Origin of the sequence: Rhodopseudomonas palustris (assembly GCF_003031265.1) — a bacterium.
Classification (GTDB): Bacteria; Pseudomonadota; Alphaproteobacteria; order Rhizobiales; family Xanthobacteraceae; genus Rhodopseudomonas; species Rhodopseudomonas palustris_H.
Genome location: NZ_CP019966.1, coordinates 337,559 through 450,258, shown reverse-complemented (window position 1 = coordinate 450,258; position 112,700 = coordinate 337,559). Strand labels below are relative to the sequence as shown.

The following is a 112,700-nucleotide window of genomic DNA, read 5'->3' as shown; positions in this document are numbered from 1 at the left end:
CGGATAAACGTGCTTGAGCACCAGCTCGAACAGCGGCTTCATGCCCTCGCTCGGATCGCCGTCCGGCTTGTCCGACATCCAGCCGTTCTTGCCGGAGCCGTACAGGATCGGGAAGTCGAGCTGCTCGTCGGTGGCGTCGAGCGCGGCGAACAGGTCGAACACCTCGTTGACCACTTCGGTGACGCGGGCGTCGGAGCGGTCGACCTTGTTGATCGCGACGATCGGCTTGAGGCCGAGCTTCAGCGCCTTGCCGACCACGAACTTGGTCTGCGGCATCGGGCCCTCGGCAGCGTCGACCAGCACGATCACGCCGTCGACCATCGACAGGATACGCTCGACTTCGCCGCCGAAGTCGGCGTGGCCGGGCGTGTCGACGATGTTGATGTGGGTGTCGCCCCAGACCACCGAAGTACACTTCGCCAGAATGGTGATGCCACGCTCGCGTTCGAGATCGTTGGAGTCCATCGCCCGTTCGACCTGGCGCTGGTTGTCGCGATAGGTGCCGGACTGCTGCAGCAGTTTGTCGACAAGAGTAGTCTTGCCGTGGTCGACGTGGGCGATAATGGCGATGTTACGGAGGGTCATGGCTCTTCTGTCGGTCCTGCGGGCGTTGCCTGATCAGCGAGATCATAGGCACACCGCGGGATGCGCCGAAGGGCGCGCCGAAGCCAGCCTATGTCTGAAACGCGCCGGGCAATCGCAATCTGAAATCGCAAAAAACAGGCCCGGCCGAATAGGACCGGGCACCAGCACGCGTTGCGACGCAATATACGCAGAAATCGCGAAATAACAATGACGGTTGCGGATGGACAGACCCGCTTCGGCGCGGTGGCCGCCGGAACGAGCCCCGGAGCGCCTCCGGCTTTGTTCCTCAGACTGCTTGACCCAGTGATGTAATGTTATAACATTACCTACACCGTCACTGAGATAGGTAATTTCATAGTGCAGCCGCTGCCCCTTGGACTGACTGGATTTTTTCCGTTCGGTTCGTTGACACCGCTGCCGTATGTCCAATACCGTGACCAGCGACGGTTCCCGGAAGGGATCAATAGGGAACGCGGTGCGGGTCTTCGGGCTCCATTCCGCGGCTGCCCCCGCAACTGTAAGCGGCGAGCCATTCGCCACACGCCACTGGGCTTTCGTCCTGGGAAGGCGGTGAACGGCAACGACCCGCGAGCCAGGAGACCTGCCGTCAGTCGTGGTCACACGCGAGCACATCGGGCGGGGTGTCCTGGTGCGAGTCGAACCGGAGCCCACAAGAAGGCTGCGGCAGACCTGTTTCGCGGTGACGTGCCACGTTAGCCGCGAGCCAAGAAAAATGACTCCCGCCGTTCTGCCTCTCGGGCGCAATCGTCGCCTGCTGTCCTCTGTCGCCCTCGTCCCTCTGCTCTGGCCGGTCGACGGCCTTGCGCAAACCGCCTCGGCCAATCCGCGCGGTCTCGACCCGATCGTGGTCGAGGGCCAGACCGTACGTGCCGCCAAGCCGCGCGCGACGGCAAATGCCGGATCGTCGCGCCAGCGCCGCGCCGCCGCGCGTCCGGTCGCGACGCCCGCCCCCGCGCCCACTCAGCCGACAGCGACCGCGGCGACCGCCCCCACCTTCAACCTCGGCACCCCGTCCTCGACCGGCAGCCGGCTCGGCCTGACGCCGCTGCAAACGCCGGCCAGCGTGGAAGTGATTCGCGCCGAGACCATCGCCGAGCGCGGCCAGCACAACGTGATCGACGCGGTGACGCAGAACGCCACCGGGTTCACCGCGAGCCCGCGTCCGGGAAATGGCGGCCTCGCCTTCACCACGCGCGGCTTCACCGGCAACGGCACGGTGATGTCGCTCTACGACGGCACCCGGCTGTATGTCGGCTCCGGCACCATGACGTTCCCGTTCGACACCTGGACGGCGCAGAGCATCGAAGTGCTCCGCGGCCCGGCCTCGGTGATGTATGGCGAAGGCGCGATCGGCGGCGCCATCAACGTGATCTCCAAGAAGCCGCTCGATGTGGCGCGCAACGAGGCGGAGATCTCGCTCGACACCAACCTGACCCGGCGCCTCGCGGTCGACTCGGGCGGCCCGATCAATCCCAATGTCAGCTATCGGCTGGCGGCGATCGGCAACATGTCGGACGGCTGGGTCGACCGTGACAAGACATCGAACGTCGCGGTGTCCGGCTCGGTACGGGTACAGGCCGCCGACAATCTCGCCTTTACGCTGAGCGAAGACTACGCCGATCGCAGCCCGTCGCGCTATTTCGGCACACCTCTGGTGAACGGCCGGCTCGACGAGTCACTGCGCTTCCAGAACTACAATGTCGGCGATGCCTCGATCCGCTATCGCGACAACTGGACCCAGCTCAAGACCGAGTGGGACGTTGCAGAAGGCGTCTCGGTGAAGAACGTCACCTACTATCTCAGCACGCACCGGCACTGGAAGGACGTCGAGAGCTACGTGTTCAGCCCGACCACCGGAAATATCAACCGCAGCTCCTATATCGAGATCTTTCACGACCAGGAGCAGATCGGCAACCGCTTCGACACCACCTTCAAGGGCCATGTCTTCGGCCTCGCCAACGAATTCGTCGCCGGTTTCGACGTCAACCGCATCGCCTTCACCCACACCAACAACTCGCCTTACGCCGGCACTTCCTCGGTGCCCACGTACAATTTCGATCCGGGCACTTTCCTGCCGGTGAGCCCGACACGGCCGAGCTTCCATACGCTAACGACGCAATATGGCGTGTTCGCCGAAAACCGGCTCAGCCTGACCGACCAGCTTTCGCTGATCGGCGGCATCCGCTCTGACAATCCGACGGTGCAGCGCACTGATTTCCTCTCGCCTTCGAACAGTTTCGAGAAGACCTACTCGGCGCCGAGCTGGCGGGTCGGCGCGGTGTACAATCCGATCGAGAACCTCTCGATCTACGGCCAGTATTCGACCGCGGTCGATCCGGTCACCAACCTGATCACCATGACGGGCGTGAACCGCGACTTCTCGCTGTCGACCGGCAAGCAGGTGGAAGTCGGCATCAAGCAGCAGCTCGCCGGCGGCCGCGCCGAGTGGACGCTGGCGGCATATCACATCGTCAAGAACAACCTTCTGGCGCGCGATCCTCAGAACCCCGCCAACACCAATCCGCTGCAGATCGGCCAGCAATCGTCGCGCGGCATCGAAGCCTCGGCCGGCCTCAAGGTCACCGAAACCATCCGGCTCGACGCCAACGTCGCCTGGCTGCGGGCCAAATACGACGACTTCACCCAGGTGGTCGGCGGCCGGGTGGTGAACTACGCCGGCAACGTCCCCAACAACGTGCCGCAGATCGTCAGCAACATCTGGGCGACCTGGGCGTTCGCGCCGGGTTGGTCGGCCAATGCCGGCATCCAGCTCGTCGGCGACACCTGGGCCGACGACGCCAACACGCTGGTGCGGCCGGCGTATAACGTCGTCAATGCCGGGCTGATGTGGAAGCCGGACGCCCGGCAGACCTTCGCACTGCGCGTCTACAATTTGTTCGACACCGTCTACACCACGTCGGGCAACACGACCATGTGGCAGCTCGGCATGCCGCGCACCGCGGAACTGTCCTACAATGTGAAGTTCTAGGCGATGTCCAGCGTCGTCAGGCGCGCGAAGCGGTGGCTGTATCTCGGCCACCGCTGGCTCGGCATTGCCGGATGTCTGCTGTTCGCAATGTGGTTCATCTCCGGCGTGGTGATGATGTACGTCGCGTTTCCGCATTTTGACAAAGAAGAACGCTGGGCAGCATTGCCCGACCTCGCCTGGCAGCGCGTCACGCTGTCGCCCGATCAGGCGATGCAGGTGGCCGGCGTGACGCACTATCCGCGCGACCTGCGGCTGGTGATGCTCGATACCGAGCCGGTGTACCGGCTGCTCGACTGGAGCGGCCGGCGCACCACCGTCTCGGCGGTCGACGGCCGCAACGTCGACCAGGTCAGCGCCGATCAGGCGCTGGGGATCGCGCGGCATCATCCGGCCGCAGTCGCGCCGCGGCTGATCGAGACGGTCGATCGCGACCAATGGAGCGTGACGTCGCGCTACGATTCGTTCAGGCCGCTGTACCTGATCGGGCTCGGCGACGCTGCCGGGACAGAGCTCTATGTGGCGTCCCGCGGCGGCGAGATCGTGCTCGATACCACGCGGCAGGAGCGGATCTGGAATTGGCTCGGCGCGATCCCGCACTGGATCTACTTCACAGTGCTGCGCCAGGACGGGCCGCTATGGCGCCAGGTGGTGCTGTGGGTCTCTGGCATCTTGATGGCGGTCGCAGCGAGCGGCATCTGGATCGGACTGCTCCGCGCCGGCCTGCGGCGGCGCTACGCATCGGGCCGGATCACGCCGTATCGCGGCTGGATGGCGTGGCACCACATCACCGGGCTGATCGGCGGCGTAGTCGTGCTGACCTGGATGTTCTCGGGCTGGCTGTCGATGAACCCGGGCGAGGCTTTCGCCCGCCGCGGCGAGAGCCGCGACATGCTGCAGCGCTATGCCGGCCACGATGCTCCGACGATCGATGCCAAGCTTCCCACCACGCTTCTTCCGGGTGTCGTCGAAGCGCGCTTCGCCTGGATCGGCGGCACGCCGCTGATGCTGCTGGGACACCGTGACGGCCGCCAGACTGCCGCCGATCCTGAAGACGGCACGGCGAAACGGCTGTCCGAGGAAACGATCATCGCCGCCGCAGCCACGCTGCTCCCGGACGCCACGATGATGCTGCGGCAGCGGCTCGAACGGTACGACGCCTATTGGTACCAACACCATCGGCAGCGCGTGCTGCCGGTGCTCCGCGTCGGCTTCGACGATCCTGCTTCGACCTGGTTTCACCTCGATCCCGCGACCGGTGAGCTGCTCGGGCGCAGCGACACCAGCGCGCGGAGCTATCGGTGGCTGTTCAACGCGCCACACAGCTTCGACTTCCCGGTGCTGCTGGCGTATCGGCCGGCCTGGGATCTGGTGGTGATCGTGCTGTCTCTCGCCGGCCTGGTGATCTCGGTCAGCGGCGTGGTGATCGGCTGGCGGCGGCTGGTGCGCTGAGCGCTACACCGCCTGCGGCCGGGCGCCACGCACCGGGGGCAGCGACGTCACGTCGGCGAGCAGCAGCTTGCGGTCGGTGACGGCGTTGTGGAACTGCTCCAGTGCGATGCTGAACGCCGTCAGCGCCGCGCTGTCGATCGCACCGTTCTCGTAGGCCGTCAGCGTGTCGCGCAGGATCGCGTCGGCTTCGGTCTGCATCGCGTCGAGTTCTTCGGCCGAACTGCAGCGCCGCGCGGTCGCCAGCATGTCGAGCAGCCGCTCGCGCTGCGACGCCGTGCTGGTGCGCTCATCCTTGCGCAGGAAACTGGCGAACCACGCGCCGGCCGACCCCATCAGCGACAATCCCATCAGCGAGAACCAGATCAGGTCGCTGTAGCGATCGAGGAAGCTCTTCTCTTCGCCGTCCACATAGGCGGCGGCGCCCGGCTGCACCGGAATCACCGCATCCTTGTCGGTGTCGGGCGTTTCGATCTTCGCGGCGAGCGGCACTTCGCCCATCACGATCTGGCGGGCGGTGAACAATTGCTCGGTGAACGTCGCGATCGTGGTGTCGGAGGCGCCTTCGCGCGCCACGATGTAGTGCGAGAAGCTGACGGTCTTGATCTCGTTGTCCGGCCGCGCCGGTGCGCCGCCGAACGCGCCGGCCGGAATCGACGCCGCCTCGTAGGACGGGTGATTGGCTGCCAGCGCTTCGGAGGATTCGATCGACAGGAACACCGGTTCGCGCCCGGTGTGAGCGGTTGCCGCCACCGCATCGCCGATAATCTTGCTGTTGAGCGGACCGGCAGCCAGCAGCGCATCGACCTTGCCGGTGCGGACCGCGTCGGCGACTTCGGCCACCGGTACCGCCAGCGTCTGCACTTTCGACGGATCGACGCCGTATTGCTGCAGGATCACGGTGAGCAGACCGGCGTTGGCTTCGGTGCGGCCGACGACGCCGACCCGCTTGCCGGTCAGATCGGTGATGGCGGCGATGCCCGCGGTCTTGCCGCCCTTGCGCTTGCCTTTCGGCTCAGTGCCGGCAGGCGCCCACAGCACCGCGACGTTTTTATGCAGAACCGCCACCGACTGGGCCTGCTTCGGAACCGGCAGGTCGCCGCGGATCACCGCGAGATCGACAGTGCCGGACTTCAACGCCAACGCGCTCGCGGCCGGACCGTCGGTCACCACCGGCCGCAACCGAACGGTATTACGCTCGCGCGCAAACACTTGAGCGAGCGCCTGGATCAGCTTGTAATCGTCGCCGGCCTGCGGCCCGACTGCGATCTTCAGGGTGACCGGCCGCATCGCGAAGTAATAACCCGCGCTGGCGATCCCGATCAGCGACAGGATCGTCGCCAGCACGACCAACAGCATCCGGCGCCAGGGCGAGCGCAAAGACGGCTGCAGCATCGTCTCCATGGAGTCGGAACCGTCCGCCAACCGTGACAATCGCTGCGTGCTGCTCATCCGTGATCCGAACCCGTCCCGTTCAGCAGTTCCCAGCGGACGCTGGTTCCGCCGCCTGCTAGCTTCGCTAGCCGAGCGGTTTGGCTGCATTATGGTGGCGCGGTGGCGACGGGCGCCCCGCAATGGAGACAAACGGATGAAGCGATTATCTGAAGCCGACCGACGGACTGCACTCGCGGACCTCACCGCTTGGCGCCAGGTGGAAGGCCGCGAGGCAATCGGCCGCAGCTATCAGTTTCGGGATTTTGGCGAAGCGTTCGGTTTCATGACGCGGGTCGCGCTGGTTGCCGAAAAATCCGATCATCACCCCGAATGGCGCAACGTTTACAGGACGGTGGACGTTGTGCTGACGACTCATGATGCAGACGGCGTCACCGAGCGGGACATCCGGCTCGCCAAGGCGATGGACGCGATCGCCGCGCAATGCGGCGCGAAGTGACGGCGCAGTCTTGCGAGCACGCCGGCCGATCACCAAATCCGACGGGACCAATCAATTGTCCGCCGCGCGCGGGAGTGCTTCGATGACGACTGATCACAGCGTGGGGTTCGAACCTGCCGACCGCTTGGCGCAGGACCCGGAACAGGTGCGCCGGCGGTTCTGGCGCAAGATCAAAAGCGTCGCGGTCCGGCTGCCGTTCGTCGAAGACATTCTGGCCGCGTATTACTGCGCGTTCGACCGGCAGACGCCGCGGCACGTCCAGATCGCGCTGCTGGGCGCGATCGCTTACTTCATCCTGCCGTTCGATTTTCTGCCCGACATCCTGCCGGTGCTCGGCTTCACCGACGACGCAGCGATCCTCGCCACCGCGCTACGGATGGTCGCGAGCAACATCACGCCGGAACATCGCGAAGCCGCGCGCGCCGCGATGCAGCGCGGGCTCGAAGAAGAAGCGTAACGGCGCCCCTGCGAATTTCTTTAAGCCGGCTCCAGCATCCGCGCCAAAACCCGCGTGGCGAGCGTGGCACGTTGCGCCATCGCGTCCGTGCTGATCGGCGGCTCGCCGAGCAGGGCCTGCAGCGGCGCGATCCCGATCAGCACTGAGAAGAACACGCTGATCAGCGTCGCGACCTCATCGCAGCGGATGATGCCGCGATCCGCAGCTTGCTCGAAGAACCGGGTCGCGGCCTGTGTCACCGGCGCCCGGCCGCTGGCTTCCAACTCGCGCGCGACCGAGCCGGCGCCGCGCCCCGCCTCGGCGATCGCCAGCCGATACATCGCGGTCCGCTCGGGATGTAAGAGCTCGCTCAGGAAGATCCGGCCGAACTGCTCCAGCACGACGAGAAACTGCTGCCGGTTTTGCGGCTCCGGGAGCTCCGGCGACGGCTGCATCTTGGCGGCGCCATAGCGGATCAGCGCCGTCAGAATCTCCTGCTTGCTGGCGAAGAACTCGTACAGCGTCCGCTTCGAGGTGCGAGCCCGGCGGACGATCTCGGCGGTGGTCGCCGCCTCGAACCCCTTCGCGACGAAAACATCGAAGGCGGCCTGCAGGATCGCGGCGCGCCGCGCATCGTCCGCTGCTTGTTGTTGTTTTTCCATGGCTTAGCGATCGATCCAATTGGCGCACAGTTTCCGGTACCAAACGGTACCAGATGTGATAAGTTCTGGTACCCAATGGTACCGCAAGCAGGGCCGACGTCAAAGCCGGTGTTTGGCGGACCTGAGCCCGGAGGCAGCATGAAGACCTTCCTGACGGTGAAACTGGTTCTGGTTCCGTTTGCGGTGTTCTGGGCGTTGCTGGCGCTGCATCAGCCAGCCATGGCGATGTGGTCAGGCCTCGCACTGTCGCTCGCGGGCAATGCCTGGCGGGCCTATCGGCGCGAGCTGTTCGTGCTCGAAGCCGGCGGCCTGGTGCTTTTTGCGGGCCTCGCGGCCCTGCACCTGATCGATCCGGCGACCGCGGCCGCCAACGCACTCTGGCTGTCGTTTGCGGGGCTGGCAGTGGTCAGCGCGCTCAGCCTGGCGGCCCGACGGCCGTGGACGTCCGACTATTCGCGTGCTGCCCATCCGGACAACGCCGAGACGCCGCAGTTCTTCCTGGTCAATGCCGCGATCACCGGTCTCTGGGCGGTGCTGTTCGCCGCGATCGCCGCCTGCCGCTATGTCGCCGCGCCGGGCGAGGTGATCACCGCGATCGTCAGCGTCGGCGCGGTAATCTCGATCTTCGGACCGAAGCTGGCCATTCACCTGATCTTGAACCGGATGGCGGCATCGCGGGAAAGCTACCGCTGGCCGGCACCGTCGTTCACGCCGTCCGAGGGGCAGGACTGCGACGTCGTCATCATCGGATCAGGCATCGGCGGCCTGACGGCGGCGGCGCTGCTCGCCAACGCCGGACTGAAAGTTCAAGTGTTCGAGCAGCACGTCGTCGCCGGCGGCTATTGCCACACTTATTTGCGCAAGGCGCATCATCAGGGCCGGCCGGTGCTGTACCGGTTCGACGCCGGCCCGCACGATTTCTCCGGCGTGCAGCCGGGCGGGCCCTTCGCCACGCTGCTGCAGCGCCTCGGCGTCGCCGACCGCATCATTTGGGAGCGGGTCACGCACAGTTTCCACACTGAGGCCGGTGCGATCGACGTGCCGCCGGACTGGCGCGACTACGTCAGGCTGCTCGGCGAGCGATTTCCCAGCAGCGCAGCCGGCCTCGCGGCGCTGTTCGACGAGATCAAGGCGATCTTCGACGACATGTTCGCGACCGCTGCCGGCCGCGGCGGCGTACCCGGGATGCCGTCGAGCATCGATGAGCTGTTGGCGTTTCCGCGCAATCACCCGCACGCCTATCGCTGGATGAACCGGCCGTTCGCCGACCTGGTCGCGACGCATGTCCAGGATCCCGCGGCGGTGGCGTTCATCAACGGCCTTGCCGGCTATATCGGCGACGGCAGCGAGCCGCCGACCTGCGCCCGGATGGTGCCGATCTTCGGCTATTACTTCCACGGCGGCTACTATCCGCGCGGCGGCTCGACCGTGGTCTCCGACGCATTGGTCGCGGCGATCGAGGCGCGCGGCGGCGAGGTGAAGCTCAAGACGCCGGTGGCGCGCATCCTGACCGAGAACAACGCGGCTGCCGGCGTGGTGCTCGGCAACGGCAGGGCAGTGCGGGCCCGCGCGGTGATCTCCAACGCGGACTTGAAGCACACACTGCTCGACCTGGTCCCGGCCGAGGCGCTGCCACGAGACGCCCGCCGCTGGATCACCGAGGCGGCGCCGGCGAATTCCTGCTTCAGCGTGCATCTCGGGCTCGACTGCGTGCCGGACATCCGCCCGTCGGTGCATCTGCACGCGCCGATGCGGATCGGGCTGGCGATGATGTCGAAGCTCGACCCGACGGCCGCGCCGGCCGGGCACTCGATCCTGTCGCTGATTCATCTGGTGCCGCACGAGGAGGCGAGAAGCTGGTTTCCGCCAGAGCCCGAACACGATTGGAAATCCTGGCGGCGGTCGGAGGCTTATCTGTGCCGCAAGCAGGAACTCGGCGACCGCATGATCGCGGCGGCCGAAACCGTGATCCCGAACCTGTCGCAGCACATCGTGTACCGCACCGACGCCAGCCCGGTGACCTACGCGCGCTACGATGGAGCCAGCTTCGGGTCGATCTACGGCATGTCGCGCGCCGGCCAGCTCAAAGGCTCGAAATCGCCGCTGTGTAATCTGGTCATCGCCGGCGGCGGCAATATCGGCGCGGGCATCGAGGCCGTGGTGATATCGGGCGCCGAAGCCGCCGAAGCGTTGTTACCTGGGCTGCTGGCGCGCACGCGACCGGTCGCCAGCGAGCCAGCCGCGGCTACGAGGCCGGAGTTGATACCGGCGTAACGCGGTCAATCGAAGGGTGGGTTAGCGCGCAACGCGTAACCCACCCTTCGATACAGCATTCTCACGGATGCAGGATCACCTTGCCCATCGCCTGGCGGCCGGCGAGCACCTTCAGGGCGTCGGCGGTTTGGGCGAGCGGGAAGGTGCGATCGACGTGCGAGGAGATCTTGCCCTCGGCCGCCCACTGCACCAGCTTCTCGAGATTGGCGCGGTTCTTCTCCGGGTTGAGCCGCGTCCACGCGCCCCAGAACACGCCGCGAATATCGCAGCCCTTCAGTAGCGCGAGGTTGAGCGGCATCTTCGGAATGTCGCCGGCCGCAAAGCCGATCACCAGGAAGCGGCCCTCCCAGGCGATCGAGCGCAACGCGGCCTCGGCGTACGTCCCCCCGACCGGATCGAAGATGATGTCGACGCCCTTGCCGCCGGTCAGCTTCTTCAGACCCTCTTTCAGATCTTCGGTCGCGTAGTTCAGCGTCAGCTCGGCGCCGTGCTGCTTGGCGAACGCCAGCTTCTCCTCCGACGAGGCGCAGGCGATCACTTTGAGACCCATCAGCTTGCCGAGCTCACACGCCGCAAGGCCGGTGCCGCCGGCGGCGCCGAGCACCGCGAGCGTCTCACCCGGTTTCGGGCTGGCGCGGTCTTCCAACGCATGCAGCGCGGTGCCGTAGATGATGATGATGCCGGCAGCGCGATCGAAATCGAGATTGTCGGGAATCTTGACGATCATCTGCGCCGGCAGCGCGATCTTCTCGCGCGCACCATTGTGACCGCACGACGCCACCACGCGATCGCCGACCTTGAGATCGGTGACGCCTTCGCCGACGCTTTCGATCACGCCCGCGACTTCCGCGCCCGGCGAGAACGGGAACGGCGGCTTAATCTGGTACTTGCCCTGGATCATCAGGATGTCGAAGAAATTCAGCGCCGCCGCCTTGATCGCGATCACCGCTTCACCGGGGCCGGCGACCGGATCGGGCACGTCGGCGTAAACGAGATCGTCGGGACCGCAATATTGCTGGCAGAGAATGGCCTTCATGTATCCACCCAGGTGCGAGGTTTGTGATTGCCTGCCGTTCTGCCGGATTTGCACGCGAGGGACAATCGGATTCGGCCCGCGCGCCCAGCCGTATCGTCATTGCCGGGCTTGACCCGGCAATCCATCCGTTCTCGAAAGATGATGGATGCCCGGATCAAGTCCGGGCATGACGCTTCATGCGGGACTAATTCCGCACGAATTCCGCTTCGCGGTTAATCAAGGAGGCGCGCGATGTTCGAGGCCGGTCTGCTCGCGAACAAACGGATTCTGATTACCGGCGGTGGTTCCGGACTCGGTGCTGCGATGGCGGCACGCTTTGCCGAACTCGGTGCGTCGCTGGTGCTGTGCGGACGACGCGCCGAGGTGCTGCACGAGACCGCGGAGCAACTCCGGTCACGCGGCAGCCAAGTCGACACCATCGTGTGCGACGTGCGCGATCCGCAAGCGGTCGAAACCATGCTCGGCGAGATCTGGCGCGCAGCGCCGCTCGACGTGCTGATCAACAATGCCGCCGCAACCTTTATCGCGCAGACCGAGCGAATGTCGGCGCGCGCCGCGGACGCGATCCTGGCACCGACGCTGCACGGCGCGATGTACTGCACGCTCGGCGCCGGCCGGCGCTGGATCGACGGCGGCCGCGCGGGCGTCGTGCTCAGCATCCTGTCGACGTCGACGATCACCGGCCGCGCCTTCACGGTGCCGTCCGCGATGGCGAAGTCGGCGGTGCTGGCGATGACCAAAAGCCTCGCGGTGGAGTGGGGGCCGAAACAGATTCGGCTGGTGGCGATCGCGCCCGGTGCCTTTCCGACCGCGGGTGCGACCGCGCAGCTCAGGCCGGACGGATGCGCCGCCGATCCAGCGGACCGGGTGCCGCTCGGCCGCGTCGGCCGCCACGACGAGCTTGCTAACTTGGCGAGCTTCCTGATCTCCGATCAGGCCGGCTACATCACCGGCGAGATGGTGGTGCAGGACGGCGGCACCCATCTGCGCAGCTCAGGCGCCGAGGACCTGCTGCAATGGAGCGATCAGCAATGGGCCGCGCACCGGGCCGGACGCACCAAATCCTGAAGGTACGCCAGCTACATGCCGAGGCCACATCGGCGGTGAGCAACGTCCGCTGACGGCTTTCCAGAATCGACCGTCCCGGCTATTCCGGGCGTCGTGATCAGCGGACCCCCGCGAGCCATTTTGCAGTCACAATGATGAGGGACCAGACTTGCCCATGATCATGAGGCGAATGCTGATTGCCGCGTTGGCGGGTTCATTGATGGTTGCGGCGGGCAACGCTGCGGTGGCGCGCGAAGCCAAGGGCAAACCGGCCGCGACGCCGGCGGCTGCCTCGGGCGGCGCGGAGCCGACGCTGATCGGCCAGTTCGGCAGCTGGGGCGCCTATACGGCGGCGCCCGGCGGCAAGAAGGTGTGCTTCGCGCTGGCCAAGCCGTCCTCCTCCAAGACCACCCCGCCGAACCGGCCGCGCGATCCGGCCTATGCGTTCATCTCGACCCGGCCGTCCGAAAAGGTGGTCAACGAGGTCTCGGTGATGGTCGGCTATCCGCTGAAGCCGGGCTCGGAATCGGCCATCGAGGTCGCCGGCAGCTCGTTCGCGATGTACACCCAGGGCGACGGCATCTGGATCAAGAACGCCGCCGAGGAAGAACGCCTGGTCGAGGCGATGCGCCGCGGCGCCGAGATCACCGTCAAGGGCGTCTCCGCCAAGGGAACCGCCAGCACCGACGTGTTTTCGCTGAAGGGGCTGGCCCAGGCGCTCGACAAGGTGGCGCAGGCCTGCGGCAGCTGAGAGCCCGCTCCGCGGGCCGCCGCTATTGAGGCCGGCCGCCCCGTTCGGTAAAGCATTCCGGTACAGACGACCCGCCAGCCGGCGACAACCGGGCGGCGGGTTCTTATATGCATGGCGACCGGCGGCTTGTGCCCCGCTCTGCACGCCCGCCGCGGATGGCCGGCCACCAACCTGAACGTGATGCGATGACGCCTTCTGCCGCCTCGGCCCTGGTCGAGAAGACCCCGCTGGAAACCTATGTGCCGCCGGCCAAGCCGTCGCTGATCGGGCTGTCGCGGGCGCAATTGTGCGACCGGCTCGGCGAAGTCGGCGTGGCGCCGCCCCAGCGCAAGATGCGGGCGCAGCAGCTCTGGCATTGGATCTATGTCCGGGGCGCCCGCGACTTCTCCGAAATGACCAATGTGTCCAAGGAGATGCGGGCCACGCTGGCGGAGCATTTCACGGTCGACCGGCCCGAAGTGGTGGCCGAGCAGATTTCGGCCGACGGCACCCGCAAATGGCTGCTGCGGCTGCCGAGCGGCGGCGACGGCCAGAAGGCCCACGAGGTCGAGTGCGTCTATATCCCGGAGACCGACCGCGGCACGCTGTGCGTCTCCAGCCAGGTCGGCTGCACCCTGAATTGCGCATTCTGCCACACCGGCACCCAGCGCCTGGTGCGCAACCTCACCGCCGGCGAGATCGTCGGCCAGGTGATGGTGGCGCGCGACCGGCTCGGTGACTGGATCGACCGCGAGACCCCGAACGGCAATCGCCTGATCACCAACATCGTGATGATGGGGATGGGCGAGCCGCTCTACAATTTCGACGCGGTACGCGACGCGCTGCTGATCGTCTCGGACAACGAAGGCATCGGCATCTCGCGGCGGCGGATCACGCTGTCGACCTCCGGCGTGGTGCCGAACATCAAGCGCACCGGCGACGAGATCGGCGTGATGCTGGCGATCTCGCTGCACGCGGTGCGCGACGAACTCCGCGACGAGCTGGTGCCGCTGAACCGCAAGTATGCACTGAAGGAATTGCTGCAGGCCTGCCGCGACTATCCGGGCGCATCCAACGCCCGCCGCATCACCTTCGAATATGTGATGCTGAAGGGCGTCAACGACTCGCTCGACGATGCGCGTCGCTTGGTGCAGCTGCTCAAGGGCATTCCGGCGAAGATCAATCTGATCCCGTTCAATCCGTGGCCCGGCTCGAAATACGAGTGCTCGGACTGGGACCAGATCGAGAAGTTCTCGGAATACATCTTCAACGCCGGCTACTCGTCGCCGGTGCGCACCCCGCGCGGCCGCGACATTCTGGCCGCCTGCGGTCAGCTCAAGTCCGAGACCGAAAAGCTGTCGGTGCGCGAACGCAACGCGCTGCGCGCGATGGCGATGACGGACTGATCCATGCTGCCCGCCGACGAGATCAAGGGCGTGCTCGCCTTCCTGCGGGAAGCCGAGCGGCTCAAAAGCGTGATCCGCAGCGGGTACACGTCCACCGGCCGCCCCGAGAGCACCGCCGAACACACTTGGCGTCTGTGCCTGATGGCAATGCTGCTCGCCGACGGGCTCGGCAATATCGATATCGCGCGCCTCTTGAAGATCTGTATCGTCCACGACCTCGGTGAAGCCCTGCACGGCGATGTGCCGGCGGTCGCACAAGTGGAAGGCGACGACAGAGCCGCACGTGAGCGCGCCGATATCGAAACTCTGACGCAGCCGCTCGATGATCGGCGCCGCGGCGAGATTCTGGCTCTGTGGCACGACTACGAGACCGGAGCCTCGCCGGAAGGGCGGCTCGCCAAGGGGCTCGATAAGCTGGAAACCATCCTGCAGCACACGCAGGGTCTCAACCCGGCCGACTTCGACTACGCGTTCAATCTCGATTACGGCACCAAGCACACCGCGGTGCACCCGCTGATCGGTGCGATCCGCGCCGAACTCGACAACAACACAAGGGCGCGGATGACAGCTCAGCAAGCTTCCGGAGCACTCGACTAATGGCATTGCTCGGCCGTCTGTTCGTGATCGCGATCGGCTTTCTGTTCGCCTCGATCGCCGCCGGCCTGGTGGTGGTCGGGATGCTGCTGTTTCCGGAGCTCAGCCAGATCGCCGACGGACCGATCGACACCGATGCGCTGAACATCGTGATGGGCTTCGGCTTCATCTTCGTGTCCGGCTTTGCGCTGCTGCCGGCGCTGGTGGTGATGCTGATCACCGAGGCGTTCTCGATCCGAAGCGCGCTGGCCTATGCGATCGGCGGCGCGCTGGTCGGGGTCGCATGCTATCTCGGTCTGGTGCCGTTCGATCCGGCGACCCTGCATTTCGACGGCATCATCCGCCGCCACCTCGAAATCATGACCGGGGCCGGCATCGTCGGCGGCATGGTGTATTGGCTGGTCGCCGGCCGCAACGCCGGTGCCTGGCGCGATCCGCCCCGCCGGCGCGCGCCCTTGCCGCCTTCCCAACCCGCACCGCCTCCGGTAAACCGCGCCCCATGAACCGCAACGGACTTCTCATCGCGCTGGCGCTGTTCGCCGGCATCGGGCTGACGTTCGGTCTGTTTCCGAGCCTCGACCTGTGGCTGGCCGGCCTGTTCTACGACACGGCCGCTAAGACCTTCCCGATGCGCGCGATGCCGGATCTCGAATTCGCCCGCGATTTTGCGATGTGGATCGCCTGGGCGATCGCGGCGCCGTCGATCTTCGCGCTGGTCTACAAGATGATCCGCCCGGACCGGCCGCTGGTGATGCCGGGCCGCACGGTCGCGTTTCTGCTGATCAGCATCACGCTGTCGGCCGGCGTCCTCACCAACATGACCTTCAAGAGCCATTGGGGCCGGCCGCGGCCGGCTGCGGTGACCGAATTCAACGGCCCGTGGCAGTTCAAGGCGTGGTGGGACAATTCCGGCGCCTGCCCGAAGAACTGCTCGTTCTTCTCCGGCGAGGGCGCCACCGCCTATTGGACCTTCGCGCCCGCCGCGCTGACCCCGCCGGCGGTGCGTCCTTACGCCTATGCGGCGGCCTTCACCTTCGGCACCGTCACCAGCGGCCTGCGGATGGCATTCGGCGGGCATTTCTTCACGGACGTCGCGATCGCCGGTCTCGTCACCTTCCTGGTGATCTGGCTGCTTTACGCACTGATCTACCGCTGGGCCTGGAGCCGGACCTCGGACGAGGCGATCGACGCGGCGCTGACCCGGGCGTTCTGGCCGCTGTACCGGCTAAGGCTGAAGAAATGGCGCGGCCAGGACATCGGCCCGGCGCCGGCCGCCTGAGCCGCATCCGCAGCCCCGCCGCGATTAAACGCGTGCCGCTGGCCGCGAAGTTTGATATGCGCGCAGCAACCGCAACTGCTTCAACCGATTGGGACTTCCAATGACTACGATCTTGAAAAGCCTGCCCAAGGGCGAAAACGTCGGCATCGCTTTCTCAGGGGGTCTCGATACCAGCGCGGCGCTGCTGTGGATGAAGCAGAAGGGCGCTCGGGTGTTCGCCTACACCGCGAACCTCGGCCAGCCCGACGAGGCGGACTACGACGCAATCCCGCGCAAGGCGATGGAGTTCGGCGCCGAGAAGGCCCGGCTGGTCGATTGCCGCACCCAGCTGGTGCACGAAGGCATCGCGGCGATCCAGGCCGGCGCCTTCCACGTCTCGACCGGCGGCATCGCGTACTTCAACACCACCCCGCTCGGCCGCGCCGTGACCGGCACCATGCTGGTGTCGGCGATGAAGGAAGACGGCGTCAACATCTGGGGCGACGGCTCGACCTACAAGGGCAACGACATCGAGCGGTTCTACCGCTACGGCCTGCTGACCAACCCTGCGTTGCGGATCTACAAGCCCTGGCTCGACCAGCAGTTCATCGACGAACTCGGCGGCCGTGCCGAGATGTCGGCGTTCATGACCTCGCACGGCTTCGCCTACAAGATGAGCGCCGAGAAGGCGTATTCGACCGACAGCAACCTGCTCGGCGCCACCCACGAGGCCAAGGATCTCGAACACCTCGACTCGGGCATCAAGATCGTCAACCCGATCATGGGCGTGCCGTTCTGGCGGGACGACTGCACGGTCAAGGCCGAGGCAGTCACGGTGCGGTTCGAGGAAGGCCAGCCGGTCGCGCTCAATGGCCAGACCTTCACTGATCCGGTCGCGATGTTCTACGAAGCCAATGCCATTGGCGGCCGCCATGGCCTCGGCATGAGCGACCAGATCGAAAACCGCATCATCGAAGCCAAGAGCCGCGGCATCTACGAAGCGCCCGGCATGGCGCTGCTGCACATCGCCTATGAGCGGCTGGTCACCGGCATCCACAACGAAGACACCATCGAGCAGTACCGCATCAACGGCATGAAGCTTGGCCGGCTCTTGTATCAGGGCCGCTGGTTCGACTCGCAGGCCCTGATGCTGCGCGAGACCGCGCAGCGCTGGGTGGCGCGCGCCGTCACCGGCGAGGTGACGCTGGAGCTGCGCCGCGGCAACGACTACTCGATCCTCAACACCGTCAGCCCGAACCTGACCTATGCGCCGGAGCGGCTGAGCATGGAGAAAGTCGAGGACGCGCCGTTCACGCCGGCGGACCGGATCGGCCAGCTCACCATGCGCAACCTCGACATCACCGACACCCGCGCCAAGCTCGGCCTCTACGCCAAGACCGGCCTGCTGTCGTCCGGCGAAGGCACCCCGATCCCGCAGCTGGAAAACGACAAGGGCTGAGGACCTTTCACGGTCATTCCGGGGCGCTCACGGAAGTGAGCGAACCCGGAATCCCGAGGTTCGGGGGCACCCGGCGGTCGGACGCAGAACAGGTCGGGATTCCGGGTTCGCGCTGAGCGCGCCCCGGAATGACGGCGCGGCGCGGCGTCATCCAGCCGTCATTTGCCGCTCATACGGTCCCGCGCATCAATCAGGACCGTGATGATGACCAGGCATGTTGTCGCGACGGCGTTTGCGTCGCTGATGTTCGTTTCGGCCGCTTCGGCCCAGACTATTTATCCGATCGACCGCGCCGAGATTCTGGCCGGCGCCAAGTTCGACCTCAAGGTCGAGTTCGCCGGCGAAGTCGCCGCGGACAAAGCCAGCCTCATCATCAATGGTGCTGACGCCGCGACCGTTTTCGGCAAAGCCCCGGAGCTGATCGCGCAAGAGGCGGGACAACCCCGGTCCGCACTGCTGCTCCGCGACGTCACGCTTAACAAACCCGGTCGTTACAGCATCGAGGCCGGCGACGGCGCTACGCGCCGCAGCGTGAGCTGGACCGTGTACGACAGCGGGCCGCGCCGGGCCAAGAACGTGATCCTGTTTGTCGGCGACGGGCTGTCGCCGGCGCATCGGGCGGCGGCGCGACTGCTCTCGAAAGGCATTCAGGAGGGTCGCGCGGGCGGCAAGCTGGCGATCGACGACATGCCGCAGATGGCGCTGGTGTCGACCGCGGGCAGCGACTCGATCATCACCGACTCGGCCAATGCGGCCAGCGCCTATGCGACCGGCCACAAGGCCGCCGTCAACGCGATGGGGGTCTATGCCGACCGCACCCCCGACCCGCTCGACGACCCCAAGGTCGAGACGCTGGCGTCGCTGGCCAAGCGCAAGCTCGGGCTGTCGATCGGCATCGTCACCAACACCGAAGTGGAAGATGCGACGCCCGCCGCGGTGATCGCCCACACCCGCCGCCGCGCCGCCTATGACGACATCGTTGCGCAGTTCTACGCCGCTCAGCCCGACGTGCTGATGGGCGGCGGCGCGGCTTACTTTCTGCCGAAAGCCGCGAACGGCAAGCGCAAGGACGATATCGATTATCTGGCGAAATTCCGAGACGCCGGCTACGCGGTTGCCACCAACGCGACCGACCTCGACGCGGCGAGCAAGACCGGCCCGCGAAAACTGCTCGGCCTGTTCGCGCCCGGCAACATGGACGGCGTGCTCGACCGCCGCTTCCTCAAAGGTGGCGGGGTCGCCAAGAACCCGGACCAGCCCGATCTGACCCAGCAGGTCGCGGTCGCGCTCGACGTGTTGTCGAAGAACGACGCAGGTTTCTTCCTGATGGTCGAATCCGGCCTGATCGACAAATACGCCCATGCACTCGACATGGAGCGTGCCGTCTACGACACCATCATGCTCGACAACGCGGTGCGCCAGACGCGCGACTGGGCCAAGGCCCGCGGCGACGACACGCTGATCCTGGTAGTGGCCGATCACAACCATCCCAACGCGCTGGTCGGCACCGTGCGCGACGATCTTGCCGAGGGCGACGAGGTGCCGCTGCGCGAGCGGATCGGCGTGTACGAGCGCGCCGGCTTTCCGAACTATCCGGCGCCCGATGCAGACGGCTATCCGGAGCGCGTCGATGTCAGCCGTCGCATCGCAATCTTCTCCGCCAGCCTGCCGGATCACTACGAGACGCTGCGGCCGAAGCTCGACGGCCCGAACCAGCCGACCGAGGCGGGCGACAAGCCCGGCACCTTCAAGGCCAACGACAAGTACAAAGGCGTGCCCGGCGCGGTGCTGCGCATCGGCAATCTGCCGGCGATGATGAATGCCAGCGTGCACTCCGGCGAGGACGTGATCCTGACCGCCGCCGGCCCCGGCAGCGAGCGGGTTCGCGGTTCGCTGGAGAACACCGACGTGTTCCGGGTGATGGCCGACGCGCTGGGCCTCGGCGCCGAGGCCAAGTAGCAGACAGCGCGGGACTTAAGCCACCCGCGCGTCCCCCATCGCAAACTCTGCACCGGCGGAAACGCCGCTCTGCTGCAGGTCGAGCAGCCCGGTGATTTCGGCGTTGGGACGGGCCTGGCTGAACAGGAAGCCCTGCGCTTCCTGGCAGCCTTCGGCGCGCAGCCAGCTCAGCTCCGCCTCGCTTTCGACGCCCTCGGCCGTGATGGTGACACCGAGGCCGTTGCCGAGGCTGATGATCGAACGCACGATCGCCTGGGATTCGCGATTGTCGCACAGCCCGCGAACGAACGACTGATCGATCTTGATCTTGTCGAACGGGAAGCTGCGCAAATAACTCAGCGACGAATAGCCGGTGCCGAAATCGTCCATCGAGATCCGCACCCCAAGGGCGCGCAGCGCATGCAGCGTCGCCAGCACCTGGCTGCTCTTTTCCAGCAGCAGCGTTTCGGTGATCTCGAGCTCCAGCCGACGCGGCGGCAGGCCGGACTGCTTCAACGCATCCATCACCACCGAGAGCAGATTGCCGACCCGGAATTGCAACGGCGACAGGTTGACGGCGACGCGGACATCGTCCGGCCAGCGCGCGGCGTCCATGCAGGCGGAGCGCAGGATCTGCGCGCCGATGGCGTTGATCAGGCCGGTGTCTTCGGCGACCGGAATGAACTCGGCCGGCGAGATCATGCCGCGCTCCGGATGCGGCCAGCGCACCAGCGCTTCGCTGCCGGTGATGCGGCCGTCGGCGAGACGGACCAGCGGCTGATAGTACGGGCGCAGCACTTCGTGCTGCAGCGCTGCGCGCAGATCAGTCTCGATCTTGCGCCTCGCCTGGGCACGCGCGTCCATTCCGACTTCGAAGAAGCTGAAGGTACCGCGGGTGTCCTTCTTGGCGCGCGACAGCGCCATGTCGGCGTTCATCAGCAGTTTTTCGGAATCGTCGCCGTCGCCGGGCGCCACCGCGATGCCGATGCTGGCGCCGACCACCACCGAATGACCCTGCAGCAGATAGGGCTCGGCGATCGCGTGCAGCAGCCGCTTGGCGAGCAGCACAATGTCCTCGGGCCGCTTGATGCCGGTCTGGATCACGGCGAATTCGTCGGAGTTGAGACGCGCCAGCGGATCTTCCTCGCGCAGCGTCGAGCGTAGCCGGCGGGCGACGCCACGCAGCAGCTTGTCGCCGACCGCGTGGCCGAGCGTGTCGTTGACGGCCTTGAAATTGTCGATGCCGACGAACAGCACCGCGATCTTCTCCCCGGTGCGCCGGGTCTGGATCAGCAGCTCGTCGAGCCGCTTGCGCAGCGAATTGCGGTTCGGCAGCCCGGTGAGCCCGTCGTGATGCGCCATAAAGGCGAGCCGCATCTCGGCGCGCTTGCGCTCGGTGATGTCCATCAGCGCCAGCAGCACCGCGGGCTCGCCATTATAGGTGAGCTGGCGTGAGTAGATCGCCAGATCGATCAGCGAGCCGTCGGCCTTGACGTGCTTCCAGGTCCGCGCGGTGCGTTCTTCGTGGGTGTGATTGCCGGTCCAGGGCAGCTCGGTCTCGAATGCCTGAAGGCGGCGGATCGTCAGCGAGGCGAATTCGGACGGCGAGTAGCCGTAGTGTTCGACCGCGGCGTCGTTGACGGCGAGGATGCGCTCGTCATTGAGCTGACAAACGATCATCGGCACCGGATTGCTTTCGAACATCAGCCGGAACGAAGCTTCGCGCTGCTTCAGCTCGGTGATGTCGACGCGCAGGCCGATGATGCCACCGTCGGAGGTGGTCCGCTCTTCGATCTGGATGCAGCGGCCGTCGGCCAGCACCTGCTCGTGGCTGGAGCCCGGATTGAACATCCGCTGCAGCCGCTCGGCAATCCATTCCTCCTCGCGGCCCTCGGCCTCCGGATAGTCGCCGCGCGCGATGCCGATGCGCATGGTGTCCTGGATCCGCGCACCGGGCTCGAACTGATCGGCACTGGCCTTGTAGATTTCGGCGTAGCGCTTGTTCCAAAGGATGTAGCGGCCATCGGGATCGAGAAAAACGATGCCCTGGGGCAGGATGTCGATCGCCTCACGCAGCCGGGCGTGCGAGCGCCGCGCTTCCTCGAGCGCGGCTGCGACCGCGCGCTCGCCTTCGGCGACGTCCGCCGGCCGCGCCATCCGCCGCGGTTTCGACGACAGCTTGGGGCCGGGCAGCGTGCTGCGGCGCGGCTTAGCGCTGCCGGCAGACGGACGGATTCGAGCCGTCTTCTTTTTCTTCAGCCGGACTTGCGGACTCACCACGCATCACCACCACGCAAATGACGCCCTGGTTGTGCAATAAGTGTCTGAAAAAATTGTATAACGGCAGGGATGTCGCAGGCTGGAAGGGTTAACAGCCGGGCCCGGCGTGCTCGTGGGACAGGCAATTTGCCAGCTCGAGGCGGTGCCGAATAACCTCCAGCACAGGGATTCGACCGTCTTTCCGGGGACTCCGGCCCGGCATTGCCCACGCGGTGAGCGATTGCCCACCCGGCGCTGCAAATTGCGCCAGACTCCAGCAAGGTTAGCGCCGGCTTAAAGACAGGCGAATTAGCGCGAAATCATCTCCGCCAAGCCACAGCCCCGAGCCCAACCCAGTCGAGATCAGGCGCGCGTGCGGTATAGTGATCGTATGCGCCGCGCGATTCTTGCTGCTCCGGTCCGGCTCGCCAGTGTCCTGGCTGCGATGATGTTGTTCGTCCCGGCCGCGATGGCCCAGGACAAAGGCACCCTCGACCCCAAACCGCTGCCGCCGCTCGCGCATCCCAACGATCCCAACCTCGCCGCGCGCGAGCTGTTCGCCCGCAAGCTGCGCCCAACCGCGCAACAGCCCCGCCCGATCGGCTTCTACGCCAAGGGCTGCATGGCCGGCGGCGCCTCAATACCGACCAACGGTCCGACGTGGCAGGTGATGCGCCTGTCGCGCAACCGGGCGTGGGCGCTTCCCGCCACCGTGCGGCTGATCGAGCGCGTCGCCGACAAGGCACGCGAGCAGGCCGGCTGGAACGGCATCCTGATCGGCGACATGTCGCAGCCGCGCGGCGGGCCGATGCTGACCGGCCACGCCAGCCACCAGGTCGGGCTCGATGCCGACATCTGGCTGACGCCGATGCCGAACCGGCTGCTGTCGCGAAATGAGCGCGAAGAGATGTCGGCGGTGATGATGGTCCGCAGCGACCGGCTCGACATCGAGCCGTCGGCCTGGACGCCGACGCATTGGAAGGTGATCCGGGCCGCGGCGCTGGAGCCGGAGGTGGACCGCATCTTCGTCAACGCCGCGATCAAGAAGGCGCTGTGCCGCGAGGCCAAGGGCGACCGCAGCTGGCTGCACAAGGTGCGGCCGATGTACGGCCACGATTACCACTTCCACATCCGGCTGCGCTGCCCGGCCGGGATCGACGGCTGCGAGTCGCAGGCCGAACCGCCGCCCGGCGAAGGCTGTGGCGCCTCCGATTTCGCCTACTGGTTCAGCGATGCGGTGCTGCATCCGAAGCCGCCGCTGAAGCCGCCCCCGCCGCGGCACCAATTGACGCTGTCCGAGCTGCCGGCCGAATGCCGGGCGGTGCTGAACGCCCCCGACAGGAAGCCGGACTGATCAGCCCGGAGAGACCACGCGCTACACGCCCGCGAGCGCCGACCAGACGTCCGACAGCTTGGACTTCAGTTTGGTGAGCCGGGTCGGCGGCGGCGCCTCGTCTTCTTCCTCCGGCAGCCGCAGGCCGACGACGTTGACGCGGCCGCCGCCGAGGCTGCGCGCCACCAGCACGATCGAGTCCAGCGGCAGCGTCGCGCCGACCATCGGGGCCTGGTCGAGATAGATGTCGAAGTAATCCGCCAGCGTCAGCGCTTCCTGGCCGGCCGGCACGCTGACGCCGTAAGCGGCCGCAAGATCGCCGAGCGAGGTCTCTCCCGGCACGATGAAGTCGCCGAGCAGATGCGGATCGGGCGCGGTCGACGGCGGCATATCGACGAAGAAGCGGTCGAGCGCGGCTGCCTTTTCGGGCGGCGCCAGCAGGTAAACGTAGTCGCCGGGCGCGACCGGATCGGCTTCCTCCGGCGTGAGAATGCGCTCGTCGCGGATCACCAGCGTCGGCTTCGACCACGACGGGATCAGGCCGCGTTTGAGGTACAGGCTTTTCGGCCGCACCGCATAACCGACGAGCTGCTGTTCGAGCTGGCCGGGCAGATCGAGTTCAATGCGCCGCGGCCCGCGATCGGTGCGCGGCAACGCGACGTGCAGCTTGCGGGCCGCCGGCGCCAGCGTCCAGCCCTGCAGCATCAGCGAGATCAGCACCACCACGAAGGCGACGTCGAAATAGATGTACGCCTTCGACAGCCCGACCAGCATCGGGATCGACGCCAGGAAGATCGCGACCGCGCCGCGCAGGCCGACCCAGGCGATGAACAGCCGCTCCCGCCAGTTGAAGCGGAACGGCGCCAAACAGATGAACACCGCGAGCGGCCGCGCCACCAGCATCAAGGCCAACGCGATCACCACCGCAGGGCCGATACTGTCCATCAGCCGCTGCGGCGACACCAACAGGCCGAGCAGCACGAACATCACGATCTGCGCCAGCCAGGTCGCGGCGTCGAGAAACGCCACCACCGAATTATGCGCGCGGGTCGGCTGATTGCCGATGATCATGCCGGCGAGATAGACGGCGAGAAATCCTGAGGCATGCGACATCTGCGCGGCGCCGAATACCACCAGCGCCGCGGTGGTCACGAACGGCGCGTGAAGGCCCTGCGGCAGCGCCACGCGATTGAGCGCCATCACCACGACGCGGCCGCCGACCACGCCGATCACCGCGCCGAGCGCCGCCTCGCGGACGAACTCGATCAGCACATGCAGGATCGAGCTTTCGCCGCGGGTGATCAGCTCCACCAGCATCAGGGTAAGGAACACCGCGAACGGATCGTTGGTGCCGGATTCGACCTCCAGGGTCGCGCCGACGCGGGGGCGCAGCCGCAGCCCCTGGGCATGCACCAGCAGGAACACCGCCGCCGCATCGGTCGAGGCGACCACCGCGCCGGCCAGCAGCGCTTCGACCCAGCTCAGATCGAGCGCGTAGCGGGCCACCGGCGCGGTCACCAGCGCGGTCAGCAGCACGCCGACCGTGGCCAGTCCCATCGACGGCGCCAGCACCGCCTTGATGCTGGAGAATCGCGTTTTGAGGCCGCCGTCGAACAGGATCAGCGCCAGCGCCACGGAGCCGACGAGGTAGGTGGTGCCGAGATCGTTGAAGTTGAGGCCGCCCGGGCCGGACTCGCCGGCCAGAATGCCGATGACCAGGAACACCAGCAGCAGCGGCGCGCCGAACCGCAGCGCCAGCAGGCTCGACAGAATCCCCGCCATCACCAGGACGGAGCCGAGCAGAATGGCGATGCTGACCGAGTCGAGGGACTCCATTGCCTCTCTGCGATTGGATGACGGAACGCTGCCGCATCCTTAACGTCGCCGGATTGCGTCGCCAAGAGAGCATTGCGGCCGATAGCCTTCGGCAGCGGCCATGTCCGGCCGGCGACCCAGACGGCCGGCGCGCGCGCTTGCTGCGGCGGGCCGCGATCACTAGATTGGGCTCAAATCACCGCATCTTCAAAAGACTGGTCCGCATGAGCTACGTCGACGCCACCGAAACCGCCCAGCGCAAGACCGGGCAGATCAAGCTGCACGGCCCGGCCGGCTTCGCCGGCATGCGCAAGGCCGGCCAATTGGTGGCGCGCTGCCTCGACGAATTGGTCGACATCGTCAAGCCGGGCGTTCCGACCTCGAAGATCGACGACTTCGTTCGCGAATTCGCCTTCAGCCATGGCGCCTATCCGGCGACGCTGATGTACCGCGGCTACCGCTACTCGACCTGCACCTCGCTGAATCACGTCGTCTGCCACGGCATGCCGGGCGACCGGCCGCTGAAGGAAGGCGACATCGTCAATGTCGACGTCACCATGATCGTCGACGGCTGGTACGGCGACTCCAGCCGGATGTATCCGGTGGGTCCGATCGCCCGCAAAGCCGAGCGGCTGATCGACGTCACCTACGAGTCGCTGCTGCGCGGCATCGCGGCGGTCAAGCCGGGCGCCACCACCGGCGACATCGGCCACGCCATTCAGAGTTTCGTCGAACCGCAGCAGATGAGCGTGGTGCGCGACTTCTGCGGCCATGGCCTCGGCCGGCTGTTCCACGACGAGCCGAACATCATCCACGTCGGCAGCCCCGGGCAGGGCGCGGTGCTGAAGCCCGGCATGTTCTTCACCATCGAGCCGATGATCAATCTCGGCAAGCCGTACGTGAAGATCCTGTCCGACGGCTGGACCGCGGTCACCCGCGACCGCTCGCTGTCGGCGCAGTTCGAACACTCGATCGGCGTCACCGAAGACGGCTGCGAGATTTTCACGGCTTCGCCCAAGGGCCTCGACAAGCCGCCGTTCCAGAGCTGAGCGCGTCCATCGCGCAGCCGCCGTAGCGTCGGCAAAAGCTCCCTACGCCGGCCCCCGCTCAAGAGCCAGCTCAGTGCTCGCGTCGTCCTCACCCCGACCCTCTCCCGCAAGCGGGAGAGGGAGCAGGCTGCCTGGGGGGGTTAAGTAATACACTTCGAGCGGACGCAGAGTGGTAGTCCGCTGTCCTTTTCCCAGCCAAGTCCGCTCCACAATCTACGGCTCTCTCGCCAAGCCACAGTCCTGGCCCCACGCACGGCGCGCTCCCTCTCCCGCTTGCGGGAGAGGGGTGGGGTGAGGGGACGCGGGCCTTGAGGTCGTGTTGCACTAACCGGCCTTCCGGGCTTTAGGCCCCGCCGCGCTCCGCGCGGGCTTCTTTGCCTTCGCCGGTTCTTCCTTCGCCTTGCCGGTGCCGCTACCTGCGATCGGCAGCAGCATTTCCTTTTGCCCAGGCGCGGTCTTGCGCTTCTTGGCGCGGGCGGGCTTGGCGAGGGCAGACTTCTCCGCAGGTTCGGATGAGGCTGACTTCTTGGCCGCCGGCGCCGATTTCGCGTCGCCGAGGCTCCTGCGCAGCGCGTCCATCAGGTCGACGACGTTGTCGCCGCGCGGGCGGGCCTGCGGCTTGATCGGCTGCCCGGCCATCTTGCTGTTGATCAGTTCGGTGAGGGCGCTCTCGTAGTGATCTTCGAACAGATCGGGCTGGAAGTGGCCGGACTTCTGCTCGACGATATGTTTGGCGAGGTCGAGCATATCCTTGGTGATCTTCACGTCCTGGATGTCGTCGAAGTAATCGCCGGCCTCGCGCACCTCGTAAGGGTAGCGCAGCAGCATTCCGACCAGGCCCTTGTCGCGCGCTTCCAACGCGATGACGTGCTCGCGATTGGTCAGCACCACGCGCGCCAGCGCCACCTTGTCCATGCTGCGGATGGTTTCGCGGATCACCGCATAGGCGTCGTGACCGACCTTGCCGTCCGGCACCAGGTAATACGGGCGCACCAGATACAGATCGTCGATTTCGGACCGCGGCACGAACTGATCGATTTCGATGGTGCGGGTCGACTCCAGCGCGATGTTGTCGAGCTCATCCTTGGTGACCTCGATGTAGCTGTCGGTATCGACCTTGTAGCCCTTCATGATCTCGTCGGACGGCACCTCGTCGCCGGTCTCGGCATCGACCTTCAGGTATTTGATCCGATGCCCTGTGGCGCGGTTGATCTGGTTGAAGCTGATTTTTTCGGAATCCGATGTGGCCGGGTAGAGCGCTACCGGGCAGGTCACCAGAGACAACCTGAGAAAGCCCTTCCAATTGGCGCGGGGGGCCATGACGCATACTCCACTGCTACTCGAACCGGACTCAAAGCCGGAAGGACTCGGATTCGTTCCCGCGACCGACTATCTTGCTGTCGAGGAGCAGCGGAGCCGCCGCCATGATCGATCGTCCCCGGGATTTGCCGCGCGATCTTGCGACGCGGATGGCGCGGCGCAGCAAGCCGGCCGACGGCTTTCTGCGCGAGACCTTCGTGCTGCCCCGCCCGGCCGCCCGCGCCAAGGCGAAGGCGTTTCTCGAGGCGTGGCCGAAGGCCGCCTATATGAGCAGCGTCGAGAGCTGGCGGGAATTGCCGGACGACACCATCGAATTCACCATGCGCCGGCTGCCCAGCGCCGACTAGCGCCAGGAACTCTGTTCAGCGCCGAGAACCAGAGCCGAATTCGGGTTGCAAAAGCCGCGCGGCACGGCATGGTTGTCCGGAACCAGACCTGCGCGGCCGTGGACATGCCGACAGACAACGCCGAGCGATTGCATTTAGCCGGATTTGCCGAAGCGCCGCATTATCATGGCCATCGGGAGCGGCTGCGTGAACGGTTTCGCGACGCCGGCGCCGACGCGCTGTCCGACTACGAGCTGCTCGAGCTGGTGCTGTTCCGGGCGCTGCCGCGCCGCGACGTCAAACCAATCGCGAAAGAGCTGATCGCCCGGTTTGGTTCGTTCGCCGAGGCGGTGCATGCGCCGGCCGAACGGCTGCGCGAAGTCAGCGGGGTCGGCGACGCCGCCATCATCGAGATCGGACTGATCGCGGCTGCGGCGGCGCGGGTGACCAAGGGGCAGGTGAAGCAGCGCACCGTGCTGTCGTCATGGTCGGCGGTGATCGACTATTGCCGCACCACCATGGCGTTCGCCGACAAGGAGCAGTTCCGAATCCTGTTTCTCGACAAACGCAACCAGCTGATCGCCGACGAACTGCAACAGGTCGGCACCGTCGACCACACGCCGGTGTACCCGCGCGAGATCGTCAAACGCGGCCTCGAACTGTCGGCCACCGCGGTGATCATGGTGCACAATCACCCGTCGGGCGATCCGACGCCGTCACAGGCTGATATCCAGATGACCAAGTCGATCATGACGATCGCCGAGCCGCTCGGCATCGCGGTGCACGACCACATCATCGTCGGCAAGAACGGTCACGCCAGCCTCAAGGGGCTGAGGCTGATTTGAGACCGCTGGCGGGGCTTAGAGCGCTTCATCAATTGATTGAAGTGGATTTGGCCTTTGCCAAGCGTCCGAAGTCCTCATCCTGAGGAGCCCGGCAAGCCGGGCGTCTCGAAGGATGAGGAGCCACATCGCCTGCGGCGCATGGTTCGAGACGGCGCCTCGCGCCTCCTCACCATGAGGCTCTACAAGCTGCGACCGCTAGGAAGTTCGGTCCTGATTCTGTCAAAAGCAGAGATGCTCTAGTCCGCCTTCGGCTTGGTGTCGGGACCGGCCGAGCGCACCAGCCGCACGGCGAGGCGGATGCCCCGGCTGTTGCTGTCCGGATGGCCGTCGACGAAGTCGAAATTCCAGTACAGATCGAGCATGCCGTACGGCGTGACGGTCCAGTATTTGGCGAGGCCCTCCTCGGTCGGCACGATGTCGGGAAACACCGTGGTATCGACCACCGGGCTGCCGCAATCGCTATCGACGAGACTCTCGAGCTCCGCGCCCGACGGCACGCGCCAGCCGTCGCCAGCACGGCCCGCCGCCGCGATCGCCTGATCGAGGCCGAGATAGCTGACCGCTCCTTTGCAGCCGGCGTTGCCGCTCCAACTGTTGCCCACCGAGCAGCGCTGCCAGATCAGCCCGGTGCGCTGGTCGATCGCCTCTGCGGCCGCCAGACGAAAACGCGTCTGATGGCCGCTGCGGTCGCGGTCGTAGCAATCGGCGCGGACGGAGGAGGCGGCGAACGACAGCGCAGCGCAGATCAACGCGGCCGCCACACCGCGATGTGATCTACCAGCCCCAGCCTGCTCGCCGCGCCTGATCATAGAGCCGGCTTGCCGAACGCTCCGTGGCGCCCTTCGCCCTGCGCAAACCGCGTTGCGCCGGACAGGGTTTCGCCGGATTGGATCACTTTCAGCCCGCCGCGCATCTCGTTCATGATCGCGTCTTCTTCCGGCAGATCCCACTGCTGCAGAGCCGACAGCCGGTCGGCGCGCAGGCAGGTCTGCGGGAATTGTGCGATCTGTTTGGCGAGTTCGATCGCGCGCGCCAGCGCCTCGCCGCGCGGCACCAGGCGGTTGGCGAGCCCGATGCGGTGCGCTTCGTCGGCCGCCACCGGACGGCCGGTGAGAATCAGATCCATCGCCTGGGAGTGACCGATCAGCCGCGGCAGCCGGATGGTGCCGAGGTCGATCAGCGGCACGCCGAAGCGGCGGCAGTACACCCCGAAGGTCGCGTCTTCGGCGACCACGCGCATATCGGCCCACAACGCCAGCTCGAGGCCACCGGCGACCGCAAAGCCTTCGACCGCGGCGATCACCGACTTGGACAGCCGCAGCCGGCTCGGGCCCATCGGCGCCAGCGTGTTATGGCCGGCGATCTCGCGCTTCTTTTCGGCATCGCCCGCCGCCACCGCTTTCAGATCGGCCCCGGCGCAGAACGTGCCGCCCGCACCGGTGAACACCGCCACCGACGCGGTCTCGTCGGCATCGAACGCCAGGAAGGCGTCGTACAGCTTCTTGGCGGTGGCGCCGTCGACGGCGTTGCGGCGTTCGGGGCGGTTGATCGTGACGATGGTCACCGGACCATCGCGTTCGATCCGGACGGTGTCCTGGCTGGGCATGGGTTTCTCCCTTTTGGTCGCCTTGCGTCCCTTGGCGGGATCGTCATCACAGCATCGCTGTCACGAGCCGTGACGGCGATCAAGACCATCGGCGACAAGGCCGGGATTCGGGCTCAATCGTTGAAGCGCGCCGACGGCCGGCTCAGCGCTCGGCCACCAGGTCGCGATACAGCTTCGCGTAGTGCTGCGCCGGGTTCTTCCACGACACGTCGGTGGTCATGCCGTTGATCTGCAGATTGCGCCAGGCAACGACGTCGGCGAACAGCGCGCGGGTTTTGCCGAACGCCTTGATCAGCGCATCGGTCGTCACCGGCGCGAACTGGACGCCGGTCGCAACCCCGGTGGCGGTCGCCATCTCGTTGGCGTCGACCACCGTATCGGCCAGACCGCCGACCCGCGCCACCACCGGCACCGCGCCATAACGCAAGGCGCAGAGCTGCGTCAGGCCGCAGGGTTCGAACCGCGACGGCACCAGCAGCGCGTCGGCGCCGGCCTGGATCTGATGCGCCAGCGCTTCGTCGTAGCCGATCACCGCGCCGACCTGGCCGGGATATTTGCGCGCCGCGGCCGCGTAGGCCTGTTCGAGTTCGGCATCGCCGGAGCCGAGCAGGGCGAGCTGCGCGCCGCCCGCGATCAGTTGCGGCAGGGCTTCGAGCAACAGGTCGAGCCCCTTCTGCCACGACAGCCGGCTGATCACGCCGTACAGCAGCGCGCCCGGCTCGGGCTTGAGGCCGAACCGTGCCTGCAGCACCTTCTTGTTACGGGTGCGGGCCGCAATGCTTTCGACGTCGTAGGTGGCCGAGATCAACGCGTCGTTGGCCGGATTCCAGACGTCGGTGTCGATGCCGTTGAGGATGCCGGACAGCCGGTCGGCGCGCAGCCGCAGCAGGCCGTCGAGGCCCATGCCGGCTTCCGAACCCTGGATCTCGGCTGCATAAGTCGGCGACACGGTGGTGATGCGGTCGGCAAGCTGCAGGCCAGCCTTGAGATAGCCGATGCCGCCATAATACTCGATGCCGTCGAGCCCGAAGGCGCGCTCCGGCAGGCCCAGCCTGGCGAGCAGCTCGTAGGGAAACCTCCCCTGGAACGCCAGATTGTGGATGGTGAAGACGGTCTTCGGTCCCGGCCGTCCGCTGTATTTCAGATAGGCCGGCAACAGTCCGGTCTGCCAATCGTGGGCGTGCAGCACGTCCGGCTTGTAGTGCGGCAACAGACCCTGGCCGATCGCGGCGCCGACCTGCGCCAGCGCCGCAAAGCGCAGGCCGTTGTCGGGCCAATCCTTGCCGTCCGCGCCGACATAGGGATTGCCCGGCCGGACATAGAGATGCGGCGCGTCGAGCACGAACAGATCGAGATCGCCGCAGCGCGCAGCCAGCAGCCGCCCGGTGCCGCCGAACAATTCGTTGAAGCTATGGACCTGCTGCGGATCCTCGATACCGCCGAGCACCGCCGGATAGCCCGGCAGAAGCGAGGTGACGGCGATGTCGTTGGCCCGCAGGGCGGCCGGCAACGCGCCCGCCACATCGGCGAGCCCGCCGGTCTTGATCAGCGGAAACAGTTCCGACGCAACAGAGAGAACCGCCAGTGTGGTCATGCGTCGAGCTTCTCGATCATCGCGCGGGTAATCAGACAAATGCCGTTTTCGGTGCGCCTGAACCGCTTGGCATCAAGCTCCGGATCTTCACCGACCACCAGACCGGCCGGCAGCTTGACCTCGGCATCGATCACCACATTCTTCAGCCGGCACGAGCGGCCGATGTCGGCGTAAGGCAGCACCACGGTGTTCTCGACATGCGAGAACGAGTGCACCCGGACGCCGGTGAACAGCAGCGAATGCCGCAGCGATGCACCCGAGATGATGCAGCCGCCGGACACCAGCGACGACACCGCTTCGCCGCGGCGGCCTTCCTTGTCATGGACGAATTTCGCCGGCGGCGTGATCTCGCCATAGGTCCAGATCGGCCATTCGCGGTCGTAGAGGTCGAGCTCCGGCACGATGTCGGTGAGATCGATATTGGCGGCCCAATAAGCGTCGACCGTGCCGACGTCACGCCAATAGCTGATCGCTTCGGAGCTCGACCGGCGGCACGACTTGTCGAAGTGATGCGCCACCGCTTTGCCGTGCTTGACGATGTAGGGGATGATGTCCTTGCCGAAATCGTGCGTCGAATTCGGATCGGCGGCGTCGCGGCGCAGCTCGTCGAGCAGAAATTTGGTCTCGAAGACGTAGATGCCCATGCTGACCAGCGACTTGTCGGCCTTGCCCGGCATCGCCGGCGGATCGGCCGGCTTTTCCAGGAACGACATGATGCGATCGCTCTCGTCGATGTGCATCACGCCGAACGCGGTGGCTTCAGCCCGCGGCACTTCGAGGCAGCCGACCGTGACGTCGGCACCCTGCTCGACGTGCTGCTGCAGCATCTTCTCGTAGTCCATCTTGTAGACGTGGTCGCCCGCGAGCAGGACGATGAACTTCGGATCGTAGCTCTCGATGATGTCGATGTTCTGATAGACCGCGTCCGCCGTGCCCCGGTACCACATCTCTTCAGAGACGCGCTGGCTCGCGGGCAGAATGTCGAAGCTCTCGTTGCGCTCCGGCCGGAAGAAGTTCCAGCCGCGCTGCAGATGCCGAATCAGGCTGTGGGCCTTGTACTGCGTCGCCACCGCGATGCGGCGGATGCCGGAGTTGAGCGCATTCGACAGCGCGAAATCGATGATGCGGGATTTGCCGCCGAAATACACCGCAGGTTTGGCGCGCCAGTCGGTCAGCTCCATCAGGCGGCTGCCGCGTCCTCCCGCCAGCACGTAAGCCATCGCATGACGGGCGAACGGAGCGGTGACACCTTGACTCATGCGGCCTCTCATTCCAGCGGCCGGAAGCCGGCCATTCCCACTGTGCGCGACGGTGTCTTGCGCATGACGACGGCGATGTCGCAGCGCCACATAGTGGCCGACGCGTGCATGGCTTGCAATGCCACCCCGCCGTGCGCAGACGCAACCCGATCATTCGATGGCAGCAATCCGCAAGCCGGCAGGATGACGCGCGTGCGACACGACGCATCCTGCCGCGGCTTAATCGACCGGCGTGAACAGGCGATGACGTGGATCAAGCAGACATGCCGCCTCAGGTCCGGATCCGCACCGGCACCGATTTGGCTGCCGGCGTCTTCGATGGCCCGTCATGGTGCCACACCGGCATCAGCGAATTCATCTCCGGGTAATAGGCCCCCAAGCAGCCGTCGGGCAGCTTGAACGGCGTGACAACAAGCGGCCCGGCCTCGCGATGCACGCCATCGCCGGCGTCGCCTTCGAGCCACACTTGCTGGCCTTCGGTGAGGCCCGCCTTGGCCATCTCGTCCGGATTGATCAGCAGCACGTCGCGGCGGCCCTCGATGCCGCGCAGCCGGTCGCTCATGCCATAGACCGTGGTGTTGAACTGGTCGTTGGAGCGCATCGTGATCAGCCGGTAGCGGCCGGGCGCTTCATCGAAGCCGATCGAATTCAACCGGTCCGGCGTCGTGAACTCCGCCTTGCCGCTCTCGGTCTTCCAGATCCGCTCGCGCGCCGCGTTGCCCTTGTAGAAACCACCGTGCGTGAACATCCGCGCGTTGAAGTCGCCGAACATCTCCGGGTAGCTCTGCTCGATCAGGTCGCGGACCAGCCCATAGTCGCCAACCCAGTCGTCCCATCTCAGCTTCGGGTTGCCGCCCGGCAGTGTCGCCTTGGCGATGCCGGCGACGATCGCAAGCTCCGACTTCAGATGCTCGCTCGCCGGCTTGCGCAGCCCGATCGAGCCCTGGATGCAGCTGAAAGTGTCTTCCATCGTCACCGCCTGCGGGCCGCCGGCCTGGATGTCCTGTTCGGTGCGGCCGAGGCAGGGCAGCAGGTAGGCGGACTTGCCGTTGATGAGATGGCTGCGGTTCAGCTTGGTGGCGATCTGCACGGTGAGCTGCATCCGCGTCCAGGCAGCTTCCATCGCGTCGCGCTCCGGGATGGCGCGAACGAAATTGCCGCCAAGGCCGATGAAGGCACCGACCTTGCCCGCCAGAATGCCGTGGCAGGCTTCGACCGTATTCATGCCCTTGTCGCGCGGCGGAGAGAAACCGAACTGCTCGGCCATCTTGTCCAGCGGCACCAGCTCGGGCTTTTCGGAAATGCCGACGGTGCGCTGGCCCTGCACGTTGGAATGGCCGCGCACCGGCGAGATGCCGGTGCCGTCGCGGCCGATATTGCCCTTCAGCAACAGCAGATTGACGAACATCGCGACATTCAAGAAGCCGTGGGCGTGCTGGGTCAGCCCCATGCCGTAGATGCCGATCACCCGATCGGCCTTCACATAGACGTCGCCCGCCGCCTCGATGGCCACGCGGCTGAGACTGGACTCGCGCTCGATCTCGTCCCACGAGGTGGCGCGCACCTTGGCCTCGAACTCGTCGAGCCCATGGGTGTGCGCTTCGATGAAATCGACGTCGAGCACGCGGCGGCCCTCGCGCTTGGCTTCATCGTCGCGCGCGAACACGTGCTTGCACAGGCCGATCAGCACCGCGACATCGCCGCCGGCTTTGACCTGGTGATATTGGCTGCTGATCTTGGTCTCGCGGCCGGTCAGCATCTCGGCCGGGTTCTGCGGATTGACGAAGCTTTCGAGACCCTTCTCGCGCACCGGATTGAAGGTGATGATCTCGACGCCGCGCTTGGCCGCCTCCTGCAGCGGATGCAGAAAACGCGGGCTGTTCGAGCCGGTGTTCTGGCCGAAGAAGAACATCGCGTCGCAGTTCGACAGATCGTCGAACACCACCGTGCCCACGCCGACGCCGAGTAGCTTCTTCAGCGCCACCGAGGTGGTCTCGTGGCACATGTTGGAGCTGTCGGGGAGGTTGTTGGTGCCGTACAGCCGCGCGAACAGCGCGTAGAGATACGACGTCTCCAGGCTGGCGCGGCCGGACGCATAGAACACCACCGACTTCGGATCGAGCGCGCGCAAATGCTCGCCGATCGCCTGAAACGCCTCGTCCCACGAACACGGCACGTAGTGATCGGTCGCGGCGTCGTAGCGCATCGGGTGGGTGAGCCGGCCCTGCATTTCGAGGTCGTAGTCGGACCAGCCGCGCAGCTCGGTGACGCTGTGCTCGGCGAAGAATTCCGGCGTGCAGCGCGCGCTGGTCAGCTCCCACAGCGTCGCCTTGGCGCCGTTCTCGCAGAATTCGAAGGTGTGATAGTCGGCGGGCTTGGCCCAGGAGCACGACACGCACATGAAGCCTTTCGGCTTGTTCTGGCGCATCAGCGTTTCGATCGCGGCGGGCGAACTCCACTCCTTGCCGAAGATCCGGCTGATCCCCTGCAGCGAGCCCCAGCCGCCGGCCGGGCCGTCATACGCCACCGTGCCGTCGGCGGGATCGGGGATGTCGGTGTCGTGAAGTCGGGACTCGTCTTGGGACATGCGAACTCCTGGCAACGCGCCGCCAGCCTTTGCGCACGTCAACCAAGGGTTCCGCGAACAGTTCCTGGGCCGCGCGGCAAAACCCGCGCGGGGCCTCGTATGTCGTCAGATCGGCTCGATGATCACCTGGGCGTAAAGCCGCTCGACCTCGTCCGGGCCGCACAATTGCGTGCCGTGCACCGTCAGGGTCGCCGAGCCCGCCGCGAGGCCGAGCCGGAAGGCGTCTGCGATCGACCCGCCTTGCGCCAGCCGATGCGCGATGGCCCCGAGGAAGCTGTCGCCGGCCCCGACCGTCGACACCGGGGTCACCGGCAGTGCCGGCGAGCGCAGCGCCTGGTCCTTGGTGACCAGCAGCGCGCCGAGATGGCCGAGCGACAGCGCCACGATCTCGACCTGGCCGGCCGCGATATGCGCGCGCGCGGCGTCGACCCATTCCTTCTCGCAGCCGAGCGGACGGCCGGCGAGCTCCTGCATCTCGCGCAGGTTCGGCTTGATCAGGGTGACGCCCTGCGCCAGCGCCGCGGTCAGCGGCTTGCCGGAGGTATCGAGGAAGAACTTGGCGCCGAGCTGCTTGGCCACCGCAGCAGCCTGCGCGTAGAAATCGACCGGCACGCCGGGCGGCAGGCTGCCGCTGCCGATCACGATCTTGGGCGCCGGCGAGGTCGCCGCCAAGGCATCGAGCATGCCGCGCCATTCGTGCTCGGCGAGCGGCAGCCCGGGCAGCACGAAGCGGTATTGTTCGCCGGTGGCGTTCTCGCTGACCGAGAAGTCCTCGCGCGTCTCGGCAACCGCTTCGACGATCCGGCTCGGCACGTTCTCTTCGTCGAGCAGCAGCTTGAGCAGCTTGCCGGTGAAGCCGCCGGCCGGAAAGATCGCCTCGACGTCACCGCCGAACCGCTTCACCACCCGCGCCACGTTGATACCACCACCGCCGGGATCGCGCTTCTGCGCCGCGCAGCGCAGCTTGCGGCTCGGCACCAAACGCTCGACCGACGTCGACAGGTCGATCGCAGGATTGGGCGTAAGGGTGACGATGTCGACCATCGCGGGGCGCACTCCGGTTTGATGCTTTTGAGGAAATTTCGACAGGCGGGCGGGCAGTCAGTGTGGCGTGGCGATGTGCCGGTGCCGTTGATCGGCGTCAAGACCGTGCCCGAACCGCTGCGGTTCACTTCAGATCCGTTCGCAGCGGAGTAGCAGGCGAAAGCCCGTGCGCGGATCTGCCCGCTCCACGCGGCTAACCGGCCTGCCGGCGGAGGCGACTTGAGATGACCAACACCACCAAGATCGTGTTCCTCGGCGCCTCCAGTGCGTCGTTCGGTCTCAGCATGTTTCGTGACCTGTTTGCGTCGCCGGTGCTGGCCGGTTCGACGCTGACGCTGGTCGGACGCAATCCGGCAACGCTCGGTCGAATGACCGAGCTGGCGAAGCTGATGAACGCAAGGTCCGGTGCCGGACTGATCATCGAGCAGACCACCGACCGCCGCCCCGCGCTGGATGGCGCCGGGTTCGTCATCAACGCCACCGCGATCGATCGCAACCGGCTCTGGAAGCAGGACTTCGAGGTGCCGAAGAAGCACGGCATCCGTCACACTCTCGGCGAGAACGGCGGCCCCGGCGGATTGTTCTTCACGCTGCGCACACTGCCGCTGGTGTTCGACTTCATCCGCGACATCGAGGAGCTGTGCCCGAACGCGCTGTTCCTCAACTACTCCAATCCGGAAAGCCGGATCATTCTGGCGCTCGGCCGCTACACCAAGGTGCGCCACATCGGGCTGTGTCACGGCATCTTCATGGGCCGCGACGCGGTCGCCTACATCATGCAGATGCCGCGCGACGAGATCGAAGTCTGGGGCGCCGGGCTCAATCACTTCCAGTGTCTGACAGAAATCCGCCACCGCGACACCGGCGAGGATCTGTATCCGCGGTTTCGCGCCGCCGAGCAGAGCTTCGATCCGGATGCCTGGCGGTTCACGCGGCGGCTGTATCGCGCGTTCGGCTACTGGCTGACCTGCAGCGACGATCATCTCGGCGAGTATCTGCCGTATGGCTGGGAAGCCGGCGAGAAGGGCTACGATTTCGACCAGGACGAACGCTGGCGCGGCGAATTCCTCACCCAGATGAACGGCGTGCTCGGCGGCACGATGCCGATTCCGCAGTGGTGGACCGAGCCCTCGGGCGAGCGCGGCGCCGCGGTGATCGCCGCGATGCTGCACAACCAGAAGCGCTTCATCGAGTCCGGCATCGTGCTCAATCGCGGCGTGATCCCCAACCTGCCGGCGGAGCTCGCCGTCGAAGTCCCGGTGACGGTGGACGCGGCCGGCGTGCATCCGGTGTCGCTCGGCCCGCTGCCCGACCCGATCGCCAAGCTGATGCTGATGCAGGCCAGCGTGCAGCAGCTCGCCGTCGAAGCCGCCGTCCACGCCTCGAAAGAACTGGCCCTGCAGGCGCTGCTGATCGACCCGGTGGTCAACTCGGCGGTCGCGGCCGAGAAGATCCTCGACGAGCTATGGGAGATCAACCGGCCGTATATTCGGCCATGCGTGTAGGATTACTTCGCTACGCACTTCCGTCATTGCGAGCGAAGCGAAGCAATCCAGCGGTCATTCCGGGGCGCTTGCGTAGCAAGCGAACCCGGAATCCCGACGTGGTGGAAACGTCCTGGTGCGCAACAATCTCGTCATTCCGGGTTCGCGCTGCGCGCGCCCCGGAATGACGGTGACTTGAATGGCTTCGTTGCCTTGCTCGCAATGACGATCGAGAGTTCGGCCAGGATGCCGAACGACCGCGTCAATGCGACATCAGCACCGGCACGGTCATCGACGCCAGCATCTCGCGGGTAACGCCGCCGAGCACGAATTCGCGCAGGCGGGAGTGGCCGTAGCCGCCCATCACCAACAGGTCGGCCGAGGTGTCGGCGACGTGCGACAGAATAGTGCCGGAGACGCCGATATCGGGCGCCGTGATGGTCTTGATGTCGACCTTGACGTCGTAGCGCGCCAAGTGATTGGCCATCTCGATGCCGCGCAGTTCGTTGGGATCGCGGACCTTGTGGTCGCGCACGATCACCAGTTCGACCTGGCCGGCGCGGCGCAGGAACGGCTTGGCGTCGTTGATGGCGCGGGTCGCGGCGCGGCTGCCGTCCCAGCAGCAGATCACGCGATCGAGCTTGACCGGGGTCTTCTGGATGTAAGGCACGATCAGCAGCGGCCGGCCGGAGTCGAACAGCACCTGCTCGATCAGAATGTCGTTGTCGCCGTTCTCGGCGTCGGACTGCATGATCACCGACAGATCGAACCGGCGCGCCAGCTTGGGGAAACGTCCCGAAGTGCCATAGGCGGTCTCGAGCAGATGATGCTCGGCCGAGACGCCCTCGCGTTTGCAGGCGGCTTCGAACTGGGCGACCGCAGCGCGCGCCGCTTCTTCGCTCGCCGCCAGCATCTTGCTCAGCACGTCGGACGGAAAGTCCGGCATCGTGAAGCTCGGCAGCGAATCATAGGCGAAGCAGCAGCCGGCCACATGAGCGCCGAACAGCTCGGCGACGCCGAGCGCGATGTCGGTGATCTGCTGGCGATCCGTGCTACGTTCGAGATTGACGATGAGATCCTTGATCATGTCGCGCTCCCCGGCTGCGTCTTGTTGGATTTGATTCGAAGTGGTCATGAGGGGAGGCCGTGACGAGCGCCGACGGCCAATCCTCGAACTTTAGCACCGCCTTTGTTCCAGACCGATGAAGATCGGGCAATGCTGATCTTCCGCAAGGTTGATCATCCCTGATCATCCCTTGTCCCGTGCCGTCCTGCCGGCCGGCTCCGGCTGCTGCCAGCCTTCGGCGCCGAGCAGCGGCACGAAACGCACGTCGCCGAGATGCTCGCGCTTGAAATCGGCCTCGCCGAGCCGCGTCAGCCGCACCAGCTGCTGGGCGTGCTGATCGGCCCCGACCGGCATCACCAGCCGCCCGCCGATCTTGAGCTGGGCCTTCAGCGACTCCGGCACCTGCGGCCCCCCGGCGGCAACCACGATCGCGTCGTAAGGTGCGGCCGCAGGCCAACCGCGGGTGCCATCGCCGCGATGCACGTCGACATCGCCGTAGCCGAGCGCGGCGAGCCTTGCCGCCGCAGCGTCCGCGAGCCCCGCGATCCGCTCGACCGTGGTGACGTGACCGGCGATCTCACCGAGCACCGCGGCGGCGTAGCCGGAGCCGGCACCGATTTCGAGCACGTTGTCGTCGCCCTGCAGCAACAGCGCCTCGACCATCAGCGCCACGATGTAGGGCTGCGACATCGTCTGCTCGGCGGCGATCGGCACCGGCGCGTCTTCGTACGCCAGATCACGCATCGGTTCGGGCAGGAAGGCTTCGCGCGGCACCTTGCGCATCGCGGCAAGCACGCGCGGATCATGCACGCCGCGCGCTGCAATCTGGCGCTCGACCATCAACTCGCGCAGCACCGCGAACGACCGCCCGCTGAGCGGCGGCAAGTCCGAAGCCGGAGACGTCATCGCCATCTCCCCCGTGCTTGTTATTTTGTTGGCCGGGGCCCGATCGGCCGGGCTGGCGTCAGTCTAGGAGCCTGGGCCAGCCGGCCGATTGACCGGCGTCAACACCCCCACCGCGACGCGAGCTTGCCGCAATCGGGTGCGAGCGTCGCAACAGGTAGCGCCGCACGACCCAGGAACGGGCGATCACCGTCGCCAGTTCCTCGGCGGAGCGGCGCGATAAGGGAGGGCCTGCGTGCCTTATGCTTCTACCGACGATCTACCGCCGGGGCTGCAAGTCCGGCTGCCGCTGCACGCGCAGGAGATCTACATCGCGGCCTTCAACAACGCCTTCGCCGAGTACCAGGATCGCGGCGCGGAGGAGCAGGAAGCGACCGCGCATCGCGTCGCCTGGGCGGCGGTGAAGAAACAGTACCGCAAGCTGGGCGAAAACTGGGTGGCGCGCGAGCGGAGCTGATCGGCTCGGCTTTGATCGATAAGGCCGCGCGCGTTATATCCATACTATCTGATCTTTCCGACCCTGGAGCCCCGCGATGGATGCGATGGTGCTGACGGCGCCGGGCACGCCGCTGCAATGGCAATCGCGCGACACGCCACAGCCGGGCGACGGCGAGGTGCTGGTCACGGTGAGTGCCTGCGGCGTCTGCCGCACCGACCTCCATGTCGTCGACGGCGAATTGCCGAACATCCGTTATCCGATCATTCCCGGCCATGAGATCGTCGGCCGCGTCGCGGCGATCGGCGCCGGTGTCACCACCCACCAGATCGGCGACCGGGTCGGGATTCCCTGGCTCGGCCACACCTGCGGGGTGTGTCGCTACTGTCGAAGCGGCATGGAGAATCTGTGCGACGCGCCGCTGTTCACCGGCTACACCCGCGACGGCGGCTTTGCGTCTCACGCCATCGCCGACGCGCGCTACGCGTTTCCGCTCGGCGAGGCCGGCGATGACGTTGCGATTGCGCCGCTGCTGTGCGCCGGACTGATCGGCTGGCGTTCCCTGGTGATCGCCGGAGACGCCGAGCGGCTCGGCATCTACGGCTTCGGCGCCGCCGGGCACATCGTGGCGCAGGTCGCGCGCTGGCAGGGGCGGCAGGTATATGCCTTCACCCGCGGCGGCGATGGCGCCGCTCAGGACTTCGCCCGCAGCCTCGGCGCCGTATGGGCCGGCGCCTCGGAGGAGCTGCCGCCGCAGCCGCTCGATGCCGCGATCATCTATGCGCCGGTCGGCAGCCTGGTGCCGGCGGCGCTGAAGGCAGTGCGCAAAGGCGGCCGCGTGGTGTGCGCCGGCATCCACATGAGCGACATCCCGAGCTTTCCGTATGACCTGCTGTGGGAAGAACGCCAGCTGGTGTCGGTCGCCAACCTCACCCGGCAGGACGGTGTCGATTTTCTGAAGGTGGCGCAGCAGGCCGGCATCCGGACCGAGACCCACGCCTTCCCGCTGCGCGAGGCCGGCGCCGTGCTCGGCAAGCTCCGCGCCGGCGAACTGCTCGGCGCCGCCGTGCTGGTGCCGTAGCTCTTACCGTCATTGCGAGCGCAGCGAAGCAATCCACGGGCCTCGTGCACGGAGCCGCTGGATTGCGTCGTCGGCTTCGCCTCCTCGCAATGACGAAGGGAACACCTAGATAATCGGCGAGGAGATCCGACCATGTCCGACCATCTCGTGGTGTGCACGCATTGCGGCGGGGTCAATCGGTTGCCGGAGCAGCGGCCGGCGCTGGATGGCAAATGCGGCAAGTGCGGTCATAAGCTATTCGAGGGCCATCCGGCCGACGTCAGCGGTGAGCTGTTCGACAAGCAGGTGTCGCGTAGCAGCGTGCCGGTGCTGGTTGATGTCTGGGCGCCGTGGTGTGGGCCGTGCCGGGCGATGGCGCCGGCTTATGAGCAGGCGGCGCATGAGCTGGAGCCGAACGTCCGCCTGATCAAGCTGAACTCCGACAACGAGCAGCAGATCGCCAGCCGGCTCGGCATTCAGGGTATCCCGACCATGATCCTGTTCGAGAACGGCCGCGAGCGCGCCCGAACCTCGGGCGCGATGCCGGCGGGAGAGATCGTCCGCTGGGTGAGGCAGCAGCTCGCGCACTAAGCGCCCGCAGCATCCCATCGCTTCGTCATCGTCTCCGGCGCACATAGGAACGGTAGCGCCGGACCGTCGTTGTCGCCCCACCAGGCTCGAAGCTGGGGGGAAACATTGACGGATTCAGCGCTGCGTGGCCCAGCCACGGCCGACCGCTACTCGCTGCCTCGCACCCTGTTCCGCAAATTCGTCCACTGGGCGTCTCACACCTTCATTCTTTCCAGCAAGCGCACCCGGCGCACCCGCGTCGGCGACGTCGTGCTCGAGGTGCCGCCGTCGGTGTTTCATCCCGGCGTGTTCGTCACCAGCGGCATGTTCGCGGCGCATCTGCGGCGGCTCGACCTGCGGGGTAAGCGCGCCGTCGAAATCGGCACCGGGTCCGGCATTCTGGCGCTGTCGGCCGCGCTGGCCGGCGCCGACAAGGTGGTGGCGCTCGACATCAATCCCAACGCGGTGCACGCCGCCCGGATCAACGCCGCGACGAACGGCGTGGCCGATCGCGTCGAGGCGCGGCTGTCGAACCTGTTCTCGGCCGTCACTCCGGATGAGAGATTCGACCTGATTATTTCGAGCCCGCCGTCGTTCGCAGGAGAGCCGGTCGATATCGCCGACCACGCCTGGGTCGCCGGCCCGGGTTACTGCCATCTCCGCGACCTGTTCGGCTCGGCGCGGCGGCATCTCGCAACAGGCGGCGAGATGTTGTTGCTGCTGTCCTCCGACACCAACATTCCGCTGCTGAGAGCCTGGGCGCAGGAAGCAGGGTTCTCGTGGCAGCAGATCGAACAGAAATCGATCCTGATCGAGAAATTCGTGATCTTCCGCTTGCACGCCGGCGAAGCCGCCGCGGTCACCGCGCTACGCTGAGCCTCAACCGGTCGGCGCTGCCCGCAGCGGCAGCGGGCCGTCGACCTTGTAGCTGCGCATCGCGAACGAGGTGCGGATATCGCGCACCGTCGGCAACGCCAGCAGGCCGCGCAGCACGGTGGCCTCGTAGCTGGCGATATCGGGCACCACCACTTCGAGCAGGAAGTCGCTGTCGCCCGACACCAGATGGCAGGCGATCACCTCCGGCATGGTCTGCACTGCCGCGATGAAGCTGTCGGCATTGTCGCGGGAATGCCGCTCGACCCGGATGAACGCAAACGCCGTGACCGCCAGCCCGACCGCGGCGCGGTCGACCAACGCCCGGTAGCTCGCCAGGACCCCAGCCTGCTCCAGCAGCTTGACCCGCCGCGAGCACGGCGACGGCGACAGCCCGACCTTCTCGGCCAGCACGATGTTGGGAATCCGGGCGTCGGCCTGCAGCTCGGCGAGGATTTTCAGATCAATCGCATCCAGAGCGAATTTGGCAGGATTGCTCATATGCTGCGCAGCGAAGTGACGAAGATTGCTAATTCGAAGGCTCGACATAGCATGATTAGCAAGTTCGGCGGCGGAAATCGAGCCATACTGGCCACGAAGGAGCCCCCGCCATGACCGAATCCGCTCGCTCGCCCGGCTTTGCCACCACCGCCATCCACCACGGCTACGATCCGCTGGCGCATCACGGCGCGCTCAACCCGCCGCTGTTTTTAACCTCGACTTACGCCTTCGCCAGCGCCGCCGAGGGCGCGGCACGGTTCGCCGGCGAGGCCGAGGGCTTCGTCTATTCGCGGGTCGGCAATCCGACCGTGGCGGTGCTGGAAAGCCGGCTCGCCGCGCTGGAGGGCGGAGAGGCCGCGCTCGCCACGGCCTCGGGCGTTGGCGCCCTGACGGCGCTGATCTGGACACTGCTGAAAGCGGGCGACGGCATCGTCGCCGATCAGATGCTGTACGGCTGCACGTTCGGGCTGTTCGAGCATCACCTGCCGCGGTTCGGCATCGAGGTGGTGTTCGCCGATCTCACCGATCCTGCCAATCTGCAGGCCGCGCTGCGCCCGAATACCAGGCTGGTGTTCACCGAGACCCCGACCAATCCGAACATGCGGCTGGTCGACATCGCCGCCTGCGCCGATATCTGCCGGCGCGCCGACGTTCGCCTGGTCGTCGACAACACCTACTGCACGCCGTATCTGCAGCGCCCGCTCGATCTCGGCGCCGATCTCATCACTCACTCGGCTACCAAATATCTCGGCGGCCATGGCGATCTGCTCGCCGGCGCGGTGGTGGGGCCGAAAGAGATCATCGATCAGCTCCGCTTCGTCGGCATCAAAGAACTGAACGGCGCCTGTATCTCGGCGTTCGACGCCTTCCTGATCCTGCGCGGCCTGAAGACGCTGAACCTGCGGATGGACCGCCACAGCGCCACCGCTTTGAGGCTCGCGCACGACCTCGAAGCGCATCCGGCCGTCGCCGCCGTCTACTACCCCGGCCTCGACAGTCATCCGCAGCGCAAGCTCGCGCAGCAGCAGATGCGCCAGCCCGGCGGCATGATCGCGCTGGAACTCAAAGGTGGATTAGTAGCCGGCCGCAGCTTCATGGACAAGGTGAAGCTCGCGACCCGCGCGGTGAGTCTCGGCGACGCCGAGACGCTGATCCAACATCCCGCCAGCATGACTCATGCGACCTACGATCCGGCCGAACGCGCGCGGCATGGCTTCACGGACGGACTGATCAGGATCTCGGTGGGATTGGAGGATTATGAGGATCTGAAGCTGGATTTGTTAGGAGCGTTGTGAACGACGCGCTCCTCGATAAGCGGGAACAGACAGTACCAGCTTCGGACCGACCGGCCGGTTCCCAGTCCGGTTCACGCAAATTACACCACGATGACGAACGCTCTGATCTCGTTGGAACTTTCGCTCTGACGCCGACCGGCACCATGTTACGACTGTACCCTGGTGAGGGTTCGTCTTGGGTGGTGAGAGATGACCGTTCGTGGAGTGTCATTGCGGCAGCCATACCCACGAGAACCGCGGGGGTGGCATCAGGAATGGTCGCTGCGTCGCGCGATGCGGATGGCACGCGCCGCGTATTGGGAGTCGCATAGCGGCGCCGCCACCGACTTCTGGATGTCGGCCGAATTCGCTTCCCTCTACGACGCCGAAACGCCCGACGATTGCGCCGCGATCACCCCGGCTCACGATCATGACCTCACCGACAGCCACGCGATCCTGCAAGCTCACTACGCCGCGTGCTGGACGGAGGGCCGGCCGTTTGCGGTGGAAACCAAACTCATCAAGCCCGATGGTCGCCTGCTCGATTGCGTCGTGCACGGCGAACCGGAGTTCGATGCGAACGGTCAGGTACAGCGGGTGTTCGGCATCGTCCGGGATGCAACTCCCGAGACGTCTGCTCTCCGGCAATTAGCCGAGAGCGAACAGCGTCTGGCAGATTTCGTCAGCACCGCGTCGGACTGGTGTTGGGAGTCCGGCCCCGACCATCGGCTGCTGCCCTATCCGAAATCACTCGACGGCAATGTGGCGCTGCGAACCGTCGCCTCCGGCGGTCGGGCGCGATGGGAGCTTGCTTACGCACCCGAAGAAGAAGCCGCCATGGCTCTGCACCGGGAAGACATGGAAGCCCATCGGCCGTTCCGCGACTTCGTCTACACCTCGATGGGCAATGACGGCTCGCGGATCATCATCTCCACCAGCGGCAAGCCGATCTTTGCCGATGACGGGACATTCCTCGGCTATCGCGGCACCGCGAGTGATATCACCCAGCTCGCCGCCGCCAGAACCTTGCTCGACCAGCGCACCGGAGCCTTGGAAGAGGCGCATCGGCTCGGCCGGATCGGGACCTGGACTCATCGGCTCGACACCGGCCGAACGGTGTGGTCGCCCGAACTCTACCAGCTGCTCGGCCTGGAGCCTGATGCGTTCGAACCGACCTATGAAGGCACGGAGCCTTACTTTCTGGGCGATGACGCCGCCCGCCTGCTGAAGATCCAGAAGCGCGTCCTTCGCACCAGCACGACGGAAGCCACCGACATCCGGATTCTGCACACCGATGGCGCGCCGCGCGATCTGGCCATCATCTGCAAGGCGGAGATTTCGAACGGGACGGTCATCGGCCTGATTGGCACCGCGCAAGACGTCACCGATCGCAAGGAAGCGGAGCGCCGGCTCGAGCAGCTTGCCTATACGGACCCGCTGACCGGCCTGGCTAATCGCGCGCTGTACAAACGCAGACTCGCCGACCTGTTCGAGAACCCGATCCCGGACCACGGACAGCACGCGCTGTACCTGATCGACCTCGACCGTTTCAAGGAGGTCAACGATTCGCTCGGCCATTCCACCGGCGACAGTCTGCTGATTCACGTCGCCAGAGTGTTGCGGCAGGAGCTGGGTCCGCAGGCCTTTATTGCCCGGATCGGCGGCGACGAATTTGCGGTGCTGATCAGCACTGCAGCCACCTCTGGCGAAGCACCGCCCGCGCTCGCGAACCGTTTGATCGCCAACCTATCGGTCCCGGTCGAGCTCGCCGAAGGCGAAGCCTGCATCGGCGCCACCATCGGCATCGCGCTGTTACCAGAGCATGGCGCCACGGCCGAGAAGGCCTCGCGCAATGCCGACCTGGCGCTCTACATGGCGAAGGAGGCCGGGCGCGGCCGGGCGCAGCTGTTCGAACCGATGTATGCCGAGGCGGTCGACCAGAAGCTCGACCTCGGCCGGCGCCTGCGCCACGCCGTCGACAGCGGCGGGCTCAATACGCACTACCAGCCACAGATCGATCTCAAGACCGGGCGCGTGATCGGTTTCGAGGCGCTGCTGCGGTGGAGCCATCCCGAGCGCGGACCGATTTCACCGGCGGAGTTCATTCCGATCGCGGAAACCACCGGCCTGATCGTCGACCTCGGCCATTGGGTGCTGCGCGACGCCTGCAAGCAGATGCGCGGCTGGCTCGACGCCGGACTGCCGGCCAGGACCATTTCGGTGAACGTGTCTCCGGCGCAGATCTGGAACGGCGATTTCGAAAAGGTGGTGGCCACGGTGCTGGCCGAGACCGGCCTGCCGCCCGAGCTGCTGTGCCTGGAGCTGACCGAAAATCTGTTCGTCGATCACACCAAGCAGAAAGTCAGCACGACGCTCGCGGCGCTGTCGAAGCTCGGCATCCAGCTCGCGCTCGATGATTTCGGCTCCGGCTATTCGTCGCTCGGCTATCTGACGCGGCTGCCGTTCAATCGGCTGAAGATCGACCGCACCTTCGTCGACGGCATCGCCACCGTGCCGGAGAAATGCAAGCTGCTCGGCGGCATCATCGCGCTGGCGCACGGCCTCGGCATGAGCGTCGTCGCCGAAGGCGCCGAACTACACGCCGAGGTCGACCTGCTCACCGCCTTCGACTGCGATTTCGTACAAGGCTACGTGTTTTCGCGGCCGGTGGCGGCGGATGAGGCACCGGGGGTGGCGGGGGAGATTGAGCGGGAGGCGGGGGTGAAGGGGTCGAAGAGCCCGCGCTGAATTCACGGCTTGTGCATCGGATGTGGGGCATGACCCGAGGATCGCTTCGCTAAGATGCTTGGCGAGGCCGAGACATTAATTAACGCCCGCCAGCATGCCACCGGTTACATACAACTCCCCTCCCCGAACTCGAGCAACATGATTCTACGGTCGGATAAAACGCACGTCGGTAGAGCTGGGAGACTAGGGATGACCTTGGGGCACTGCGAGGAATCATTTCTGGCAACGTCGGCCGCGAGGACTCTGTCCGCTACCCGACGAAGGCCCCTACGGTACGACAGAAGTCTGATTTCATCTGCGGGCAAGTCAATCAACCCTCGTATAGCTTTCACGCAGCAAGACCGCGATGAAGTCTGGATCTCAAGCCGCACTCTTGATAGACTTTATGTACGAGGTCTCCCATCGCATACGCGCTGTAGTAACTGCGGCGTAAGAGCTAAAGTCTGTGCAAATCGTGCGCGCCACATGCGCAATGCGAGCATGGCGTGATTGGAAGGGAGACCTCGTAACTTTGCCCCTCTTCAACTCAAGTATACGCACGTCAATACCGGCCGAGCTTGCTGACGAAACGGCCTTTTTTTTGTATCTACAGATGTCTCCTCGCGAGATGATCAAAATCTGGTGGTTTCGTCGACGAATGTACCACCAATTCGAGATCGCGAAGGGGAAGGGGAAAACTAGGATAATAGAAGCGCCGGATGATCGTCTAAAGCACCTTCAGAGGAAGCTCCTTCCGCTGCTCGACCAACTCTATTGCGTACGGCATCCAGTACACGGCTTCGTTGCTGGAAAGTCGGTAAAAACAAACGCTCAAGCTCACCTTCGCAAACGTTTTGTACTCAATATCGACCTGAAAGACTTTTTTCCTTCCATAACCGAGAACAGAGTTGCGGGCGTTCTAGAAGCACTCAATATCGATGGCCGCGTATCAAGGCTTATCGCGAGGCTTTGTTGCCACAATGGCCATTTGCCGCAGGGGGCACCGACCAGCCCTATCCTCTCGAACATGATCTGTTTTCGCCTGGATAAGGAGCTACTGGTTTTCGCTAAGAGCATGCGCTGCATCTACACGCGCTATGCGGACGATATAACGTTTTCGAGCCATCAACCTATGGCCGCGATGTTTGAGGGAGCCGCTGCCCCATTGGGACGTTTCAACTCCGACCTTCTTATCCAGCCCTTTCGCAACATCATCGCAAGCAATGGTTTCTCGTTAAACGCGGATAAAGCACATTACGCGGATCGAAACTCCCGCCGAATGGTAACAGGGATCAAGGTCAACGAGCTGCTTAATGTTGATCGGCGTTACGTACGAAATATCCGAGCCGCGCTCTATTCTGTTGAGAAACTCGGAAAAAAAGGAGCGCAGGACAAATTCGAGAGCGAGCACGGCGGCACTTCCAAGTTAGCCGCCCATCTCGCAGGAAAGATTGCCTGGCTAGCCCACATTCGAGGACAGTCTGACCCGGTATTTCGGGCAATTGCGGTTCGATTCAACAAGAACTTTCCAGAGGCAAGGATCGCGGTAACGCCGACAAGTGAAGAGATTCGCGACCGAGCGGTTTGGGTAGTTGAACATGAGGAGGCGCAGGGGACCGCCTTCTTCCTCAAGGGCGTGGGCTTGATTACGGCAGCCCACTGCGTCGAAGGTGTGAAAGAAGCTCAGCTCTATCACCCGAGCAAACGAGCCAATGAGTTCACGGTTAGAGTGGTCAATCGAGACAAAGATCGAGATCTAGCTCTTTTGGAGCACACAATTCCGAGTACTGAGTATTTCGAACTAGATAGATCTAATCAACCTGTCGCAGTCGGACAGGAGTTAACAGCAGTCGGTTATCCGAGCTTCGGCCCAGGTGATAGGCTTAATGTCCGAGATGGAAAGGTGAGCTCACTTACGGTCCAACATGGCGTCAGACTCATTGAAGTGACTCAAAAGCTTCCCCAAGGGATGTCTGGCGGCCCTCTACTTAGCAGCCAGTGTGCGGTTGTGGGGATCATTCACAAAGGCGGACCTGACGAGGGGCGAGACTTCGCAATTCACATGGATGTTCTTGCAGCTTGGCTTGCTGAAAAGCCGCCTGGTGACGGCTGCACTAGTTGACCCAGTTGAAGAGATCTTGGGGACGTTCATTGGGAACGCCAGTCTCTTACGCTGCTGAACAGTTCGTCTTCTAAGGCCATGACGGCGACGGCGAGAACACTCTCAGCAATGCAGAATGGCGCTCCCTAGGGGAATCGAACCCCTGTTTCAGCCTTGAGAGGGCCGCGTCCTAACCGCTAGACGAAGGGAGCGTGAGGGCCGAACCAATAGCCGCGAAACCGAGCCACCGCAAGATCGGGGGCGGCCTTTTCCGAAATCCGTCATGCCCGGGCTCGACCCGGGCATCCATCGACACGAGATGTCCGTGCCTGTGGCGTGGATGGCCGGGCCTTCTCCGCGCCGAAGGGGCTACGGCCCCGCAGGCGGGTCAAGCCCGGCCATGACGACGTTGGTGGGGCAGGGCATCGATCTAAAGGCAAGGCGTTCGTTCTTAAGACGGCCTGCGGGACCGAACGAACGACGCCCTGCCGCCTACGGCTCGGTGGCGAAGGTCAGGCGGCCGGTGGGCTTGAGGGTTTTGGCCTCGAAGGTGCGCAGTTCGGTGGCGCCGCCGATGTCGAGGGTGACGACCACATAGTCGCCGGCGGAGGCGGTGGAGACCACGCGGGCGCCCTTCGGCAGGCGCAGGGTGTGCTCGGTGGCGGCCGGCGCGCTTCCCTCGGCGCGGAAAAGCTTATAGCCGATGGCGATCAACACCGCGGCCACCGCCAGCGTCGTGGTCAGGCCCGCGATCAGCATCATCCGCCGCACCCGCGCAAACAGCGCGGCCTGCTCGGGGGTGGGGTCGGGCGTGGCGGTGTCGGTCATGCGAATCTCTGTTTGAAGGCGGCTGTTTTGGAAGGTGCGGTTGTGGGCGAAACGCCGGAAAATCCCGTGAATGTGGTGGTGGCCGGCGACGAGGGCTCGCCGCGGCTCGACCGCGTGCTGGCGGCGCGCTGCCCCGAGCTGTCGCGGTCGCGGCTGAAAGCGCTGATCCTCGACGGCCGGGTGGCGATCGCCGGCACCCCCGTCCGCGACCCCGCTTATCACGCCTCCCCGGGCGAGACGATCACAATCGACGTGCCGCCGCCGGTCCCGGCCGAGCCGGCCGGCGAGGCGATCGCGCTCGACATCGTCTATGAGGACGCCGACATCATCGTGCTGAACAAGCCGCGCGGGCTGGTGGTCCACCCGGCGGCCGGGCACGAGACCGGGACCCTGGTCAACGCCCTGATCGCGCATTGCGGCGCGTCGCTGTCCGGGATCGGCGGGGTGAGGCGGCCGGGGATCGTGCACCGCCTGGATAAGGATACCACCGGCCTGATGGTGGCGGCCAAGAACGACAAGGCGCACCAGTCGCTGAGCGCGCAATTCGCCGACCACGGCCGCACCGGGGAACTGCGCCGCGGCTACCTCGCCTTCGTCTGGGGGGTGCCGGGCCGCAAATACGGCACCATCGACGCGCCGATCGACCGCCACCCGCACGCGCGGGAGAAAATGGCGGTGCGCCAGGGCGGCCGCGAGGCGATCACCCATTGGGAGGTATTGGAGAACTTCGCCGGGAAGGACGGCAAGCCGGTCGCGGCGCTGATCGCCTGCCAGCTCGAGACCGGGCGGACCCACCAGATCCGCGTCCACCTCGCCCATCTCGGCCATCCCCTGCTGGGCGACGACGTCTATGGGCCGCACTTCAAGACCAAGGCCAACCAGCTCGCCCCGGCGGCGCGGAGCGCGCTCGCGGAGCTCGGACGGCAGGCGCTGCACGCGTATTTGCTGACGCTGGAGCACCCGTCGAGCGGCGAGGTACTGACCTGGGAATCGCCCCTGCCGGCCGATTTGGCTCATCTTCAGGCCGCGCTGATCGCGACGGAATGACGCGGCGCAGTCAGAAAACGTAAATCATTTCACCGCGTTGTTGCGGCGTAACAACGACGTGACAAGACCGTAACTAAACTTGCGCGACTAACGTATTGTATATTGCAGGTGCGTTGGGATGGCCCAACGCGGAACATCGCAGGCCGGTCGGCTTTGACACAGCGATCTGTCTGCCTGGCCGCCCGCTATCGGGGGCCTGAAACCCAATTGGAGGGCGCTGAATGGCCCGTGCTGCTACGCTCCCGGTCCTCAACGGAGAATCCGGCCTCGCTCGTTACCTTGCGGAAATCCGCAAGTTTCCGATGCTCGAGCCCGGCCAAGAGTACATGCTCGCCAAGCGCTGGCGCGAACACGGTGATCGCGACGCGGCGCATCAACTCGTCACCAGCCACCTTCGCCTCGTCGCCAAGATCGCGATGGGCTACCGCGGCTATGGCCTGCCGATTTCCGAAGTCGTCTCCGAAGGCAACGTCGGCCTGATGCAGGCAGTGAAGCGGTTCGAGCCCGAGAAGGGCTTCCGCCTCGCCACCTACGCGATGTGGTGGATCAAGGCGTCGATTCAAGAGTACATCCTGCGTTCGTGGTCACTTGTGAAGATGGGGACCACCGCGAACCAGAAGAAGCTGTTCTTCAACCTGCGTAAGGCGAAGAGCAAGATCTCGGCGCTGGACGAGGGTGATCTGCATCCCGACCAGGTCAAGCTGATCGCGACCCGTCTCGGCGTCACCGAGCAGGACGTGGTCGACATGAACCGCCGCCTCGGCGGCGACGCCTCGCTCAACGCGCCGATCCGTGACGATGGCGAGCCGGGCGAATGGCAGGACTGGCTGGTCGATCAGTCGCCGAGCCAGGAAGCCGTGATGGCCGAGCACGAAGAGCTCGACCAGCGCCGGGCCGCGCTGAACGGCGCGATCCAGGTGCTCAACCCGCGCGAACGGCGGATCTTCGAGGCCCGCCGCCTCGCCGACGAGCCGATGACGCTGGAAGATCTCGCCGCCGAGTTCGGCGTGTCGCGCGAGCGCGTGCGCCAGATCGAGGTGCGGGCGTTCGAGAAGGTGCAGAGCGCCGTCAAGGGCACCATCGCCCGCCAGGAGCAGGCGGCGCTGGAAGCCGCGCACTGATCGCACGCCGCGATAGACCGAAAGCTACGAACCCCGCCCTCACCGGCGGGGTTTTTGTTTGCGCGCTCGCATCGCGCGCGGACCACTGCCGTATCGCGGCGTTCACGTTGCGAAGCCGATGAGCGCCCTGAAAACACAGATGTAATCCATGCAATCCTCCTTGGTCTTGAAAGGAGGAAGCCTAATGCCCGGACCGAGGGGACGCAGCTGTCGGTCGTGGGCGCCGATTACAGCGATTAAGACAGGAGCTACATCGCCGGCGCAGGGGCTGTGGCCAACCGACGCGCCAATCCTTAACACACTGTTAACCCGCCGGGTGTGGAGTGCCCGGGCGAGATTCGTCATGGGAGCCGCGCGATGGCTGACATCATGAGCGTGCTGGCGTCGGGTTATACGTCCGCGGCGCTGCAGACGCCGTCGAAGACCAAATACGTCAATGTCGATCCGGCGCTCTACAACGGCACCTGGACCGGCACCTATTCGAACACCAAGAAGTTCTCGATCACCGTCTCCGACGTGCAGGGCTTCCGCGCGCAGGTGAAGTATCAAAGCGAAGGCACGGTGAAGTATCAGAGCGTGCTGATCAAGGACGGCTCGTTCCGGATCGGCGATACCAAGTTCGCGCTCGGCAAGAACGACACCGCCTCGATCCGCAACGTCGTCACCGATCCGGCCACCGGCCAGACCCAGCTCGTCACCGGCACGGCCAAGCGAAGCTGAGGCATCGCGCTCGCGGCTGCCCCTCGGCGGCTGTTTCGAGCGCGTCATTTTCATCAGTTGCCGTCATGGCCGGGCTCGTCCGCGCCCTCGCGCGGCTCAGCCGCGCATGGCGTCCGCCACCGCGGCGCCGACATCCGCAATGATCTTGTTCTGCTGATCGCGCGCCACCGCCGCGCCGGTGAGATACACCGTGACGATCAGCGGCGCACGCTGCGGCGGCCAGAGCACGGCGACGTCGTTGGCAGTGCCGTGGTCTCCGGTGCCGGTCTTGTCCGCCACGACCCAGCCGGACGGCACGCCGGCCCGCAGGCGGGTGCCGCCGGTGGTGTTGGCCTTCAGCCAAGCAATCAGTTGCGCGCGCGACGTCGCCGATAGGGCATCGGCCAGCGTGAGCGCGCGCAGAGTCTGCGCCATCGCACGCGGCGAGGTCGTGTCGCGCGGATCGCCGGGCAGGGCTTCGTTAAGTTCCGTTTCGATGCGATCGAGCCGCGTGGTCTCGTCGCCGAGTGATCGCGCGAACGCCGTGAGCCCGGCCGGCCCGCCGAAGCTCGCCAGCAACAGATTGCCGGCGGTGTTGTCGCTCAGCGTGACCGCGGCCTCGCACAGCTCGGCAATCGTCATGCCGCCCTCGACGTGTTTCTCGGTCGCCGGCGAATAGGTGACGAGATCCGACTTGGTGTAGTTGACCCGGCGATCGAGGTTGTCCTGCCTGCGGTCGACCCGCGCCAGCACCAGACCGGCGGCGAGCGCCTTGAAGGTGCTGCACATCGGAAACCGCTCGTCGAGACGATGACCGATCATGCGGCCGCTGGCGGTATCGAGCACGCCGACACCGAGCCGGCCGCTGCTGCCGGCTTCGAGCCGCGCGCACGTATCGGCGAGTGCGTCGGCTGCCAGCGCGGCGGAACTGCCGAACAGGCCTAAGCCGGCAAGCCCCGTCGCCGCCTTCATCAATTCACGCCGATCGATCATTCATCACCTGCTACGCAAAGATTTGCGCGATATGTATCAGGACGAAACGAGGCGGTGTTGCGGCCACTTTGTCATCCAACGCGACGATCGGGCGGGCGCCGTCGCGCCGATCTGCGACAGTGCGCCTCAGGCCGCGGCGGGGCGTCTGCAACAGCACTGTCATGCAGCATCGGTAATTCGCAGTCGATGTCTCGTCATCGACCGCCTGATGCGGATCGCACGTCGCGCCCGATCCGGACCGCGCCTGCGCGATCGCATCGCCTCCGTTCAGTTCCCACCAAGGGCCAACTCATGCGCAACACCTTGCTGACTTCGATTACTTCCGCGCTCATCGCCGTGGCGGTCTCCGCCGGCGTCGCCGCTGCCGCCGATGGCACGATCGACAACAGCGCGCTGTCGAAATCCGAATTCCGCGATCACGCTCGCACTTTCGGCCTGGTCTACACGCTGCCGCAGAACGTCAACGACGTGCTCGACAACACCATCCGCGGCCCGCTGAAAGAAAAGCTGCTGAACGCCAAGCTCGACACCGAAGCGCAGATGTTCAACATCCCGCACGTCACCGTGGTGCACGTCCACAGCGCCGATCCGGCGACGCCGGAGAAGATGCTGGCGGCGATGCCGAAGCTGCCGCCGGTGCTCACCGTCAAGCTGAAGACGTTCTACACCACCGAAGCCGCCAAAGGCGCCGGCCGTCCGTGGTGGTTCGACCTCGGTGTTGTCAAGGAAGGCAAGAGCTTCGACGACATGATGGCGTTCAACACCACCGCGACCGCGGCGCTGACTCCGCTGCGCGACGGCCCGCTGCCGCGCTGCACCGGCCCGGTCTATGCGGCGATGGGCGACGCCGCCAAGGATCTGGTCCGCACCGTCGGCGTCAGCGGCGTCAACGTCGTCAAGGACGGCAAGGAGCTGCGCTCGCACAATCCGCACACCACGCTGGTTTACAGCATGGCCAAGTTCACGCCGGAGCTGCAGGCGCAGATGAATCAGGCCGCCAAGGAGTTCAACCAGATCCTGCCGGACGGCATCGACGCCACCTTCAAAACCGTGTCGATCGTCGAGCTCGGCTTTGCCGGCAACGTGCTGCGCGAGGTCTATCGGATCAGCCTCGAAGACGGCGCGGTGACGACCATCGCCACCGGCAAGACCGCGTCGCTGAAGTAATCGTCGTTGCCGGGTGTCCGGCACACGGCCAAGAAAAAGGGCGGCCTTGCGGGCCGCCCTTCGTATTCAATCGATCGCCGGCGCGCTTATTCGGCGGCCATCTTGACGTCCGGCGCGGCGGCGCGGACTTCGGCGTCGACCTGCGCTTCGAACTTGGCGAAGTTCTTCTGGAACATGCCGACCAGCTTGCGGGCGGTGGTGTCGAACGCCGCCTTGTCGGCCCAGGTCTTCACCGGGTCGAGGATTTCGCTCGGCACGCCCGGCAGCGCGGTCGGGACCGCGAAGCCGAAGTAAGGATCGGTGCGGAATTCGACGTTGCGCAAGGAGCCGTCGAGCGCCGCGGTCAGCAGCGCGCGGGTCACCTTGATCGGCATGCGGTGGCCGGTGCCGTAGATGCCGCCGGTCCAGCCGGTGTTGACCAGCCAGCAGTCGACATTGTGCTTGGCGATCAGCTCGCGCAGCATGTTGCCGTACACCGACGGATCGCGCGGCAGGAACGGCGAGCCGAAGCAGGTCGAGAATTCCGGGGTCGGCTCGGTGACGCCACGCTCGGTGCCGGCCACCTTGGCGGTGTAGCCCGACAGGAAGTGATACATCGCCTGCGCCGGGGTCAGCTTGGCGATCGGCGGCATCACGCCGAACGCGTCGGCAGCGAGCATCACCACGTTCTTCGGCTGGCCGGCGCGGCCGGTCAGCGACGCATTCGGGATCGACTCGAGCGGATAGGCCGAGCGGGTGTTCTCGGTCTTGGAGCCGTCGTCGAAGTCCGGCTTGCGGTCGATGTCGCCGAGCACGACGTTCTCGAGCACGGCGCCGAAGCGGGTCGAGGCGGCGTAGATTTCCGGCTCGTTCTCGGCCGACAGCTTGATGCACTTGGCGTAGCAGCCGCCTTCGAAGTTGAAGACGCCGTCCTTGCCCCAGCCGTGCTCGTCGTCGCCGATCAGCGTGCGGTTCGGATCGGCCGACAGGGTGGTCTTGCCGGTGCCGGACAGGCCGAAGAAGATCGCGGTGTCGCCGTTCGGGCCGACGTTGGCCGAGCAGTGCATCGGCAGCACGCCCTTCTCGGGCAGGTAGTAGTTCAGCGTGGTGAACACGCTCTTCTTCATTTCACCGGCGTACTGAGTGCCGCCGATCAGCACGATCTTACGGGCGAAGTCGATCGCGACGACGTTTTCGGAGCGGCAGCCATGGCGCTTCGGATCAGCGCGGAAGCTCGGCAAATCGATCAGCGTCAGCTCGGGAACGAAGTTCTCCAGCTCGGCGCGCTCGGGACGGCGCAGCAGCGTGCGGATGAACAGCGAGTGCCAGGCGAGCTCGGTGTAAACGCGGGTCTTGATGCGGAAGGTCGGATCGGCGCCGCCGTACAGGTCCTGCGCGAACAGGGTCATGCCTTCGGCGTGCTTGAGGAAGTCCTGATACAGCGTCTCGAACTGCTCGGCAGTGATCGACTGATTACCACCCCACCACATGGTGTTTTCGGTGGTGGCGTCGCGCACCGTGAACTTGTCCTTCGGGCTGCGACCGGTGAACACGCCGGTGTCCGCGACAAGCGCGCCATCCGACGACAACACCGCTTCGCTGTTCTTCAGGGCGTGCTCATAGAGCTGAGGTGCACCGAAGTTCCAGTACACGCCTTTGAGATTTTTGAGGCCGAATTTGTCGGTGCCGTAAGCACCGTTATGCACGCCCGTCTCTTGCACGAATAGATCCTCCTCGAATCCGCGTTGTCTCGATCGCGCGATTGCCGCCAACGCGCATCACTGGCCGCGGTAACGTCAATATATACCGCCCTGATCCAGTGGGGCGACTGAATAGTGGCGAACGAGGGGTTTGCCAACCCGGCCGGCATTATTTCGTTTACCGCCGAGCGACATTGCGCTGGCTCAAGTCATTCCGTTTTGCGGGCAATGTCAGCCATGCGTTTCAGCATGTCCCGCAATGCAACAGAGTTTTCCACGCGAGATGGAAAGTCGAGCCGCAGGGTCGCACGCTCACATTGCAGATCTAGACCTTCGGGGTCGATGCCGGTGCAGCGCCAGTCGGCTTCGCCGACGCCGAGTAGCTGAGTTGCGTACAACTTCATTGTATCTGGATGATCGGCATTGATGTGCTCGACCGCCGAAGCCTCGACCTCGAGCAGCGCCTCTGCGCCGGTCAGGTCGGTCAAGTAACGGTCGGGCGAAAGGTCGAGGATGCGGCCGAACCCGGCCACCAGATGCAGCCCCGAGCTCTCGATCTTGAACAGTGAGAAATCGGCGAAGTCGATGTAGCCCTCTGCCCCGGGATGCGCCGCGAGATACCGCCGCCGCCACAGCGGCAGTTCGTCGGGGCGCGCCGCAACGACCTTGCCGACCAACATGATCCGCGCGCCCTCGAGCGGGTCGCCGGCACTCCGCTCATCCAGCATCAGCGATACCCGCGGGTCGGCCAGGACGTTGCGGGTGTGGATCGCAAGGCGGGAGATCAGCAGCAGCGGCGAGCCGTCGGGATGGCTGGCGAGATTGACCAGTGAGCAATACGGCGCACCGTCCTTTTCCATCAGGGTCGCCAGCGCGCCCTCGCGGCGGCGGCGCAGCAGCGATTTGGCGAGCTTGGGGGCGCTGAAATCGGGGGTCGGCTGCATCGAACACCTGTCGATTGGAGTTCAGTTCCTGCCAAGGATTGGCAGGTTGGGCCCTTTGCAGCCCGAAAAACCGGCATATATCAGGGCCGGCTTGGCCCGATCGCGCGAATTCGGAACCGGCCACATTTCAGCCCAGCTTGCATTGCTCGTTGACTGTGCTTTCTGGGCCACCTCACACCGCGGATCGCCGAATCGTTTCGCTGTCTCGCCACGCCGTTTCGGAAAGAAGCCTCATGCCTACAATCGCTTTGGTCGACGACGACCGCAACATTCTGACTTCGGTCTCGATCGCGCTGGAAGCCGAAGGCTACCGGATCATGACCTACACCGACGGCGCCTCTGCGCTCGACGGCTTCCGGACCACGCCGCCCGACCTTGCCATCCTCGACATCAAGATGCCGCGGATGGATGGCATGGAAACGCTGCGCCGGCTGCGGCAGAAGTCAGACCTGCCGGTGATCTTCCTCACCTCCAAGGACGAGGAGATCGACGAGCTGTTCGGCCTGAAGATGGGCGCCGACGATTTCATCCGGAAGCCGTTCTCGCAGCGGCTGCTGGTGGAGCGCGTCAAGGCCGTGCTGCGGCGCTCGGCGCCGAAGGACCCGGCGGCGGCTCCGAAGGAGAACGACGCCAAGGCGCTCGACCGCGGCCCGCTGCGGATGGACCCGGAGCGCCATACCTGCACCTGGAAGAACGAGCCGGTGACCCTGACGGTCACCGAATTCCTGATCCTGCAGGCGCTGGCGACCCGGCCCGGCGTGGTGAAGAGCCGCAATGCCTTGATGGACGCAGCCTATGACGACCAAGTCTATGTCGACGACCGAACCATCGACAGCCACATCAAGCGGCTGCGCAAGAAGTTCAAGGCGGTCGACGACGAGTTCGAGATGATCGAGACGCTGTACGGCGTCGGCTATCGTTTCAAGGAAATCTGATCGGGGCGGCATGTCGCCGGCGCTGCGGCTGACGATGTCGCTGCATTGCGCTACAATCCGCGACGCGCGCTTGGCGCGTGTCGGTAACCATCGGGCTGATGGCCATTGCTAGATCGCACCTCGCCTGATCCAGATGTCCGCGACACCGACGATGATTCCTCGGTGCGCGACGAGACTCCGGTGCACGGCCGCCGTTGGCCGCGGCCGCTCGACTGGGTGCGCCGCACCGGTCAGTTCTTCTTCACGCTCAGCTTCTCGAGCCTGACGCGGCGGATTCTGTCGCTCAATCTCGCCGGCCTGCTCGCGCTGTCGACCAGCATTCTGTACCTGTCGCAATTCCGCGCCGGACTGATCGACGCCCGCGCGCAGAGCCTGCTGGTGCAGGCCGAAATCATCGCCGGCGCGATCGCCGCCTCGGCGACGGTCGAAACCAACACCATCACCATCGATCCCGACCGGCTGCTCGACCTCAAGCCCGGCGAGAGCTACGGCCCGCCGGACGAATATGCGGTGCTGGATTTCCCGATCAATCCGGAGCGCGTCGCGCCGGTGCTGCGGCGGCTGATCTCGCCGACCAAGACCCGCGCGCGGATCTACGATCGCGACGGCGTGCTGATCCTCGACAGCCGCAGCCTGTATGGCCGCGGCGACGTGATGCGGTTCGAGCTGCCGCCGCCGACCGCCGAGAAGCCCGGCATCGTCGAACGGGCGATGATCGCGATCCGCACCTGGTTCAATCGCGGCGACCTGCCGCTGTATCGCGAGCTCGGGCCGGAGAACGGCAACGGCTATCAGGAAGTCGCGCAGTCGCTCAAAGGCCAGAAGAGCAGCATGGTGCGCATCAACGACCGCGGCGAAGTGATCGTCTCGGTGTCGGTGCCGGTGCAGCGCTTCCGCGCGATCTACGGCTCGCTGATGCTGTCGACCCAGGGCGACGACATCGACCAGATGGTCACCGCCGAGCGGCTCGCGATCCTCAAAGTGTTCGGCGTCGCCGCCGTGGTGATGTTCGTGCTGTCGGTGCTGCTGGCCTCGACCATCGCCGGTCCGGTACGCCGTCTCGCCGACGCCGCCGAGCGGGTCCGCCGCCGCATCCGCGCCCGCGTCGAGATCCCGGATTTCACCAAGCGCCGCGACGAGATCGGGCATCTGTCCGGCGCGCTGCGCGACATGACGGACTCGCTCTACAACCGGATCGAGGCGATCGAGCGGTTCGCCGCCGATGTCAGCCACGAATTGAAGAACCCGCTGACCTCGCTGCGCTCGGCGGTGGAAACGCTGCCGCTGGCCAAGACCGACAACAGCCGGGCGCGACTGCTCAGCGTGATCGAACACGACGTCAAACGACTCGACCGGCTGATCTCGGACATTTCCGACGCCAGCCGGCTCGACGCCGAATTGCAGCGCCAGGATGCCGCGCAGGTCGATCTGCGCCGGCTGCTGACGACGCTGACGCTGGTCGCCAACGAGACCCGGCTCGGCCACAACGCGTTGGTCGAGGTGAAATTCGACGGCGCGGCGGCCGATCAGTTCTCGGTGCCCGGCCACGACTCCCGGCTCGGCCAGGTGATCTCCAATCTGCTGTCGAACGCGCAGTCGTTCTCGCGCGAAGGCGGCAAGGTCCGCATCCTGTGCCGCCGCCGCAAGACCGAGATCGAGATCATCGTCGAGGACGAGGGCCCCGGCATTCGCGACGACGCATTCGAGAAGATCTTCGAGCGCTTCTACACCGACCGCCCGCACCAGGGCTTCGGCCAGAATTCGGGCCTCGGCCTGTCGATCTCCAAGCAGATCGTCGAAGCCCATGGCGGCAAGATCTGGGCTGAGAACCGGGTCGGCCCGCGCGGCGAGGACGGCGAGCCGACCATCGCCGGCGCCCGCTTCATCGTCCGGCTGCCGGCGACATGACCGAAGCTGTGCCGCGCACCGTCCATGCCTCCGCCGTGAAGGTCGGGGATCTGGCGGTGGTGATTCGCGGCCCGTCCGGCTCCGGCAAGTCACGGCTGGCCTGGGCGTTGATCCTCGCCGGCCGCGCCGGCCAGATCCCGCCGGTGGAACTTATTGGTGACGACCGTGTCTTCATGGAACCCGACCAGGGACGGGTGACGGTTCGGCAGGTGCCTGAGCTCGCCGGCATGATCGAAATCCGCGGTCTCGGCCTGCGGCGGACGGCTTCGGCCATCCAAGCGGTCGCGGGTCTGGTGGTCGATCTGGACGCTGCGGATGCGTCGCGCATGCCGGAGGCGGCGGCACTGCGGACCGAAATCTGCGGCGTCCAATTGCCGCGGGTTCCGGTCGGGGCCGGCTACGATCCGCTACCCCTGGTGGTGGCAACGCTGACAACAACCGACGCTGCGGAGGAGGACGCTTGATTGGAGGTTTGTTCGCAGCGATTTGGTAACTATATCAGCCACACAATCGTCACTGAACGGCCCCGCCGCAGCTCCTCAGCGCCTTGCCTTCGACGGAGAATCGCGAAGACCCCCTTGCATAGGGGCTCTGGATGGTCAAAGTGACCGGTTCGCGCGGTGCACCACAAGCACCCGCGAGGAGTTTCCGATGATTGGTCTGGTACTTGTGACCCACGGGCGCCTTGCCGACGAGTTCAAGGCAGCGCTGGAACACGTGATGGGGCCACAGCAACAAATCGAAGCCGTCACGATTGGCGCCGAGGACGACGCCGATCTGTGCCGCAGCGACATCATCGAGGCGGTCAACCGCGTCGACAGCGGCGAGGGCGTCGCGATCCTGACCGACATGTTCGGGGGCACGCCGTCCAACCTGGCGATTTCCTGCATGAGCCGGCCGAAAGTCGAAGTGCTTGCCGGCATTAATTTGCCCATGCTGGTGAAGCTCGCCAAAGTCCGCGAGGAACGCTCGCTGCCGGAGGCGATTGCGCTGGCCCAGGAGGCCGGACGCAAATATGTCACCATCGCCAGTCGGGTATTGGCCGGTAAATGACGATCGACGCGCCTCAGCCCGGTTCCGGACCGGACCAAGCCTCCGGCGCTTCCGGCGATAAGATTTCCCGTGAGATCCCGGTCATCAACAAGCGCGGCCTGCATGCGCGGGCCTCGGCCAAGTTCGTGCAGATGGCCGAGCGCTTCAACGCCGAGGTCTGGGTCACCCGCAACGGCGAGACCGTCGGCGGTACCTCGATCATGGGCCTGATGATGCTGGCGGCGGGGATCGGCACCACCGTGACCGTCTCGGCCAGCGGCCCGGAAGCGCGCCAGGCGCTGGATGCGATCACCGAGCTGATGGGCTCGAAGTTCGGCGAAGAAGAATAGCGCTGCCGCCACGCCGGCGGCAACTCCCCGCTATTTCGCGCTCGTCCCCGAAGGCAGCACCAGGAAGAACACGTCGCTGACCCGTCCGCCCGGCTGTCCGAACAGCGGCCGGCTCAGCCACACCTTGCCGCGCAGGATCTGCGGCTGGCCGGCGATGATCTGCTCGGCGGTCGCAATACAGCCCTTGTCCTCGGCCGGGCACACCAGCACGGCGCCGCGCGCCGCGGCCCGCTGCTTCAGCGCAGCGAGGTCGGCGGTTTCGAAGCCCAGCGTGTCGGTGCGTAGATAGAAAGCGGTATTCTCGGCCAGCACGGTTTCGCCGGCGACCAGCGGCACCGCCTCGTCGCTGTGCCGGCGCCATTCGCGGTCGACGTGGTCGGCGAGCAGCGAGGCGTATTCGAACGGTCCCGGCGGATCGCTGAGGTGGATCACCAGCGCCACCACCGGCGACAGCGCCAGCGAGCCGAGCGACACCGCGGAGGCGACGATCAGCCCGCGCCGCACCGCCTCGCGCCCGACCACGATCAGCGGCGAGGCCAGCAGCACGACCGGCAGCAGCGTGTAGGCCGGCATCGCCCAGAGCGGCACGATGCGGATGCCGGTCGCCAGCGCCACCGGCATCGGCGCCACGATCAGCAGCAGCTGGATCAGCAGGATGGTGCGCCGCTCGGGCTCGGCGGGCCATGCGATGTCGGCCAGCGCCGCGCGCGACGGCTGCAGCACCACCGCGGCGGTGATCAAGGCCACCGCCGCATAGGCGACGGCGCCGGGCAGATAGGTCAGCGTATCCCGCAGGTTATCGGCCAAATCCGCCGACTCGTGCGCGGCCGCATAGGCGAAGGTCGGAAAGCCGTGGTCGGCGAGCCACCAGACGTGCGGGCCCAGCACCAGGCCGCCGCACAGGATCATCAGCCACGGCGCCGGAGAGGCGAACAACCGGCCGCGCCGCGGATCGATCAGCGCCGCCAGCCCCAGCGCGACGACCAGCACGATCGACCAGTATTTCCCCAGCATCGAGGCGCCAGCAAACGCCCCCGCAAGCGCCCCCCACAGCGCCGCACGACTCTCCAGCGCCCGCAAAAAGCAATGGATAGTCAGTGCCCACAGCGGCAGCAGCACCGCATTGGCGTTGTATTTCAGTGCGATGAAATTGAAGAACGGGATCAGCGTCAGCAGTGCCAGCCCGAACAGCGACTTCTCGGCGTCCATGTAGCGCCGCATCGTCCGCCAGGCGATGTACAGCGTCAGCGCGATATTGGCGGTCGCCAGCAGGTGGACCGACAGATCGGACGGCGGAACCAGGGTGAACCAGGCGCGCGCCACCCAGGCCGAGAACGGCGGATGCTTGTCGGTGCCGAGTGCCAGATGCCGCGACCAGCCATACAGCTCGGTCTCGTCGGCGTGCAGGTCGCGCGGCCAAGTGGCGATGATGCGGTATGCGGTCCACACCGCCATATAGGCGAGCAGCGTCCAGATAACGGTAAGCTCCTGCCGCTTGGGATCGAGCAGGGCATCGAGCCAGCGCGTCAGTGGAGCGAAGGGGCGGCGGGGGGTAGAGGGAGGGGACATCCGGGCCCTGGGCTTGAGGCGTAGCGCGGCGGACATCATCCGCTTCCGCCGGCCGCGTCAAGCGCGGCAAAACTAGCGGTTTTTCGGGAGGTTGCGGCTTCCGTTCGCCTTGCCGGGCCTGAGTCGCGATGCTATCTGGCCGCCATGACAACCGCCCCCATCGACAATATCCGCAACTTCTCCATCGTCGCCCATATCGACCATGGCAAGTCGACGCTCGCCGACCGTCTGATCCAGATGACCGGCGCGCTCAGCGACCGCGAAATGGCCGGCAAGGAGCAGGTGCTGGACTCGATGGACATCGAGCGCGAGCGCGGCATCACCATCAAGGCGCAGACCGTGCGCCTGACCTACCGGGCGCAGGACGGCAAGGACTACATCTTCAATTTGATGGACACGCCCGGCCACGTCGACTTCGCCTACGAAGTTTCGCGGTCGCTGGCCGCGTGCGAGGGTTCGCTGCTGGTGGTCGACGCCTCGCAGGGTGTCGAAGCGCAGACGCTCGCCAACGTCTATCACGCGCTCGACGCCAACCACGAAATCGTCCCGGTGCTCAACAAGGTCGACCTGCCGGCGGCCGAGCCCGAGAAGATCAAGCAGCAGATCGAGGACGTGATCGGCCTCGATGCCTCCGACGCGGTGATGATCTCGGCTAAGACCGGCCTCGGCATCCCCGACGTGCTGGAGGCGATCGTCAAGCGTCTGCCGCCGCCGAAGGGCGATCGCGACGCGACCCTGAAGGCGCTGCTGGTCGACTCTTGGTACGACGTCTATCTCGGCGTCGTGGTGCTGGTGCGCGTCGTCGATGGCGTGCTGAAGAAGGGCCAGCGGATCCGGATGATGGGCACCGGCGCCGCCTACGACGTCGAGCGCGTCGGCTACTTCACGCCCAAGATGGTCAATGTCGAAGAGCTCGGCCCGGGCGAGGTCGGCTTCATCACCGCGGCGATCAAGGAAGTCGCCGACACCCGCGTCGGCGACACCATCACGGACGACAAGAAGCCAGTCACCGACATGCTGCCGGGCTTCAAGCCCGCCGTGCCGGTGGTGTTCTGCGGCCTATTCCCGGTCGACGCCGACGATTTCGAAACGCTGCGCGCCGCGATGGGCAAGCTGCGGCTGAACGACGCCAGCTTCTCGTTCGAGATGGAAACCTCGGCCGCGCTCGGCTTCGGCTTCCGCTGCGGCTTCCTCGGTCTGTTGCACCTCGAGATCATCCAGGAGCGGCTCAGCCGCGAGTTCGATCTCGACCTGATCGCGACCGCGCCGAGCGTGATCTACAAGATGAAGCTGACCGACGGCACCGAGATGGAGATCCACAATCCGGTCGACATGCCGGACGTGGTCAAGATCGCCGAGATCCAGGAACCGTGGATCGAGGCCACCATCCTGACGCCCGACGAATATCTCGGCTCGGTGCTGAAGCTGTGCCAGGACCGCCGCGGCAATCAGAAAGAGCTGACCTACGTCGGCGCCCGCGCGATGGTGAAGTACGACCTGCCTCTCAACGAGGTGGTGTTCGACTTCTACGACCGGCTCAAGAGCGTGTCGAAGGGCTACGCCTCGTTCGACTATCACCTCACCGACTACAAGCCGGCAGACCTGGTGAAGATGCAGATCCTGGTCAATGCCGAGCCTGTCGACGCGCTGTCGATGCTGGTGCACCGGACGCGCGCCGAAGGCCGCGGCCGTGCCATGGTCGAGAAGATGAAAGAGCTGATCCCGCCGCACATGTTCCAGATCCCGATCCAGGCGGCGATCGGCGGCAAGGTGATCGCCCGCGAAACCGTCCGCGCCCTGCGCAAGGACGTCACCGCCAAGTGCTACGGCGGCGACATCACCCGAAAGCGCAAACTTCTGGAGAAACAGAAGGAGGGCAAGAAGAAGATGCGGCAGTTCGGCAAGGTCGACATCCCGCAGGAAGCCTTCATCGCGGCGTTGAAGGTGGATAGCTGAGGGAACCTAGATCTCCTCGTCATCCTCTTGGCGCTCAGGCGTAGCGAGAATCTCCGTATCGCCCTCGGCCCATTTGAATACCGACTTGTTCCGTGCATCGTAGGCTTCGACGATTGTGCTGATCGCTTGTTCGAAGGTCATCAGGGACGAAGGACGTCCGGTGCGAGGCGGCGCGTCCATCACATCGAAGAACCCGGTAACGCCAAAGCTCGCTGGCTCGGCATCATATGGCCCGACCAATATCCTCTCGAAGAGAGTCGTATCGTCGACCGGCTTTTCGCGACCGGCCCGATAGCGAAATGTTTGGATCGCCTGTCCGAAGCTCGACGGCGCACTACCCCCGTCATCACAGGCATCGAGCGGAACAAAGACGACCGCACACAGCACCGAATACGGCTGCCGCTCATGGTAGTCTGCAGCTTCGGCCCTCAGCTCGTTGTCGACGCGCGTGTAGTTCTTCGTATAGCGTTTGGTCTTGGCGTCGCGAAAATTGATCGTCTTGATCGAAACTCCGAGCCCCAACCCGAGCTCGACCGTCGAGTAATTCACGTCGAGCTTCTTCAGACCTTTGCCGGTTCGTGCTTTTGATTCTTGGCCGAGACCGTCAGGGTTCGGCAAGATTCCGTCGAACGATTTTCGAAGGGCGTCCGCAAACCGTTGTGACAGAGCGCGCGAAAGGCTTTCTGCGTAGTTCTTTTTGTCGGTAGCAGACCCCTTCTCGACAACGCTGCGATCACCGGCCCAATCGAGCTCCCGGCGAATCGAATTCTCCGACACGTCGGTCTTGTTCGTCGTGAACCGCCTTGTTGGTGTCTTGGCTTTCGCCATCGGCTACCTCATCAGCGCTTTCAGCCGACGTCGCACTTTAGTCGGCGTGCGAGTTTCGCATTCCCAGATCGTCACCACTCTGAACCCCAATGCCCGCAGCAAGCGCGTCTTGATCTTGTCCCGCTTTACGTTCGCCGCGAACTTCGCCAACCAGAAATCCCGATTACGGGTCGGTGTCGTTGTTCGACCACATCCCTGATGACGATGCCAGAAACAGCCGTTGACGAATATCGCCCAATGTTGGGTCTTGTTGGCGAAGTCGGGCGACCCCGGCAGGGACTTGACGTTGCGACGAAAGCGCAAACCCGATTGACGGAGGATCGCCGCCACGTCGTCTTCGGCCTTGGTACCTGTCTGACGGACGCGCCGCATCAATGCGGAGCGTGCCGGGTCCGTGGGCTTCTCGTAACCCAGTGATGTCATTCCGCGGCGAGGAGCAGGCGGCTCGGCTCGACGAACGAGTCGATGGCGCGAACGTGCTCGAGATGATTGCGAACCTTGTCCTTGAAGCCCGGTACGAACCGCAGGCTGCTTTTCTCGATCCGCGACAGAAACCCTGCCGTCGCTCGTGCCGACAACAGATTTGGCTCGTGGCGGAGAAAGTTTTCGAGGCGGTCGCGTTTGGCCCATTTCGGAAACTCGGAGATCGACACCGAGCGCCGAACTTTTCCGTCGGACCGCGCAGCTTTCGGCCAGTTCCCCTTCACCACGTCAGCGCCGTCGCGTGACGGATTGTAAGTTCCGGGTTTCACCAGACGCTTTCCGATCCACGCGGCGACCGGTGTACTCACGGCGTTTCCGACCAGTGACCATCGGAAAGATGCGCGCGCGACCTGTTCCGCGGGCTTCGTCCAATCCGCTGGCAAACCCTGGAGCCGCTCGGCGTCTCGAATGTCGGGCGTGACGATCTCGCCGTTCGTCAGCAGAATCGCCGGCGGTGACGGAATGCCGATCGTGGATCCGTTCTTGAGGGTCGGCACGCAGTCAGGTCCCCATCCCAACCCGCGCGTTCCTTCGGTCCAATAGAACCCGTGGGCGTGGCTCTGCAAGTTGGTCTGAAACTCCGCCGGCTCCGTGTCGTCGACCAAAAGAACGTCGGCGGGATCGCCTTCGAGGCTCGCCAGGAAGAACACCCGCGCGCGGCGATGTGGCAGGAAGCTCAGCGAGTTCACGACACGGTAGGCCCAGCGATAACCACGCTGTTCGAATTCTGTGACCAGACGAGTCATGGCGCTGCCGGCATCGAGGCGCAACATGAAGGAGACGTTTTCCAGCAGCACCCATTTCGGCCGGCTGCGGTCGATCAGCCGGAAGACGTGACTGACCAGACCGGACTTCCGCCCCTTGATGCCCGCCGTCTTTCCCGCCTGACTGAGGTCTTGGCAGGGGAATCCAGCCGTTAGTAGTTCTGTGCCCGTCGGCAGCGAACGGAGGTCCGCAACGTCGCCGACATTCGGTACGCCTGCGAAGCGGCGCTCCAGCACTGCAGCAGCGGGATCCCATATCTCTGAAAGCACGAGGGTCTCATGGCCGGCCCGATGCAATCCGAGCTCCAGCCCCCCAACGCCGGCAAAGAGTCCTGCAATTTTCATGATGCCCTCGCCGGCAATGTTCCCTAATCGTTCGCATTTGGCAAGTTCTGTTTCAGAGCACGCGCCTAGCTTTTCGCGCTGGGAGACGGCCTACGCAGAGAACCGAATGGGGACGCATCCGAGAGGCGTCCCGCGGGGCCAGGATCTCGCCCCTGTCCGCATCGATCGCCAAGCCACGCTCGTTGCGGCTGTGGGAGACGCGCAGCTCCGACACATTGTCGCATCCGTCTTTCGGCGGGGGGTGTTTTGCGTCAGATCACGCTTGGAGGTGCCAAAGCCTCCCATGATGGCACAATCGCCCCGGTGGTTCGGTCCGGTGGCCGGCTGGGCGGCCGGTCCGGACGGGCAGCCGGAGGCGCGACCTGACGAGATGCGCTGACCCCGACGCAATGACCGCAACCATTTCCCACACCCGCGCCCGGCCGCTCGGCGCCGCCGAGATCGAGCACGCCACGCGGATTGCCGAGCCCGATTTCGACCTGCTCGACGCGCTGTACCGCACCGACGATCCCGACGATCAGGCGCGCCTGCTGGCGCGCGTGGTGCTGTCGGCGTTCGACAACTACTACTCGGTGTCGCGGCGGATTCCGGCGCTGGCGCAGGCGGCGTTCGAGGCGCGCGATTGGCCGGTGACGGTGCGGCTGTCGAAGATCCGGATCGGGCTGTACACCGCCTGCATCGACCAGCTCGTGCCGCTGTTGAAAGCCGGGCTGCCGGAGCTGACGACCGACGAGCAGCTGTGGCCGACCGCCGAGGCTGAACTGCTCGCCGCGATCGAGGGCCGCTACGAGGCGGACTTCGCCTTCGCGTTCTGGCAGTCGCTGCGCCGCAAGCTGGTGAGCGACGAATGGCGGCCAGTCTCCTATGACGCCGGCGCCACCACACGGCGCACCACCTCGCCAACAGCGGTGCTGAAGACCACCACCACCACGCTGCCGATCACCGCCGAGGTGATCGCCGGGATTCTCGGCGACGCCGGCTTCAGCGTGCCATGGCGCGATCGCGACGGCGACGCGGCACTCGCAGCGCAAGCGATCGAGACGGCGCTGGAGCCGCTCAGCCCGCGTCCCGGCGAGCCGGTCAAGATCGAGATCGCCGACTCCGGTTTCTTCCGCAATCGTGGCGCCTGCCTGGTTGGCCGGATCAAACTGCGCGACCGCGGCGACATGCCGATGCGCAACCTGCCGCTGCTGATCGCTCTGCTCAACGAGAAGGACGGGCTGGTCGTCGATGCGGTGCTGACCGACAGCGACGAGCTGCAATATGCGTTCTCGTCGACGCTGGCGAACTATCACGCCACCAACCCGCGCTACCACGAGCTGGCCCGGCTGCTTCATGAGCTGATGCCGAAGCGGCCGCTCGGCACGCAATATTCGTGCATCGGCTTCCATCACCTCGGCAAGGTCGCGGTGATGACCGAGATCCTGGCCGAACATCGCAAGACCAAGGAAAAGCTCGCCACCGCACCGGGCTTCAAGGGCACGGTTGCGATCGCTTTCACGATGCCGTCGTCGGCCTATGTGCTGAAGATCATCCGCGACCATCCGACCGACGACTACAAGTTCGATTATTTCGACGGCCTCGACGAGGTGCTGCGCAAATACAATCTGGTGCATGAGATCGATCGCGCCGGATCGATGCTCGACAACATCATCTATTCCAACGTCAAGCTCGACCGCGCGATGTTCGCGCCCGAGCTGCTCGACGAACTGCTGGAAGCCGGGATCGGCACGGTAACGCTCGATCGCGGCGCGCTGGTGTTCCGGCATCTGATCGTGCAGATCAAACTGACGCCGCTGCCGCTGTATCTCGCCAACGCGTCCGCAGCCGAATCCCGTGCCGCGGTGATCAATCTCGGCGACTGCATCAAAAACAACGCCGCGGCCGATATCTTCAACAAGGATCTCGACGGCCGCAATTACGGCGTCAGCCGCATCCGCAAAGTCTATCTGTTCGACTACGACGCGGTGGAGCCGCTGACCTCGGTCACCGTACGCCGTGACGACGCTGCGCCGGGTGAATTCGACAACGGCATGGTGTTCCGGCCGCAGGAAATGCTGGAGGGGCTGCGGATCGATGACCCCGGCCTGCGCCGCGCCTTCCGCGACGCGCATCCGGAGCTGATGCAGGCCGATTACTGGGAAGGCATGCAGCAGGCGCTCCGCGACGGCAAGGTGCCGAAGGTGATGAATTATCCGGCGGCACGGCGGCTGCGGCGGTAAGCGCGCGCGACCCAGACGCCCCGGCCCTTGCCGAACATCGGCGCGGTCTCTACCTGTTCGAGGCTGTTTTTCCGGGACGAGGACGCCGCCATGCTCGACGCCGCCATCAAGGCGCTGACCCAGATTCTGTCGCCGCCGATGCGCTCGATCCTGTGGCGCTCGGTCGGCTTCGCGCTGGCGTTGATCGCGGTCGCGGCGGTCGGATTGCAGCGGCTGCTGAGCTGGCTGGCAAGCTCCAGCGAGATCTGGGCCGAAGCCACGCTGGGCGGCTTCCACACCCCGCTGAACATCCTGTCGTGGATTGTGTCGATCGCGGCGGGGCTCGGCATCGTGGTCGGCGCGGTGTTCCTGATGCCCGCGGTGACATCTCTGGTGGCCGGCATTTTCGTCGACGAGGCCGCCGAGCACGTCGAGCGCGAATTCTATCCGCACGAAGCGCCGGGCGTCGCGCTGCCGATTGGGCTCGCCACCTGGGAAACGGTGAAGACCGCGCTGCTGACCATCCTGGTGTATCTGGTGGCGCTGCCGTTCCTGTTCGTCGCCGGCGCCGGCGCGATCGTGTTCTTCGTCGCGACCGCCTGGCTGCTCGGCCGGGAATATTTCGAACTCGCCGCAATGCGTTTCCGACCAGCGCCGGAAGCCAAGGCGATGCGGCGCGACAACGCCACCACGGTGTTCATCGGCGGACTTGTCATCGCCGCCTTCGTGTCGATCCCGATCGTCAACCTGGCGACGCCGCTGTTCGGCATGGCCTTCATGGTCCATCTGCACAAGCGGCTGTCGGGATCGCGGCCCGAGGTGCTGGCGCCGGACCGGCGCAGCATGCTGCAGTAAGAGAAGCGGCGCCGAACGTTAGTCGGTGCGCGCCACGCCGCGCAGCTTGCGGCGAACCGCGGACGACACCTCCTGCACGGCGCCGCCGACGATCATCATCAGGAAATTCGCAAGGTGAGACATCTTCATCGCTGAGCACTCCTGGCGGGCATTGCGCCGCGCGCGGCACCAACGCCCTTTCAGATTTGAACCTGGACGATCTTGCGATCGTTCCAAGTTGCGATGAAGTATCAGGTCGTTTTCGTCGGCAGGATGCACAAAAGAGATCGTCGCCCGAGATAATCGGTCATGTGTCGGCCGGAGCTGACACTCGGCGTCAAGCTAACACGACGCAGAGATGATGAGTTAAGCTTGGTGTCGGGCTAACTTGACGAAGCGATTGTCAACCTCGCGCAGGGCTCACTCCGAGCTGTTAGTTGCATTCCCGTCGACGCTCTCTGTCTTTCCGCACTAATTACCATTCTGCAATTGTGAGGCGCGAAATCGATTCGCCGCAGGAACTCTGCGGCGGGGCTGCGTTTGTCCGTGTGCGCCAGTTTGCTTCCGGCGCCATGGAGGCGATCAGCTTTGGTCCTTCATCCCGCGCGCGATACTCTGCAGACCTCTTCGCCGAGGCTTCCCTCACCACGGCATCCTCCAAAGCCTGATTGGCAGCGTGACGGCGGCGATTGGCCTCACCGCGACAGCAGCCGCTTCGTCGAAGCCGCGGGTCTGCGTTGGCACGTGCAGCAGATCGGCCGCGGGCCGACGTTGCTGCTGCTGCACGGCACCGGCGCGGCGACGCATTCGTGGCGCGATCTGGCGCCGCTCCTCGCGGAGCACTTCACGGTGATCGCACCCGATCTTCCCGGTCACGGCTTCACCGAGACGCCGGAGCGCGGACGGATGTCACTGGATGCGATGGCCGCGGATATCGCCGCACTTCTGGGCACGCTGGGGCAACGTCCGGCGCTGGTGGCGGGACATTCGGCCGGCGTCGCAGTGCTGGCGCGGATGTGCCTCGACGGTCTGATCGCGCCGTCGGGTCTCGTCAGCCTCAACGGCGCGCTGCTGCCGATCGGCGGACGCGCCGGGCGCTGGATGCTGCCGCTCGCCAGAGTGCTGGCGGGCAGCGCAATGGTGCCGCGGCTGGTGGCGCGGTTCGCGCGCACGAAGGGCATGGTGGAGCGGATGATCGCCGACACCGGCTCCTCGCTTCAGCCGGACGGCATCGAGCTGTATCGCGGGCTGGTCTGCAGCCCGGGTCATGTTGCGGCGGCACTCACCATGATGGCGAGCTGGCGGCTGGAGCGCCTCGCCGCGGAGCTGCCGCGGCTGACGCCGCGCCTGTTGCTGGTCGCCGGCAGCAACGACAAGACGATCGCGTCGACGGATGCCGAGCGGGTGCAAGCGATGGTCCCCGCCGCCCGCAGCGTGATCATGCCGGGCCTCGGCCACCTCGCGCACGAAGAACGTCCGCAGGACGTCGCCGGCCTGATGATCGAATTCGCCCGCGAGCTCGGCGCGCTGCCGGCGGCGCTCGCCGCGGCGGAGTGACGCTGGCGGCCGCACCGGCCGCAGCGTCGCCAAACTGACGCAGTCCTGCGCTCAGAGTCGGTCCCGACGATTTCAAGCCCATGCCCAACGCTGCGGTGACGCCGCGGCGTTGCCGAAGGAGATGTCGATGCCGCTGTCGCCCCGGTCCGCCGTGACCGCCTCGATGTTGATCGCAGCGCTGGCGCTGCCGCAGCTCGGCTCGAGCGCCCTCGCCCAAGAGGCGCGGCCCGCAGCACCGCACGCCGATCGGGCGAAATCAGCTGCGGAGCAGACCGACACGGTCGCAAGCAGAGCCGAGGCCTCGCCGGCCCGCGCCGAACTCAACAGCCTGCCGCCGGACGTCACCACCAAGCACAGTCTGGCGTTGCCGGGGCGGACTCTGGCGTTCACCGCCACCGCCGGCTCGATCCGGCTGTACAACGGCAAGGGCGAGCCGCAGGCCGATATCGCCGTCACCACCTACAAGCTCGACGGCGCCGATCCGCGCACCCGGCCGGTGACGTTCCTGTTCAATGGCGGCCCCGGCGCATCCTCGGCTTGGCTGCAGCTCGGCGCCGCCGGACCGTGGCGGCTGCCGATCGGCAGCAGCGTGGTGGCGTCGTCGCCGCCGGTGCTGCAGGCCAATGCGGAGACCTGGCTCGACTTCACCGATCTGGTGTTCATCGATCCGGTCGGCACCGGCTATAGCCGTTTCGTCGCCAGCGGCGACGAGGTGCGCAAGCACTTCTATGCAGTCGAGGGCGACATCTCGGCGATGGCGGTGGTGATCCGGCGCTGGCTGGAGAAGAACGACCGGCTCGCTTCGCCGAAATATCTGGCCGGCGAAAGCTACGGCGGCATTCGCGGACCGAAGGTGGTGGACAATCTGCAGACCAAGCAGGGCGTCGGCGTCAACGGTCTGATCCTGGTATCGCCGGTGCTCGACTTCCGCGACCTGTCCGGCTCCAGCCTGCTGCAATATGCGGCGCGGCTGCCGTCGATGACCGCGGTGGCGCGGCAGCAGAAGGGCAAGGTAACCCGCGCCGACCTCGCCGATGTCGAGAGCTACGCGCGCAGCGAATTCCTCACCGACCTGGTCAAAGGCGAAGCCGACAAGGAAGCGACCACGCGGCTCGCCGACCGCGTCTCTGCGCTGACGGGAATCGACAAGACGGTGAGCCGGCGATTGGCCGGACGGTTCGACACCCGCGAATTCCAGCGTGAGTTCGACCGCGATCGCGGCCGGGTCACCGGACGGTTCGACGGCGCCAAACTCGGGCTCGATCCGTTCCCGGATTCCAGCGGCTCGCATTTCGGCGATCCGTCGGCAGATTCGCTAATCGCACCGCTCACCAGCGCGGCCGTGCAGCTGACCCGCTCGACGCTGAACTGGAAGCCGGACGGCTCGTACGAACTGCTGAATGGCTCAGTCGCCGAACAATGGGATTTCGGCCGCGGCCGGCAGCCGCTGGAATCGACCACGCAGCTCCGCGAGATCCTCAGCGTCGACCCGAGCCTGCAGGTGCTGGTGACCGGTGGCCTGTTCGATCTCGCCGCGCCGTATTTCGGCACCCAGATGGTGCTCGATCAGTTGCCGCCGACGCTGGCCGAGAAGCGCGTGAAGTTCGTCGTCTATCCCGGTGGCCACATGTTCTACGCCGACGACGCCGCACGGCAATCGCTGCACGACGAAGTCAAAGCGATGATGAAGTAGTCGCGCGGCAATTCCACCTTCGTCATTGCGAGCGTAGCGAAGCAATCCAGAGCCCGGTGCACCGATCTGGATTGCTTCGTCGCTTCGCTCCTCGCAATGACGATAGAACCCGAACTAGCTCACCGTCTTCTCCGGCCAGCGGCACAGATCGTTGATCAGGCAGACCTCGCAGCGCGGCTTGCGGGCGAGGCAAGTGTAGCGGCCGTGCAGGATCAGCCAATGGTGGGCGTGCTGCATGAATTCGGCCGGGATCACCCGCTCCAGTTCAAGCTCCACCGCGAGCGGCGTTTCGCCCGGCGCCATGCCGGTGCGATTACCAACCCGGAACACATGGGTATCGACCGCCATGGTCGGCTGACCGAACGCCATGTTCAGCACTACATTGGCGGTCTTGCGGCCGGCGCCGGGCAGCGTCTCGAGCTCCTCGCGCGTATTCGGCACCTCTCCGCCAAAGTCGGTGATCAGCTTTTGCGACAGCGCAATCACGTTCTTCGCCTTGGTGCGAAAAAGACCAATGGTCTTGATGTACTCGCGCAGCCGGTCCTCGCCGAGCGCCAGCATCTTCTGCGGCGTGTCGGCGACCGCGAATAGCGGCCGCGTCGCCTTGTTGACGCCGGCGTCGGTCGCCTGCGCCGAGAGGACGACCGCAACCAGCAGCGTGAACGGATTGAGATGCTCAAGTTCGCCCTTCGGCTCCGGGTTGGCCTTGGCGAAGCGGCTGAACGCCTCATGCACTTCGGCTGCGCTCCAGCGGCGCGGGGACTTGCCGCGGCGCCCCGCCGGCTTGGCAGGCGCTGACTTCGGCTTTGCGGCTGCGATGCGCTTGGCGGGTTTGGCAGGGGGCGTCGCAGGTGGCTTGGCGGGGCGGCGGGTGGTTTTCGGCATGGGTGAGGTATAATATTCCGCTATGGCGACAGAACCCGATCTTGATCCGGATTCGAGAGAGCCGAAACTGTTTTCGGCGCGGCTGAAGCCGCATCGCGCCTTGAGTCACAACGGATTTCTGATCCTGATCGGGCTGGTCGGCACCGCCAGCTTCGCCGCCGGGCTGGCGTTCTGGTTGATGGGCGCTTGGCCGGTGTTCGGCTTCTTCGGGCTGGACGTGCTGGCGCTCGCTTTCGCCTTCAAGGTGAGCTTCGCGCGCGCGCGGGCCAGCGAGGAAATCTCGATGACCTGCAGCGAATTGCGGGTCCGCCGCACCTCGGCGCGCGGCGAAGTCGCCGAATGGGTGCTGAACCCGCTGTGGGTACGGCTGGAAAAGATCGACCACCACGAGGCCGGCATCGAGCGGCTTTATTTGGTTTCCTCCGGCCGGCGGCTGGCGATCGCCAGCTTCCTTGGCGCGGAAGAAAAAGCGAACTTCGCCAAAGCGTTGATGGCCGCCCTCGACGCCGCGCGGCGCGGTCCGTTGTACCCGGCCTGAGACCAGGAAATCGGGTGGCGGCGCGCGCCGCGGCGGGTAACATCGGCGGTATGATGAACCTCGCCCTTGCCGACCACCAGCTGATCAAACCCGGTGCCCGCGATTCCGCGCTGGCCGATTACGACTGCGTGCGGCGCGCGATCGCCTTCATCTCGCAGAAATGGAAGGCGCAGCCCACCATCGAGGCGATCGCCGAGGCCGCCGGGCTGACGCCCGACGAGCTGCACCATCTATTCCGGCGTTGGGCCGGGTTGACGCCGAAGGCGTTCATGCAGGCGCTGACGCTCGACCACGCCAAGTCGCTGCTGCGCGATTCCGCCAGCGTGCTCGACGCCGCCTTGGCATCCGGCCTGTCCGGCCCCGGCCGGCTGCACGATCTGTTCGTCACCCACGAGGCGATGTCGCCGGGCGAATGGAAGAGCGGCGGCGCCGGGCTCAGCCTGCGCTACGGATTCCATCCGTCGCCGTTCGGCACAGCGGTGATCATCGCGTCGGATCGCGGCCTTGCCGGTCTTGCCTTCGCCGATCCCGGCGAGGAGCAGGCAGCGCTGCTCGATCTGCAACAGCGCTGGCCGCGCGCGCTCAGCGTGCCGGACCAGGAGGCGACCGCTCCGCTGGCGCAACGGATCTTCGATCCGGCGCAGTGGCGCGCCGAGCAGCCGCTGCGGGTGGTGCTGATCGGCACCGACTTCGAAGTGCGGGTGTGGGAGACGCTGCTGAAGATCCCGCTCGGCAAGGCGGTTTGCTACTCGGACATCGCCGCCAAGATCAGCCTGCCGAAAGCCTCGCGCGCCGTCGGCGCGGCGGTCGGCAAGAACCCGATCTCGTTCGTGGTGCCGTGCCATCGCGCGCTCGGCAAGGGCGGCGCGCTCACCGGCTATCACTGGGGCCTGACCCGCAAGCAGGCGATGATCGGCTGGGAAGCCGGGCAACTCAGGGCCGATTGAGCTGCAGGCCTAACCCGATTGACGGGGGCGGGTCGCGACCATAGGTGTGAGGGGCGCTGAGGCGCCCCCTACATCCAGGAAAGTTGTTGCCATGCAGTCCCGCCGCCCCGTGATGCTCGTGATTCTCGATGGCTGGGGGTGGCGCGAGGACCCGGCGGACAACGCCGTGCTGCAGGCCAAGACGCCGACCTTCGACGCGCTCTGGACCAACGGCCCGCACGCGTTTCTGCGCACCTCCGGCAAATCGGTCGGACTGCCGAACGGCCAGATGGGCAACTCCGAGGTCGGTCATCTCAACATCGGCGCCGGCCGCGTGGTGATGCAGGATCTGCCGCGGATCAGCGACGCCATCGCCAGCGGCGAGATCGAGCGGGCGCCGGGTCTGGTGACGTTCATCGAAAAATTGCGCGCCAGCGGCGGCACCTGCCATCTGATGGGCCTCGTCTCGCCCGGCGGCGTGCATTCGCACCAGGACCACGCCTGCGCCCTGGCCCGGATCCTGACCAAGGCCGGCGTACCGACGGTGCTGCATGCCTTCACCGACGGCCGCGATACACCGCCGAAGTCCGCGGTCGACGATATCGCCCGGCTGCGCGCCGACCTGCCGCCGAATGTGCCGATCGCGACCGTCAGCGGCCGCTATTATGCGATGGACCGCGACAACCGCTGGGAGCGGGTGTCCAAGGCCTATGGGGTGATCGCCGATGCTGACGGGCCGCGATTTGCTAACGCCGACGCGGTGATCGCCGACGGCTATGCGGCCGGGGTGAACGACGAGTTCATCGTGCCCGCCGTCGTCGGTGACTATCAGGGCATGCGCGATGGCGACGGCGTGCTGTGCTTCAACTTCCGCGCCGACCGGGTGCGCGAGATCCTTGCCGCCTTGCTCGATCCCGCTTTCGCCGGCTTCCAGCGCAAACAGGTGAAGAAGATCGCGGCCGCCGTCGGCATGACGCAGTACTCGACCGCACTTGATGCGCTGATGGGTACGATCTTCCCGCCGCAAAGCCTGGTGAACGGCCTCGGCCAGGTGGTCGCCGACGCCGGCCTGCATCAGCTCCGGATGGCGGAGACGGAGAAATATCCGCACGTCACTTACTTCCTGAATGGCGGCGAGGAAGTGCCTTATCCGGGCGAAGATCGGATCATGGTGCCGTCGCCGAAGGTCGCAACCTACGATCTGCAGCCGGAAATGTCGGCGCCGGAGCTCGGCGACAAGGCCGTCGCCGCGATCGAGTCCGGCAAGTACGACCTGATCGTCCTCAACTTCGCCAATCCGGACATGGTCGGCCACACTGGCAGCCTGCCGGCGGCGATCAAGGCGGTCGAGACCGTCGACACCCAGCTCGGCCATATCGTCGCGGCGATCCGCAAGGCCGGCGGTGCGCTGCTGGTCACGGCCGACCACGGCAATTGCGAGATGATGCGCGATCCGGAAACCGGCGGCCCGCACACCGCGCACACCACCAATCCGGTGCCGGTACTGCTGGTCGGCGACAACGGCCCCCTGAGCGACGGCCAGCTCTCCGACCTCGCCCCGACCCTGCTGAAGCTGATGGAATTGCCGCAGCCGGCCGAGATGACCGGCAAATCGCTGATCGGCTAGGATTGATCGAGCGCAGCAGCGCTGCGAGGGGCGGGCCGAACGGCCCGCCTCAGTAAACGCTCAACTAATCGACGCGGACTTCAGATGTCGCCGAGGCCGAGCACGTCGGCCATCGAGTACAAGCCTGGCTTCTTGTCCTTGGCCCAGCGTGCTGCCGTCAGCGCGCCGTGGGCGAAGATCATGCGATCTTCGGCCTTGTGGGTGAGTTCGATCCGCTCCGAGGCGCCGGCGAAGATCACCGTATGATCGCCGGTGACGGTGCCGCCGCGCAGTGACGCAAAGCCGATATCGCCGGGCTTGCGGGCGCCGGTGAGGCCGTCGCGGCCGCGAGCCGAATGGGTCGCGAGATCGATCTTGCGGCCGGCCGCCACCGCTTCACCGAGCAGCAGCGCCGTGCCGGACGGCGCATCGACCTTGGCGCGGTGATGCATCTCGACGATCTCGATGTCGAAGCTGTCGTCGAGCGACTGCGCGACGCGCTTGGCGATCGCCGCCAGCAGATTGACGCCGAGGCTCATATTGCCGGACTTCACCACCACGGCGCGATTGGTGACGCTCTGGATCACCGCATTATCAGAGGCCGACAGTCCGGTGGTGCCGATGATGTGGGCGATGCCGCGCTGCGCCGCGATCGCCACATTGGCGATGGTGGCCTGCGGCACGGTGAAATCGACAATGCCGTCGGCATTCGCCGACAGCGACCACAGGTCGGCCGACAGCAGCACACCGTTGGCGGACAGGCCGGCGAGGGTGCCGGCATCCTTGCCGAGCAGCTCGGAATTCGGCGACTCCAGAGCGCCCGTCAGCACCACGCCCTCGGTCTCGCTAATGGCGCGGGTCAGCGCCCGGCCCATGCGGCCACCGGCTCCGGCAACGATCAGGCGCATATCGGACATCGGCTGAGCATCCTTTTTCAATGCCGCGGTATAGCCGCCGGCCCCGCGTCCGGCAACTGACCGAGCGCTGGGGCGGCGGCGTTTCGTCTCGACGTTAGGACGGCTGCGGCCCGTCATAACCCTCGATGATGACCAGTTCGCCCTGCGAGAACGGCGAGCGCGCCTTGATCAGCGCCTGATACTCCGGCGAGTGGTAGCAGGCGAGCGCCGTCTCGTAGTCCTTGAATTCGATCACCACGTTGCGCGATCGCGCCGGCCCTTCATTGGCCTCGAACGTGCCGCCGCGCACCAGAAATTTGGCGCCGTATTTGGCGAACACCGCGCCGTTATGGGCGACGTAGTCGCGCTTGTAGCCGTCGAGGTCGTGCACGTCCATCCGCGCCACCCAGTAGCCCTTGGGCATCTCAAAACTCTCCGTTGTTGTTTGTTATGATCCGCGTGCGGCGGCGATCTCGGCGACGATCGCATCGGCAGCGGCCTTGGGATCGGGCGCGTCCAGCACCGGCCGGCCGACCACCAGATAGCTGGCGCCGGCAGCGATCGCCTTAGCAGGCGTCATGATCCGCTTCTGATCGCCGGCCGCTGCGCCTGCGGGGCGAATGCCCGGCGTCACCAGATCCATCTCGGGTCCGACGATGCCGCGCAGATGCGCGGCTTCTTCCGGTGAACAGACCAGACCGTCGACGCCGATCGCCTGCGCCTGGCGGGCGCGGGCTTCGACCAGATCGCGCACGCCGAACCGATAGCCGGCGTCCGCCAGATCGCGGTCGTCGTACGACGTCAGCACGGTGACGGCGAGGATCTTCACCTTGGAGGAGCCGCGAGCCTCGACCGCGGCCTTCATGGTCTGCGGATAGGCATGGACTGTGAGGAAGCTGGCGCCGAGATGGCTCAGACTTTCGACGCCGCGCGCAACGGTGTTGCCGATGTCGTGCAACTTGAGGTCGACGAACACCTTCTTGCCGGCGCCGACCAGCGCGCGGGCCAGCGGCAGTCCGCCCGCATAAGCGAGCTGATAGCCGATCTTGTAGAAGCCGACGCTGTCGCCGAGCCGGTCGACCATCGCTTCCGCGACACGAATATCGGGCAGATCGAGCGCGACGATCAGCCGGTCGCGGTCAGGGGTGTCGGCTGGCGCCATGAACTCGTTACCTCATCATCTGCTGGGCGAAATCGATCAGTTGCCGCACCATCGCTTGCAGGGCGGCGATGTCGGCCGGGTGCTTGAGCCGGTCGTTGTCGTCATAAGCCTCGTGGGCGAACGACAGCGTGAGCTGATTGGGAATGACGGGGGCCCTGCAGCCGGACAGGATCAGCCGCAACGCGGCGAGGCAGCGCGCACCACCGAGCTTGCCTTCGGAGGCTGCGGCGAGCGCAAAGGCGCGGTCGCGAAACACCTGCCCCTGGGTCTCATGCGGATCCTCGACCCGCGACACCCAGTCGATCGCGTTTTTGAGCAGCGGCGGCGGCGCCGAATTGTATTCGGGACTGACGATCAGCACGCCATGGTGCGCGCCGATCATCCGCTTCAGGCCAACGGCGTTCTTCGGCACGCCGGATTTCGCCTCGAAGTCGGCGTCGTAGATCGGCAGCTGATAGTCGGCGAGCGACAGCCAGGTGGTGTCGATATCGGCCCGGGCGAATTCATGCGCGGCAGCGGCCGCCAGCCGCACATTGTGCGAGCCGGTGCGCAGCGAACCGGGAATGATCAGGATCTTGACCGCGGACATGGCCCGGTATCCCCCAGCGCGCCGCCGCGATCAAGGGCGGGCGGGGTGATCGCGAACCAAGTGCTGTCAGCAAATCAGAGAAGTCGGAGCTTTGAACCGGCGGCGCGTCAGCGCTTGCGGTAAACCCAGACACGGGCGGGCGGAACGTTCATCCAGATCCGCTCGGAGCCCTCGGTCGACACGCCGGGCAGCGACTTCGGGATCGGAGGGGCCACCGAATAGGTGAATTGCACGAACGGCGCGCCGGGTTCGAGCAGCGTGAACGCATCGCGGATCAGTTTCATCCGCGTCAGCATCGGCTTGGTCACCAGCGGCAGACCGGACACGACCGCAGTTGCCGGGACCTCGAGCGCGTCCCACAGAGAGTCGCGCAGCCGGTAAGCATCGCCCTGCACGACTTTGGCGAGCGGAAAGCGCTCGCGCAGCAGCGCGCAGAAGCCGGGATCAAATTCGAGCAGAACCAGACGTTTCTGGTCGACACCATGCTCCACCAGCGCGCTGGTAATCGCGCCGGTCCCAGGCCCAAGTTCGACGACCGGCCCATCGGATTGGATGTCGACGTATCGCGCCATGGTCCGGGCGAGCAGCTTGCCCGACGGCATCACCGCGCCCATGTGCAACGGCTTCTCAATCCAGGAGCGCAGAAAGCGAACCTCGTCGACAAGCGGACGGGGTGGCTTCTTGAACGCGCGAACGGACGACTGCAAAGCCATTCAGCTACCAACCGGGAAAACGCGGCCCAGTGTCAAATTTTTGTTACATCAACAAGTATAGGCCACACCCAGGCCGGTCAAGTTAGACGACCGTCAGGGAGCGCTCGCGCGGGAGCCAAAGAATTCTTTGACCTTCGAGAAGAAACCCACGGCCTCGGGCTGGGTTTCACCGGAGGACAATTTTTCGAACTCCGCCAGCAGTTCCTGCTGCTTCTTGGTGAGGTTCTGTGGCGTTTCGACGACCACCTGGACATACATGTCGCCGACCTGCCGCGAGCGCAGCACTGGCATGCCCTTGCCGGCGATGCGGAATCGGCGACCGGTCTGCGTGCCCGACGGGACTTTGACCTTGGTCTTACCACGATCGATCGTCGGCACTTCGAATTCGCCGCCAAGTGCTGCGGTCACCATCGAGATCGGCACGCGGCAATGCAGGTCGGCGCCGTCGCGCTGGAAGATGGCGTGGTTGGCCAGCGACAGGAAGATATAGAGGTCACCAGGCGGTCCGCCGCGCAGACCGGCTTCGCCTTCACCGGCCAGCCGGATCCGGGTGCCGTCTTCGACGCCCTGCGGAATGTTGACCGACAACGTCCGCTCCTTGGTGACGCGGCCGGAGCCGGTGCAGGACGGGCAGGGGTCTTCGATGGTCTGGCCGCGGCCCTGGCAACTCGGGCAGGTCCGCTCCAGCGTGAAGAAGCCCTGGGCCTGACGGACGCGGCCGGCGCCGCCGCAGGTCGAACAGGTCTTCGGCTTGGTGCCGGCCTTGGCGCCGGTGCCGGAGCACGCTTCGCAGGTGACCGAGACCGGAATTTCGATCTGCGCGGTCTTGCCCTTGAAGGCGTCCTCCAGGGTAATTTCCATGTTGTAGCGCAGGTCGGCGCCACGCTCGCGGCCGGTGCCGCGCCCGCGCTGCGCCGCCATGCCGAACAGATCTTCGAAGATGTCGGAGAACGACGAGGCAAAGCCCGCGCCGAACCCGGCGCCGCCGCCGAAGCCGCCCTGCTCGAACGCGGCGTGGCCGTAGCGGTCGTAGGCGGCGCGCTTATCGCCATCCTTGAGGACTTCGTAGGCTTCGTTGATCTCTTTGAACTTGATCTCGCACTGCGGGTCGCCCGGATTGCGGTCCGGGTGCCATTTCATCGCGAGCTTGCGGAAGGCGCTCTTCAGCGTCGAGTCGTCGGCGTTGCGCTCGACTTCGAGGGTTTCGTAGTAGCAACGCTTGGTAGTGGACATCCGTCAAACCTGCTGGAATTCGACCCGTTTGGCTCCGGGTGCGTGCAGCTTTCATGCCGGTGAAAGAACCGTTCCGAGGGAGCGTCCGCCACGGCCGGCGCCCAATCCCGAAACGGGATCGATACGCCTTACAAGACAACCCCCACCTGATGACCGCGGATGGCGTTCCTCAGATGGGGGCATGGTCCACGTCGCGTAGTCTCCGTCGGAGGTGACTTACGCCGACTTCTTCTTGTCGTCGTCGACTTCGGTGAACTCGGCGTCGACCACGTCGTCCTTACCGGCCTGCTGCGCAGCGCCGCCGGCTTCGGCCTGCTTGTACATCGCTTCGCCGAGCTTCATCGAAGCCTGCGCCAGCGTATTGCTCTTGGTCTTGATCGCCTCGGCGTCGTCGCCCTTCAGCGCTTCGCGCAGATCGCTCAGCGCGTCTTCGATGCTGCGGCGCTCGCCTTCGTCGATCTTCGAACCATGCTCGGCCAGCGCCTTCTCGGTGGAGTGCACCAGCGCGTCGGCGTGGTTCTTGGCGTCGACCGCTTCGCGGCGCTTCTTGTCTTCGGCCGCGTTGGCTTCGGCGTCCTTGACCATCTTGTCGATCTCGGAGTCGGACAGACCGCCAGAAGCCTGGATGCGGATCTGCTGCTCCTTGCCGGTCGCCTTGTCCTTGGCCGAGACGTTGACGATGCCGTTGGCGTCGATGTCGAACGTCACTTCGATCTGCGGCATGCCGCGCGGTGCCGGCGGAATGCCCATCAGGTCGAACTGGCCGAGCATCTTGTTGTCGGCCGCCATTTCACGCTCGCCCTGGAAGACCCGGATGGTGACCGCGTTCTGATTGTCTTCGGCGGTCGAGAACACCTGGCTCTTCTTGGTCGGGATCGTGGTGTTGCGATCGATGATGCGGGTGAACACGCCACCCAGCGTCTCGATGCCCAGCGACAGCGGGGTCACGTCGAGCAGCAGCACGTCCTTGACGTCGCCCTGCAGCACGCCGGCCTGGATCGCAGCGCCGATCGCCACGACTTCGTCCGGGTTGACGCCCTTGTGCGGCTCCTTGCCGAACAGCTGCTTCACCACTTCCTGGACCTTCGGCATGCGGGTCATGCCGCCGACCAGCACCACTTCGCTGATCTCACCGGCGGTGAGGCCGGCATCCTTCAGCGCCTTGCGGCACGGCTCGATGGTCTTCTGCACCAGATCGTCGACCAGCGCTTCGAACTTGGCGCGGGTCAGCTTCATGGTCAGATGCTTCGGACCGGACTGGTCCGCAGTGATGAACGGCAGGTTGATCTCGGTCTGCGTCGTCGACGACAGCTCGATCTTGGCCTTTTCGGCGGCTTCCTTCAGGCGCTGCAGCGCAAGCTTGTCCTTGCGCAGGTCGATGCCCTGCTCCTTCTGGAATTCGTCGGCGAGGTAGTTGACCAGACGCATGTCGAAGTCTTCACCGCCGAGGAAGGTGTCGCCGTTGGTCGACTTCACCTCGAACACGCCGTCGCCGATCTCCAGGATCGAGACGTCGAAGGTGCCGCCGCCGAGGTCGTACACCGCGATGGTGCCGGTCTTGGCCTTGTCGAGACCATAGGCCAGCGCGGCCGCGGTCGGCTCGTTGATGATGCGCAGCACTTCGAGACCGGCGATCTTGCCGGCGTCCTTGGTGGCCTGGCGCTGGGCGTCGTTGAAGTACGCCGGAACGGTGATGACGGCCTGATCGACTTTCTGGCCGAGATGCGCTTCCGCGGTCTCCTTCATCTTCTGCAGAATGAAGGCCGAGACCTGCGAGGGCGAATAGGTCTTGCCGTCGGCTTCGACCCAGGCGTCGCCGTTGGAAGCCTTGACGATCTTGTAGGGGACGAGACCCTTGTCCTTCTCGACCATCGGGTCGTCGTAGCGGCGGCCGATCAGGCGCTTGACTGCGAAGAAGGTGCGCTCGGGATTGGTGACCGCCTGACGCTTCGCCGGCTGGCCGACCAGACGCTCGCCGTCGTCGGTGATCGCGACGATCGACGGGGTCGTGCGCATACCCTCGGCGTTCTCGATGACTTTGGCAGACTTACCATCCATTACGGCAACGCACGAATTCGTGGTGCCGAGGTCGATACCAATGACCTTTCCCATGGTGTTCACATCCTTCTTTTTGCGGCGAGTTGGACGGGCCCTGACGGCGCACCGGTCCAAACCCCCTAAGAAAATTCACTTGCTCGCGATTTGGCGGCGGTGAGCCTGATATAGGAGGGGGGGTCGGGTCCGCAAGGACCGTGGCGGCGTTTCGATCACGAAAACATGGGCTTTACGAATCGTTACGAACCGCCTGCATAGCGCGCTGCGGCGCGGCTTGCCGGGCCGGCGCGCGCAGCGCATCATCGCGGTCGCCGGCCGTCCGATTTGCAGCACCAAACCCGGTCGAACCCGACCAAACAACGGCCTCAATGCAGCCCCAGGACAACTCGCCATGAGACAGATAGCGCGCTTGTTTGCGATTGCCCTGCTGTCGGCCGCCGCGACCAACGCGGTCGCCGCCGATGCGGTTTACCCACGCGGCATCCGGGTCGGCATCGTGCCGATGCCGGGGCTGAACCAGTCCACCGCCTTCCTGGGCTTTGAGTCCGCGGACCAGAGCGTCAAGGTGCTGGTCTCCGAGCTGCCGGGGCCGGCGTTCGATCAGATCGACGCGGCCTTCAAAGCCGCGCCCGAAGGCTCGCTCGGCAACGTCAAGCCGGAGAAGATCGAGACCGCCGCCGGCAACGGCTATTTCACCGCCGAAGACGCCGTGGTGGGGCCCGACAAGGTCCGCCGCTATTCGCTGATCGTGCCCGGCAGCAAGCTGTTTTCCGGCTACGTCGCCGTCCAGGTGCCGGCCACCGAGGCGAAGACCTACTCGGACGAGGCCGTCAAAAAGATGCTGTCGTCGGTGTCGGTGCGGCAGCAGGTGCCGATCGACGAGCAGGTCGCGCAGATGCCGTTCAAGATCCGCGAGCTCGGCGACTTCAAGACGGTGCGGACGTTGGCCCCCGGCGCTGCATTGCTGCTGACCGACGGCAACGAAGAGGCGGTCGAGACCGGTCCGTTCATGGTTCTCGGCCTGATCGGCTCGGTGCCGGAGAAGACCGACGACCGCGCCCGGTTCGCCCAGCAGGCGGCCGAAGCGATCCCCGGCCTGCGCGAGAGCAAGATCACGATGTCGGAGCCGATCCGGATCGACGGCGCGCCCGGATTCGAGACCCGGGTCACCGGCGTCAGCGGCAAGGACAATACGCCGGTGACCGTGGTGCAGTGGCTGCGCTTCGGCAGCGCCAATGTGGCGATGCGGGTGATCGGCTCGTCGCCGAAAGAGCAATGGGAAACCGCGTTTCCGCGCTTCCGCAAAGTGCGCGACGGTCTGCAGCCGCGCTGATCAAATGAAAAACGACGCGCAGGCGGCGCGTCGTTTTTAACTCTCAGAACAACGTTGAGGCTGATAGGCGGCGCGGCTCCGGCTCGCGCCGAAGCCGCAGCTCGCCTCAGTTGACGCTGCCGGTCTCGCTGCCGCCGTCGCTCGGCGCCGCCTTGGCGCCGCCCTTGGCGACACCGACCAGCGCCGGACGCAACACACGGTCACCGATCGTGAAGCCGGCCTGAACCACCTGCACCACGGTGCCGGCCGGCACCGACGGATCCGGCACTTCGTACATTGCCTGCTGGAAGTTCGGATCGAACTTCTGGCCCTTCGGGTCGAACTTCTTGACGCCGTTCTTTTCCAGCGCATTGAGCAGCGAGCGCTCGGTCAGCTCGACGCCCTCGATCAGCGCCTTCAGACCCGGCTCGGCATTGGCGCGGGCGTCGGCCGGCACCGCGTCGAGCGCGCGCTGCAGATTGTCGGCGATATCGAGCACGTCGCGCGCGAACGAGGTCACCCCATAGGTGCGCGCGTCGGCGACTTCCTTCTGGGTCCGCTTCCGCAGATTCTCCATTTCGGCGAGCGTCCGCAGCATCTTGTCGCGCGCGTCCGCAGCCTCACGCACCAGTGCCTCGTTCGATCCTTCTTCCGGGTCGTCCGGCATGATGTACGGCTTGGAAACGACCGGATCGGCGGCGGCCTGCGCCGTGTCCTGGTTGTTGTCCTTCTGTCCATCAGTCTCGGTCATCACGCTACCTTCTTGAAAAATCTCTGGATCGTTACGGGAGAGCTGGCCGGGATATCGTGGTTTGCGGCGCGAAAATCAAGTTTCGGAAAATCAGCCGCCGAGCATCCGGCTGACGATCCGCGCGGTGTAATCGACCATCGGGATCACCCGCGCATAGTTCAGCCGTGTCGGGCCGATCACGCCGAGCACCCCGACGATGTGGCCGGCGCCGTCGCTATAGGGCGCGATGATGGTGGACGAGCCCGACAGCGAGAACAGCTTGTTTTCCGAGCCGATGAATATCCGTACGCCGTCGGCGCTTTCGGCGCGGCCGAGCAGATCGATCACCCCACGCTTGGTCTCGAGGTCATCGAACAGCAGCCGCACCCGCTCCAGATCATCGAGCGCGTGCAGGTCTTCGAGCAGATTGGCGTGGCCGCGCACGATCAGCTGCCGGTCTTCGCCGTCACCGCCGGACCAGCTGGCGATGCCCGCCGCGATGACCTTCTGGGTGAGCTGATCGAGCTCGGCCTTGTTCTGAACCATCAGCGATTCGAGCTCGAGCCGGGCTTCGGCCAGCGTCCGGCCGCGAATCCGCGCGTTGAGATAATTGGCCGCCTCGATCAGCGCAGACGAAGGCACACCCGGCGGCAGCGTCAGCACCCGGTTCTCGACCTGACCGTCTTCGGCCACCAGGATCACCAGGGCACGCTCCGGCTCCAGCCGGACGAATTCGATGTGCTTGAGCCGGACGTTGGCCTTGGCGGTCAGCACCACCGCGGCGGCGCGCGTCAGGCCCGACAACCGCGTCAACGCCTCGCCGAGCGCGGCTTCGACCGTGTGGGCCCGCCCCACTGACGAAAGCTGCGCCTGGATCGACTGCCGCTCCGGCTCGGTCAGGTCGCCGACCTGCATCAGAGCGTCGACGAAGAACCGCAGGCCGAGTTCGGTCGGCAGCCGGCCGGCCGAAGTGTGCGGGGCGTAGATCAGGCCGAGCTGTTCGAGATCGGCCATCACGTTGCGCACCGAGGCCGGCGACAGCGGGACGGAAATCAGACGGGAAATGTTGCGGGAGCCCACCGGCTCACCGGTCGCGAGATAGCTTTCGACGATCTGACGAAAAATCTCCCGCGAGCGCTCGTTGAGCTGGGCAAGGCCGGCATTGGGCGCGATCAGGCCGATCGGGTCGTGCTGAGCCAAATTGTCCTCCGTAATCCCCTTAATTTGTCGTCGCTTCGGCCCGGTTACAAGCGGGGAGCGCATGGCTTTGGCCCGCAACCCTTGCCGCTGCGGCTGCGGCCCCCTAAAAGCACCGCAACATTGTTCTTCCCCCTGCCATAGATGGAGGTCCCCCATGCGGCCGAGCCGCCGTGCGCCCGACGAATTGCGCGCCGTGTCGCTGGAACGCGGCGTCGTCAAATATGCCGAGGGCTCCTGCCTGGTGAAGTTCGGCGACACCCATGTGCTGGTGACCGCCACCCTGGAAGAGCGGCTGCCGCCGTGGCTGAAAGGCCAGGGCCGCGGCTGGGTGACGGCGGAATACGGTATGTTGCCGCGCGCCACCCTGGAGCGCACCCGCCGCGAAGCCTCGGCCGGCAAGCAGAATGGCCGCACCGTGGAGATTCAGCGCCTGATCGGCCGCTCGCTACGCACCATTGTCGATCTCGAGGCGCTCGGCGAGCGCCAGATCACGGTCGACTGCGACGTGCTGCAGGCCGACGGCGGCACCCGTACCGCTTCGATTACCGGCGCCTGGGTGGCGCTTGCGGACTGCCTGAACTGGATGAAGGCCCGCAACATGATCAAGGGCCAGGTGCTCCGCGACAACGTCGCGGCGATCTCCTGTGGCATCTACAACGGCACGCCGGTGCTGGACCTCGACTACGCCGAGGATTCCGAGGCCGAGACCGACGCCAACTTCGTGATGACCGGCGACGGCCGGCTGGTCGAAGTGCAGGGCACCGCGGAACGCACCCCGTTCTCGCAGGACGAGTTCCTGCAGCTGATGGCGCTGGCGCAAAAGGGCGTCGCCCGGCTGGTGGACCTGCAGAAAATGGCGGTTGGGTGAGTCATTCCTGCCACTTCTTTGCAACGCGAGCTGAGCTAGGCTGACATCGCCATGCATCGTCGAATCACCGGCAAGCTCGTGATCGCTACCCACAATCCCGGCAAGCTGGCCGAGATGCGCGAGCTCTTGGCGCCTTACGGCATCGAGGCGATCTCAGCCGGCGAGCTCGACCTCGCCGAGCCGGACGAGACCGGCGACAGCTTCCAGGCCAATGCCCGGATCAAGGCCGAAGCCGCCGCCAAGGCCGCGCAACTGCCGGCGTTTGCTGACGATTCCGGACTGGCAGTCGATGCGCTCGACGGCGCCCCGGGAATATATTCCGCACGCTGGGCCGGCGAGACGAAGGACTTCGGCGCTGCCATGGCGCGGATCGAGCGGCTGCTGCAGGAACGCGGCGCCACCGCGCCGGAGCGGCGCACCGCGCATTTCGTCTCGGCGCTGTGCGTCGCTTGGCCGGACGGGCATGTCGAAGAGGTCGAAGCCCGCGCCGACGGCACTTTGGTGTGGCCGCCGCGCGGCACCGCCGGCTTCGGCTATGATCCGGTGTTCCTGCCCGAGGGTCACAGCCGCACTTTCGGCGAGATGACCAGCATCGAAAAGCACGGCCTGCCGCCGCTCGGCCTCGGCCTGTCGCATCGCGCCAAGGCGTTCGTCAAACTGGCGGAGATCTGCCTTGCGGGCTAGCTCCGACCCAGCTTTCGGCGTCTACGTGCACTGGCCGTTCTGCCTGTCGAAGTGCCCGTATTGCGACTTCAACAGCCATGTCCGCCACGCCGCGATCGACGAGGAGCGGTTCGCCCGCGCGTTTGCGCGTGAGATCGCCACCACCGCAGAGCGGATCGGGCCGCGTCAGGTGAGCTCGATCTTTCTCGGCGGCGGCACGCCGTCCCTGATGCAGCCATCGACGGTGGCGGCGATCCTGGACGCGATCGCGCGGCACTGGCAGGTCGCGCCCGACGCCGAAGTGACGCTCGAAGCCAATCCGACCAGCGTCGAGGCGACGCGGTTTCGCGGCTATCGCGCCGCCGGCGTCAACCGCGTATCGCTCGGCGTGCAGGCGCTCGACGATGCCTCGCTGAAGGCGCTCGGCCGGCTGCATTCGGCCGAAGAAGCCTTGAATGCGGTGGCGATCGCCAAGTCGGCGTTCGACCGCTATTCGTTCGACCTGATCTATGCACGGCCCGGACAGACCGCGGCGATGTGGGAGGCCGAACTGCGCTACGCGATCGGCGAGGCCGCCGAGCATCTGTCGCTGTATCAACTCACCATCGAGCCCGACACGCCGTTCTATTCGCTGCACAAGGCCGGCAAACTACCGACGCCGGACGAGGCCGAAGCACGGGCGCTGTACGACGTCACTCAATCAGTTTGCGCCGAACTCGGTCTGCCCGCCTACGAGATTTCCAACCACGCCCGCCCGGGCGCAGAGTGCCGGCATAATCTGATCTACTGGCGCGGCCAGGAATATGCCGGGATCGGCCCCGGCGCCCACGGCCGGCTCGATATCGGCGCGGTGCGCTACGCCACCGCGACCGAGAAACGCCCCGAGAGCTGGCTGATGCGGGTGGAAGCCACCGGTCACGGGCTGATCGCCGACGAACGCCTCACCAGCGAAGAGCGCGCCGACGAATTCCTGCTGATGGGGCTGCGGCTCGCCGAAGGCATCGATCCGCAGCGCTATCAACTACTGTCCGGCCGCCCGCTCGATCCGTCCCGGATCGCGCTGCTGCGCGAAGAGGGCGCGATCGCGGTCGATGCCGACGGCCGCTTGCGCGTGACGCAAGAGGGCTTTCCGGTGCTCGACGCCGTGGTGGCCGATCTGGCGGCCTAGCGGACTATGCGCCGATCTCGAGCGATGTGATGCCGTCCTCGCCGAGACCGAACCGATAGGTCAGCCGCGCGGGACTGCCCGGAAAGTCCCCTGCGACGTGGGCCGTAACGATCGCGGTCTGTGCGGCCCGTTCGATCGTCAGTGGCTCCATCTGCATCTGATACTTGTCGAGTGCCGCGCGCTTCCAGGCCGCGATCGCTTCGCGCCCACGATGGATCTTGCCCTCGTCGCGGACCTCGGCATCGGCGGCGAAGGCCGCTGCAACATCCTGCACCGCCCGTGCATTGGAGGCGACGAAATAGGCTTCTATTGGTGCGGGAAGGGAAACCGTCATGGGGACCTCGCTCAACTCTCGAAAGCGCCGCAGGATTGCGACGTGACAGAGCTGGCAATAGGCTGCGGCCATGGCAAGAACGCACGAAAAGGTCGGTGACTTACCTCGAAGTAACCCAGCCCACACGCCGCTGACCGCCGCGCAGGGAATCGCGGCCGGCTTCCGGCTGCTCGAGGGGCGCTGGAAAATCCTGATCCTGTTTCATCTGTTCGGCGGCCGCGTCCTGCGGTTCTCCGAGCTGGAGCGCTCGATCCCCGACGTCTCGCAGAAGATGCTGGCCCAGCAACTCCGGCAACTGGAGGCCGACGGCATCGTGGCCCGAACGGTGTATCCGGAAGTGCCGCCGAGAGTGGAATACCACCTCACCGATTGGGGGCAGTCGCTTTGCCCCGCGCTCGACGCTCTGCTGGGCTGGGTAGAGCAGAAGCCCTGAGGCGCTGACGTTGGTTGTCAGGCGCCGAAGCTCTTCGGCGAACCGGCAACGGCCTGAGCACCGCCGCTGGCAACCTTCATCACCGCAAGGCCGCGCTCGTTCGTGCCATCGGCCCTAAACCTGAACAGCCCGTCGATGCCGGCAAAGCCGGACGGATTGGTCAGCGTTTCGGCCGAGAACCGCTGCGGGCCCTGGGTGCGGGCGAGCGCCGCCACCAGCGCGACACCGTCATAAGCGAGCGTCGCGGTGCGGACCGGGTCCTGGCCGTAGCGGGCGCGATAGCGGCCCGAAAACGCGCGGAAGCCGGACGGATCGGGAGCCGCAAACAGGCCACCTTGCAGGGCCTGGGTGGCGAACACCCGCGGATTGTCCCACAACCCGGTGCCGAGCAGCTGCACCCGCTTCAGATCCGCGCCGGCAGCCCCGAGCGCGTCGGCCACCGCGGCCAGCGCGTCGCCATCATCGGCGAGCAACAGCGCATCGGCACTGGCAAGAGAGGCCGCGATGGTTCGCGTCGGACCGGCACGGTCGGCGCCGTATTTTTCGAATGCAACGATGCGGCCGCCTTTCTGGCTGGTGATCTGCTTGAACGCAGCTTCGACCACCGCGCCGTAGGCGTTCTCGGGCAGCAGCGCCGCGTAAGACCGCTTACCGATGCTGCCGGCATAGCCGATGATGCGGTTGACGTCGGACTCCGGCAGGAAGCTGAGCAGAAACACGCCGCGACCGGCGACGCTGGAGTCGGTCGAGAACGCGATCACCGATACGCCGCGGGCGCGGGCCGCCTGCGCCGCCGCCGGCACCGATTGGGCGAACAGCGGCCCGAGAATGATTTCGGCTCCTTCGTCCAGCGCCTGCTGGGTCGCGGTCTGCGCACCCGTCGGATTGCCGGCGTCGTCCTTGATCAGGAGCTGAACGTCCGGATTGCGGAATTCGGCGAGCGCCATTTCGGCGGCGTTCTTCATCGACTGTGCGGCGAGCCCGGCGTTGCCCGGCGCCGACAGCGGCAGCACCAGCCCGACCTTGACCCGGCCGTTGCCGACCGCAGCCGGCTGCTGCGCCGGCCCAGCGGCAGGCTGTTGCTGGCCGAACTGATCGCTCAGGCTTTGCTGGACGCCCGAGCAGGCGCTCAGCAGCGGCGCTCCGAGGAGCAGGCCCAGCGCGGTGCGGCGGGTGGTTCGCAACGGTTTCGTGTGTGGATCGTGCAAGCTTGCCATGCCATCTCTTGCAGCGGTCCGGCGGGGCTGCCGGATCCCGTGTCGTCCTCCGTACGATCGGCCTTTCGGCCTTTGACGGAAGATTTCATCACAATGTCGGCCAATGATTAACCGGGCCAAAAGGTTTATGCTCATTACGAGCGCCGGACAAATCACCGTGCCGTCGTTTTCAACCTTTCCTCTGCCATCCTGCCGTCCAGGCCGATCAAGTTAGTGGCGATGCGCGTCAAACCAGAAATTTCAGCACCGCCGTCCGCAGCGGCGGAACCGGAAGCACGAACGTTTCTGGTCGCCGGCCAACGTCTGGTCGCCCCGCGCATCGCACCGGGACTGCATCTGGTCGCCACCCCGATCGGCCACCTCGGCGACATCACGCTACGTGCGCTGGAGACGCTTGCCGGCGCCGATCTGATCGCGTGCGAAGATACACGAATTACCCACCGCTTGCTCGAACGATATGGCATCTCGGCGCGGCTGAAGCCGTACCACGAGCACAATGCCGCGCAGGCGCGGCCGAAGCTTTTGGAGATGCTGGCGCAGGGCCAGTCGGTCGCGCTGGTCTCCGATGCCGGTACGCCGCTGATTTCCGATCCCGGCTACAAGCTGGTGCGCGAGGTGTACGCTGCCGGACATCAAGTGATCGGACTACCCGGCGCGTCAGCCGTGCTCGTTGCATTGTCGCTCGCCGGCCTGCCGACCGATCGCTTTTTCTTCGACGGCTTTCTGCCTTCCAAACAGGGAGCCCGCCGCACGCGGCTCGGTGAGCTAGCGTCGATCGACGCGACGCTGGTGCTGTTCGAGGCCGGCAGCCGGATTCAGAACTCGGTGCATGATTTTGCCGACCTGCTCGGTGCGACGCGTGAGGCGGCGATCTGCCGCGAACTCACCAAGCTGCATCAGGAGGTGCGGCGCGCCACCCTCGGCGAACTCGCTGCCCAGGCCGACACGATGGAGACGCGCGGCGAATTCGTCGTGGTGATCGGACCACCCGATCCCGCCTCGCGGGTGATGAGCGAGGACGACCTCGACCGCTGGCTGAGCGAAGCCCTGACCCACCACAGCGTCAAGGACGCGGTCGCGCAGGCGGTCGAACTCTCCGGCCGGCACAAGCGCGAGATCTACGCGCGCGCATTGGAGCTGTCGCGGCAGCGCGAGGCCGACGATGGCGAAGACTGATCGTTCGCAACCATCCGTGCTGGCGCGCATCGCCGCGTTTCGCACCGGCCTGTCGGCTGAAGCCAGCGCGGCGGATTATCTCGAACGACAAGGCTACCGCATCCTGGCGCGACGCTTCAAAACCCGCTGCGGCGAGATCGATCTGGTGGCGCAGCGCGACGCGCTGGTGGCGTTCGTTGAAGTGAAGGCACGCGGCAATGTCGACGATGCCGCCTACGCGGTGACGCTGCGGCAGCAGAGCCGCATCGTTGCGGCCGCCGAAGCATGGTTGAGCCGGCATCCCGAACACGCGATGAGCGAGCTGCGCTTCGACGCCATCCTGATTGCTCCCAACACAGCGCCTCGGCATCTGCCGGGCGCATTCGACGCCACGCCATGAGCCCGGCTGCTTGACCAAGCCGCCGCCACCCCGCATCGTCACCGCCGCTCTGCCAACCTCGGAACACACGATATGACATTGAAGGTCGCCGTCCAGATGGACCCCATCGCGCGGATCAACATTCGCGGCGATTCGACGTTCGCGCTGCTGCTCGAAGCGCAGGCTCGCGGCCACGCGATCTCGTACTTCACGCCCGACAAGCTGTCGCTACGCGGCAACGACGTCGTCGCCTCGGTGCAGAGCCTGAAAGTGCGCGATCAGGAAGGCGATCACTTCACCCTGGGTGAACCGACCCGCGTCGATATGCGTAGTTACGACGTGGTGCTGCTGCGGCAGGATCCGCCGTTCGATCTCGCTTACATCACCTCGACGCATCTGCTCGAGCGGATTCATCCGGCGACGCTGGTGGTCAACAATCCGGCCAGCGTGCGCAACGCGCCGGAGAAATTGTTCGTGATGGATTTTGCCGAGCTGATGCCGCCGACGCTGATCAGCCGCGACAAGGACGAGATCAACGCGTTCCGGGCCGAGCACGGCGCGGTGGTGATGAAGCCGCTGCACGGCCATGGCGGCGCGGCGGTGTTTCGGGTGCTGCCGCAGGACATCAATTTCGGCTCGCTCTACGACATGTTCGCGGTCACGTTCCGCGAGCCGTGGGTGATCCAGCGCTTCCTTCCCGAGGTGAAGCACGGCGACAAGCGCATCATCCTGGTCGACGGCGAATTCGCCGGCGCGGTCAACCGCGTGCCGGCCGAAGACGATCTGCGCTCCAACATGGTCCGCGGCGGCGCCGCGGCCGCGACCGAATTGTCGCCGCGCGAGCGCGAGATCTGCGCGACACTCGGGCCGAAGCTGCGGGAGCGTGGGCTGTTGTTCGTCGGTATCGACGTAATCGACGGCTATCTGACCGAGATCAACGTGACCTCGCCGACCGGTATCCGTGCGGTGGCACGGCTCGGCGGGCCGGACATCGCGGCGAAGATCTGGGACGTGATCGAGGCCAAGCGCGCCTGATCTGCTGCCATCGAGAGCGGCTGAGGCAACGTCGCCCTTGCCAGTCGGCAAAGGTGGCCGCACAACTACGAGGATCGTCCACTATGCGGACATCCTCGGGGGGCTGCCGGGACGTGGACGCATGGTGAAAGCGGCAGCGGTAAGCTAATGATGTTAGGTTGGACGGCGGCTGGCACATGGCCCCGCTGTTCCTGGTAATGGGATCAGAGGTAGCGACGGTATGATCGTCGGCGAAGACCAGCATTGGGGACGGCGGGCGCTGGAATTCGTCGATTCCGTCGAGCGGCTCGAAGCGCCCGCGCTGATCAGCCGGTTTGAATCGCTGATCGCGAGCTGCGGTTTTACCGCCTACATCATGGCCGGCCTGCCGTCGCGAAACGCCGGGCTACCCGAACTGACGCTGGCGAACGGCTGGCCGCGCGACTGGTTCGATCTCTATGTCAGCGAGAACTTCAGCGCGGTCGATCCGGTGCCGCGCCATGGCGCCACCACGGTTCATCCTTTCGTATGGTCCGAGGCGCCTTACGATCGCGACCGCGATCCGGCCGCCCACCGGGTCATGACCCGCGCGGCGGACTTCGGACTGGTCGAGGGTTATTGCATCCCGCTGCACTACGACGACGGCAGCGCGGCGATCAGCATGGCCGGTCGGGAGCCCGACCTCAGTCCGGCGGCCCGCGGCGCGATGCAGCTGGTCAGCATCTACGCACATAGTCGGCTGCGCGCACTCAGCCGGCCCAAGCCGATCCGCCGCAACCGGCTCACGCCGCGCGAGTGCGAGATCCTGCAGTGGGCGGCCCAGGGCAAGACCGCCTGGGAAATCTCGGTGATCCTCTGCATCACCGAGCGCACGGTGAAATTTCATCTGATCGAGGCGGCCCGCAAGCTCGATGCCGCCAACCGCACCGCGGCCGTCGCCAAGGCATTAACACTCGGCCTGATCCGTTTGTGACCTGTCCGATCGGACAGTAGTTCGGTTCCCGTTCGCACCTGCACTGTTCCCGCCTGCAGACCCACTGCAGGAGGGGAATTGCATCATGCAGGTTCATGTCATCCGTCGGGAGAACCGCGCGCTCTATGCCGGTCTGCTCGACAAGTACTTCCGCATCCGTCACCAGATCTACGTCGTCGAGCGCGGCTGGAAAGAGCTCGATCGGCCGGACGGCCGTGAGATCGATCAGTTCGACACCGAAGACGCCGTGTATCTGCTCGGCGTCGACAATGACGACATCGTCGCCGGCATGCGGATGGTGCCGACCACGTCACCGACGCTGCTCAGCGATGTCTTCCCGCAGCTCGCATTGGCCGGCCCGGTCCGGCGGCCGGATGCCTATGAGCTGTCGCGGATTTTCGTGGTGCCGCGCAAGCGTGGCGAGCATGGCGGCCCGCGCGCCGAAGCCGTGATCCAGGCGGCCGCGATGGAATACGGCCTGTCGATCGGCCTGTCGGCCTTCACCATCGTGCTGGAGACCTGGTGGCTGCCGCGGCTGGTGGACCAGGGCTGGAAGGCCAAGCCGCTCGGCCTGCCTCAGGACATCAACGGCTTTTCGACCACCGCGGTGATCGTCGACGTCGATGACGACGCCTGGGTCGGAATCTGCAATCGCCGCGCGGTGCCCGGCCCGACGCTGGAATGGCGCGGGCTCGAAGCCATCCGTCGTCATTCGCTTCCGGAATTCCAGGTGATTTCATGAACGCCCCTTCCAAACCGCGCGGCGCCCGGCCGATCACGCTGAACCCACCGCTGAAGCAGCACGCGGTCTGCATCGACGCGCTGGCCTCGACCATCAACCGCGCCATCGAGCAGGCCGAAGAGCTCGGCATCTCGTCGGCGGTCCAACTGCTGATGATGGCCCGGCTCGAGGTCGACCTGACCGAGATCGCGCTCGAAAGCCGCACCAAGAACAGCGCCTGACACGGCACCGGCGGGGGAAGGCCCCGCCGGTTTGTTCCCTCAATGTTCTTGCGCAGCGACTGCGCCGCGGTTAGCCTCGTTGCTCTGCGGAGAGGGCGTTATGGTCCAGCACGTATCCACCGTGGCGTTCGAAGGCATCGAGGCGCGCAGCGTCGATGTCCAAGTGCAGGTGTCGCCTGGACTCCCGGCCTTCGCCATGGTCGGGCTGGCCGACAAGGCGGTGTCGGAAGCGCGCGAGCGGGTGCGGTCGGCGCTGATCGCCTCGGGCCTGGCGCTGCCGGCGCGGCGGATCACCGTCAATCTCGCTCCCGCCGATCTGCCCAAGGAAGGCAGCCATTACGACCTGCCGATCGCGCTCGGCTTGATGGCGGCGATCGGCGCCATCCCGGCCGACGCGCTCGAAGGCTTCACCGTCCTCGGCGAACTCGGGCTCGACGGCTCGATCGCACCGGTGGCGGGCGTCTTGCCGGCGGCGATCGCCGCCAATGCGCGCGAGCACGGCCTGATCTGCCCGGCGGCTTGCGGCTCGGAGGCGGCCTGGGCGAGCCCCGACATCCAGATCATCGCGGCGAGCTCACTGATCCAGATCGCTAATCACTTCAAGGGCTCGCAACTGCTCGGGCAACCGCAGCCGCGGGTCCGGGAAGCCGAAGCCTCAATGCTCGACCTGCGCGACATCAAGGGCCAGGAGAGCGCCAAGCGCGCGCTCGAAATCGCCGCGGCCGGTGGGCATCATTTGCTGATGATCGGGGCACCAGGCGCCGGCAAGTCGATGCTGGCAGCGCGGCTGCCGTCGATCCTGCCTCCGCTGTCACCGGCCGAGCTGTTGGAAGTCTCGATGATCGCCTCGGTCGCCGGCGAGATCCGCGATGGCGCGCTGACGGCCCGGCGGCCGTTTCGTGCGCCGCATCACTCCGCCAGCATGGCGGCGCTGACCGGCGGCGGCATCAAGGCGCGACCGGGCGAAATCTCACTGGCGCACCAGGGCGTCCTGTTTCTCGACGAGCTGCCGGAGTTCGATCCGCGGGTACTGGATTCGCTGCGGGCGCCGCTCGAAACCGGCGAAGTCGCCGTCTCGCGCGCCAACCACCGCGTCACCTATCCGGCGCGGGTGATGCTGGTGGCGGCGATGAATCCATGCCGCTGCGGCCACGCCTTCGAACCGGGCTTTGCGTGCAAGCGTGGCCGGATCGATCGTTGCACCTCGGACTATCAATCGCGCATCTCCGGTCCTTTGATGGACCGCATCGATCTGCGGATCGAAGTGCCGGCGGTAAGCGCCGCCGACCTGATCCTGCCGCCGCCGGCCGAAGGCTCGGCCGAAGTCGCAGCGCGTGTCGCTGCGGCGCGCGACGTGCAGCGGACACGCTACGCATCGATCGGGCTGCCGCAGATCCGCACCAATGCGGAAGCCCCCGCCGCGGTTCTGGAGACGACCGCACAGCCGGATTCGGCCGGGCTGAAGTTGCTGCACGACGCCGCCGAAACCATGCGGCTGTCGGCGCGCGGTTATCACCGCGTGCTGCGGGTCGCCCGCACGCTGGCCGATCTCGATGGTTGCGACCGCATCGGCCGCGTCCATCTGGCCGAAGCGCTGTCGTATCGCGCGCTGGCCGACGATCAGCGTCGCGCGGCCTAAGCGCGGTTAACGCTCCATCAACCTTGTTAGGAGCGCCAACTCGATTCTGTGCAACTTTCAACCTGATGGCAGCACCCCAAGCGCATGTTTCCGCGTTGCCGGACCACGGCAAATGTTGGAGCGGCGATGACGGGGAAGCTGCGGATCAGGTCGAGGCTGCGCTTATGGACGCGCCGGCATCCGCGCATCGCGATGGCGGGCCGCGCCGTCACAGCGTTTTCCGCCGGTTTCGGCGGCGCCTATGGATTACTCTTCAGCAGCCGTCCGGAGATCTCCGGCTACGATCCGCATACGTTTGCGATCGGCACCAGCTTCCTGTTCGCGCTGGCCTGCCTGGCGCTGGCGATCCAGACGATGCGGCTGCGGCGGATGCGCAGCCGCCTGCGACTGCTCACCGATTTACGTGACACAACCAAAGCAAGGTCGCCAGAGCACGGCGGCCGGAATGCGGTGATTGAGCCTCGCGACAGCGCCGAGGCGGAGAGCCGCGCAAAGTCGCGGCTGCTGGCGATGGCGTCGCACGAAATTCGCACGCCGCTGAACGGCATCATCGGCATGAGCCGGCTGTTGCTGGATACGCCGCTCAGCCCCGAACAGACAACTTACGCCAAGGCCGTGAAGACCTCCGGCGAGGCGCTGCTGGCCCTGACCGACGAACTCCTCGACTACGCGCGGGTCGAGGCTGGCAAAATCGAACTCGATTCCGATCCGTTTGTGTTAGGCAGCCTGATCGAAGATGTTGCCGAACTCCTCGCGCCGCGGGCACAGGCGCGTGGGCTCGAGATCGCCGCCGATGTCGACGAACGGCTGCCGGCGCGGCTGATCGGCGATGCGGCCCGGCTGCGGCAGGTGCTACTCAATCTGTGCGGCAACGCCATTAAGTTCACCGAATCCGGCGGGGTGGCGCTGATCGCCGAGCCGGGCGATGCCGGCGAATGGCGCGTGATCGTGCGCGACACCGGGATCGGGATCGCGCCGGAGGCCCAGGCGCGGATTTTCCGCGAGTTCGAGCAGGCGGACGCCGGCATCGCCCGCAATTTCGGCGGTACCGGTCTCGGCCTCAGCATCAGCGACCGCATCGTTGCGGCGATGGGCGGCCGCATCACGCTCGACAGTCAGCCGGGGCAGGGCTCGACCTTCACCATCACGCTGCCGCTGACCGCCGCCGAAGACGATCCCGCCGCGACCTTCGCGCCGCCGGATCTGCAGGACAGCTCGGTGATGATCGTCTCGCCGCATGGGGTCGAAGCGTCGCTGGCCGCGCGGCGGCTGGGCCGCTGGGGCGCCGAGACCTGCCTATGCGATGATATCGCGGCCGCAATGACCCGATTGCCGGAGCGCGACTGGCACGCGGTGCTGATCGATCATGCGTTCGGGCCGGACGCGATCGAGACCCTGGCGCACGAAGCTCAGTCGCACGCGACCCATCGCCTGGTGATGCTGACGCCGGCAGCACGGCACGAGCTGCTACCGAACCTTCCGGCCGCATTCACCGGCTATCTGGTCAAGCCGCTACGCGCCGCCACGCTGGCCGCACGGCTCGGCGCACCGGTCGAGGTCGCGGCGCCGAGTATTGCAGACGGCGAACCGCCGACGCTTCAAGACACGCCTCCAGTAGTCACGCGTGAGTCGCTCGCCATCCTGGTCGCCGAAGACAACGACATCAACGCGCTGCTGATCCGCGCGCTGCTGCACCGGCTCGGCCACCGCGCCGAGATTGTCGGTGACGGCCGCGGTGCCGTCGAGGCGTGGGGCGCTGCTGACAAGACCGGTACACCATTCGATCTGGTGCTGATGGACGTGCAGATGCCGATCCTCGATGGGCTGGAAGCGGCCCGTCAGATTAGGACGCTGGAAGCCGAACGCGCAAGGCAGCGGGTGCCGATCCTGGCGCTAACGGCCAACACGCTGGCGGAAGATCGCGAAGCCTGCTTGGCGGCCGGGATGGATGGCTTCCTGATCAAGCCGGTCGACCCCGACAAGCTCGCCGACATCCTGGCGAACGTATCAGCCGCGCACCAAACCGCCTGACGCGGCAAGTAAATACCGAACGCCGCTGCTAACAACAAAGTCAGTGGCGATGTCATCGTTCGGCAATCATCGCGTCACATCGCTGTTGAACGGTCATGATTGTTGGTGCGATCAGGCCGCGGCGATTCCGTTACGGGACGGGTGCGGTCGCGAGGACGCCATGCACACCGACCATCTCGCCCGTTCGAAGAAATTCATTAAACTGCTGCGCCCGGAGACTGCCGGCGCCGCCGCGCAAACCGCAATTACTTGGTTCAAGCCCGCGCTCAAGCTGGCCGAGACCGGCAAGCCGATCGGCCCGTCGCCGGCGACGCTCGGCCGCCTCGGGCCGCTCGAAGTTCGGCTCGCGCAGACCAAGCAGGACGTCAAGCGCGCCCAGAAGCTGCGCTACCGGGTGTTCTACAAGGACGGCACCGCGATCGCCGACGCGCCGACGATGCTGGCCCGGCGTGACAAGGACGCGTTCGATCCGATCTGTGATCACCTCTTGGTGGTCGATCACGCCGCCAAGCCGTCGCTGAGTGGCAAGCAGCCGGTGGTCGGCACCTATCGGCTGCTTCGTCAGGACGTCGCCAATCGCAATGGCGGTTTCTACACCGAGAGCGAATTCGATATCGGCGGACTGATCACCCGGCACCCGGAACTGCGCTTTCTCGAACTCGGCCGCTCCTGCGTGCTGCCGCCGTATCGTAACAAGCGCACCGTCGAGCTGCTGTGGCACGGCATCTGGACCTACGTCCGCCAGCACGGCGTCGACGTGATGCTCGGCTGCGCCAGCTTCGACGGCACCGATCCGGATCGCCTGGCACTGCCGCTGTCGTTCCTGCATCACTACGCGCCGGCGCCGGAAGCTTGGCGCGCCCGCGCGCATCCGTCGCGCTATGTCGAGATGAACCGGCTGCCCAAAGACGCGATCGACCAGAAGGCCGCGCTGCGCGAGCTGCCGCCGCTGATCAAAGGCTATCTGCGGCTCGGCGCCACGATCGGCGAGGGTGCGGTGATCGACTATCAGTTCGGCACCACCGACGTGCTGATCATCCTGCCGGTCTCGGCGATCAGCGCCCGCTACATTGAGCATTTTGGCGCCGATGCTTCACGGCACGCTGCGTAGCAGGGTGCATCCACCCGACACGTCCGTCATTGCCGGGCTTGACCCGGCAATCCATCGTCTTCGAGAAAGCACATCGTCACGCGCGCTTGCGCGCGATGGATCCGCGGGTCAAGCCCGCGGATGACGCTGAGTAACCGGCGAGGACTACAACCTTCGCAGCGCCACCGAGTCCACCACATGATCGGCGCCCTTCTTCAGGATCAGCGTCGCGCGCGGGCGGGTCGGCAGGATGTTGTCTTCGAGGTTGGCCAAGTTGGTGCGTTCCCAGATCGCGATCGCAGTCGCGGTCGCCTCTTCGTCGGACAACACCGCGTAGCGATGGAAGTACGACCGCGGATCGTGGAACGCGGTGTCGCGCAGCGCCAGGAAGCGCCGGACGTACCAGTCGCGCAGCACCGGCTCGTCGGCGTCGAGATACACCGAGAAATCGAAGAAGTCGGACACCACCGGCACCGCCTTGCCGTCGCGCGGCAGCCGGCCGGTTTGCAGCACGTTGACACCTTCGACGATCAGGATGTCGGGGCGGTCGATCACCGTGAACTTATTCGGCACGATGTCGTAGGTGAGGTGCGAGTAGATCGGCGCTTTGACCTTGCGGCGGCCGGACTTGATGTCGGACAGAAAGCCGAGCAGCGCCGGCAGGTCGTAGCTTTCCGGAAAGCCCTTCTTCTGCATCAGCCCGGCGCGCTCCAGCACGGCGTTGGGATGCAGGAAGCCGTCGGTGGTGACGAGATCGACGGTCGGGCGCGGCGACCAGCGCGCCAGCAGCGCCTGCAGCACGCGCGCGGTGGTCGACTTGCCGACCGCCACCGAGCCGGCGACGCCGATGATGAACGGCATCTTGCGCTCGACCACGCCGAGGAAGCGGCGCTGCGCGTAGTACAGCTGCTGCATCGCCGCGACATGGATCGACAACAGCCGCGACATCGGCAGATAGATTTCTTCGACCTCGCTGAGATCGAGCCGGTCGTGCATCGAGCGGAGCGCCGCGACCTCGGCGGCATCGAGCGTCATCGGCGTGTCTTCACGCATGCTCGCCCATTCCGCCCGCGAGAACACCCGGTACGGGTTGTAGTGGTGCAGATCCGACCTTGCGTCCATCTCGCGGGCCCTTCGCCTTGGTTTTGAGTGGCGGGATTTATTGTTATTGCGGCCGCCCGGTGCGGCCGATGCCGTCAGTCGCGCTTGCGCGACGCCTTTTCCTCCAAGCCCGACATCGAGGTGCGCTGCGCCAGCGCGGCCTCGACTTCCTCGAGCTTCACGCCGCGCGACTTCAGCAGCACCAGCATGTGAAACAGCACGTCGGCAGTCTCGGAGATCAGATGGCCACGATCGTTCTCGACCGCGGCGATCACCATCTCGACCGCCTCTTCGCCGAATTTCTTGGCGCAGTGCTCGGGGCCCTTGTCGAGCAGCTTCTTGGTATAGGAGCTCTCGCCGCCGGACGCCGCGCGGGCATCGACCGTCGCGGCGAGATCATGAAGGGTGAAACGGGCCATACGCTAACTCTGCCGGTTCTTGGTGCGAGAGTACCGCCCCTCGCCGCGTTACGCTAGGGATCGAGCCGCATCGGCAGCCCGGCCTGGACCATATGATCCTTGGCCTGACGAATAGTGTACTCACCGAAATGGAAGATCGAGGCCGCCAGCACCGCGGTGGCGTGGCCTTCGCGGATGCCGTCGACCAGGTGGTCGAGATTGCCGACGCCGCCCGAGGCGATCACCGGGACACCGACGCTGTCGGCGATCGCCCGGGTCAGCGGAATGTCGAAGCCCGACTTCGTGCCGTCGCGGTCCATCGAGGTCAGCAGGATCTCGCCGGCGCCGAGCGACACCACTTCCTGGGCGAATTCGATCGCGTCGATGCCGGTGCCCTTGCGGCCGCCATGGGTGAAGATCTCCCAGCGGTCGCGGCCCGGCACCCGCTTGGCGTCGATCGCCACCACGATGCACTGATCGCCGAACTTCTCGGCGGCTTCCTTGACGAATTCGCGCCGCGCCACCGCGGCGGAGTTGATCGAGACCTTGTCGGCGCCACTGCGCAGCAGCGTCTTGATGTCGTCGACGGTGCGGACGCCGCCGCCGACCGTCACCGGCATGAAGCAGGCTTCCGCCGTCCGCCGCACCACGTCCAGCATGATGCCGCGGTTCTCATGGGTGGCGGTGATGTCGAGAAAGCAGAGTTCGTCCGCGCCGGCAGCGTCATAGGCGATCGCCGCCTCGACCGGATCTCCGGCATCGCGCAGGTCGACGAAATTGACGCCTTTGACGACTCGGCCGTCCTTGACGTCGAGGCAGGGAATGACGCGGACCTTGAACATCGCCGGCTCCTTAGGCCGCCTTGGCGGCGCCGATCAGCGCCAGCGCCTCAGTGGGATCGAGCCGGCCGTCGTACAGCGCCCGCCCGGCGATCGCGCCTTCAAGCTTTTTGGCGCGCGGGCTGAGCAGCGTCTTGACGTCTTCGATCGAGGCGAGGCCGCCGGAGGCAATCACCGGAATCGAAATCGCCTCGGCGAGCGCAATGGTGGCGTCCCAGTTGATGCCCTTGAGCAGGCCGTCGCGGGCGATGTCGGTGAAGATGATGGCGGCCACGCCGGCGTCTTCGAAGCGTTGCGCGATATCCAGCGCGGTGACCTGTGAGCTCTCCGCCCAGCCCTCGACCGCGACCTTGCCGTCGCGGGCGTCGAGACCGACGGCGACGCGGCCCGGAAAGGCCTTGGCGGCGTCCTTCACCAGCGCCGGATCGCGCACCGCGGCGGTGCCGATGATGACGCGGGCGATGCCCTTGGACAGCCAGGCTTCGATGGTCTTGAGGTCGCGGATGCCGCCGCCGAGCTGCACCGGCATCTTGACCACCTTCAGCATCGCTTCGACCGCCTGGGCGTTCATCGGCTTGCCGGCGAAGGCGCCGTCGAGATCGACCACGTGCAGGTACTGAAAGCCTTGAGCCGCAAAGCTCTGCGCCTGCGCGGCGGGATCGAGATTGAACACCGTGGCGCGCGCCATGTCGCCCTGTTCGAGCCGCACGCACTGGCCGTTCTTGAGATCAATCGCGGGGAAGAGAATCACGGCTTCCACTTCAAAAAGTTCGAGATCAGCGCCAGGCCGAAGCGCTGACTCTTCTCGGGGTGAAACTGAGTACCGATCGCGGTGTCCTTGCCGACCACGGCCGTGACCGGCCCGCCGTAATCGGCGCGCGCCAGCACATCGCCTTCATGCTCGGCGGCGAGGTGGAAGGAGTGCACGAAGTAGGCGTGCAGGCCCTTCGAACCAAGCGGCAGCCGGTCCAGCACAGGGTGCTCGCGGATCTGATCGAGCGTATTCCAGCCCATATGCGGGATCTTCAGATCCTCGCGATTGGGCGCGATCTTGACGACGTCGCCGGCGATCCAGTTGAGCCCGTCGGTGGTGACGTGCTCCTTGCCGCGCGTCGCCATCAGCTGCATGCCGACGCAAATGCCGAAGAACGGCCGGGCCTTGACCCGCACCGTCTCGTTCAGCGCCTGGACCATACCGTCGATCGAATCCAGTCCCTTGCGGCAATCGGCGAAGGCGCCAACGCCCGGCAGGACGACTCGGTCGGCCCGGAACACCTGGTCCGGATCGCGGGTCACCAGGATCGGTTCGGGGTTTTCCATGCTCCGCGCCGCGCGCTCGAACGCTTTCGCCGCCGAGTGCAGGTTGCCGGAGCCGTAGTCGATGATCGCGACGCTCATCGCGAGCCTCCGGGATTCGGGAACGAGCCGAAGATGTCGCCATGGATCGACGACGCGGGCAGCGGAATGCTGCGCGCCGGCGGCGGCGAGCCGCGGTCGACCGGAAGGGTGAAGCTGACCGGTTGCGGCTGGCCTGCGACCCAGCGATCGAAGAACCGCCGTTCGGCGATCTCGCGGTCCTCGCCGACCGCGACGCCAACGGACTGCCAGCCGCGGCGGGCCAGGGTCCAGCGCCACAGGCTGCCAGCCTCGAGCCCGAGCAGGCTGGCAAGCAGCAGTGCGACCACGAACCGGGTGCCGCTTCCGGCATGCAGCGCCGTGAGCGCGACCGCGGAGACGGCGATCACCACCACATAGCCGAGCGTCGCCAGCCAGAGCCGGCGGTACAGCAGCCAGAACGGGCCGAACACGAAAGCCCAGACGTAAAAGCCATCACGGACAAAGCGGAATTGATCGGGCGCAGCCTGCTGCAGCTCGTCGTCGTCCGCCCGCGGGGCATGAACAGTGAACACCGGCATGGACTTGTCTCCGCCGCCCGACGGCGATTAGCCGCCGAGCTGCCCCTTGGTCGAGGGCACTTCACCGGCCGTCTTGGGATCGATCGCGACCGCCGCGCGCAGCGCCCGGGCCAATCCCTTGAAGCAGGATTCGGCGATGTGATGGCTGTTCTCGCCATATAGGGTCTCGACGTGCAGAGTCACGCCCGCGTTCATGGCGAAGGCCTGAAACCACTCCCGCACCAGCTCGGTGTCGAATTCGCCGATCTTGTCGCGCGGGAAGTCCGCCTTGAACACCAGGAACGGGCGGCCCGAGACGTCGACCACGACCCGGGTCAGGGTCTCGTCCATCGGCATGAAGATGCTGGCATAGCGGCTGATGCCCGCCATATTGCCGAGCGCCTGCTTGACCGCCTGGCCGAGCGCGATGCCGACGTCCTCGGTGGTGTGGTGGAAGTCGACATGGAGGTCGCCCACCGCCTTGACGGTGATGTCGATCCGCGAATGCTTGGCGAGCAGATCGAGCATATGGTCGAAGAAGCCGATCCCGGTGGCGGCGTTGGCCACACCGGTGCCGTCGAGGTCGACCGTGACCTCGATGTCGGTCTCCTTGGTCTTGCGCTTGATCGTCGCCGTGCGCATGAAGCGGGCTCTCCGGTAAAAACGCCGGTCTTTTAACAGGCCGGTGACACCTTCGCTACTGCGCCAGCTGCGGAGCGGGGCCGATCTTCGTCCTATGGTGAGCGGATTGGCCGCTCCGGCGGCCTCCCGGAGAGCAATTGCATCGCCGCCCGGCCGTGCCTAGATCAGCGCTCGCGAAAGGAACTCCATGGCACCTCATAGCTCTTCGGCAGACGCCGGCCCCCCGGTCTGGCACGGCACCACCATTCTGACCGTGCGTAAGGGCGGCAAGGTCGTGATCGGCGGCGACGGCCAAGTCTCGATCGGACAGACCGTGATCAAGGCCAACGCCAAGAAAGTTCGCAAGCTCGGCAAGGGCGACGTGATCGGCGGCTTCGCCGGAGCCACCGCCGACGCTTTCACGCTGTTCGAGCGGCTCGAAGCCAAGCTCGAGCAGTACCCCGGCCAGCTCACCCGCGCGGCGGTCGAACTCGCCAAGGATTGGCGCACCGACCGCTATCTGCGCCGGCTGGAAGCAATGATGATCGTGGCCGACAAGGATGTGTCGCTGGTGCTGACCGGCACCGGCGACGTGCTCGAGCCCGAAGCCGGCGTGATGGCGATCGGCTCCGGCGGCAATTATGCGCTGGCCGCCGCCCGCGCGCTGATCGACACCGATCAGGACGCCGAGACCATCGTGCGAAAGTCGCTCGGCATCGCCGCCGACATCTGCGTCTACACCAACGGCAATCTCACGCTCGAGACGCTGACCGCATGAGCGCGGCCGGGGCCGAACGGCCGATGTCGTCAGCGACCGGCCTGCCGGTCCGCTGGGCACTGGCCGTCGTCCTGGCTCTGCTTGCCGTCCAGGCGACTGCGCTGTTTGCGATGGGACGGGTGCCGATCTGCACCTGCGGCACCGTCAAGCTGTGGCACGGCTTGGTGCAGAGTTCGGAGAACTCGCAGCATCTCACCGACTGGTACACGTTCTCGCACATCATCCACGGCTTCCTGTTCTATGCCGGCACGTGGCTGCTGCTGCGGCGCTGGTCGTGGACCGCGCGGCTGATCGTGGCGACACTGATCGAAGGCGGCTGGGAGCTGGCGGAGAATTCGAGCTTCATCATCGAGCGCTACCGCGCCGGCACGATCTCGCTTGATTACTACGGCGACAGCATCGTCAATTCGGTCGCCGATACGCTTGCGATGATCTTTGGATTCCTGCTCGCACGCTGGCTGCCGATCGCCGCCACCGTCGCGATCGCGGTGCTGTTCGAAGTGCTGGTCGGTTTGCACATCCGCGACAATCTGACCCTCAACGTGATCATGCTGATTCATCCGTTCGATGCCATCCGGCAATGGCAGGCAGGACCGCCGATCATCTGACCCCGCTTGTTCCCTCGTTCGACCGACCTTACGTAGGCCCCATGACCGACTTTTCCCCCCGTGAAATCGTCTCCGAACTCGACCGCTTCATCGTCGGCCAGGCCGACGCCAAGCGCGCGGTCGCCATCGCGCTACGCAACCGCTGGCGTCGGCTGCAACTCGAAGGGTCCTTGCGCGAAGAAGTGCTGCCGAAAAACATCCTGATGATCGGCCCGACCGGCGTCGGCAAAACCGAGATCGCGCGGCGGCTCGCGAAGCTCGCCGGCGCACCGTTCCTCAAGGTCGAGGCGACCAAGTTCACCGAGGTCGGCTATGTCGGCCGCGACGTCGAACAGATCATCCGCGATCTGGTCGAGGTCGCGATCGCGCAGGTGCGCGAGAAGAAGCGCAAGGACGTACAGGCCCGCGCCCAGGTCGCCGCCGAAGAACGCGTGCTCGATGCGCTGGTCGGGCCCGGCTCGGGTCCGGCGACGCGGGACTCGTTCCGCAAGAAGCTGCGGGGCGGCGAGCTCAACGACAAGGAAATCGAGATCGAGACCCAGGCCGGGTCAGGCTCGCCGATGTTCGAAATCCCCGGCATGCCGGGCGCGCAGATCGGCGCGGTCTCGCTCGGCGACATCTTCGGCAAGATGGGCGGCCGCACCAAGAAGCGGCGGCTGACGGTGGCCGACTCACACGAGATCCTGGTCAACGAAGAAGCCGACAAGCTGCTCGACACCGATCAGCTGGTGCAGGAAGCCATCGCCGCGGTCGAGAACAACGGCATCGTGTTCCTGGACGAGATCGACAAGATCTGCGTGCGCGACGGTCGCAGCGGCGGTGAAGTCTCGCGCGAAGGCGTGCAGCGCGATCTGTTGCCGCTGATCGAAGGCACCACGGTGTCGACCAAGCACGGCGCGGTGAAGACCGAGCACATCCTGTTCATTGCCTCTGGCGCGTTCCACATCGCCAAGCCCTCCGACCTGCTGCCCGAACTGCAGGGCCGACTGCCGATCCGCGTCGAGCTCAACGCGCTGAGCCGCGACGACATGCGCCGGATCCTGACCGAGCCGGAGGCGTCGCTGATTAAGCAGTATGTGGCGCTGATGAAGACCGAGGGCGTGACGCTGGACTTCTCCGACGACGCCATCGACGCGCTGGCCGATGTCGCGGTCGCGGTGAACTCCACCGTCGAAAACATCGGCGCGCGCCGGCTGCAGACCGTGATGGAACGCGTGCTCGACGAGATCTCCTTCGTCGCCCCCGACCGCGGCGGCGAAACCATCCGCATCGACGCCGACTACGTCCAGAAAAACGTCGGCGATCTGGCGAAGAACACGGATCTGAGCCGGTTTATTTTGTAGTTGGCCATAAGGCACTTCGTTTGTTCACCGACCGCAGCTACGCCAACAAACGTCATGCGCGGGCTTGACCCGCGCATCCATCTCTTTCGAAAGATGATGGATTGCCGGGTCAAGCCCGGCAATGACGAATTTTTATGTATGATGCGCTGCAAGTAATAACTGTCCTCGCCCCACCCGACCACGTCATCGCCCGGCTTGTCCGGGCGACCCAATATTGCAGGGCGTAGCTGCTAACTAATAGAGGCTCGGAATACTGGATCGCCCGCCTTCGCGGGCGATGACGGCATGGTGGCGACGAAGTTCGACTACCGCGCTCGTCTCACCCGCACGTACAACGCGCCTTCGCCGCCGTGGCCGATGTGGGCTTCGTCGAAGCCGACCACATAGGCGCGGAATTCGGGGAGGGCGAGCCACTGCGGCACCTGGCGACGGAGGATGCCGCGTTCGGTATCGCCGCTCTTGCCCTTACCGGTGATCACCAGCACGAAGCCGAGCCCGTCATGACTGGCGCGCTGCAGGAAATACAGCAGCGCGTGATGCGCGCGCGCCTGGGTCATGCCGTGCAGATCGATCCGCGCGTCGATGTCCTTGCGGCCACGCGACAGATGCGCCCGTTCGCGGCGCCCCAGCGTGGCGAGCGGCGGCGGGGCGGTCGGGAGTGATGGTTTCGCGGCCCGCTTGAGCGGTTGCGGCGGCGCCGCCGGCGCCGGCTTGATCGCCGGTGCAGGGACCTGCGGATCGGCAATCTCGACCTTGATCGGCCGCGGTCGGCCGCGCAGCGGCTTGATCTGACGGGCCACGCCGTCCCACAGCGCCCGCTCGTCCTCTGTCAGGCTGCGCTTGCGGCGCGACATCGGCGGGTCGAGCGGCGGGATGATGCGTTTCATCGAGATCAGGGCAGGTGGCGATGGTGCCGCGAGTGGTGGGAGCGATGACGTTGAGCCGGCGGCCGTGACGGCGCCGCAGCTGGCCGGCTATCCGGTGTCGGGACAGTCGTGGCTCCGTCTTTACCACCGGACTTCGACGGCGTCGCTGCGGGCTTGTTGATTTTGGCAGGCGGACGCGGCTCGGGCACCGGCAGACTGCGGGCGCGCGCAACCGGATCGAGGCTCTTCGGCACCAGCATGGCGAACGCGATCGGGTGCCGGATCCGGCCTGCCACCGCACCTGCCTCGGCCCCGGCGCCGAAATACAGGTCGGCGCGCGCCGGGCCGACGATCGCCGAGCCGGTGTCCTGGCCGATCATCAGCCGCCGAAACGCTGTCTTCGCGGTCGGGGAATCGATCGGCAGCTCGCCCGTAATGAAGAACGGCGTGCCGTAAACATGCAGTCCCTTGTCGACGGCGATCGAGCGGCCTGGGGTCAGCGGCACGCCTTGGGCGCCGATCGCTTCATCGTCATCCTTCAGCTCGACCTTGCGGAAGAACACATACGAGCGGTTCGCACGCCGCAGCTCCTTGGCGCCCTCGGGATTGGCGTCCATCCAATCGCGGATGCGGTGCATCGACATCTCTTCGCGCGGGATGATGCCGCGCTCGATCAGGATGCGACCGACCGGCGTGTAGGGAAAACCATTGTGGGCGTCGTAATTGATTCGAATCACCCGTCCGTCGGGCAGTTTGATCCGCGCCGATCCCTGGATCTGCGCGAACAACAGATCGGTCTGACTCTTCAGCCAGCAGATCTCCAGACCCCGGCCGTCGATCGCGCCGTCTTCGATTTCTCCGCGGTCGTAATACGGCACCAGCTTGCGCCGGCCGATCTTGCGAAACACGGGCCCGCCATTCGGCAGGGCCGCATCCTGCTTGTAGCCGCGGACGAACAGGTTCGAGGGGCGGCGATACACCGGCACGGTATAGTCGTCGGTCTTGACCGCCGAGCCTTCGATCACCGGCTCGTAATAGCCGGTGACGAAGCCGAGCGGCTCGCCGAGACGGGAGATCTGCAGCGGCACAAAATGCTGTTCGAAGAACCCGCGAGCTTCGGCCGCGGTGGTGACGTGCGCCGAGCGCGCCGCATGACACGGCTCCCACAACGAGCCGCCGAGCGGCTTGTCGATCGAGGGCGCTCGGCCCCCCGCCAGGATCGGGCGGCAACTGACGCGGAAGGTTTTCAGGGCGGCGAGTTGATCGTCGGCGTCCCAACCAGGGACGTCCGACCAGGCGACCGGCAGATATTGGCCGCCCGGGATTTCCAGCGGCCACAGCGGATGCCGATACTTTGCGTGATGCTCGGCGAATTTCGAGACGGATCGGGCGCCAGAATGGTGATGCCGGCTGCGCGCGTCCGCCTCACTCGGCGCAGACAATAGCGCGGCTGCGAGAACGCAGCCGGCCAGGGCGGCGCGGCGCGCGCCGCGTGCGTCAGCTGCCGCTGCCGGTCCCAACCAGCTTCCAGTTCGGATCGCGCGAGCTCGTGTCGCGGGCGAAGGTCCAGACGTCGGTGATGTCGGCGACCTTGTCGGGCGAGCCGTCGACCACCGCGCCTGTCTTGTCGCGGGTCGCCGAGATCATCTGCGACACGAACTTCAGCGTCAGCATCGCGGTGCGATCGCGCAGTTCGGCACTGATCAGCTCGGCCTTCTCGATCGACACGAAGCGGGTCTCGA

105 protein-coding genes, 1 tRNA gene and 1 riboswitch (2 of these 107 running past the window's edge) are annotated in these 112,700 nt (G+C 65.8%); of the genes, 59 read left to right on the top strand and 47 right to left on the bottom strand.

Translation table 11 applies throughout. The annotated features are described in order from the left end of the window. A protein-coding gene (gene typA, locus RPPS3_RS02135) for a translational GTPase TypA (RefSeq protein WP_107342634.1) crosses the window boundary here: on the bottom strand, window positions 1–585 show its 5' portion. The gene continues 1,239 nt to the left of window position 1, outside the view; the window shows 585 of its 1,824 coding nt (coding positions 1–585); its start codon is at window positions 583–585; the stop codon falls past the left edge of the window. Between the two features lie 427 nt (window positions 586–1,012). Beyond that, window positions 1,013–1,208: riboswitch (cobalamin riboswitch) on the top strand. Window positions 1,209–1,318: 110 nt separating this feature from the next. On the opposite strand from typA, the gene RPPS3_RS02130 reads away from it, so the two are divergent. Both RPPS3_RS02130 and RPPS3_RS02125 read left to right on the top strand, forming a co-directional pair. Next, complete coding sequence (locus RPPS3_RS02130; protein ID WP_107342633.1) at window positions 1,319–3,595, top strand: TonB-dependent receptor; 2,277 nt, start codon at window positions 1,319–1,321, stop codon at window positions 3,593–3,595. Between the two features lie 3 nt (window positions 3,596–3,598). Continuing rightward, window positions 3,599–5,044 (top strand): PepSY domain-containing protein, encoded by a 1,446-nt coding sequence (locus RPPS3_RS02125; RefSeq protein ID WP_107342632.1) that lies wholly within the window; start codon window positions 3,599–3,601, stop codon window positions 5,042–5,044. Between the two features lie 3 nt (window positions 5,045–5,047). Here RPPS3_RS02125 and RPPS3_RS02120 read toward each other — a convergent pair whose 3' ends face one another. Then, window positions 5,048–6,436 (bottom strand): TAXI family TRAP transporter solute-binding subunit, encoded by a 1,389-nt coding sequence (locus RPPS3_RS02120; RefSeq protein WP_234820072.1) that lies wholly within the window; start codon window positions 6,434–6,436, stop codon window positions 5,048–5,050. 148 nt (window positions 6,437–6,584) lie between these two features. Between RPPS3_RS02120 and RPPS3_RS02115 the strand changes: the two genes are divergently transcribed. Continuing rightward, a complete protein-coding gene (locus RPPS3_RS02115; protein ID WP_283812322.1) occupies window positions 6,585–6,932 on the top strand; it encodes a 4a-hydroxytetrahydrobiopterin dehydratase in 348 nt (115 codons plus the stop codon). 82 nt (window positions 6,933–7,014) lie between these two features. Beyond that, window positions 7,015–7,389, top strand: a complete 375-nt coding sequence (locus RPPS3_RS02110; RefSeq protein WP_107342629.1) for a YkvA family protein — start codon at window positions 7,015–7,017, stop codon at window positions 7,387–7,389. A gap of 20 nt (window positions 7,390–7,409) precedes the next feature. On the opposite strand, the gene RPPS3_RS02105 is transcribed toward RPPS3_RS02110, so the two are convergent. Next, complete coding sequence (locus RPPS3_RS02105; protein ID WP_107342628.1) at window positions 7,410–8,030, bottom strand: TetR/AcrR family transcriptional regulator; 621 nt, start codon at window positions 8,028–8,030, stop codon at window positions 7,410–7,412. Between the two features lie 138 nt (window positions 8,031–8,168). Between RPPS3_RS02105 and RPPS3_RS02100 the strand changes: the two genes are divergently transcribed. Next, window positions 8,169–10,304, top strand: coding sequence for a phytoene desaturase family protein (locus tag RPPS3_RS02100; protein ID WP_107342627.1), 2,136 nt, complete (start codon window positions 8,169–8,171; stop codon window positions 10,302–10,304). 61 nt (window positions 10,305–10,365) lie between these two features. Here the strand turns inward: RPPS3_RS02100 and RPPS3_RS02095 are convergent, their stop codons facing one another. After that, entirely contained in the window at window positions 10,366–11,340 is a 975-nt protein-coding gene (locus RPPS3_RS02095) for an NADPH:quinone oxidoreductase family protein (protein ID WP_107342626.1), read from the bottom strand. Between the two features lie 231 nt (window positions 11,341–11,571). On the opposite strand from RPPS3_RS02095, the gene RPPS3_RS02090 reads away from it, so the two are divergent. The 8 genes from RPPS3_RS02090 to RPPS3_RS02055 all read left to right on the top strand — a co-directional run bounded on the left by RPPS3_RS02090 (window position 11,572) and on the right by RPPS3_RS02055 (window position 19,793). After that, the gene (locus tag RPPS3_RS02090) at window positions 11,572–12,408 is read left to right on the top strand and encodes an SDR family oxidoreductase (RefSeq protein ID WP_107342625.1); all 837 of its coding nucleotides are present in this window, start codon (window positions 11,572–11,574) and stop codon (window positions 12,406–12,408) included. Between the two features lie 154 nt (window positions 12,409–12,562). Then, window positions 12,563–13,138: an invasion associated locus B family protein gene (locus RPPS3_RS02085; protein ID WP_107342624.1), complete on the top strand. Its 576-nt coding sequence runs from the start codon at window positions 12,563–12,565 to the stop codon at window positions 13,136–13,138. 185 nt (window positions 13,139–13,323) lie between these two features. Further along, window positions 13,324–14,523: a 23S rRNA (adenine(2503)-C(2))-methyltransferase RlmN gene (rlmN, locus tag RPPS3_RS02080; RefSeq protein ID WP_107342623.1), complete on the top strand. Its 1,200-nt coding sequence runs from the start codon at window positions 13,324–13,326 to the stop codon at window positions 14,521–14,523. Between the two features lie 3 nt (window positions 14,524–14,526). Continuing rightward, window positions 14,527–15,120, top strand: a complete 594-nt coding sequence (locus tag RPPS3_RS02075; protein WP_107342622.1) for an HD domain-containing protein — start codon at window positions 14,527–14,529, stop codon at window positions 15,118–15,120. Then, window positions 15,120–15,620, top strand: coding sequence for a hypothetical protein (locus RPPS3_RS02070; RefSeq protein WP_107342621.1), 501 nt, complete (start codon window positions 15,120–15,122; stop codon window positions 15,618–15,620). Before RPPS3_RS02075 ends, RPPS3_RS02070 begins: the two co-directional genes overlap by 1 nt. Beyond that, window positions 15,617–16,396: a phosphatase PAP2 family protein gene (locus tag RPPS3_RS02065; RefSeq protein ID WP_107342620.1), complete on the top strand. Its 780-nt coding sequence runs from the start codon at window positions 15,617–15,619 to the stop codon at window positions 16,394–16,396. Before RPPS3_RS02070 ends, RPPS3_RS02065 begins: the two co-directional genes overlap by 4 nt. A 100-nt stretch (window positions 16,397–16,496) precedes the next feature. Beyond that, on the top strand, window positions 16,497–17,834 hold the full coding sequence (gene argG / locus RPPS3_RS02060) for an argininosuccinate synthase (protein WP_107342619.1): 1,338 nt from the start codon (window positions 16,497–16,499) through the stop codon (window positions 17,832–17,834). A 201-nt stretch (window positions 17,835–18,035) separates the two neighbouring features. Beyond that, window positions 18,036–19,793 carry an alkaline phosphatase gene (locus tag RPPS3_RS02055; protein WP_107342618.1) on the top strand — a complete coding sequence of 586 codons (1,758 nt, stop codon included), beginning with the start codon at window positions 18,036–18,038 and terminating at the stop codon, window positions 19,791–19,793. A gap of 15 nt (window positions 19,794–19,808) precedes the next feature. Here RPPS3_RS02055 and RPPS3_RS02050 read toward each other — a convergent pair whose 3' ends face one another. Then, the gene (locus tag RPPS3_RS02050) at window positions 19,809–21,929 is read right to left on the bottom strand and encodes a putative bifunctional diguanylate cyclase/phosphodiesterase (RefSeq protein WP_234820264.1); all 2,121 of its coding nucleotides are present in this window, start codon (window positions 21,927–21,929) and stop codon (window positions 19,809–19,811) included. Between the two features lie 493 nt (window positions 21,930–22,422). Here RPPS3_RS02050 and mepA point away from each other — a divergent pair, with 493 nt between their 5' ends. Further along, complete coding sequence (mepA, locus tag RPPS3_RS02045) at window positions 22,423–23,385, top strand: penicillin-insensitive murein endopeptidase (protein ID WP_107342616.1); 963 nt, start codon at window positions 22,423–22,425, stop codon at window positions 23,383–23,385. A 21-nt stretch (window positions 23,386–23,406) separates the two neighbouring features. Here mepA and RPPS3_RS02040 read toward each other — a convergent pair whose 3' ends face one another. Then, window positions 23,407–25,200, bottom strand: coding sequence for a potassium/proton antiporter (locus RPPS3_RS02040; RefSeq protein WP_107342615.1), 1,794 nt, complete (start codon window positions 25,198–25,200; stop codon window positions 23,407–23,409). A 203-nt stretch (window positions 25,201–25,403) separates the two neighbouring features. Between RPPS3_RS02040 and map the strand changes: the two genes are divergently transcribed. Beyond that, window positions 25,404–26,228 (top strand): type I methionyl aminopeptidase, encoded by an 825-nt coding sequence (gene map / locus RPPS3_RS02035; protein ID WP_107342614.1) that lies wholly within the window; start codon window positions 25,404–25,406, stop codon window positions 26,226–26,228. Between the two features lie 324 nt (window positions 26,229–26,552). Here map and RPPS3_RS02030 read toward each other — a convergent pair whose 3' ends face one another. Continuing rightward, window positions 26,553–27,548, bottom strand: a complete 996-nt coding sequence (locus RPPS3_RS02030; RefSeq protein WP_107342613.1) for a Ku protein — start codon at window positions 27,546–27,548, stop codon at window positions 26,553–26,555. 104 nt (window positions 27,549–27,652) lie between these two features. On the opposite strand from RPPS3_RS02030, the gene RPPS3_RS02025 reads away from it, so the two are divergent. Both RPPS3_RS02025 and radC read left to right on the top strand, forming a co-directional pair. Continuing rightward, window positions 27,653–27,895: a hypothetical protein gene (locus tag RPPS3_RS02025; RefSeq protein WP_107342612.1), complete on the top strand. Its 243-nt coding sequence runs from the start codon at window positions 27,653–27,655 to the stop codon at window positions 27,893–27,895. 104 nt (window positions 27,896–27,999) lie between these two features. Then, window positions 28,000–28,719, top strand: a complete 720-nt coding sequence (radC, locus tag RPPS3_RS02020; protein ID WP_107346388.1) for a RadC family protein — start codon at window positions 28,000–28,002, stop codon at window positions 28,717–28,719. A gap of 236 nt (window positions 28,720–28,955) precedes the next feature. On the opposite strand, the gene RPPS3_RS02015 is transcribed toward radC, so the two are convergent. From RPPS3_RS02015 to RPPS3_RS01990, 6 genes are all read right to left on the bottom strand, one after another. Continuing rightward, a complete protein-coding gene (locus RPPS3_RS02015) occupies window positions 28,956–29,480 on the bottom strand; it encodes a DUF1566 domain-containing protein (protein ID WP_234820070.1) in 525 nt (174 codons plus the stop codon). A 44-nt stretch (window positions 29,481–29,524) separates the two neighbouring features. Next, the gene (locus RPPS3_RS02010; protein ID WP_107342610.1) at window positions 29,525–30,325 is read right to left on the bottom strand and encodes a crotonase/enoyl-CoA hydratase family protein; all 801 of its coding nucleotides are present in this window, start codon (window positions 30,323–30,325) and stop codon (window positions 29,525–29,527) included. Between the two features lie 142 nt (window positions 30,326–30,467). Beyond that, window positions 30,468–31,919 carry a glycogen synthase GlgA gene (gene glgA, locus RPPS3_RS02005; protein WP_107342609.1) on the bottom strand — a complete coding sequence of 484 codons (1,452 nt, stop codon included), beginning with the start codon at window positions 31,917–31,919 and terminating at the stop codon, window positions 30,468–30,470. Continuing rightward, the gene (gene glgC, locus RPPS3_RS02000; protein ID WP_107342608.1) at window positions 31,916–33,178 is read right to left on the bottom strand and encodes a glucose-1-phosphate adenylyltransferase; all 1,263 of its coding nucleotides are present in this window, start codon (window positions 33,176–33,178) and stop codon (window positions 31,916–31,918) included. The genes glgA and glgC overlap by 4 nt, the downstream gene beginning before the upstream one ends. Window positions 33,179–33,449: 271 nt before the next feature. Beyond that, window positions 33,450–35,765, bottom strand: a complete 2,316-nt coding sequence (locus RPPS3_RS01995; protein ID WP_107342607.1) for an FdhF/YdeP family oxidoreductase — start codon at window positions 35,763–35,765, stop codon at window positions 33,450–33,452. 105 nt (window positions 35,766–35,870) lie between these two features. Further along, window positions 35,871–36,809 carry a 1-phosphofructokinase gene (locus RPPS3_RS01990; RefSeq protein WP_107342606.1) on the bottom strand — a complete coding sequence of 313 codons (939 nt, stop codon included), beginning with the start codon at window positions 36,807–36,809 and terminating at the stop codon, window positions 35,871–35,873. Between the two features lie 224 nt (window positions 36,810–37,033). On the opposite strand from RPPS3_RS01990, the gene RPPS3_RS01985 reads away from it, so the two are divergent. Then, entirely contained in the window at window positions 37,034–38,314 is a 1,281-nt protein-coding gene (locus RPPS3_RS01985) for an alpha-glucosidase/alpha-galactosidase (protein WP_107342605.1), read from the top strand. A 241-nt stretch (window positions 38,315–38,555) separates the two neighbouring features. Here the strand turns inward: RPPS3_RS01985 and RPPS3_RS01980 are convergent, their stop codons facing one another. Then, window positions 38,556–39,380: a universal stress protein gene (locus tag RPPS3_RS01980; protein WP_107342604.1), complete on the bottom strand. Its 825-nt coding sequence runs from the start codon at window positions 39,378–39,380 to the stop codon at window positions 38,556–38,558. 162 nt (window positions 39,381–39,542) lie between these two features. Next, complete coding sequence (locus tag RPPS3_RS01975) at window positions 39,543–40,265, bottom strand: protein-L-isoaspartate(D-aspartate) O-methyltransferase (RefSeq protein WP_107346387.1); 723 nt, start codon at window positions 40,263–40,265, stop codon at window positions 39,543–39,545. Between the two features lie 232 nt (window positions 40,266–40,497). On the opposite strand from RPPS3_RS01975, the gene RPPS3_RS01970 reads away from it, so the two are divergent. From RPPS3_RS01970 to RPPS3_RS01955, 4 genes are all read left to right on the top strand, one after another. Next, on the top strand, window positions 40,498–40,719 hold the full coding sequence (locus RPPS3_RS01970) for a ChaB family protein (protein WP_107342603.1): 222 nt from the start codon (window positions 40,498–40,500) through the stop codon (window positions 40,717–40,719). 76 nt (window positions 40,720–40,795) lie between these two features. Then, complete coding sequence (locus tag RPPS3_RS01965; protein WP_107342602.1) at window positions 40,796–41,779, top strand: zinc-dependent alcohol dehydrogenase family protein; 984 nt, start codon at window positions 40,796–40,798, stop codon at window positions 41,777–41,779. Window positions 41,780–41,911: 132 nt separating this feature from the next. Then, window positions 41,912–42,349: a thioredoxin TrxC gene (trxC, locus tag RPPS3_RS01960; RefSeq protein WP_107342601.1), complete on the top strand. Its 438-nt coding sequence runs from the start codon at window positions 41,912–41,914 to the stop codon at window positions 42,347–42,349. Window positions 42,350–42,454: 105 nt separating this feature from the next. After that, on the top strand, window positions 42,455–43,204 hold the full coding sequence (locus RPPS3_RS01955; RefSeq protein WP_159060636.1) for a 50S ribosomal protein L11 methyltransferase: 750 nt from the start codon (window positions 42,455–42,457) through the stop codon (window positions 43,202–43,204). 3 nt (window positions 43,205–43,207) lie between these two features. Here RPPS3_RS01955 and RPPS3_RS01950 read toward each other — a convergent pair whose 3' ends face one another. Next, on the bottom strand, window positions 43,208–43,702 hold the full coding sequence (locus RPPS3_RS01950; RefSeq protein ID WP_107342599.1) for an Lrp/AsnC family transcriptional regulator: 495 nt from the start codon (window positions 43,700–43,702) through the stop codon (window positions 43,208–43,210). A 110-nt stretch (window positions 43,703–43,812) separates the two neighbouring features. Between RPPS3_RS01950 and megL the strand changes: the two genes are divergently transcribed. The 3 genes from megL (at window position 43,813) to RPPS3_RS01935 (ending at window position 49,825) form a co-directional block, all read left to right on the top strand. Beyond that, complete coding sequence (gene megL, locus RPPS3_RS01945; protein ID WP_107342598.1) at window positions 43,813–44,997, top strand: methionine gamma-lyase; 1,185 nt, start codon at window positions 43,813–43,815, stop codon at window positions 44,995–44,997. Window positions 44,998–45,186: 189 nt separating this feature from the next. After that, on the top strand, window positions 45,187–47,724 hold the full coding sequence (locus RPPS3_RS01940; RefSeq protein ID WP_107342597.1) for a bifunctional diguanylate cyclase/phosphodiesterase: 2,538 nt from the start codon (window positions 45,187–45,189) through the stop codon (window positions 47,722–47,724). A 607-nt stretch (window positions 47,725–48,331) separates the two neighbouring features. Further along, window positions 48,332–49,825, top strand: a complete 1,494-nt coding sequence (locus RPPS3_RS01935) for a reverse transcriptase domain-containing protein (protein ID WP_234820067.1) — start codon at window positions 48,332–48,334, stop codon at window positions 49,823–49,825. Window positions 49,826–49,941: 116 nt separating this feature from the next. On the opposite strand, the gene RPPS3_RS01930 is transcribed toward RPPS3_RS01935, so the two are convergent. Next, window positions 49,942–50,016: transfer RNA gene (locus RPPS3_RS01930), tRNA-Glu, on the bottom strand. 280 nt (window positions 50,017–50,296) lie between these two features. After that, window positions 50,297–50,632 carry a hypothetical protein gene (locus RPPS3_RS01925; RefSeq protein ID WP_012494099.1) on the bottom strand — a complete coding sequence of 112 codons (336 nt, stop codon included), beginning with the start codon at window positions 50,630–50,632 and terminating at the stop codon, window positions 50,297–50,299. Window positions 50,633–50,704: 72 nt separating this feature from the next. Between RPPS3_RS01925 and RPPS3_RS01920 the strand changes: the two genes are divergently transcribed. The 3 genes from RPPS3_RS01920 to RPPS3_RS01905 all read left to right on the top strand — a co-directional run bounded on the left by RPPS3_RS01920 (window position 50,705) and on the right by RPPS3_RS01905 (window position 53,520). Continuing rightward, window positions 50,705–51,679 (top strand): RluA family pseudouridine synthase, encoded by a 975-nt coding sequence (locus tag RPPS3_RS01920; RefSeq protein WP_107346386.1) that lies wholly within the window; start codon window positions 50,705–50,707, stop codon window positions 51,677–51,679. A gap of 221 nt (window positions 51,680–51,900) precedes the next feature. Next, entirely contained in the window at window positions 51,901–52,800 is a 900-nt protein-coding gene (rpoH, locus tag RPPS3_RS01915; RefSeq protein ID WP_107342595.1) for an RNA polymerase sigma factor RpoH, read from the top strand. Between the two features lie 357 nt (window positions 52,801–53,157). Beyond that, the gene (locus tag RPPS3_RS01905) at window positions 53,158–53,520 is read left to right on the top strand and encodes a hypothetical protein (protein ID WP_107342593.1); all 363 of its coding nucleotides are present in this window, start codon (window positions 53,158–53,160) and stop codon (window positions 53,518–53,520) included. Between the two features lie 96 nt (window positions 53,521–53,616). Here RPPS3_RS01905 and bla read toward each other — a convergent pair whose 3' ends face one another. Continuing rightward, a complete protein-coding gene (gene bla / locus RPPS3_RS01900; protein ID WP_107342592.1) occupies window positions 53,617–54,492 on the bottom strand; it encodes a class A beta-lactamase in 876 nt (291 codons plus the stop codon). Between the two features lie 291 nt (window positions 54,493–54,783). On the opposite strand from bla, the gene RPPS3_RS01895 reads away from it, so the two are divergent. Then, a complete protein-coding gene (locus RPPS3_RS01895) occupies window positions 54,784–55,659 on the top strand; it encodes a hypothetical protein (protein WP_107342591.1) in 876 nt (291 codons plus the stop codon). 86 nt (window positions 55,660–55,745) lie between these two features. Here the strand turns inward: RPPS3_RS01895 and RPPS3_RS01890 are convergent, their stop codons facing one another. Together RPPS3_RS01890 and RPPS3_RS01885 are read right to left on the bottom strand one after the other, a co-directional pair. Beyond that, entirely contained in the window at window positions 55,746–57,359 is a 1,614-nt protein-coding gene (locus tag RPPS3_RS01890; RefSeq protein WP_107342590.1) for a phosphoenolpyruvate carboxykinase, read from the bottom strand. Between the two features lie 188 nt (window positions 57,360–57,547). Further along, window positions 57,548–58,282 (bottom strand): HugZ family protein, encoded by a 735-nt coding sequence (locus RPPS3_RS01885; RefSeq protein WP_107342589.1) that lies wholly within the window; start codon window positions 58,280–58,282, stop codon window positions 57,548–57,550. 233 nt (window positions 58,283–58,515) lie between these two features. Between RPPS3_RS01885 and RPPS3_RS01880 the strand changes: the two genes are divergently transcribed. From RPPS3_RS01880 to RPPS3_RS01860, 5 genes are all read left to right on the top strand, one after another. Further along, the gene (locus RPPS3_RS01880) at window positions 58,516–59,217 is read left to right on the top strand and encodes a response regulator transcription factor (RefSeq protein ID WP_011155926.1); all 702 of its coding nucleotides are present in this window, start codon (window positions 58,516–58,518) and stop codon (window positions 59,215–59,217) included. A 105-nt stretch (window positions 59,218–59,322) separates the two neighbouring features. Next, window positions 59,323–61,125 (top strand): sensor histidine kinase, encoded by a 1,803-nt coding sequence (locus RPPS3_RS01875; RefSeq protein WP_107342588.1) that lies wholly within the window; start codon window positions 59,323–59,325, stop codon window positions 61,123–61,125. Continuing rightward, complete coding sequence (locus tag RPPS3_RS01870; protein ID WP_107342587.1) at window positions 61,122–61,589, top strand: HPr kinase/phosphorylase; 468 nt, start codon at window positions 61,122–61,124, stop codon at window positions 61,587–61,589. The genes RPPS3_RS01875 and RPPS3_RS01870 overlap by 4 nt, the downstream gene beginning before the upstream one ends. 187 nt (window positions 61,590–61,776) lie before the next feature. Further along, a complete protein-coding gene (locus RPPS3_RS01865) occupies window positions 61,777–62,178 on the top strand; it encodes a PTS sugar transporter subunit IIA (RefSeq protein ID WP_011155923.1) in 402 nt (133 codons plus the stop codon). Beyond that, entirely contained in the window at window positions 62,175–62,507 is a 333-nt protein-coding gene (locus tag RPPS3_RS01860) for an HPr family phosphocarrier protein (RefSeq protein WP_012494088.1), read from the top strand. Before RPPS3_RS01865 ends, RPPS3_RS01860 begins: the two co-directional genes overlap by 4 nt. Window positions 62,508–62,537: 30 nt before the next feature. On the opposite strand, the gene RPPS3_RS01855 is transcribed toward RPPS3_RS01860, so the two are convergent. Then, window positions 62,538–64,076, bottom strand: coding sequence for a glycosyltransferase family 39 protein (locus tag RPPS3_RS01855; protein WP_107342586.1), 1,539 nt, complete (start codon window positions 64,074–64,076; stop codon window positions 62,538–62,540). Window positions 64,077–64,220: 144 nt separating this feature from the next. On the opposite strand from RPPS3_RS01855, the gene lepA reads away from it, so the two are divergent. Beyond that, window positions 64,221–66,032, top strand: coding sequence for a translation elongation factor 4 (gene lepA / locus RPPS3_RS01850; RefSeq protein WP_107342585.1), 1,812 nt, complete (start codon window positions 64,221–64,223; stop codon window positions 66,030–66,032). A gap of 6 nt (window positions 66,033–66,038) precedes the next feature. Here lepA and RPPS3_RS01845 read toward each other — a convergent pair whose 3' ends face one another. The 3 genes from RPPS3_RS01845 to RPPS3_RS01835 are packed head-to-tail and all read right to left on the bottom strand — an operon-like array spanning window position 66,039 to window position 68,452. Beyond that, a complete protein-coding gene (locus tag RPPS3_RS01845) occupies window positions 66,039–66,860 on the bottom strand; it encodes a hypothetical protein (RefSeq protein WP_107342584.1) in 822 nt (273 codons plus the stop codon). Between the two features lie 3 nt (window positions 66,861–66,863). After that, window positions 66,864–67,283 carry a very short patch repair endonuclease gene (locus RPPS3_RS01840; RefSeq protein ID WP_107342583.1) on the bottom strand — a complete coding sequence of 140 codons (420 nt, stop codon included), beginning with the start codon at window positions 67,281–67,283 and terminating at the stop codon, window positions 66,864–66,866. Beyond that, the gene (locus tag RPPS3_RS01835) at window positions 67,280–68,452 is read right to left on the bottom strand and encodes a DNA cytosine methyltransferase (RefSeq protein WP_107342582.1); all 1,173 of its coding nucleotides are present in this window, start codon (window positions 68,450–68,452) and stop codon (window positions 67,280–67,282) included. The genes RPPS3_RS01840 and RPPS3_RS01835 overlap by 4 nt, the downstream gene beginning before the upstream one ends. Window positions 68,453–68,841: 389 nt before the next feature. Between RPPS3_RS01835 and aceK the strand changes: the two genes are divergently transcribed. The 4 genes from aceK to RPPS3_RS01815 all read left to right on the top strand — a co-directional run bounded on the left by aceK (window position 68,842) and on the right by RPPS3_RS01815 (window position 74,737). Further along, window positions 68,842–70,674 (top strand): bifunctional isocitrate dehydrogenase kinase/phosphatase, encoded by a 1,833-nt coding sequence (gene aceK / locus RPPS3_RS01830; protein WP_107342581.1) that lies wholly within the window; start codon window positions 68,842–68,844, stop codon window positions 70,672–70,674. A gap of 90 nt (window positions 70,675–70,764) precedes the next feature. Next, window positions 70,765–71,508 (top strand): sulfate transporter family protein, encoded by a 744-nt coding sequence (locus RPPS3_RS01825; RefSeq protein ID WP_107342580.1) that lies wholly within the window; start codon window positions 70,765–70,767, stop codon window positions 71,506–71,508. A 594-nt stretch (window positions 71,509–72,102) separates the two neighbouring features. Continuing rightward, window positions 72,103–73,044 carry an alpha/beta fold hydrolase BchO gene (gene bchO / locus RPPS3_RS01820; protein WP_234820260.1) on the top strand — a complete coding sequence of 314 codons (942 nt, stop codon included), beginning with the start codon at window positions 72,103–72,105 and terminating at the stop codon, window positions 73,042–73,044. 127 nt (window positions 73,045–73,171) lie between these two features. Further along, entirely contained in the window at window positions 73,172–74,737 is a 1,566-nt protein-coding gene (locus RPPS3_RS01815) for a S10 family peptidase (RefSeq protein WP_107346385.1), read from the top strand. A gap of 114 nt (window positions 74,738–74,851) precedes the next feature. On the opposite strand, the gene nth is transcribed toward RPPS3_RS01815, so the two are convergent. Continuing rightward, complete coding sequence (gene nth, locus RPPS3_RS01805; protein ID WP_107342578.1) at window positions 74,852–75,622, bottom strand: endonuclease III; 771 nt, start codon at window positions 75,620–75,622, stop codon at window positions 74,852–74,854. 22 nt (window positions 75,623–75,644) lie between these two features. Here nth and RPPS3_RS01800 point away from each other — a divergent pair, with 22 nt between their 5' ends. The 3 genes from RPPS3_RS01800 to gpmI all read left to right on the top strand — a co-directional run bounded on the left by RPPS3_RS01800 (window position 75,645) and on the right by gpmI (window position 78,713). After that, window positions 75,645–76,160, top strand: a complete 516-nt coding sequence (locus tag RPPS3_RS01800) for a DUF2244 domain-containing protein (protein ID WP_107342577.1) — start codon at window positions 75,645–75,647, stop codon at window positions 76,158–76,160. 50 nt (window positions 76,161–76,210) lie between these two features. Continuing rightward, complete coding sequence (locus tag RPPS3_RS01795; RefSeq protein WP_107346384.1) at window positions 76,211–77,107, top strand: methylated-DNA--[protein]-cysteine S-methyltransferase; 897 nt, start codon at window positions 76,211–76,213, stop codon at window positions 77,105–77,107. Between the two features lie 91 nt (window positions 77,108–77,198). After that, the gene (gene gpmI, locus RPPS3_RS01790; RefSeq protein WP_107342576.1) at window positions 77,199–78,713 is read left to right on the top strand and encodes a 2,3-bisphosphoglycerate-independent phosphoglycerate mutase; all 1,515 of its coding nucleotides are present in this window, start codon (window positions 77,199–77,201) and stop codon (window positions 78,711–78,713) included. A gap of 80 nt (window positions 78,714–78,793) precedes the next feature. Here the strand turns inward: gpmI and dapB are convergent, their stop codons facing one another. The 7 genes from dapB to dnaK form a co-directional block, all read right to left on the bottom strand. Beyond that, window positions 78,794–79,609, bottom strand: coding sequence for a 4-hydroxy-tetrahydrodipicolinate reductase (gene dapB / locus RPPS3_RS01785; protein ID WP_107342575.1), 816 nt, complete (start codon window positions 79,607–79,609; stop codon window positions 78,794–78,796). 94 nt (window positions 79,610–79,703) lie between these two features. Continuing rightward, window positions 79,704–80,012: a DUF1330 domain-containing protein gene (locus RPPS3_RS01780; protein WP_107342574.1), complete on the bottom strand. Its 309-nt coding sequence runs from the start codon at window positions 80,010–80,012 to the stop codon at window positions 79,704–79,706. Window positions 80,013–80,036: 24 nt separating this feature from the next. Further along, the gene (pyrF, locus tag RPPS3_RS01775) at window positions 80,037–80,750 is read right to left on the bottom strand and encodes an orotidine-5'-phosphate decarboxylase (RefSeq protein WP_107342573.1); all 714 of its coding nucleotides are present in this window, start codon (window positions 80,748–80,750) and stop codon (window positions 80,037–80,039) included. A gap of 7 nt (window positions 80,751–80,757) precedes the next feature. After that, window positions 80,758–81,339, bottom strand: coding sequence for an NADPH-dependent FMN reductase (locus tag RPPS3_RS01770; protein WP_107342572.1), 582 nt, complete (start codon window positions 81,337–81,339; stop codon window positions 80,758–80,760). A 107-nt stretch (window positions 81,340–81,446) separates the two neighbouring features. Continuing rightward, window positions 81,447–82,052: a class I SAM-dependent methyltransferase gene (locus tag RPPS3_RS01765; RefSeq protein ID WP_107342571.1), complete on the bottom strand. Its 606-nt coding sequence runs from the start codon at window positions 82,050–82,052 to the stop codon at window positions 81,447–81,449. Window positions 82,053–82,145: 93 nt separating this feature from the next. After that, complete coding sequence (dnaJ, locus tag RPPS3_RS01760) at window positions 82,146–83,285, bottom strand: molecular chaperone DnaJ (protein ID WP_011155902.1); 1,140 nt, start codon at window positions 83,283–83,285, stop codon at window positions 82,146–82,148. Window positions 83,286–83,501: 216 nt separating this feature from the next. Next, the gene (gene dnaK, locus RPPS3_RS01755) at window positions 83,502–85,397 is read right to left on the bottom strand and encodes a molecular chaperone DnaK (RefSeq protein ID WP_107342570.1); all 1,896 of its coding nucleotides are present in this window, start codon (window positions 85,395–85,397) and stop codon (window positions 83,502–83,504) included. A 334-nt stretch (window positions 85,398–85,731) separates the two neighbouring features. Here dnaK and RPPS3_RS01750 point away from each other — a divergent pair, with 334 nt between their 5' ends. After that, on the top strand, window positions 85,732–86,673 hold the full coding sequence (locus tag RPPS3_RS01750; protein WP_107342569.1) for a hypothetical protein: 942 nt from the start codon (window positions 85,732–85,734) through the stop codon (window positions 86,671–86,673). A gap of 106 nt (window positions 86,674–86,779) precedes the next feature. Here RPPS3_RS01750 and grpE read toward each other — a convergent pair whose 3' ends face one another. Then, window positions 86,780–87,403 (bottom strand): nucleotide exchange factor GrpE, encoded by a 624-nt coding sequence (gene grpE, locus RPPS3_RS01745; protein WP_107342568.1) that lies wholly within the window; start codon window positions 87,401–87,403, stop codon window positions 86,780–86,782. A gap of 90 nt (window positions 87,404–87,493) precedes the next feature. Beyond that, complete coding sequence (hrcA, locus tag RPPS3_RS01740; protein WP_107342567.1) at window positions 87,494–88,582, bottom strand: heat-inducible transcriptional repressor HrcA; 1,089 nt, start codon at window positions 88,580–88,582, stop codon at window positions 87,494–87,496. 154 nt (window positions 88,583–88,736) lie between these two features. On the opposite strand from hrcA, the gene rph reads away from it, so the two are divergent. From rph to hemW, 3 genes are read left to right on the top strand one after another with little or no spacing between them, the layout of a single operon-like run. Then, entirely contained in the window at window positions 88,737–89,450 is a 714-nt protein-coding gene (rph, locus tag RPPS3_RS01735) for a ribonuclease PH (protein WP_011155897.1), read from the top strand. 51 nt (window positions 89,451–89,501) lie between these two features. Next, the gene (rdgB, locus tag RPPS3_RS01730) at window positions 89,502–90,134 is read left to right on the top strand and encodes an RdgB/HAM1 family non-canonical purine NTP pyrophosphatase (RefSeq protein WP_107342566.1); all 633 of its coding nucleotides are present in this window, start codon (window positions 89,502–89,504) and stop codon (window positions 90,132–90,134) included. Beyond that, the gene (hemW, locus tag RPPS3_RS01725) at window positions 90,124–91,281 is read left to right on the top strand and encodes a radical SAM family heme chaperone HemW (protein ID WP_107342565.1); all 1,158 of its coding nucleotides are present in this window, start codon (window positions 90,124–90,126) and stop codon (window positions 91,279–91,281) included. The genes rdgB and hemW overlap by 11 nt, the downstream gene beginning before the upstream one ends. A gap of 4 nt (window positions 91,282–91,285) precedes the next feature. Here the strand turns inward: hemW and RPPS3_RS01720 are convergent, their stop codons facing one another. After that, a complete protein-coding gene (locus RPPS3_RS01720; protein ID WP_107342564.1) occupies window positions 91,286–91,615 on the bottom strand; it encodes a nuclear transport factor 2 family protein in 330 nt (109 codons plus the stop codon). A gap of 70 nt (window positions 91,616–91,685) precedes the next feature. Here RPPS3_RS01720 and RPPS3_RS01715 point away from each other — a divergent pair, with 70 nt between their 5' ends. Beyond that, complete coding sequence (locus RPPS3_RS01715) at window positions 91,686–92,048, top strand: winged helix-turn-helix transcriptional regulator (RefSeq protein ID WP_107342563.1); 363 nt, start codon at window positions 91,686–91,688, stop codon at window positions 92,046–92,048. A 17-nt stretch (window positions 92,049–92,065) separates the two neighbouring features. Here the strand turns inward: RPPS3_RS01715 and RPPS3_RS01710 are convergent, their stop codons facing one another. Further along, window positions 92,066–93,265, bottom strand: coding sequence for a penicillin-binding protein activator (locus tag RPPS3_RS01710; protein WP_107342562.1), 1,200 nt, complete (start codon window positions 93,263–93,265; stop codon window positions 92,066–92,068). Window positions 93,266–93,484: 219 nt separating this feature from the next. On the opposite strand from RPPS3_RS01710, the gene rsmI reads away from it, so the two are divergent. The 9 genes from rsmI (at window position 93,485) to RPPS3_RS01665 (ending at window position 102,530) form a co-directional block, all read left to right on the top strand. Next, window positions 93,485–94,441, top strand: a complete 957-nt coding sequence (gene rsmI / locus RPPS3_RS01705) for a 16S rRNA (cytidine(1402)-2'-O)-methyltransferase (RefSeq protein WP_107342561.1) — start codon at window positions 93,485–93,487, stop codon at window positions 94,439–94,441. Further along, window positions 94,428–94,820 carry a YraN family protein gene (locus tag RPPS3_RS01700; protein ID WP_107342560.1) on the top strand — a complete coding sequence of 131 codons (393 nt, stop codon included), beginning with the start codon at window positions 94,428–94,430 and terminating at the stop codon, window positions 94,818–94,820. Before rsmI ends, RPPS3_RS01700 begins: the two co-directional genes overlap by 14 nt. 72 nt (window positions 94,821–94,892) lie before the next feature. Next, entirely contained in the window at window positions 94,893–95,834 is a 942-nt protein-coding gene (gshB, locus tag RPPS3_RS01695) for a glutathione synthase (RefSeq protein WP_107342559.1), read from the top strand. 220 nt (window positions 95,835–96,054) lie between these two features. Further along, window positions 96,055–96,786: an HTH-type quorum sensing-dependent transcriptional regulator RpaR gene (gene rpaR, locus RPPS3_RS01690; protein WP_107342558.1), complete on the top strand. Its 732-nt coding sequence runs from the start codon at window positions 96,055–96,057 to the stop codon at window positions 96,784–96,786. 85 nt (window positions 96,787–96,871) lie between these two features. Beyond that, window positions 96,872–97,528 (top strand): 4-coumaroyl-homoserine lactone synthase, encoded by a 657-nt coding sequence (gene rpaI / locus RPPS3_RS01685; RefSeq protein ID WP_107342557.1) that lies wholly within the window; start codon window positions 96,872–96,874, stop codon window positions 97,526–97,528. After that, a complete protein-coding gene (locus tag RPPS3_RS01680; RefSeq protein ID WP_107342556.1) occupies window positions 97,525–97,749 on the top strand; it encodes a hypothetical protein in 225 nt (74 codons plus the stop codon). The genes rpaI and RPPS3_RS01680 overlap by 4 nt, the downstream gene beginning before the upstream one ends. 100 nt (window positions 97,750–97,849) lie before the next feature. Further along, window positions 97,850–99,388: a YifB family Mg chelatase-like AAA ATPase gene (locus tag RPPS3_RS01675; RefSeq protein ID WP_107342555.1), complete on the top strand. Its 1,539-nt coding sequence runs from the start codon at window positions 97,850–97,852 to the stop codon at window positions 99,386–99,388. A 126-nt stretch (window positions 99,389–99,514) separates the two neighbouring features. Then, entirely contained in the window at window positions 99,515–101,419 is a 1,905-nt protein-coding gene (locus RPPS3_RS01670) for an ATP-binding protein (protein WP_107342554.1), read from the top strand. Between the two features lie 160 nt (window positions 101,420–101,579). Continuing rightward, window positions 101,580–102,530: a GNAT family N-acetyltransferase gene (locus tag RPPS3_RS01665; RefSeq protein ID WP_107346383.1), complete on the top strand. Its 951-nt coding sequence runs from the start codon at window positions 101,580–101,582 to the stop codon at window positions 102,528–102,530. Between the two features lie 144 nt (window positions 102,531–102,674). Here RPPS3_RS01665 and coaA read toward each other — a convergent pair whose 3' ends face one another. From coaA to hisB, 7 genes are all read right to left on the bottom strand, one after another. After that, window positions 102,675–103,631 carry a type I pantothenate kinase gene (coaA, locus tag RPPS3_RS01660; protein ID WP_011155883.1) on the bottom strand — a complete coding sequence of 319 codons (957 nt, stop codon included), beginning with the start codon at window positions 103,629–103,631 and terminating at the stop codon, window positions 102,675–102,677. A gap of 74 nt (window positions 103,632–103,705) precedes the next feature. Next, entirely contained in the window at window positions 103,706–104,029 is a 324-nt protein-coding gene (locus RPPS3_RS01655) for a phosphoribosyl-ATP diphosphatase (RefSeq protein WP_011155882.1), read from the bottom strand. Between the two features lie 53 nt (window positions 104,030–104,082). Beyond that, window positions 104,083–104,850, bottom strand: coding sequence for an imidazole glycerol phosphate synthase subunit HisF (gene hisF, locus RPPS3_RS01650; protein WP_011155881.1), 768 nt, complete (start codon window positions 104,848–104,850; stop codon window positions 104,083–104,085). A gap of 10 nt (window positions 104,851–104,860) precedes the next feature. Further along, complete coding sequence (gene hisA, locus RPPS3_RS01645; RefSeq protein ID WP_107346382.1) at window positions 104,861–105,598, bottom strand: 1-(5-phosphoribosyl)-5-[(5-phosphoribosylamino)methylideneamino]imidazole-4-carboxamide isomerase; 738 nt, start codon at window positions 105,596–105,598, stop codon at window positions 104,861–104,863. Further along, window positions 105,595–106,245 (bottom strand): imidazole glycerol phosphate synthase subunit HisH, encoded by a 651-nt coding sequence (gene hisH / locus RPPS3_RS01640; RefSeq protein ID WP_107342553.1) that lies wholly within the window; start codon window positions 106,243–106,245, stop codon window positions 105,595–105,597. The genes hisA and hisH overlap by 4 nt, the downstream gene beginning before the upstream one ends. Next, window positions 106,242–106,763, bottom strand: a complete 522-nt coding sequence (locus RPPS3_RS01635; protein WP_107342552.1) for a DUF2628 domain-containing protein — start codon at window positions 106,761–106,763, stop codon at window positions 106,242–106,244. Before RPPS3_RS01635 ends, hisH begins: the two co-directional genes overlap by 4 nt. Before the next feature lie 27 nt (window positions 106,764–106,790). Continuing rightward, on the bottom strand, window positions 106,791–107,384 hold the full coding sequence (gene hisB / locus RPPS3_RS01630; protein WP_107342551.1) for an imidazoleglycerol-phosphate dehydratase HisB: 594 nt from the start codon (window positions 107,382–107,384) through the stop codon (window positions 106,791–106,793). Between the two features lie 187 nt (window positions 107,385–107,571). On the opposite strand from hisB, the gene hslV reads away from it, so the two are divergent. The 3 genes from hslV to hslU are packed head-to-tail and all read left to right on the top strand — an operon-like array spanning window position 107,572 to window position 110,092. Continuing rightward, a complete protein-coding gene (hslV, locus tag RPPS3_RS01625) occupies window positions 107,572–108,141 on the top strand; it encodes an ATP-dependent protease subunit HslV (protein ID WP_011155876.1) in 570 nt (189 codons plus the stop codon). Beyond that, complete coding sequence (locus RPPS3_RS01620) at window positions 108,138–108,749, top strand: DUF2585 domain-containing protein (protein WP_107342550.1); 612 nt, start codon at window positions 108,138–108,140, stop codon at window positions 108,747–108,749. Before hslV ends, RPPS3_RS01620 begins: the two co-directional genes overlap by 4 nt. A gap of 41 nt (window positions 108,750–108,790) precedes the next feature. Further along, window positions 108,791–110,092 (top strand): ATP-dependent protease ATPase subunit HslU, encoded by a 1,302-nt coding sequence (gene hslU / locus RPPS3_RS01615; protein WP_107342549.1) that lies wholly within the window; start codon window positions 108,791–108,793, stop codon window positions 110,090–110,092. A 305-nt stretch (window positions 110,093–110,397) separates the two neighbouring features. On the opposite strand, the gene RPPS3_RS01605 is transcribed toward hslU, so the two are convergent. The 3 genes in view from RPPS3_RS01605 to RPPS3_RS01595 are tightly spaced (at most 5 nt apart) and all read right to left on the bottom strand, a layout consistent with a single transcriptional unit that may run on beyond the window. Then, window positions 110,398–110,979, bottom strand: a complete 582-nt coding sequence (locus RPPS3_RS01605) for a Smr/MutS family protein (RefSeq protein ID WP_107342548.1) — start codon at window positions 110,977–110,979, stop codon at window positions 110,398–110,400. A 5-nt stretch (window positions 110,980–110,984) separates the two neighbouring features. Next, window positions 110,985–112,478, bottom strand: a complete 1,494-nt coding sequence (gene mltA, locus RPPS3_RS01600; protein ID WP_107342547.1) for a murein transglycosylase A — start codon at window positions 112,476–112,478, stop codon at window positions 110,985–110,987. Then, window positions 112,456–112,700: the 3' end of a Tim44/TimA family putative adaptor protein gene (locus tag RPPS3_RS01595; RefSeq protein ID WP_107342546.1), read on the bottom strand. The gene runs 463 nt beyond the window's last position; only the last 245 of its 708 coding nucleotides appear in the window; the start codon falls outside the window, past its right edge — the gene reads right to left on this strand; the stop codon is at window positions 112,456–112,458. Before RPPS3_RS01595 ends, mltA begins: the two co-directional genes overlap by 23 nt.

Excerpts from the sequence above, each read along its gene's own strand:
- map (WP_107342614.1), top strand. The coding sequence starts at position 25,404 with ATGAGCTACGTCGACGCCACCGAAACCGCCCAGCGCAAGACCGGGCAG.
- RPPS3_RS01635 (WP_107342552.1), bottom strand. The coding sequence starts at position 106,763 with ATGCCGGTGTTCACTGTTCATGCCCCGCGGGCGGACGACGACGAGCTG.
- RPPS3_RS01655 (WP_011155882.1), bottom strand. The coding sequence starts at position 104,029 with ATGGCCCGTTTCACCCTTCATGATCTCGCCGCGACGGTCGATGCCCGC.
- RPPS3_RS01870 (WP_107342587.1), top strand. The coding sequence starts at position 61,122 with ATGACCGAAGCTGTGCCGCGCACCGTCCATGCCTCCGCCGTGAAGGTC.
- megL (WP_107342598.1), top strand. The coding sequence starts at position 43,813 with ATGACCGAATCCGCTCGCTCGCCCGGCTTTGCCACCACCGCCATCCAC.
- RPPS3_RS01925 (WP_012494099.1), bottom strand. The coding sequence starts at position 50,632 with ATGACCGACACCGCCACGCCCGACCCCACCCCCGAGCAGGCCGCGCTG.
- RPPS3_RS02065 (WP_107342620.1), top strand. The coding sequence starts at position 15,617 with ATGAACCGCAACGGACTTCTCATCGCGCTGGCGCTGTTCGCCGGCATC.
- RPPS3_RS01710 (WP_107342562.1), bottom strand. The coding sequence starts at position 93,265 with ATGGCAAGCTTGCACGATCCACACACGAAACCGTTGCGAACCACCCGC.
- RPPS3_RS02085 (WP_107342624.1), top strand. The coding sequence starts at position 12,563 with ATGATCATGAGGCGAATGCTGATTGCCGCGTTGGCGGGTTCATTGATG.
- lepA (WP_107342585.1), top strand. The coding sequence starts at position 64,221 with ATGACAACCGCCCCCATCGACAATATCCGCAACTTCTCCATCGTCGCC.
- RPPS3_RS02040 (WP_107342615.1), bottom strand. The coding sequence starts at position 25,200 with ATGGAGTCCCTCGACTCGGTCAGCATCGCCATTCTGCTCGGCTCCGTC.
- aceK (WP_107342581.1), top strand. The coding sequence starts at position 68,842 with ATGACCGCAACCATTTCCCACACCCGCGCCCGGCCGCTCGGCGCCGCC.
- RPPS3_RS01995 (WP_107342607.1), bottom strand. The coding sequence starts at position 35,765 with ATGTCCCAAGACGAGTCCCGACTTCACGACACCGACATCCCCGATCCC.
- RPPS3_RS01715 (WP_107342563.1), top strand. The coding sequence starts at position 91,686 with ATGGCAAGAACGCACGAAAAGGTCGGTGACTTACCTCGAAGTAACCCA.
- bla (WP_107342592.1), bottom strand. The coding sequence starts at position 54,492 with ATGATCGATCGGCGTGAATTGATGAAGGCGGCGACGGGGCTTGCCGGC.
- nth (WP_107342578.1), bottom strand. The coding sequence starts at position 75,622 with ATGCCGAAAACCACCCGCCGCCCCGCCAAGCCACCTGCGACGCCCCCT.
- RPPS3_RS02095 (WP_107342626.1), bottom strand. The coding sequence starts at position 11,340 with ATGAAGGCCATTCTCTGCCAGCAATATTGCGGTCCCGACGATCTCGTT.
- RPPS3_RS01885 (WP_107342589.1), bottom strand. The coding sequence starts at position 58,282 with ATGCAGCCGACCCCCGATTTCAGCGCCCCCAAGCTCGCCAAATCGCTG.
- pyrF (WP_107342573.1), bottom strand. The coding sequence starts at position 80,750 with ATGGCGCCAGCCGACACCCCTGACCGCGACCGGCTGATCGTCGCGCTC.
- grpE (WP_107342568.1), bottom strand. The coding sequence starts at position 87,403 with ATGACCGAGACTGATGGACAGAAGGACAACAACCAGGACACGGCGCAG.
- RPPS3_RS01845 (WP_107342584.1), bottom strand. The coding sequence starts at position 66,860 with ATGGCGAAAGCCAAGACACCAACAAGGCGGTTCACGACGAACAAGACC.
- RPPS3_RS02070 (WP_107342621.1), top strand. The coding sequence starts at position 15,120 with ATGGCATTGCTCGGCCGTCTGTTCGTGATCGCGATCGGCTTTCTGTTC.
- glgA (WP_107342609.1), bottom strand. The coding sequence starts at position 31,919 with ATGACCACACTGGCGGTTCTCTCTGTTGCGTCGGAACTGTTTCCGCTG.
- RPPS3_RS01975 (WP_107346387.1), bottom strand. The coding sequence starts at position 40,265 with ATGACGTCTCCGGCTTCGGACTTGCCGCCGCTCAGCGGGCGGTCGTTC.
- trxC (WP_107342601.1), top strand. The coding sequence starts at position 41,912 with ATGTCCGACCATCTCGTGGTGTGCACGCATTGCGGCGGGGTCAATCGG.
- coaA (WP_011155883.1), bottom strand. The coding sequence starts at position 103,631 with ATGGACGCAAGGTCGGATCTGCACCACTACAACCCGTACCGGGTGTTC.
- RPPS3_RS02055 (WP_107342618.1), top strand. The coding sequence starts at position 18,036 with ATGATGACCAGGCATGTTGTCGCGACGGCGTTTGCGTCGCTGATGTTC.
- mepA (WP_107342616.1), top strand. The coding sequence starts at position 22,423 with ATGCGCCGCGCGATTCTTGCTGCTCCGGTCCGGCTCGCCAGTGTCCTG.
- RPPS3_RS01700 (WP_107342560.1), top strand. The coding sequence starts at position 94,428 with ATGGCGAAGACTGATCGTTCGCAACCATCCGTGCTGGCGCGCATCGCC.
- RPPS3_RS01835 (WP_107342582.1), bottom strand. The coding sequence starts at position 68,452 with ATGAAAATTGCAGGACTCTTTGCCGGCGTTGGGGGGCTGGAGCTCGGA.
- RPPS3_RS02030 (WP_107342613.1), bottom strand. The coding sequence starts at position 27,548 with ATGGCCCCCCGCGCCAATTGGAAGGGCTTTCTCAGGTTGTCTCTGGTG.
- hisF (WP_011155881.1), bottom strand. The coding sequence starts at position 104,850 with ATGTTCAAGGTCCGCGTCATTCCCTGCCTCGACGTCAAGGACGGCCGA.
- RPPS3_RS02090 (WP_107342625.1), top strand. The coding sequence starts at position 11,572 with ATGTTCGAGGCCGGTCTGCTCGCGAACAAACGGATTCTGATTACCGGC.
- RPPS3_RS01940 (WP_107342597.1), top strand. The coding sequence starts at position 45,187 with ATGACCGTTCGTGGAGTGTCATTGCGGCAGCCATACCCACGAGAACCG.
- RPPS3_RS01990 (WP_107342606.1), bottom strand. The coding sequence starts at position 36,809 with ATGGTCGACATCGTCACCCTTACGCCCAATCCTGCGATCGACCTGTCG.
- argG (WP_107342619.1), top strand. The coding sequence starts at position 16,497 with ATGACTACGATCTTGAAAAGCCTGCCCAAGGGCGAAAACGTCGGCATC.
- RPPS3_RS01770 (WP_107342572.1), bottom strand. The coding sequence starts at position 81,339 with ATGTCCGCGGTCAAGATCCTGATCATTCCCGGTTCGCTGCGCACCGGC.
- RPPS3_RS01670 (WP_107342554.1), top strand. The coding sequence starts at position 99,515 with ATGACGGGGAAGCTGCGGATCAGGTCGAGGCTGCGCTTATGGACGCGC.
- RPPS3_RS01675 (WP_107342555.1), top strand. The coding sequence starts at position 97,850 with ATGGTCCAGCACGTATCCACCGTGGCGTTCGAAGGCATCGAGGCGCGC.
- dapB (WP_107342575.1), bottom strand. The coding sequence starts at position 79,609 with ATGTCCGATATGCGCCTGATCGTTGCCGGAGCCGGTGGCCGCATGGGC.
- RPPS3_RS02075 (WP_107342622.1), top strand. The coding sequence starts at position 14,527 with ATGCTGCCCGCCGACGAGATCAAGGGCGTGCTCGCCTTCCTGCGGGAA.
- RPPS3_RS02025 (WP_107342612.1), top strand. The coding sequence starts at position 27,653 with ATGATCGATCGTCCCCGGGATTTGCCGCGCGATCTTGCGACGCGGATG.
- RPPS3_RS01825 (WP_107342580.1), top strand. The coding sequence starts at position 70,765 with ATGCTCGACGCCGCCATCAAGGCGCTGACCCAGATTCTGTCGCCGCCG.
- RPPS3_RS01665 (WP_107346383.1), top strand. The coding sequence starts at position 101,580 with ATGCACACCGACCATCTCGCCCGTTCGAAGAAATTCATTAAACTGCTG.
- RPPS3_RS01935 (WP_234820067.1), top strand. The coding sequence starts at position 48,332 with ATGATCAAAATCTGGTGGTTTCGTCGACGAATGTACCACCAATTCGAG.
- hslV (WP_011155876.1), top strand. The coding sequence starts at position 107,572 with ATGGCACCTCATAGCTCTTCGGCAGACGCCGGCCCCCCGGTCTGGCAC.
- RPPS3_RS01800 (WP_107342577.1), top strand. The coding sequence starts at position 75,645 with ATGGCGACAGAACCCGATCTTGATCCGGATTCGAGAGAGCCGAAACTG.
- rpaI (WP_107342557.1), top strand. The coding sequence starts at position 96,872 with ATGCAGGTTCATGTCATCCGTCGGGAGAACCGCGCGCTCTATGCCGGT.
- RPPS3_RS01980 (WP_107342604.1), bottom strand. The coding sequence starts at position 39,380 with ATGATCAAGGATCTCATCGTCAATCTCGAACGTAGCACGGATCGCCAG.
- rph (WP_011155897.1), top strand. The coding sequence starts at position 88,737 with ATGCGGCCGAGCCGCCGTGCGCCCGACGAATTGCGCGCCGTGTCGCTG.
- RPPS3_RS01750 (WP_107342569.1), top strand. The coding sequence starts at position 85,732 with ATGAGACAGATAGCGCGCTTGTTTGCGATTGCCCTGCTGTCGGCCGCC.
- RPPS3_RS02130 (WP_107342633.1), top strand. The coding sequence starts at position 1,319 with ATGACTCCCGCCGTTCTGCCTCTCGGGCGCAATCGTCGCCTGCTGTCC.
- RPPS3_RS02110 (WP_107342629.1), top strand. The coding sequence starts at position 7,015 with ATGACGACTGATCACAGCGTGGGGTTCGAACCTGCCGACCGCTTGGCG.
- RPPS3_RS01680 (WP_107342556.1), top strand. The coding sequence starts at position 97,525 with ATGAACGCCCCTTCCAAACCGCGCGGCGCCCGGCCGATCACGCTGAAC.
- RPPS3_RS02115 (WP_283812322.1), top strand. The coding sequence starts at position 6,585 with ATGGTGGCGCGGTGGCGACGGGCGCCCCGCAATGGAGACAAACGGATG.
- RPPS3_RS01815 (WP_107346385.1), top strand. The coding sequence starts at position 73,172 with ATGCCGCTGTCGCCCCGGTCCGCCGTGACCGCCTCGATGTTGATCGCA.
- RPPS3_RS01965 (WP_107342602.1), top strand. The coding sequence starts at position 40,796 with ATGGATGCGATGGTGCTGACGGCGCCGGGCACGCCGCTGCAATGGCAA.
- RPPS3_RS01780 (WP_107342574.1), bottom strand. The coding sequence starts at position 80,012 with ATGCCCAAGGGCTACTGGGTGGCGCGGATGGACGTGCACGACCTCGAC.
- RPPS3_RS01720 (WP_107342564.1), bottom strand. The coding sequence starts at position 91,615 with ATGACGGTTTCCCTTCCCGCACCAATAGAAGCCTATTTCGTCGCCTCC.
- dnaK (WP_107342570.1), bottom strand. The coding sequence starts at position 85,397 with ATGGGAAAGGTCATTGGTATCGACCTCGGCACCACGAATTCGTGCGTT.
- gpmI (WP_107342576.1), top strand. The coding sequence starts at position 77,199 with ATGCAGTCCCGCCGCCCCGTGATGCTCGTGATTCTCGATGGCTGGGGG.
- rsmI (WP_107342561.1), top strand. The coding sequence starts at position 93,485 with ATGCGCGTCAAACCAGAAATTTCAGCACCGCCGTCCGCAGCGGCGGAA.
- RPPS3_RS02050 (WP_234820264.1), bottom strand. The coding sequence starts at position 21,929 with ATGGCGCGGCCGGCGGACGTCGCCGAAGGCGAGCGCGCGGTCGCAGCC.
- rlmN (WP_107342623.1), top strand. The coding sequence starts at position 13,324 with ATGACGCCTTCTGCCGCCTCGGCCCTGGTCGAGAAGACCCCGCTGGAA.
- dnaJ (WP_011155902.1), bottom strand. The coding sequence starts at position 83,285 with ATGTCCACTACCAAGCGTTGCTACTACGAAACCCTCGAAGTCGAGCGC.
- RPPS3_RS02105 (WP_107342628.1), bottom strand. The coding sequence starts at position 8,030 with ATGGAAAAACAACAACAAGCAGCGGACGATGCGCGGCGCGCCGCGATC.
- RPPS3_RS01860 (WP_012494088.1), top strand. The coding sequence starts at position 62,175 with ATGACGATCGACGCGCCTCAGCCCGGTTCCGGACCGGACCAAGCCTCC.
- RPPS3_RS01620 (WP_107342550.1), top strand. The coding sequence starts at position 108,138 with ATGAGCGCGGCCGGGGCCGAACGGCCGATGTCGTCAGCGACCGGCCTG.
- RPPS3_RS01905 (WP_107342593.1), top strand. The coding sequence starts at position 53,158 with ATGGCTGACATCATGAGCGTGCTGGCGTCGGGTTATACGTCCGCGGCG.
- RPPS3_RS02010 (WP_107342610.1), bottom strand. The coding sequence starts at position 30,325 with ATGCCCAGCCAGGACACCGTCCGGATCGAACGCGATGGTCCGGTGACC.
- rpoH (WP_107342595.1), top strand. The coding sequence starts at position 51,901 with ATGGCCCGTGCTGCTACGCTCCCGGTCCTCAACGGAGAATCCGGCCTC.
- RPPS3_RS02120 (WP_234820072.1), bottom strand. The coding sequence starts at position 6,436 with ATGCTGCAGCCGTCTTTGCGCTCGCCCTGGCGCCGGATGCTGTTGGTC.
- hisH (WP_107342553.1), bottom strand. The coding sequence starts at position 106,245 with ATGAGCGTCGCGATCATCGACTACGGCTCCGGCAACCTGCACTCGGCG.
- hisB (WP_107342551.1), bottom strand. The coding sequence starts at position 107,384 with ATGCGCACGGCGACGATCAAGCGCAAGACCAAGGAGACCGACATCGAG.
- RPPS3_RS02100 (WP_107342627.1), top strand. The coding sequence starts at position 8,169 with ATGAAGACCTTCCTGACGGTGAAACTGGTTCTGGTTCCGTTTGCGGTG.
- rdgB (WP_107342566.1), top strand. The coding sequence starts at position 89,502 with ATGCATCGTCGAATCACCGGCAAGCTCGTGATCGCTACCCACAATCCC.
- rpaR (WP_107342558.1), top strand. The coding sequence starts at position 96,055 with ATGATCGTCGGCGAAGACCAGCATTGGGGACGGCGGGCGCTGGAATTC.
- gshB (WP_107342559.1), top strand. The coding sequence starts at position 94,893 with ATGACATTGAAGGTCGCCGTCCAGATGGACCCCATCGCGCGGATCAAC.
- radC (WP_107346388.1), top strand. The coding sequence starts at position 28,000 with ATGCCGACAGACAACGCCGAGCGATTGCATTTAGCCGGATTTGCCGAA.
- RPPS3_RS01880 (WP_011155926.1), top strand. The coding sequence starts at position 58,516 with ATGCCTACAATCGCTTTGGTCGACGACGACCGCAACATTCTGACTTCG.
- RPPS3_RS01840 (WP_107342583.1), bottom strand. The coding sequence starts at position 67,283 with ATGACATCACTGGGTTACGAGAAGCCCACGGACCCGGCACGCTCCGCA.
- RPPS3_RS02125 (WP_107342632.1), top strand. The coding sequence starts at position 3,599 with ATGTCCAGCGTCGTCAGGCGCGCGAAGCGGTGGCTGTATCTCGGCCAC.
- glgC (WP_107342608.1), bottom strand. The coding sequence starts at position 33,178 with ATGAGTCAAGGTGTCACCGCTCCGTTCGCCCGTCATGCGATGGCTTAC.
- RPPS3_RS01855 (WP_107342586.1), bottom strand. The coding sequence starts at position 64,076 with ATGTCCCCTCCCTCTACCCCCCGCCGCCCCTTCGCTCCACTGACGCGC.
- RPPS3_RS01865 (WP_011155923.1), top strand. The coding sequence starts at position 61,777 with ATGATTGGTCTGGTACTTGTGACCCACGGGCGCCTTGCCGACGAGTTC.
- RPPS3_RS01985 (WP_107342605.1), top strand. The coding sequence starts at position 37,034 with ATGACCAACACCACCAAGATCGTGTTCCTCGGCGCCTCCAGTGCGTCG.
- RPPS3_RS01795 (WP_107346384.1), top strand. The coding sequence starts at position 76,211 with ATGATGAACCTCGCCCTTGCCGACCACCAGCTGATCAAACCCGGTGCC.
- RPPS3_RS01895 (WP_107342591.1), top strand. The coding sequence starts at position 54,784 with ATGCGCAACACCTTGCTGACTTCGATTACTTCCGCGCTCATCGCCGTG.
- hslU (WP_107342549.1), top strand. The coding sequence starts at position 108,791 with ATGACCGACTTTTCCCCCCGTGAAATCGTCTCCGAACTCGACCGCTTC.
- RPPS3_RS01765 (WP_107342571.1), bottom strand. The coding sequence starts at position 82,052 with ATGGCTTTGCAGTCGTCCGTTCGCGCGTTCAAGAAGCCACCCCGTCCG.
- RPPS3_RS01605 (WP_107342548.1), bottom strand. The coding sequence starts at position 110,979 with ATGAAACGCATCATCCCGCCGCTCGACCCGCCGATGTCGCGCCGCAAG.
- RPPS3_RS01950 (WP_107342599.1), bottom strand. The coding sequence starts at position 43,702 with ATGAGCAATCCTGCCAAATTCGCTCTGGATGCGATTGATCTGAAAATC.